The sequence below is a fragment of the Exiguobacterium sp. LL15 genome (assembly GCF_024436095.1).
Lineage (GTDB): Bacteria > Bacillota > Bacilli > Exiguobacteriales > Exiguobacteriaceae > Exiguobacterium_A > Exiguobacterium_A indicum.
The window spans coordinates 664,434-779,776 of sequence record NZ_JANFNX010000001.1 but is presented as its reverse complement, the minus strand read 5'-3'; the positions used below and the strand labels follow the sequence as shown (position 1 = coordinate 779,776).

General features: G+C 46.9%; 107 protein-coding genes, 1 tRNA gene, 1 other RNA gene, 1 pseudogene and 5 other annotated features (2 of these 115 cut by a window edge). Of the genes and pseudogenes, 14 read left to right on the top strand and 96 right to left on the bottom strand.

Annotated features, from left to right (window positions below; translation table 11 throughout):
* A protein-coding gene (locus NOM72_RS03765) for a hypothetical protein (RefSeq protein WP_023468878.1) crosses the window boundary here: on the bottom strand, positions 1 to 162 show its 5' portion. 57 nt of this gene lie to the left of the window's left edge; the window shows 162 of its 219 coding nt (coding positions 1-162); its start codon is at positions 160 to 162; its stop codon lies off the left edge, out of view.
* A gap of 112 nt (positions 163 to 274) precedes the next feature.
* Positions 275 to 1,048 carry an enoyl-ACP reductase FabI gene (gene fabI / locus NOM72_RS03760; RefSeq protein ID WP_023468879.1) on the bottom strand — a complete coding sequence of 258 codons (774 nt, stop codon included), beginning with the start codon at positions 1,046 to 1,048 and terminating at the stop codon, positions 275 to 277.
* 144 nt (positions 1,049 to 1,192) lie between these two features.
* Here fabI and NOM72_RS03755 point away from each other — a divergent pair, with 144 nt between their 5' ends.
* On the top strand, positions 1,193 to 2,362 hold the full coding sequence (locus NOM72_RS03755; protein WP_035396680.1) for an FtsW/RodA/SpoVE family cell cycle protein: 1,170 nt from the start codon (positions 1,193 to 1,195) through the stop codon (positions 2,360 to 2,362).
* Between the two features lie 53 nt (positions 2,363 to 2,415).
* On the opposite strand, the gene NOM72_RS03750 is transcribed toward NOM72_RS03755, so the two are convergent.
* The 3 genes from NOM72_RS03750 to yjbM are packed head-to-tail and all read right to left on the bottom strand — an operon-like array spanning position 2,416 to position 4,777.
* Entirely contained in the window at positions 2,416 to 3,300 is an 885-nt protein-coding gene (locus NOM72_RS03750; protein WP_255997843.1) for an RluA family pseudouridine synthase, read from the bottom strand.
* Positions 3,301 to 3,318: 18 nt separating this feature from the next.
* Complete coding sequence (locus NOM72_RS03745; protein WP_023468882.1) at positions 3,319 to 4,122, bottom strand: NAD kinase; 804 nt, start codon at positions 4,120 to 4,122, stop codon at positions 3,319 to 3,321.
* 10 nt (positions 4,123 to 4,132) lie between these two features.
* Complete coding sequence (yjbM, locus tag NOM72_RS03740; RefSeq protein ID WP_035396676.1) at positions 4,133 to 4,777, bottom strand: GTP diphosphokinase; 645 nt, start codon at positions 4,775 to 4,777, stop codon at positions 4,133 to 4,135.
* A 96-nt stretch (positions 4,778 to 4,873) separates the two neighbouring features.
* On the opposite strand from yjbM, the gene NOM72_RS03735 reads away from it, so the two are divergent.
* Both NOM72_RS03735 and NOM72_RS03730 read left to right on the top strand, forming a co-directional pair.
* The gene (locus NOM72_RS03735) at positions 4,874 to 5,455 is read left to right on the top strand and encodes a CYTH domain-containing protein (protein ID WP_235515916.1); all 582 of its coding nucleotides are present in this window, start codon (positions 4,874 to 4,876) and stop codon (positions 5,453 to 5,455) included.
* Between the two features lie 94 nt (positions 5,456 to 5,549).
* The gene (locus NOM72_RS03730; protein WP_023468885.1) at positions 5,550 to 6,341 is read left to right on the top strand and encodes a DsbA family protein; all 792 of its coding nucleotides are present in this window, start codon (positions 5,550 to 5,552) and stop codon (positions 6,339 to 6,341) included.
* 218 nt (positions 6,342 to 6,559) lie between these two features.
* Here NOM72_RS03730 and pepF read toward each other — a convergent pair whose 3' ends face one another.
* The 3 genes from pepF to cls all read right to left on the bottom strand — a co-directional run bounded on the left by pepF (position 6,560) and on the right by cls (position 10,907).
* Positions 6,560 to 8,362: an oligoendopeptidase F gene (gene pepF, locus NOM72_RS03725; protein WP_023468886.1), complete on the bottom strand. Its 1,803-nt coding sequence runs from the start codon at positions 8,360 to 8,362 to the stop codon at positions 6,560 to 6,562.
* A 64-nt stretch (positions 8,363 to 8,426) separates the two neighbouring features.
* Positions 8,427 to 9,377, bottom strand: a complete 951-nt coding sequence (locus tag NOM72_RS03720) for a competence protein CoiA family protein (RefSeq protein ID WP_055968684.1) — start codon at positions 9,375 to 9,377, stop codon at positions 8,427 to 8,429.
* Positions 9,378 to 9,395: 18 nt separating this feature from the next.
* Positions 9,396 to 10,907 carry a cardiolipin synthase gene (gene cls / locus NOM72_RS03715; RefSeq protein ID WP_023468887.1) on the bottom strand — a complete coding sequence of 504 codons (1,512 nt, stop codon included), beginning with the start codon at positions 10,905 to 10,907 and terminating at the stop codon, positions 9,396 to 9,398.
* Positions 10,908 to 10,975: 68 nt separating this feature from the next.
* Here cls and NOM72_RS03710 point away from each other — a divergent pair, with 68 nt between their 5' ends.
* Entirely contained in the window at positions 10,976 to 11,698 is a 723-nt protein-coding gene (locus NOM72_RS03710; protein WP_023468888.1) for an SDR family NAD(P)-dependent oxidoreductase, read from the top strand.
* A 62-nt stretch (positions 11,699 to 11,760) separates the two neighbouring features.
* Here NOM72_RS03710 and mecA read toward each other — a convergent pair whose 3' ends face one another.
* The 3 genes from mecA to NOM72_RS03695 form a co-directional block, all read right to left on the bottom strand.
* Entirely contained in the window at positions 11,761 to 12,396 is a 636-nt protein-coding gene (mecA, locus tag NOM72_RS03705) for an adaptor protein MecA (protein ID WP_369815310.1), read from the bottom strand.
* Positions 12,397 to 12,558: 162 nt separating this feature from the next.
* Complete coding sequence (spxA, locus tag NOM72_RS03700; protein WP_012370920.1) at positions 12,559 to 12,957, bottom strand: transcriptional regulator SpxA; 399 nt, start codon at positions 12,955 to 12,957, stop codon at positions 12,559 to 12,561.
* Between the two features lie 172 nt (positions 12,958 to 13,129).
* Positions 13,130 to 13,267 (bottom strand): hypothetical protein, encoded by a 138-nt coding sequence (locus NOM72_RS03695; protein ID WP_023468890.1) that lies wholly within the window; start codon positions 13,265 to 13,267, stop codon positions 13,130 to 13,132.
* A 224-nt stretch (positions 13,268 to 13,491) separates the two neighbouring features.
* On the opposite strand from NOM72_RS03695, the gene NOM72_RS03690 reads away from it, so the two are divergent.
* The gene (locus NOM72_RS03690; RefSeq protein ID WP_023468891.1) at positions 13,492 to 14,025 is read left to right on the top strand and encodes an HD domain-containing protein; all 534 of its coding nucleotides are present in this window, start codon (positions 13,492 to 13,494) and stop codon (positions 14,023 to 14,025) included.
* Between the two features lie 47 nt (positions 14,026 to 14,072).
* Here NOM72_RS03690 and NOM72_RS03685 read toward each other — a convergent pair whose 3' ends face one another.
* The 5 genes from NOM72_RS03685 to NOM72_RS03665 all read right to left on the bottom strand — a co-directional run bounded on the left by NOM72_RS03685 (position 14,073) and on the right by NOM72_RS03665 (position 20,032).
* On the bottom strand, positions 14,073 to 15,026 hold the full coding sequence (locus NOM72_RS03685; RefSeq protein ID WP_023468892.1) for an ABC transporter ATP-binding protein: 954 nt from the start codon (positions 15,024 to 15,026) through the stop codon (positions 14,073 to 14,075).
* Positions 15,026 to 16,099, bottom strand: coding sequence for an ABC transporter ATP-binding protein (locus NOM72_RS03680; protein ID WP_023468893.1), 1,074 nt, complete (start codon positions 16,097 to 16,099; stop codon positions 15,026 to 15,028). Before NOM72_RS03680 ends, NOM72_RS03685 begins: the two co-directional genes overlap by 1 nt.
* A gap of 27 nt (positions 16,100 to 16,126) precedes the next feature.
* Entirely contained in the window at positions 16,127 to 17,158 is a 1,032-nt protein-coding gene (opp3C, locus tag NOM72_RS03675) for an oligopeptide ABC transporter permease (RefSeq protein ID WP_023468894.1), read from the bottom strand.
* Positions 17,158 to 18,084, bottom strand: a complete 927-nt coding sequence (gene opp3b, locus NOM72_RS03670) for an oligopeptide ABC transporter permease (RefSeq protein WP_023468895.1) — start codon at positions 18,082 to 18,084, stop codon at positions 17,158 to 17,160. The genes opp3C and opp3b overlap by 1 nt, the downstream gene beginning before the upstream one ends.
* A gap of 334 nt (positions 18,085 to 18,418) precedes the next feature.
* Positions 18,419 to 20,032 carry a peptide ABC transporter substrate-binding protein gene (locus NOM72_RS03665; RefSeq protein ID WP_023468896.1) on the bottom strand — a complete coding sequence of 538 codons (1,614 nt, stop codon included), beginning with the start codon at positions 20,030 to 20,032 and terminating at the stop codon, positions 18,419 to 18,421.
* 272 nt (positions 20,033 to 20,304) lie between these two features.
* Between NOM72_RS03665 and NOM72_RS03660 the strand changes: the two genes are divergently transcribed.
* Positions 20,305 to 20,685, top strand: a complete 381-nt coding sequence (locus NOM72_RS03660) for a DUF3899 domain-containing protein (protein WP_035396667.1) — start codon at positions 20,305 to 20,307, stop codon at positions 20,683 to 20,685.
* A 56-nt stretch (positions 20,686 to 20,741) separates the two neighbouring features.
* Positions 20,742 to 20,947 (top strand) — a binding site (T-box leader).
* A gap of 51 nt (positions 20,948 to 20,998) precedes the next feature.
* Positions 20,999 to 22,000 carry a tryptophan--tRNA ligase gene (trpS, locus tag NOM72_RS03655; RefSeq protein ID WP_029342196.1) on the top strand — a complete coding sequence of 334 codons (1,002 nt, stop codon included), beginning with the start codon at positions 20,999 to 21,001 and terminating at the stop codon, positions 21,998 to 22,000.
* A 97-nt stretch (positions 22,001 to 22,097) separates the two neighbouring features.
* On the opposite strand, the gene NOM72_RS03650 is transcribed toward trpS, so the two are convergent.
* The 15 genes from NOM72_RS03650 to recD2 form a co-directional block, all read right to left on the bottom strand.
* A complete protein-coding gene (locus NOM72_RS03650) occupies positions 22,098 to 23,741 on the bottom strand; it encodes a peptide ABC transporter substrate-binding protein (protein ID WP_023468899.1) in 1,644 nt (547 codons plus the stop codon).
* 205 nt (positions 23,742 to 23,946) lie between these two features.
* On the bottom strand, positions 23,947 to 25,374 hold the full coding sequence (locus tag NOM72_RS03645; RefSeq protein ID WP_255997836.1) for a peptide ABC transporter substrate-binding protein: 1,428 nt from the start codon (positions 25,372 to 25,374) through the stop codon (positions 23,947 to 23,949).
* Positions 25,375 to 25,597: 223 nt separating this feature from the next.
* Positions 25,598 to 26,836, bottom strand: a complete 1,239-nt coding sequence (gene fabF, locus NOM72_RS03640) for a beta-ketoacyl-ACP synthase II (protein WP_023468901.1) — start codon at positions 26,834 to 26,836, stop codon at positions 25,598 to 25,600.
* A gap of 1 nt (position 26,837) precedes the next feature.
* Positions 26,838 to 27,782 (bottom strand): beta-ketoacyl-ACP synthase III, encoded by a 945-nt coding sequence (locus tag NOM72_RS03635; RefSeq protein ID WP_023468902.1) that lies wholly within the window; start codon positions 27,780 to 27,782, stop codon positions 26,838 to 26,840.
* A gap of 106 nt (positions 27,783 to 27,888) precedes the next feature.
* Complete coding sequence (gene mtnN, locus NOM72_RS03630) at positions 27,889 to 28,587, bottom strand: 5'-methylthioadenosine/S-adenosylhomocysteine nucleosidase (RefSeq protein ID WP_255997834.1); 699 nt, start codon at positions 28,585 to 28,587, stop codon at positions 27,889 to 27,891.
* A gap of 52 nt (positions 28,588 to 28,639) precedes the next feature.
* Entirely contained in the window at positions 28,640 to 29,113 is a 474-nt protein-coding gene (greA, locus tag NOM72_RS03625; protein WP_029342224.1) for a transcription elongation factor GreA, read from the bottom strand.
* Between the two features lie 56 nt (positions 29,114 to 29,169).
* Positions 29,170 to 29,817, bottom strand: a complete 648-nt coding sequence (udk, locus tag NOM72_RS03620) for a uridine kinase (RefSeq protein ID WP_023468905.1) — start codon at positions 29,815 to 29,817, stop codon at positions 29,170 to 29,172.
* Positions 29,818 to 29,833: 16 nt separating this feature from the next.
* On the bottom strand, positions 29,834 to 30,472 hold the full coding sequence (locus tag NOM72_RS03615; protein WP_023468906.1) for an O-methyltransferase: 639 nt from the start codon (positions 30,470 to 30,472) through the stop codon (positions 29,834 to 29,836).
* Between the two features lie 71 nt (positions 30,473 to 30,543).
* Complete coding sequence (gene mltG / locus NOM72_RS03610; RefSeq protein WP_055968690.1) at positions 30,544 to 31,692, bottom strand: endolytic transglycosylase MltG; 1,149 nt, start codon at positions 31,690 to 31,692, stop codon at positions 30,544 to 30,546.
* 78 nt (positions 31,693 to 31,770) lie between these two features.
* Complete coding sequence (locus tag NOM72_RS03605; protein WP_023468908.1) at positions 31,771 to 32,064, bottom strand: DUF1292 domain-containing protein; 294 nt, start codon at positions 32,062 to 32,064, stop codon at positions 31,771 to 31,773.
* Positions 32,051 to 32,338 (bottom strand): DUF1292 domain-containing protein, encoded by a 288-nt coding sequence (locus tag NOM72_RS03600; RefSeq protein WP_023468909.1) that lies wholly within the window; start codon positions 32,336 to 32,338, stop codon positions 32,051 to 32,053. The genes NOM72_RS03605 and NOM72_RS03600 overlap by 14 nt, the downstream gene beginning before the upstream one ends.
* 14 nt (positions 32,339 to 32,352) lie before the next feature.
* Positions 32,353 to 32,775 carry a Holliday junction resolvase RuvX gene (gene ruvX, locus NOM72_RS03595; protein WP_023468910.1) on the bottom strand — a complete coding sequence of 141 codons (423 nt, stop codon included), beginning with the start codon at positions 32,773 to 32,775 and terminating at the stop codon, positions 32,353 to 32,355.
* Positions 32,772 to 33,041, bottom strand: a complete 270-nt coding sequence (locus NOM72_RS03590; RefSeq protein ID WP_029342229.1) for an IreB family regulatory phosphoprotein — start codon at positions 33,039 to 33,041, stop codon at positions 32,772 to 32,774. The genes ruvX and NOM72_RS03590 overlap by 4 nt, the downstream gene beginning before the upstream one ends.
* Positions 33,042 to 33,075: 34 nt before the next feature.
* On the bottom strand, positions 33,076 to 35,718 hold the full coding sequence (alaS, locus tag NOM72_RS03585) for an alanine--tRNA ligase (protein WP_255997829.1): 2,643 nt from the start codon (positions 35,716 to 35,718) through the stop codon (positions 33,076 to 33,078).
* A gap of 57 nt (positions 35,719 to 35,775) precedes the next feature.
* Positions 35,776 to 35,986: a binding site (T-box leader), on the bottom strand.
* Between the two features lie 42 nt (positions 35,987 to 36,028).
* Complete coding sequence (gene recD2 / locus NOM72_RS03580) at positions 36,029 to 38,254, bottom strand: SF1B family DNA helicase RecD2 (RefSeq protein WP_023468913.1); 2,226 nt, start codon at positions 38,252 to 38,254, stop codon at positions 36,029 to 36,031.
* Positions 38,255 to 38,370: 116 nt separating this feature from the next.
* Here recD2 and NOM72_RS03575 point away from each other — a divergent pair, with 116 nt between their 5' ends.
* Entirely contained in the window at positions 38,371 to 38,919 is a 549-nt protein-coding gene (locus tag NOM72_RS03575; protein WP_023468914.1) for a VOC family protein, read from the top strand.
* 45 nt (positions 38,920 to 38,964) lie between these two features.
* Here the strand turns inward: NOM72_RS03575 and NOM72_RS03570 are convergent, their stop codons facing one another.
* The 4 genes from NOM72_RS03570 to cymR are packed head-to-tail and all read right to left on the bottom strand — an operon-like array spanning position 38,965 to position 42,330.
* The gene (locus NOM72_RS03570; protein WP_023468915.1) at positions 38,965 to 39,630 is read right to left on the bottom strand and encodes a tetratricopeptide repeat protein; all 666 of its coding nucleotides are present in this window, start codon (positions 39,628 to 39,630) and stop codon (positions 38,965 to 38,967) included.
* Between the two features lie 13 nt (positions 39,631 to 39,643).
* Positions 39,644 to 40,765 (bottom strand): tRNA 2-thiouridine(34) synthase MnmA, encoded by a 1,122-nt coding sequence (gene mnmA, locus NOM72_RS03565; RefSeq protein WP_023468916.1) that lies wholly within the window; start codon positions 40,763 to 40,765, stop codon positions 39,644 to 39,646.
* A 16-nt stretch (positions 40,766 to 40,781) separates the two neighbouring features.
* Entirely contained in the window at positions 40,782 to 41,909 is a 1,128-nt protein-coding gene (locus NOM72_RS03560; RefSeq protein ID WP_255997825.1) for a cysteine desulfurase family protein, read from the bottom strand.
* A 13-nt stretch (positions 41,910 to 41,922) separates the two neighbouring features.
* Entirely contained in the window at positions 41,923 to 42,330 is a 408-nt protein-coding gene (cymR, locus tag NOM72_RS03555; protein ID WP_029342236.1) for a cysteine metabolism transcriptional regulator CymR, read from the bottom strand.
* A gap of 60 nt (positions 42,331 to 42,390) precedes the next feature.
* On the opposite strand from cymR, the gene NOM72_RS03550 reads away from it, so the two are divergent.
* Entirely contained in the window at positions 42,391 to 43,728 is a 1,338-nt protein-coding gene (locus NOM72_RS03550) for a replication-associated recombination protein A (RefSeq protein WP_023468919.1), read from the top strand.
* 11 nt (positions 43,729 to 43,739) lie between these two features.
* On the opposite strand, the gene NOM72_RS03545 is transcribed toward NOM72_RS03550, so the two are convergent.
* From NOM72_RS03545 to NOM72_RS03455, 19 genes and pseudogenes are all read right to left on the bottom strand, one after another.
* Positions 43,740 to 44,504 (bottom strand): tRNA threonylcarbamoyladenosine dehydratase, encoded by a 765-nt coding sequence (locus NOM72_RS03545; RefSeq protein ID WP_023468920.1) that lies wholly within the window; start codon positions 44,502 to 44,504, stop codon positions 43,740 to 43,742.
* A gap of 93 nt (positions 44,505 to 44,597) precedes the next feature.
* Positions 44,598 to 44,787, bottom strand: a non-coding RNA gene (ssrS, locus tag NOM72_RS03540) — 6S RNA.
* Between the two features lie 74 nt (positions 44,788 to 44,861).
* Positions 44,862 to 46,046 carry a DASH family cryptochrome gene (locus NOM72_RS03535; RefSeq protein ID WP_255997823.1) on the bottom strand — a complete coding sequence of 395 codons (1,185 nt, stop codon included), beginning with the start codon at positions 46,044 to 46,046 and terminating at the stop codon, positions 44,862 to 44,864.
* A gap of 290 nt (positions 46,047 to 46,336) precedes the next feature.
* Positions 46,337 to 46,921, bottom strand: coding sequence for a DNA-3-methyladenine glycosylase (locus tag NOM72_RS03530; RefSeq protein ID WP_023468923.1), 585 nt, complete (start codon positions 46,919 to 46,921; stop codon positions 46,337 to 46,339).
* Positions 46,922 to 46,983: 62 nt separating this feature from the next.
* Positions 46,984 to 48,750 carry an aspartate--tRNA ligase gene (aspS, locus tag NOM72_RS03525; RefSeq protein WP_255997820.1) on the bottom strand — a complete coding sequence of 589 codons (1,767 nt, stop codon included), beginning with the start codon at positions 48,748 to 48,750 and terminating at the stop codon, positions 46,984 to 46,986.
* On the bottom strand, positions 48,747 to 50,027 hold the full coding sequence (hisS, locus tag NOM72_RS03520) for a histidine--tRNA ligase (RefSeq protein WP_023468925.1): 1,281 nt from the start codon (positions 50,025 to 50,027) through the stop codon (positions 48,747 to 48,749). The genes aspS and hisS overlap by 4 nt, the downstream gene beginning before the upstream one ends.
* A gap of 42 nt (positions 50,028 to 50,069) precedes the next feature.
* Positions 50,070 to 50,291 (bottom strand) — a binding site (T-box leader).
* A 45-nt stretch (positions 50,292 to 50,336) separates the two neighbouring features.
* The gene (gene dtd, locus NOM72_RS03515; RefSeq protein ID WP_035396647.1) at positions 50,337 to 50,786 is read right to left on the bottom strand and encodes a D-aminoacyl-tRNA deacylase; all 450 of its coding nucleotides are present in this window, start codon (positions 50,784 to 50,786) and stop codon (positions 50,337 to 50,339) included.
* A gap of 14 nt (positions 50,787 to 50,800) precedes the next feature.
* A complete protein-coding gene (locus tag NOM72_RS03510) occupies positions 50,801 to 52,999 on the bottom strand; it encodes a RelA/SpoT family protein (RefSeq protein ID WP_023468927.1) in 2,199 nt (732 codons plus the stop codon).
* 141 nt (positions 53,000 to 53,140) lie between these two features.
* Entirely contained in the window at positions 53,141 to 53,659 is a 519-nt protein-coding gene (locus NOM72_RS03505; RefSeq protein ID WP_023468928.1) for an adenine phosphoribosyltransferase, read from the bottom strand.
* Positions 53,638 to 55,947, bottom strand: coding sequence for a single-stranded-DNA-specific exonuclease RecJ (recJ, locus tag NOM72_RS03500; RefSeq protein WP_255997818.1), 2,310 nt, complete (start codon positions 55,945 to 55,947; stop codon positions 53,638 to 53,640). The genes NOM72_RS03505 and recJ overlap by 22 nt, the downstream gene beginning before the upstream one ends.
* Positions 55,948 to 56,019: 72 nt before the next feature.
* A pseudogene (secD, locus tag NOM72_RS03495) lies at positions 56,020 to 58,231 on the bottom strand (protein translocase subunit SecD).
* Between the two features lie 153 nt (positions 58,232 to 58,384).
* On the bottom strand, positions 58,385 to 58,675 hold the full coding sequence (gene yajC / locus NOM72_RS03490; RefSeq protein WP_023468932.1) for a preprotein translocase subunit YajC: 291 nt from the start codon (positions 58,673 to 58,675) through the stop codon (positions 58,385 to 58,387).
* Positions 58,676 to 58,747: 72 nt separating this feature from the next.
* A complete protein-coding gene (gene tgt / locus NOM72_RS03485) occupies positions 58,748 to 59,893 on the bottom strand; it encodes a tRNA guanosine(34) transglycosylase Tgt (RefSeq protein WP_029342245.1) in 1,146 nt (381 codons plus the stop codon).
* A complete protein-coding gene (gene queA / locus NOM72_RS03480; protein WP_255997815.1) occupies positions 59,893 to 60,933 on the bottom strand; it encodes a tRNA preQ1(34) S-adenosylmethionine ribosyltransferase-isomerase QueA in 1,041 nt (346 codons plus the stop codon). Before queA ends, tgt begins: the two co-directional genes overlap by 1 nt.
* Before the next feature lie 4 nt (positions 60,934 to 60,937).
* A complete protein-coding gene (gene ruvB, locus NOM72_RS03475) occupies positions 60,938 to 61,933 on the bottom strand; it encodes a Holliday junction branch migration DNA helicase RuvB (RefSeq protein WP_023468935.1) in 996 nt (331 codons plus the stop codon).
* 4 nt (positions 61,934 to 61,937) lie between these two features.
* Positions 61,938 to 62,531, bottom strand: a complete 594-nt coding sequence (gene ruvA, locus NOM72_RS03470; protein WP_023468936.1) for a Holliday junction branch migration protein RuvA — start codon at positions 62,529 to 62,531, stop codon at positions 61,938 to 61,940.
* A 163-nt stretch (positions 62,532 to 62,694) separates the two neighbouring features.
* Entirely contained in the window at positions 62,695 to 63,792 is a 1,098-nt protein-coding gene (gene nadA / locus NOM72_RS03465) for a quinolinate synthase NadA (protein ID WP_023468937.1), read from the bottom strand.
* Positions 63,782 to 64,624, bottom strand: coding sequence for a carboxylating nicotinate-nucleotide diphosphorylase (gene nadC, locus NOM72_RS03460; RefSeq protein ID WP_023468938.1), 843 nt, complete (start codon positions 64,622 to 64,624; stop codon positions 63,782 to 63,784). The genes nadA and nadC overlap by 11 nt, the downstream gene beginning before the upstream one ends.
* Positions 64,548 to 66,017, bottom strand: a complete 1,470-nt coding sequence (locus NOM72_RS03455; protein WP_255997812.1) for an L-aspartate oxidase — start codon at positions 66,015 to 66,017, stop codon at positions 64,548 to 64,550. Before NOM72_RS03455 ends, nadC begins: the two co-directional genes overlap by 77 nt.
* Before the next feature lie 98 nt (positions 66,018 to 66,115).
* Between NOM72_RS03455 and NOM72_RS03450 the strand changes: the two genes are divergently transcribed.
* Positions 66,116 to 67,198: a cysteine desulfurase family protein gene (locus tag NOM72_RS03450; RefSeq protein ID WP_255997811.1), complete on the top strand. Its 1,083-nt coding sequence runs from the start codon at positions 66,116 to 66,118 to the stop codon at positions 67,196 to 67,198.
* 24 nt (positions 67,199 to 67,222) lie between these two features.
* Positions 67,223 to 67,765, top strand: coding sequence for a transcription repressor NadR (locus NOM72_RS03445; RefSeq protein ID WP_058713797.1), 543 nt, complete (start codon positions 67,223 to 67,225; stop codon positions 67,763 to 67,765).
* A gap of 41 nt (positions 67,766 to 67,806) precedes the next feature.
* Here the strand turns inward: NOM72_RS03445 and NOM72_RS03440 are convergent, their stop codons facing one another.
* The 23 genes from NOM72_RS03440 to NOM72_RS03330 all read right to left on the bottom strand — a co-directional run bounded on the left by NOM72_RS03440 (position 67,807) and on the right by NOM72_RS03330 (position 88,480).
* Positions 67,807 to 69,081 carry a hemolysin family protein gene (locus NOM72_RS03440; protein ID WP_255997810.1) on the bottom strand — a complete coding sequence of 425 codons (1,275 nt, stop codon included), beginning with the start codon at positions 69,079 to 69,081 and terminating at the stop codon, positions 67,807 to 67,809.
* A 53-nt stretch (positions 69,082 to 69,134) separates the two neighbouring features.
* The gene (obgE, locus tag NOM72_RS03435; protein ID WP_023468943.1) at positions 69,135 to 70,430 is read right to left on the bottom strand and encodes a GTPase ObgE; all 1,296 of its coding nucleotides are present in this window, start codon (positions 70,428 to 70,430) and stop codon (positions 69,135 to 69,137) included.
* A 15-nt stretch (positions 70,431 to 70,445) separates the two neighbouring features.
* On the bottom strand, positions 70,446 to 70,928 hold the full coding sequence (locus NOM72_RS03430; protein WP_055968711.1) for a Spo0B domain-containing protein: 483 nt from the start codon (positions 70,926 to 70,928) through the stop codon (positions 70,446 to 70,448).
* A gap of 68 nt (positions 70,929 to 70,996) precedes the next feature.
* Entirely contained in the window at positions 70,997 to 71,275 is a 279-nt protein-coding gene (rpmA, locus tag NOM72_RS03425; protein ID WP_012370976.1) for a 50S ribosomal protein L27, read from the bottom strand.
* A gap of 14 nt (positions 71,276 to 71,289) precedes the next feature.
* Positions 71,290 to 71,628, bottom strand: a complete 339-nt coding sequence (locus NOM72_RS03420) for a ribosomal-processing cysteine protease Prp (RefSeq protein ID WP_023468945.1) — start codon at positions 71,626 to 71,628, stop codon at positions 71,290 to 71,292.
* A 3-nt stretch (positions 71,629 to 71,631) separates the two neighbouring features.
* Positions 71,632 to 71,940: a 50S ribosomal protein L21 gene (gene rplU, locus NOM72_RS03415; RefSeq protein WP_012370978.1), complete on the bottom strand. Its 309-nt coding sequence runs from the start codon at positions 71,938 to 71,940 to the stop codon at positions 71,632 to 71,634.
* Positions 71,941 to 71,955: 15 nt separating this feature from the next.
* Positions 71,956 to 72,025: a sequence feature (ribosomal protein L21 leader region), on the bottom strand.
* A 74-nt stretch (positions 72,026 to 72,099) separates the two neighbouring features.
* Positions 72,100 to 73,440 (bottom strand): ribonuclease E/G, encoded by a 1,341-nt coding sequence (locus NOM72_RS03410; protein WP_255997807.1) that lies wholly within the window; start codon positions 73,438 to 73,440, stop codon positions 72,100 to 72,102.
* 63 nt (positions 73,441 to 73,503) lie between these two features.
* A complete protein-coding gene (minD, locus tag NOM72_RS03405; RefSeq protein ID WP_029342255.1) occupies positions 73,504 to 74,307 on the bottom strand; it encodes a septum site-determining protein MinD in 804 nt (267 codons plus the stop codon).
* A gap of 50 nt (positions 74,308 to 74,357) precedes the next feature.
* Positions 74,358 to 75,032 (bottom strand): septum site-determining protein MinC, encoded by a 675-nt coding sequence (locus NOM72_RS03400; protein ID WP_023468948.1) that lies wholly within the window; start codon positions 75,030 to 75,032, stop codon positions 74,358 to 74,360.
* Between the two features lie 3 nt (positions 75,033 to 75,035).
* Positions 75,036 to 75,539, bottom strand: a complete 504-nt coding sequence (gene mreD, locus NOM72_RS03395; RefSeq protein ID WP_255997800.1) for a rod shape-determining protein MreD — start codon at positions 75,537 to 75,539, stop codon at positions 75,036 to 75,038.
* Complete coding sequence (mreC, locus tag NOM72_RS03390) at positions 75,532 to 76,416, bottom strand: rod shape-determining protein MreC (protein WP_023468950.1); 885 nt, start codon at positions 76,414 to 76,416, stop codon at positions 75,532 to 75,534. The genes mreD and mreC overlap by 8 nt, the downstream gene beginning before the upstream one ends.
* Positions 76,417 to 76,430: 14 nt before the next feature.
* Entirely contained in the window at positions 76,431 to 77,465 is a 1,035-nt protein-coding gene (locus tag NOM72_RS03385) for a rod shape-determining protein (RefSeq protein ID WP_023468951.1), read from the bottom strand.
* A 162-nt stretch (positions 77,466 to 77,627) separates the two neighbouring features.
* Positions 77,628 to 78,260, bottom strand: coding sequence for a RadC family protein (gene radC / locus NOM72_RS03380; RefSeq protein ID WP_050677672.1), 633 nt, complete (start codon positions 78,258 to 78,260; stop codon positions 77,628 to 77,630).
* A gap of 46 nt (positions 78,261 to 78,306) precedes the next feature.
* Positions 78,307 to 78,882, bottom strand: a complete 576-nt coding sequence (locus tag NOM72_RS03375) for a Maf family protein (RefSeq protein ID WP_023468953.1) — start codon at positions 78,880 to 78,882, stop codon at positions 78,307 to 78,309.
* 107 nt (positions 78,883 to 78,989) lie between these two features.
* Positions 78,990 to 79,712, bottom strand: coding sequence for a hypothetical protein (locus NOM72_RS03370; protein ID WP_023468954.1), 723 nt, complete (start codon positions 79,710 to 79,712; stop codon positions 78,990 to 78,992).
* Positions 79,709 to 81,427, bottom strand: coding sequence for a type IV pilus biogenesis protein PilM (locus tag NOM72_RS03365; RefSeq protein WP_255997796.1), 1,719 nt, complete (start codon positions 81,425 to 81,427; stop codon positions 79,709 to 79,711). Before NOM72_RS03365 ends, NOM72_RS03370 begins: the two co-directional genes overlap by 4 nt.
* A gap of 18 nt (positions 81,428 to 81,445) precedes the next feature.
* Positions 81,446 to 82,201 (bottom strand): prepilin peptidase, encoded by a 756-nt coding sequence (locus NOM72_RS03360; protein ID WP_255997794.1) that lies wholly within the window; start codon positions 82,199 to 82,201, stop codon positions 81,446 to 81,448.
* A gap of 52 nt (positions 82,202 to 82,253) precedes the next feature.
* Entirely contained in the window at positions 82,254 to 82,736 is a 483-nt protein-coding gene (locus NOM72_RS03355) for a prepilin-type N-terminal cleavage/methylation domain-containing protein (protein ID WP_087681188.1), read from the bottom strand.
* 137 nt (positions 82,737 to 82,873) lie between these two features.
* On the bottom strand, positions 82,874 to 84,091 hold the full coding sequence (locus NOM72_RS03350; RefSeq protein ID WP_255997792.1) for a type II secretion system F family protein: 1,218 nt from the start codon (positions 84,089 to 84,091) through the stop codon (positions 82,874 to 82,876).
* 4 nt (positions 84,092 to 84,095) lie between these two features.
* Complete coding sequence (locus NOM72_RS03345) at positions 84,096 to 85,130, bottom strand: type IV pilus twitching motility protein PilT (RefSeq protein ID WP_200864060.1); 1,035 nt, start codon at positions 85,128 to 85,130, stop codon at positions 84,096 to 84,098.
* Between the two features lie 8 nt (positions 85,131 to 85,138).
* The gene (locus tag NOM72_RS03340; protein ID WP_255997790.1) at positions 85,139 to 86,803 is read right to left on the bottom strand and encodes a GspE/PulE family protein; all 1,665 of its coding nucleotides are present in this window, start codon (positions 86,801 to 86,803) and stop codon (positions 85,139 to 85,141) included.
* A gap of 8 nt (positions 86,804 to 86,811) precedes the next feature.
* A complete protein-coding gene (locus NOM72_RS03335) occupies positions 86,812 to 87,126 on the bottom strand; it encodes a hypothetical protein (RefSeq protein ID WP_023468961.1) in 315 nt (104 codons plus the stop codon).
* Positions 87,127 to 87,142: 16 nt separating this feature from the next.
* On the bottom strand, positions 87,143 to 88,480 hold the full coding sequence (locus NOM72_RS03330; RefSeq protein ID WP_255997787.1) for a G5 domain-containing protein: 1,338 nt from the start codon (positions 88,478 to 88,480) through the stop codon (positions 87,143 to 87,145).
* Between the two features lie 176 nt (positions 88,481 to 88,656).
* Between NOM72_RS03330 and NOM72_RS03325 the strand changes: the two genes are divergently transcribed.
* From NOM72_RS03325 to NOM72_RS03315, 3 genes are read left to right on the top strand one after another with little or no spacing between them, the layout of a single operon-like run.
* Complete coding sequence (locus NOM72_RS03325) at positions 88,657 to 89,184, top strand: type IV pilus modification PilV family protein (RefSeq protein ID WP_023468963.1); 528 nt, start codon at positions 88,657 to 88,659, stop codon at positions 89,182 to 89,184.
* A complete protein-coding gene (locus NOM72_RS03320; protein WP_023468964.1) occupies positions 89,147 to 89,767 on the top strand; it encodes a PilW family protein in 621 nt (206 codons plus the stop codon). The genes NOM72_RS03325 and NOM72_RS03320 overlap by 38 nt, the downstream gene beginning before the upstream one ends.
* Positions 89,768 to 89,785: 18 nt before the next feature.
* Positions 89,786 to 91,357 (top strand): type II secretion system protein, encoded by a 1,572-nt coding sequence (locus tag NOM72_RS03315; protein WP_255997784.1) that lies wholly within the window; start codon positions 89,786 to 89,788, stop codon positions 91,355 to 91,357.
* A gap of 46 nt (positions 91,358 to 91,403) precedes the next feature.
* On the opposite strand, the gene NOM72_RS03310 is transcribed toward NOM72_RS03315, so the two are convergent.
* The 19 genes from NOM72_RS03310 to NOM72_RS03220 form a co-directional block, all read right to left on the bottom strand.
* Positions 91,404 to 92,090, bottom strand: a complete 687-nt coding sequence (locus NOM72_RS03310; protein ID WP_255997782.1) for an ankyrin repeat domain-containing protein — start codon at positions 92,088 to 92,090, stop codon at positions 91,404 to 91,406.
* An 18-nt stretch (positions 92,091 to 92,108) separates the two neighbouring features.
* Positions 92,109 to 95,705: a DUF5057 domain-containing protein gene (locus NOM72_RS03305; protein WP_255997781.1), complete on the bottom strand. Its 3,597-nt coding sequence runs from the start codon at positions 95,703 to 95,705 to the stop codon at positions 92,109 to 92,111.
* Positions 95,706 to 95,788: 83 nt separating this feature from the next.
* On the bottom strand, positions 95,789 to 97,021 hold the full coding sequence (locus NOM72_RS03300; RefSeq protein WP_255997780.1) for a bifunctional folylpolyglutamate synthase/dihydrofolate synthase: 1,233 nt from the start codon (positions 97,019 to 97,021) through the stop codon (positions 95,789 to 95,791).
* 54 nt (positions 97,022 to 97,075) lie between these two features.
* Positions 97,076 to 99,712 (bottom strand): valine--tRNA ligase, encoded by a 2,637-nt coding sequence (locus NOM72_RS03295; protein ID WP_370688652.1) that lies wholly within the window; start codon positions 99,710 to 99,712, stop codon positions 97,076 to 97,078.
* Between the two features lie 50 nt (positions 99,713 to 99,762).
* Positions 99,763 to 99,992, bottom strand: a binding site (T-box leader).
* Positions 99,993 to 100,046: 54 nt separating this feature from the next.
* Entirely contained in the window at positions 100,047 to 101,357 is a 1,311-nt protein-coding gene (gene hemL / locus NOM72_RS03290) for a glutamate-1-semialdehyde 2,1-aminomutase (RefSeq protein ID WP_255997778.1), read from the bottom strand.
* Complete coding sequence (gene hemB / locus NOM72_RS03285) at positions 101,354 to 102,343, bottom strand: porphobilinogen synthase (protein ID WP_075642591.1); 990 nt, start codon at positions 102,341 to 102,343, stop codon at positions 101,354 to 101,356. Before hemB ends, hemL begins: the two co-directional genes overlap by 4 nt.
* Positions 102,340 to 103,020, bottom strand: coding sequence for a uroporphyrinogen-III synthase (locus NOM72_RS03280; protein ID WP_255997776.1), 681 nt, complete (start codon positions 103,018 to 103,020; stop codon positions 102,340 to 102,342). The genes hemB and NOM72_RS03280 overlap by 4 nt, the downstream gene beginning before the upstream one ends.
* Positions 103,010 to 103,936 carry a hydroxymethylbilane synthase gene (gene hemC / locus NOM72_RS03275; protein WP_023468972.1) on the bottom strand — a complete coding sequence of 309 codons (927 nt, stop codon included), beginning with the start codon at positions 103,934 to 103,936 and terminating at the stop codon, positions 103,010 to 103,012. The genes NOM72_RS03280 and hemC overlap by 11 nt, the downstream gene beginning before the upstream one ends.
* Positions 103,937 to 104,019: 83 nt before the next feature.
* On the bottom strand, positions 104,020 to 105,360 hold the full coding sequence (hemA, locus tag NOM72_RS03270) for a glutamyl-tRNA reductase (RefSeq protein WP_029342279.1): 1,341 nt from the start codon (positions 105,358 to 105,360) through the stop codon (positions 104,020 to 104,022).
* A gap of 214 nt (positions 105,361 to 105,574) precedes the next feature.
* Complete coding sequence (locus NOM72_RS03265) at positions 105,575 to 106,726, bottom strand: AI-2E family transporter (RefSeq protein WP_255997774.1); 1,152 nt, start codon at positions 106,724 to 106,726, stop codon at positions 105,575 to 105,577.
* A gap of 137 nt (positions 106,727 to 106,863) precedes the next feature.
* Positions 106,864 to 107,445, bottom strand: coding sequence for a ribosome biogenesis GTP-binding protein YihA/YsxC (gene yihA, locus NOM72_RS03260; RefSeq protein WP_023468975.1), 582 nt, complete (start codon positions 107,443 to 107,445; stop codon positions 106,864 to 106,866).
* 1 nt (position 107,446) lies between these two features.
* A complete protein-coding gene (lon, locus tag NOM72_RS03255) occupies positions 107,447 to 109,756 on the bottom strand; it encodes an endopeptidase La (RefSeq protein WP_255997772.1) in 2,310 nt (769 codons plus the stop codon).
* A 69-nt stretch (positions 109,757 to 109,825) separates the two neighbouring features.
* Entirely contained in the window at positions 109,826 to 111,091 is a 1,266-nt protein-coding gene (clpX, locus tag NOM72_RS03250; RefSeq protein WP_023468977.1) for an ATP-dependent protease ATP-binding subunit ClpX, read from the bottom strand.
* 234 nt (positions 111,092 to 111,325) lie between these two features.
* Positions 111,326 to 112,618 (bottom strand): trigger factor, encoded by a 1,293-nt coding sequence (gene tig / locus NOM72_RS03245; protein ID WP_023468978.1) that lies wholly within the window; start codon positions 112,616 to 112,618, stop codon positions 111,326 to 111,328.
* Between the two features lie 110 nt (positions 112,619 to 112,728).
* Positions 112,729 to 113,712, bottom strand: coding sequence for a hypothetical protein (locus NOM72_RS03240; RefSeq protein WP_255997770.1), 984 nt, complete (start codon positions 113,710 to 113,712; stop codon positions 112,729 to 112,731).
* A 28-nt stretch (positions 113,713 to 113,740) separates the two neighbouring features.
* A complete protein-coding gene (locus tag NOM72_RS03235; protein ID WP_231681742.1) occupies positions 113,741 to 114,265 on the bottom strand; it encodes a hypothetical protein in 525 nt (174 codons plus the stop codon).
* A 102-nt stretch (positions 114,266 to 114,367) separates the two neighbouring features.
* Positions 114,368 to 114,441 (bottom strand) — tRNA-Arg (locus NOM72_RS03230).
* 73 nt (positions 114,442 to 114,514) lie between these two features.
* On the bottom strand, positions 114,515 to 115,024 hold the full coding sequence (locus tag NOM72_RS03225; RefSeq protein ID WP_035396591.1) for a metallophosphoesterase family protein: 510 nt from the start codon (positions 115,022 to 115,024) through the stop codon (positions 114,515 to 114,517).
* Between the two features lie 5 nt (positions 115,025 to 115,029).
* A protein-coding gene (locus NOM72_RS03220) for an XTP/dITP diphosphatase (protein WP_023468982.1) crosses the window boundary here: on the bottom strand, positions 115,030 to 115,343 show its 3' portion. It continues 280 nt past the right edge of the window; only the last 314 of its 594 coding nucleotides appear in the window; its start codon lies off the right edge, out of view; the stop codon is at positions 115,030 to 115,032.

The following is a 115,343-nucleotide window of genomic DNA, read 5'->3' as shown; positions in this document are numbered from 1 at the left end:
TGCATTTGCCTGTTCTTCTAAAAAGTCGTCCGCTTCGTGTTCGCGGTAAGGGTCAGTTGGGCGTATCGGTTGAACTCGAGCGACTGGTTCAGTCTTTAGCTGTGGATCGACACGTACTTGACGATTGACATATTGTACGACTGTAAAATCGATTGCGTTCATCCTCTGCACTTCCTCTCTCCTTCTAGTGACACTTATATTTGGTAGTTCCCCGATCGAGCACAAAAAAAACCAAGCCTCCCGCATGGGAAAGCCTGGCTTAATCGATCGTTTATTAAAGAATGTGGAATCCGCTATCGACGTGAAGAATTTCTCCTGTCACCCCACTCGACATTTGCGAAAGCAAGAACAATCCACTTTGACCAATTTGTTCCGTCGTCACGTTACGATGAAGTGGCGCTCGTTCTTCGATGCTATCAAGAATGGAATTGAAGTCGCCGACACCTTTTGCGGATACTGTCCGAATTGGACCAGCTGAAATCGCATTGACACGAACGCCTTGCTGACCGTATTCAGCAGCGAGATAACGAACGCTTGCATCTAATGCGGCTTTCGCAACACCCATGACGTTGTAGTTCGGAACCATTTTCTCACCACCGAGGTATGTCAACGTGATGACGGATGCATCTTCCGTGAAGAAATCCTTCGCGGCCTTGACGACTGCTGTTAAGCTGTAGGCTGAGATATCAAGTGCTTGCGCAAACTGTTCACGCGTTACCCCAGAAAACTCACCGCGAAGCGCTTCTTTATCCGCGAATGCGATCGAGTGAGCGATCCCTGAAATCTTACCGTGGTCCGCATGAATCATTTGGAAGACCTGTTCAATCTCTTCGTCACTCGTGACATCACACGTATAATAAGAAGCCGGTCGTGATAATTCTTGTCCTAATTTTTCAAGTGGTGCCTTGAAACGTTCTCCGACATATGTAAATGCCAGGCTTGCTCCAGCAGCGTCGAGCGCACGTGCGATACCCCATGCAATCGAACGTTGGTTAATGACGCCCATGACGACGTACGTCTTGCCTTCGAGTGAAGGATAAATATTCATGATAAAGTCCCCCTTGAATTAGTACCTGGTAATAAAACCTATCTTCAGGTTACAAAAACGTAACGCTTCTGTCAACCATCGCTCTTGATATTGCGGATTTGATAAATTACGGTAATATAGAAAGAGATAGAAAGTAGGGATGAAATGAATCGATTCAAATCATTTACACAACGTTATGATCATACGTTGCTTTTTTTACTCGCCTGTCTGATGGTCATCAGTATCATCGCCATCTATACAGCACAACCTTCGCTTAAAGGTGCGATCAGTGCCATTAACTTCTCTGCCAAACAAATTCAATGGTATGTCATCGGCTTCATGGCGTTATCCGTCGTCATTTTCATCGATTATGAACAGTTGAAGCGATTCCACTGGTTTTTATATGGAGCAGGTATCGTGTCATTGATCGGTCTTGTCGTTCTTCGAAACACACCAATCGTCACTGAAATCAAAGGGGCATACGGTTGGTATCAATTCCCCGTTATCGGTACGGTTCAACCGGCTGAGTTCATGAAGTTCTTTTTGATCGTGACGCTCGCTGCCGTCATTACCGAGCACAATGCACGTTATGTTCAACATGAAAGAGATCTCTTGTTACTTATCAAGTTAGTCGCGGTTACAGCCTTGCCGCTCGGTCTTATCATCATTCAGCCCGATTTAGGGATCGGTTTGATTCTATGCGTCATCTTAGCATGTGCGATGTTGTTATCCGGACTAAACTGGAAATGGCTTTTGACGATGTTCGGTCTGTTCGCAGGAGCTGTCATCATCTTCTTTTACCTGTTCTTTTTCCAAAATGATTTACTCGCAACCTTTTTCCCAGGTCACGCGATGAACCGAATCATGGCTTGGTTGCAACCGTTCGAATATGCGGATGATCTGTCGTACCAGCTCGTCCAAGCAATCAACGCTACAGGTTCAGGGCAAATGTTCGGCGTTGGATACGGGAAACTACAAGTGTTCGTTCCAGAATTGCATACAGACTTCATCTTTACGACGATTGCCTCTCACTACGGTTTCATCGGGGCTGCCATCGTCTTGATCGTCTTGTTCCTGTTCGTCTATCGGTTGATTCAGATTGCTCTCGAGACAGCTGATCCATTTGGTACCTATATCGTGACAGGATACGTCGCGATGTTTACGTTCCAAATTTTCCAAAACATCGGGATGACGATTGGTGTCTTACCGATCACAGGTCTTCCCCTACCGTTCATTAGTTATGGTGGATCAACGATGATCGTAAACCTCGTCGGTCTAGGATTGATCATGGCAATCGCCTCTCAATCTCGGATTTCCATGTTTGATGAAGACTAAACACAAATAAAAGGCAGTGGACCAAGTCCATTGCCTTTTATTTGTGTACTTTATCATTCCAGTCGGAGATCCTCAGGAAGTGGTGCTTCAAAACGAACCTGTTCTCCCGTCGCAGGATGAAGGAACGTTGCTGACGCACTATGAAGCGCCTGACGCGGCAGTAACGGGTTCCCTTGATACATCGTATCGCCAATCAAAGGATGCCCTAGAAAAGCAAGATGGACACGAATTTGGTGTGTCCGACCTGTCTCTAGTCGGATATCGAGTAATGAGATTTCTTGGTCAAAGGCTCGAACTAGACGGCTATTTAAGATATGCGTAATGGCTCGTTGACCATCTGGTCGTACCATCCGTTCCATGAAGGAATGATCGGTTTGACCAATCGGTTGATCAATCGTTTGTACCGGTACGTTTCCGGGTGCATACGCTAAATAATGTCGTTCTAATTCATTGGATCGTTGCATGAGACTCATCCGGTGATGGGCAAGCCCGTGTTTCGCGAACAAGACAAGACCACTCGTATCACGATCGAGCCGATTAACGATATGGATCGCATACGGAATTCCTTGTTTTCGGTAATAACCAAGGACATAGTTCGATAATGAGCGTTCCGGATGCAGTCGTGACGGAATCGATGCCATGCCCGGCGGTTTATTGACGACGAGCAACCAATCGTCTTCAAACAAAATATCAAGTTCCCCTTCTGTCGCCACCATATCCGGTGCTGGTGTCTCTTCCGGGAAGAAGACATGGACACGATCACCCGCGTGTAAGACGTCGTGGACGTTAACATGCTGACCATTACGCGTGATATCCCCATGATTTTTAATCGATACTAACATTTTCCGCGAAATCCCTAAGCGGGTCGTACAAAAATGACTGACACGCCAGCCATCCTCAATGTCAGTCACGATCTGTTGTAGCTGAAATCCATTCATGTTTCCATTTCCTTTACTTTAACGTCTTTCGTCTGCCAGGAAAGATTCCCGCACCCGTTGCCAGAACGGGAAAGAACGAAAACGAGCAAATTTCACTTTTTTATCAGAGACCCGGCACCGAATCGATGTCACGTTTTGATGAATGATCGAAGCATAGTGGTCATAGGTCATCTGAAAATCAATCGGATTAACGGGACGAATTTCGACATCATGATGTTTGGGTAGCAACATCGGTGAGCCGATCGTCCGGTAGACACGATTGTTGATGGAAGCCATCTCTGTAATTTGAATTGCTTCGAGCGCCGGGTGAACGATCGCTCCGCCGAGTGCCTTATTGTACGCTGTCGAACCAGACGGTGTCGATACACACAGTCCATCACCTCGGAATGTCTCAAAGTAGTCGCCTCGAATCGATAAATCGCAAACGAGCGTCTGATTAAAACTTTTAATCGTACATTCATTCAAGGCAAGCAGTTGGTTGTGTGAACCGTCCGCATAATCAATCGAGAGTTCAAGCAACGGGTATTGAACCGTCGCTAAATCCTGCTTCGCGATATGATCAATCAGTTCATCCATTTCTTCAGGGCGCCAATCCGCATAAAAACCAAGATGCCCCGTATGAATCCCAACAAGCGTGATCGTCTCTACTTGATCGAGATACGAATGAAACGCCTGTAGCATCGTTCCGTCTCCACCAATCGAGACGACGATTTCCGGCTGGCTGACATCAAGAATACATCCCCGATCCGTCAATGCCTGCTCGAGTTGCTGTTTCAGCGCATGAGATCGCTCATCATCACGAGCCGTGATTGCAAAACGCATGGTCATCCCCCTACTCTTTTAATCGTTCAGACGCCTTAGCGTCGCGTTGAAAGACGAGTTGTGCGTCTTGGATTTCTACTTTCAGCTGGCTCATCTCCGCATCAAGCAAAAATGCTGCCTCTGCTGCACGACGCAGACGCTCACGCGTCTCTTCCGGAATATTTCCTTGGTACTTATAATTCAACGAGTGTTCAATCGTTGCCCAGAAGTTCATCGCAAGCGTTCGAATTTGGATCTCGACTAACGTCGGAACTTCACCTTCGATCGTCTGTACCGGATAGGCAATGATGACGTGATACGATCGATAGCCACTATCCTTTTTTTGCGTAATGTAGTTCCGTTCTTCGACGATTTTAAAATCTCCGCGCGAGCGCAACAGCTCAAGGACATGAATGATATCATCGACGAATTGACACATGATACGTAATCCGGCGATATCCTGCATGTCTTGTTCTAATGACTCACGCGCAATTGCTTTTCGTTCCGCTTTTTGAAGAATGCTCTTTACAGGTTTGACCCGTCCTGTGACAAATTCAATCGGTGAATGTTCTCCCCGTTGCTGAAATTGTTTACGAATCGCTTTTAGCTTAACTTTCAACTCATCGACCGCGATCTGATACGGTGCAAGAAATAAATCCCAATTTTCTTTTGTCATCTGATTTGTCACCACTTTTAATCGAATAGTATTGGTTCACTGCCTGTTCCTACCTCATTCATGTTATCATATTTTCAGACATTCAACTAGAAAGGCGTGATTCCGATTAGACAAGAATTGGAAATCGAATTTAAGAACTTATTGTCTGAACAAGAATATCTATCGTTATTTACCCATTATGCGTCAGCTAAACAACCCATTTGGCAAGCAAATGATTATTTTGATACGCCAGATTTTGAACTTCGAAAAAAAGGTGCTGCATTACGGATTCGTGAGAAAAAACAAGGGCTCGTACTGACTTTAAAACAACCCCATGAGGAAGGGTTGCTTGAAACGCATGTCACGTTATCATCAACTGAAGCAGAAGATCTGTTCAAATACGGTCTAATTCATTCCGAAGAGATGAACGAACAGCTAAAGTCATTTGATTTACAGGGATCTTTGGAGCATTTAGGTCGATTAGAGACAGAACGAATCGAAACCGTGCTCCCGGAAGGATTGCTTGTCCTTGATAAAAGTCGCTATCTCGGACACACCGATTATGAGTTAGAGTTTGAGGTCAGTAACTTCGAACAAGGGCAAAAGGATTTCGAGCGACTTCTTTCAGAACATGACATTCCCCAGCGCAAAACAAAAAACAAAATCGTTCGCTTCATGGAGCGTAAAGCGCTTTCTTGATTTTTCGTGTAAGAATGAACAAGCAAAACCTTTGCTCTTTCTTTTTTTTCGTTGCTAAAATAGGGTAACGATAACAACAGGAAGGGGTGAACGGATGGAACACTCACAATGTAACGGATCTTATTGTTCATTGGACGAACCATCGATTCAACAACCGACGAAACCTCTGGAAATCTATCATTTTCTAGATGTGACACAAACGGATGGTTTACGGTTGATACCCGTCCTCAAGAAGCTAGAGCTAGAATATGGTCATCTGTTCCGTCTTCGGACGATTGCAACGATTCCATGTGCTCCATCACGATCTGCATGCGATATGTCACCACTCGTCATTCTAAAAGCAATTGAGCTTCAAGGAAAGACGTTTGGTATGCGATTCATGCGACGCCTTCGAATGCTTCATAACGTCGAAGGAGAAAGTGCTTATAGTCGCCCATCATTGATGCGGCTAGCAGAGGCATTAACGGAGTATGGTTTGGATTTAGAAGAGTTTCATCGTGATGTCTCGTCGGATACGATTCAGCAAATGCTCGAGAAAGAAACCGAACTAGTCACCGATTGGGATGTTCGGATTCTTCCAACACTCGCTTTTGTCGGAGACGAAGAAGCGATCAAAGCAGAAGGACCTTATGAGTATTTGGTGTATGTCTCGATCTTAAGTGAATTACTAGATCATACGATCGAGAAACAACCGAAGCCACCACTCGAACAATTCTTGAGACGGTATGAAACAGCAACAACGGCTGAAATCGCCTTTATTTATGATGCTCCTGAATCCCAGATTGAACACGAATTAAAAAAACTGGTCTTGCAACAAAAATGTGCTTCTCTATCGTACTGTGATGGAAAAGTATGGCGTCATTTAAAAGATTCGGCACACGCATGATAAAAACAATAAAAAGGACAGTGAAGCATGCTTCACTGTCCTTTTTTAGTATTTACTCATAGAATAAGAAAAAGTCCTTCATGACGAGAAGGACTTTTCTTTTGACCACTGGATGGGGGAAAAAGAGAATCGACTGGGGAATGTGACCCTCTTCACAATATAAGTATATCGTGGACTTCGCCTCTTTTCCACTCTTTGTTCACTTTGTCACAAAGATGTCACTCTGCTAACAAAGCTTCAAATTCATCTAAGACACGTTCAAATTGACGCAATGCTGCTTCAACTGGCGCTTTTGTTGTCATATCGACACCCGCAGCTTTTAATACTTCGATTGGATAATCACTTGATCCCGCTTTTAAGAAATTGTTAATGTATCGCTCTACAGCAGGTTGTCCTTCTTCTAGAATCTGATCCGTCAAAGCAGCGGCAGCAGAAATGCCCGTTGCATACTGATAGACATAATAATTGTAATAGAAGTGTGGAATCCGAGCCCATTCTAGACCGATTTCTTCATCCAATACAATTTCTTCTCCGAAGTATTTTTGATTCAACGCATAATACGTTGACGTTAAGAATTCCGGTGTCAGCGATTGGCCAAGACGAGCCGCATCATGAATTGCATGTTCGAACTCGGCGAACATCGTTTGTCGGAACAATGTTCCACGGAATGTTTCGAGTTGATTGTTTAATAAATAGAGTTTTTCTTTACGATCCGTTACTTTCTTCAATAGATAGTCGTTCAACAATGCTTCATTCGTCGTTGAGGCAACTTCTGCGACGAAGATTGAATAATCACCATATGGATATGGTTGAGACTTCCGCGTGTAATAACTATGGACAGAATGTCCGAATTCATGTGCGAGTGTAAAGAGGTTGTTGATGTTGTCTTGCCAGTTCATCAAAATGAACGGCTGTGTATCATAAGCACCAGAAGAGTAGGCTCCACTCCGTTTACCACGCGTCTCTCGGACATCAACCCAACGTTCAGACAATCCTTCTTCGAGGATGTGCTTATACTCTGTTCCAAGCGGTGCAAGTCCTTCAACCATCAATTGTTTCGCTTCCTCGTAAGAGACTTTCATCTCCACCTCAGAAACGAGCGGTGTGTACATATCATACACGTGTAGTTCATCAAGTCCAAGTACTCGCTTACGTAAAGCGACGTAACGATGGAGTAATGGTAAATGCTCATGTACCGCTTCAACTAATCCATCATAGACGGACTCAGGAATCGCATTACCATGTAAAGCTGCTGCGCGTGCCGATGGGAACTTCCGGACATCCGCATAGAAGTTGTCTTTCTTAACTGACCCAGCAAGTGTCGAAGCGAGCGTATTCGTGTATTTTGCATATGTTCCATACATCGCTTTAAATGCAGCTTCACGGACCGAACGATCAGATGACTCGAGGAATGTGATAAAGCGACCATGTGTCAACTCTGTCTCTTCTCCGTCTTCCCCTTTGATTTTCGGGAATGTCAGATCTGCATTGTTCAACATGCCGAACGTCGTACCGGATTGACCGAGTACTTCTCCTGCCTTTGCAAGAATCGCTTCTTCCGCTTCCGTCAGGACGTGTTCACGCTCTTGATTCAATTCATCAAATGCATGACGATACATCGCAAGATCTGGATTCTCATTAAGATACGTCTCAATCGTTGACTCAGGTACAGCTAACAATTCTGGTGTCATGAAAGCAAGTGTTGCTCCGATTTGCGACGCGAGCGTCCGAGCACGGTCATTCATAGCTTGGTAGAAGCTGTCTGCTGTATTTTCGTCATAACGCATGTGCGCGTATGTATAAAGCTTATAAAGGCGTCTTGAGACTTCGTCGCGTAACTGTAACCCTTCATAGAGTGTTTCTGCACTCTGTCCAAGACGACCCTTATACTCGACGAGTAATGGAAGCATCGCTTTCACCGATTCGAATTCTTCTTCCCACGCTTCGTTCGTTGCGTAAATCGACTCTAGATTCCATGTTTCTGTAACGTCAACATCTTGACGTGTTAATACTTCTGCCATTTCCCTCACTCCTTTAATTCAGTTATACCTGTTTTCTTTTCGACAAACAATCGAAGTGCTCCTGCTAAAACAGCTTATTCGCCTCCTCGATCCGTTCCATCCATTCTCTGACGAGAGCATCAATCAAATCTCTTTCAATCGATAGATTCAATTGGTAAAGCAGTTGATTTATGGCATGTTCTAGATGGATTGAAGTATATCTCCCTTTTAGCTTTAAAAAGACTGCGATTTGAAATTCAAAGGGATGGACAGGGAGAAATAATAGACGTGTGATCGGAAGAAACACAAATGAGGGAAGGTTTTGTAGATGGAGACCTGCTTGATACAGTGGGGTCTTGAGAATGCGTGGAGGTAATGAAGGATAAAAAGGACGTCTCCGATAGCGATGAACGATCCCTTGCCATCGAGCGATTGAAAATTTCCGAGGAAATGATGAAGGCTCTGTCGAGAGAAAATCAGATAACGAGAGCGATTGAACCGTGCAATAGACATGGTGTTTTGCAAAAGGAACTGGATGTCGAAATCTCCGGATTTGATTCTCGACGATCAGATCCAAATAATCATTTTGTAAAAATGCTTGTCGCATCCAACCCTGCAATCGCAACGTGACACCATGTGAAGGATGAAATCCGATCCACCGAACCGTTTGTTCTTGTTTCGCATCAAGTAAGGCTCGTCTAATCCATTCTTCTGCCGACATCGGAGAACGTTGAATCTCAATTCCAAGTTTCTGTTCTGGTATCCACAGGTCAAAACGTCTCTCTCCAGTCACCCATTCAATTTCGACTTGGATACCTGCATTTATTAAAGAATCGGCAATGCGCTTTTTCCAGGACATATGCACACTACTTTCTCCTGAACAAGCTGAGATATGTGCAAAATGTGGTCGTCGTCCTTGCCTGACGCGCAAGGGCTTCAGGCAATACGGACAACGTAAGGACATCGCTTTTAATTCATGGATGGGAAATCTGTGAATCATGATGCGTTTACCAGAAGCATCAATGGCTTCAAACATCTGAATCGTCCCCTTTTTCTAGAGTAACGGTGAGAATAAACGTGAAATCGATTCAATCAATCGACGGCGTAATGGACGCCGATGGAACATATCAGCATCAACTTGTGTCGAATGGCTAAAATCTTCATAAAAATCACGTGTTAGTTCATGGACAGAGTTCGTTCCATATAAGAAAGCATTCACTTCGAAATTCAAATGAAAACTACGTAAATCCATGTTCGCTGTCCCAATCGTTGCGATGGCGTCGTCCACAACGATGACTTTCGAGTGCATGAATCCTTTATTGTACTCGTAAATTTTCACACCAGCTCGTAGCAAGTCATCAAAATAAGAACGGCTCGCAAAAAATACGATTTTATGGTCTGGAAAGCTCGGTAGCAAAATACGGACATCAATCCCTGCCATAGCAGCTGTCTTCAGTGCTGTCATCAGATCTTCATCCGGTATCAAATACGGAGAAGCAATATAGACTGATTCACGCGCTTCCGTGATGAGCCCGAAGTAAAGTGATTTCATTGCCTCATGTGGCTCATCAGGACCGCTCGCAATGATTTGAACACCCCCTGTTGCTTCTTCAACGTACTCAAGTGGCTCCATGTAAAACGGTGTAAACAGCCGTTCACCTGTCATGTAATACCAGTCTTGGAGAAAAATCAGTTGGAGTTCAGAGACAGCCTCTCCCCTTACGAGAAGATGGGTATCACGCCAAAAACCAAAATGTTGATCGCGACCGATATACTCATCCCCAATGTTGATTCCGCCTGTAAATGCAACCGTTCCATCGATGACGACAATTTTCCGATGATTCCGGTAGTTCGATTTACTAGAAATAAACGGTAAGACGACAGGGAAAAACGCGCGAACCTCAACGCCAGCCGCCTGCATCTTCTTGAAATAATGCTTATCCGTCGAAAAACATCCGACGGCATCATAAAGAAAACGGACCTCGATTCCTTGCTCGGCCTTTTCAATCAACGCTTCCTGTAACTGAAGCGCAAGTTGATCATCCCGTACGATATAGTACTCCAAATGAATATGATGCTGTGCTTGACGAATCTCTTCTAAAAGAATCGGAAACTTTTCCTGACCATTCGTCAAGATTCTTGTATGTGTATTATACGAAATCGGAAGACGACTGATTGAATCGATAAGTGTCACAACTTTTCCATAACGCCCTTCTTGGAACACTGATTGGTGTACCCCTGCCTTAAACTGGGTACGATATTTAATGTAAGACTCCTCATCAAGCATTGCCTTCAGTCGAAACATTCGTTTTCGGCGGTAGTTCTGACCAAATGTGAAATACACGAATACGCCAACGACAGGCAATGCCATCATGACGAGTGCCCAGACGAGCGTTCGTTCTGGGTTTCGATTTTCGAGTAGAATGATGACGAACACGCTCATGACGACCAAAATGATGACGATGGACAGCCAACCTACCATGTAGACACTCCAATAGTAGGATAAAAAGGCAATCAAGCCGATGGTCAAGATGAGGGTCATGAGAAGTTGTACACGTCGTAGCATGAATCCCCCTCCTTTTATGTAAGTAGTACAAATCGTATTTAAACTGATGACAGAAAGGAAGCGTTTAAATGGGTACGTATATCATTACTGGTGCAACAAGTGGAATTGGTGAGGCAACTGCGCTTCAACTCATCCGGGAGGGACATACTGTCCTTGCGATTGGTCGTAATGAAGATAAAGGATCCTCGCTTGAATCAAATGGAGAAGGACGTTTATATTTCTTCCCTGTCGACTTAACTGATTCCTCTGCAATCGATGCGTTCTTTGAAGAAACACAAGAAGATTTCCCAGAAATCGATGGTATTTTCAACAATGCAGGTACTTTCGGTAAACCCGTTGCACCTGAACGTGTCTCCGATCAACAAAAAGAAGTATTCCAAGTGAACTATCACGCACCCGAACGAATCATCCAGCTCGCGACGAAACGCTTTTCAAAAGGTGCTTCCATCGTCAATAATAGCGCCATCGTAGGTCATGTTAAGTTTCCAGCAATGCTACTGCCTTACGCTTCGTCTAAAAGTGCTTTACTGACGCTAACAAAGACATACGCCGCCCGCTTCCATGGTAAGTACCGATTTAATGCGATTTGCCCGGGACCAGTCGATACAGCGCTCAGTCATGCGTTATATGGCGGGAAAGATAAATTTGACCTCGCAATGAAACATCACCTTCGAGGTGAGCCTGCACAACCTTCTGAAATCGCTGAGGTCGTTTGTTTCTTATTATCAAACAAAGCGAGTTACATCAACGGTCAAGCGCTCATCGTAGATGGAGGCTATACACTCACTTAATACCAGAACAAAAGGAGGTATCACGATATGTGATCCTCCTTTTCCTCGCACTTTTTCTGACCTTAGTTCGGAAAATGTTTCCGAATGAACGGAAAGACATCTGAAGCAATGATCTGTTTCCCGTATTCAGCTACAGGATGTATTGTTTGTTCGCTGAACTGGAGATACTCTGCGATTAAACTCATGACGTTTTCTTGCGCTTCTACGTTCACATCATCTTCGAAATGAACATGCAGTAAATAGAGCCCATCTTTTTGATAAAGCGCTGTTTCAAGTTCTGCGAATACAGGAGCATTCGCATATTGACTGAGCGCGATGATATGTTCGAAATCGCGAGTTTCAAATAAAACATCTTGGCTTAACTCTGTATCTTTATCTTCTGTCTCAGACATCGCTGATCGTAAAAGTGAATCGAGTTCGTCTTCATCGACTTGCTCGCCATCAACTGCATTTTTCGCGATCGTTACAGTGACTTCAAGACCTTTTTCAAATGCTTGCACTTGTATCCACAGTGGACCTTCGAAGGAGATGGACTCTTTTTCATTCGCTTCGTCCATCATCTGCCAGAATAACTGTTCTCCCCGTTCCCGGTTATACCAAATCTCATCTCGGGCAAAACCACGGCGTTCGATGTCGGTGTACGTGATGAAGAACTTGACCGTATTGTCATTGACGCGTTCGATTTTCAAACTGTCCACTCCTTTCTTCTCGTTCCTTATCTAGAATACGAACGAGGACATAACTTGGATTCATGGTTTTGAATCCGAAGGATATATTTCTATTCCTTTGTTATCTTTATTTTAACCTTTTTTATCGGTAACAAAAAGCACACTGCTCACGAAGCAGCGTGCTTTTTGAAATTACTCGTTGACAAGACGCTGCGCTTCCAAAAGTTGGAACGTACGCACCTTGCGAGGTAAGAATCGACGAATTTCATCCTCGTTGTATCCCACTTGAAGGCGTTTTTCATCAATCAAGATTGGGCGACGCAATAATCCCGGGTATTCTTGAATCAAATCGTATAGATGTTGCAACGATAAGTTTTCAACGGAAACATCGAGTTTCGAGAAGACTTTTGAACGTGTTGAGATAATCTCGTCCGTTCCATCTTCCGTCATACGAAGAATCTGTTTGATTTCATCGAGCGATAATGGTTCAGAAAAGATATTACGTTCTACGAACGGGATTTCATGTTCTTCAAGCCACGCGCGTGCTTTCCGACAAGAAGTACAACTTGGTGAAGTATAGAGTGTTACCATTGAAAAACATCCTCCCCCTGATTTAACATCATTCAACACCTATGTGAATAAGCAGATATTGATGATGGTTCTATTACTTGACAGTTTACATCTAATAAAGCAGAAAACCTAGCTTTTTTCTAAAGATGAAAGAACTTTTCGTAAAAAAGCTTGTTAAAGCCACCACGTGGCTTTAACAAGCTGGCGTGTGATCAAATGGCTGAGAAATCGTCTCTTTTGCTTTAGGAAGTTTCATTTCTTTCAGTTTTTTCTCTAAAATGTCCCGCAAAAGGCGCTTCTTCAGCTTTTTCTTCTTGTCACGTTCTTTCATATTCCGACACCCCATTCGGCCCGAAACAGAACTAACAACCATACGAAAGCGAATAAATCATCTTCTACACTAGTAAGTATACCACGTATCTCAAAAATCTATTCCTACTTTAAGCAATTAAATATGTGAGATTGTCGATTGATAAATGAAAAATAGTTGCAATTTCTTTCAAATTTCTGTAGAGTATATAGAAATATCAACGCTCAGAAAGGAGTTTTTCATTCATGGCATTAACACTCGTTACGATTCTCGATCATCCGATCGCTCAAAAATATTTATCTCGTTCTGGCTTGAATCATGCGATTTCAGTAGCGGAACGCGCACTGACACTCGCTACGAAACGTGGTTTAGATGCTGACACTGCTACGAAGGCAGCACTCTTACATGATATTGGTCATTACGAATGGTATACCGACGGCACTTGGAACTATGATTTATATCGCCAAAATGATATTCATGCCATTAAAGGAGCTGAACGTGCTCATAAACTATTGATTCGCCTTGGTGAAGAACCAGCACGCGCAAAAGAAATTGCTCTCGCTGTTCTTTTGCATACGGATTCCTATCTCCCACCAGGTGCGATCAACCGAACACCTCTTCAACAACTTGTTCATGATGCGGATACGCTGGAAGAACAGCCGGGCGGACTCCATCATTACGAAAAAATTGACTTTGAAGAAGCCATGCGTCGTCTTGATGCGATCGATTCAGTCGTCCACCGATTTGCTCATCTACCGCGTATCGCATCAGAAAATTAAAAAGGCATTTCCACGATCAACGTGGAAATGCCTTTTATTTTAAAAAATTATACGAGTTGCGCTTGATACGCTTCAAGTTCTGCATCCGTCATCGAAACGAAGTGACCTGGCTCGATTTCACGAAGTGGTGGAATGCTCGAATCTTCATCCGATTTACCAACCGGTCCACTCGTCGGACGATCAAAGATAATCCGTTTACGTGTCCGCTCGTGCTCTGGATCCGGAAGCGGAATCGCAGATAGAAGTGACTTCGTATACGCATGAACTGGATTCTCATACAGACGATCGGCATCACACAATTCAACGAGGTGACCCTGATACATAACACCGATCCGGTCTGAGATATACTTGACCATCGATAAATCGTGGGCGATGAACAAGTATGTCAAGCTGCGATCCCGTTGTAGTTTTTTCATCAAGTTGACGACTTGGGCTTGAATCGATACATCGAGTGCTGAAATCGGCTCATCCGCAATGATGAAGTCCGGCTCTACAGCAAGTGCGCGTGCGATCCCAATCCGCTGACGCTGACCACCTGAGAACTCATGCGGGTAACGACTCGCGTGTTCTTTCGTTAAACCAACAGTCTCAAGTAAATCATACACACGGTTATTACGCTCCTCTTTCGAGTTCGCTAAGCCATGGATATCGATACCTTCAGCGATGATATCACCGACTGTCATACGTGGATTTAAAGAGGCATATGGATCTTGGAAGATCATTTGCATCGCACGGTTAAACTTCAGTTTCTCTTTACGCGATTTTTTCGCGTGTACGTTTTCACCTTTGAACATGACTTCGCCGTCTGTCGCATCATACAAGCCGATGATCGAACGACCAGTTGTCGATTTACCGCAGCCTGACTCCCCTACAAGACCGAGCACTTCTCCTTCATAGATATCAAACGAGAGACCATCGACTGCTTTAACGACACGACCGCGACCAATATTAAAGTGTTGTTTTAAGTTTTTTACTTCAAGTAGTTTCTTACGGTTTTCCATTACTTCAGACCGCCTTTCAGAAGCGATTTTGAGAACACGCTGTCCGGACGGTATTTTAATGCCAAGTCACGGATTGCTGCAGGTGGTTCAACATAAGGTGCTTGTGGATGGAGCAACCACGTCGCCGCTTCGTGTGTATCTGAGATTTTGAAGAAAGGTGGTTCTTTCTCGAAATCAATCTTCATCGCGTATTTATTACGCGGTGCAAACGCATCACCTACTGGTGGGTGCATCAAGTTCGGTGGCGTTCCAGGAATTGCTGGAAGATCTTGCGAACGGTCATCAGATGGACGTGGCATCGAACCAAGTAGTCCCCATGTGTATGGATGACGTGGCTCATAGAAGATCTCATCTACCGTTCCTTTTTCAATCAATTTACCAGCATACATGACGGCTACACGGTCAGCCATGTTCGCTACGACACCTAAATCGTGTGTAATGAAGATAATCGCTGTACCCGTTTTTTGCTGGATGTCTTTCAATAACTCAAGAATCTGAGCTTGAATCGTAACATCGAGTGCAGTTGTCGGCTCATCCGCAATCAATACTTTCGGGTTACAAGCAAGTGCGATCGCGATGACAATCCGTTGACGCATCCCACCTGATAATTGGTGTGGGTATTGTTTCAGACGCGCTTCTGGGTTTGGAATCCCTACGAGTGTCAAAAGTTCGAGTGTACGTTTCTTCGCTGCGTCACCCGTTAAACCTTGGTGACGTTTTAAGCCTTCAGCGATTTGTTTATAGATTGTCATCGTCGGGTTAAGTGATGTCATTGGATCCTGGAAGATCATTGCGATATCACGACCACGGACTTTTTGCATCTCTTTATCGGAAAGCTTAACTAAGTCACGACCTTCGAATAAAATCTCGCCTTTCGTGATTTCACCCGGTGGGTTTGGAATCAAACGCATGATTGCTTTTGAAGTAACTGACTTACCAGAACCAGACTCACCAACGATTGCGAGTGTCTCGCCTTTTTTCAAATCAAACGATACACCGCGGACGGCTTGAACCGTCCCGGCATACGTATGGAAAGCGACATTCAGGTCGCGAACAGATAAAATAGTTTCCATTGTGAATGAGCTCCTCTCTAGTTTCCGTTAGCGTCGTAAACGTGGGTCGAACGCATCACGTAATCCATCTGCCAACATGTTGAAGCTGATCATGAGGAGTACGATGACCGTCGATGGAACAACGAGCAAGTAAGGGAACGTTTTGAGTTCTTTATACCCTTCGTTGATCAAAGTACCAAGTGACGGTTGTGGTGGTGCAAGTCCTAAACCGATGAAGCTTAAGAATGCTTCAAAGAAAATTGCACTTGGAATCGTGAACATGAGTGAGATGATGATCGTTCCCAAGGTATTTGGAATCAAGTGTTTGAAGATCAACCGTGTGCTAGAAGCACCAAGTGTCCGTGCTGCAAGAACGAACTCTTGGTTCTTTAGTTTCAAAATTTGACCACGAACAAGTCGGCTCATCCCGATCCAGCCGGTAATCGTCATCGCAAGGATGATCGTCGTAATCCCTGGTTCAAGAATTAAGATGAACAAGATAATTAAGATCAAGTTCGGTACACCTGTCAAAATTTCAGCAATCCGTTGCATGATGTTATCGACACGTCCACCATAATAAGCAGAGATACCACCGTATGTGACACCTACGAGAACGTCAATGACTGCTGCCATTAAACCGATGAATAAGGAAATCTTTGTGCCTTCCCAGACACGTGACCAAAGATCACGACCAAGGTGATCCGTACCAAACCAGAAGTTCTCTGTCACCTGTTTTTGTTTATAAAAATCAATCGGTGTTTCACCAAGTGTTGCCATACCATCAAAACCAGCCCACTCTAACCCTGAAACTTTAGGCGGAAGTTTAGCCTGTGTGATTGTTTGGGTATAAGGATCATTACCAGAAAGTGAAGAACCCACTAGTGACATGATCGCGATGATGATGATGACCGCTAACGATAGGATCGCCGCTTTGTTCTTACGCAAACGCATCCATGCATCTTGCCAGAAGTTTAAACTTTTACCAGCAAGGCGTTCTCCCGCCTGTTCATTGAACTCAACGTGTTGGAACAGTGACGAATCAAACTGTTCTGATTTTGCATTTGAATTTTGTTCAGCCATTATTTGTTACCCCCCAAACGAATCCGTGGATCAACGACACCGTACAGTAAATCGACGATTAAGATCATGAGAATGAAGACTGCCGAGAAGAATAACGTCGTTCCCATGATAACCGTGTAGTCATTTTGTGTGATCGATGATACGAATAACTCACCCAGTCCTGGTACCGCAAAGATTTTTTCAATAACAAGCGTACCTGTGATTAGCGCAGCTGTCATCGGTCCAAGAATCGTGATTGCCGGAATCAAAGCATTCCGAACCATGTGTTTCCAAGTAATCGCTTGACCATCTAGGCCTTTTGCTTTAGCTAACGTGACGTAATCCTGACCTGTAACTTCCAACATCTCTGTACGGACGAATCGAGCAATCGAGGCCGTGACCCCAAGTGATAACGATATGGTCGGTAAAATAGTATGCGCCGGGCTTTCCCAGAACGCGACTGGCAAAACGCCCCATTTCACGCCGACATAGTACTGAAGGAGTGAGGCGAATACGAAGGAAGGTACTGAGATCCCGATAACCGATACGAACATCGCACCATAATCAATCACTGTGTTGTGACGAAGCGCCGCGATAACACCAAGTACAAGCCCTAGTAGGACGCCAAGAATCAACGCTTGAACTCCAAGTTGAGCCGATGGTCCAATTCGTTCAGAGATCAGATCCGTTACCGGACGGCTATCATACTTAAATGAAATACCAAGATCTCCTTGGAACAAGTTGACCATGTACGCTGCGTAGCGTTGCGGAAGTGGATCATTCAAGTTGTACTTATCCCGAAGGATGTTCAACTGTTCAGGAGAAAGTTTCTCCTGGTTTTGGAACGGTGAACCTGGTAGCAGATCCATCAAGAAAAAAGTGAACGAAGCGATGAGTAAAAACGTCATTACGCCGTAGATCAGGCGTTGAGCTAAATAACGGCCCATAAGATGGCACCCCCTATAAAGATTTTCTGTTTTTTTCGAAACATCAATAAAATCAGTATGACCCACAATTGTCGGAACATTCAAGAATTTTGTCATAAAAATTTAAAAATTCTTTTTTTATTGTGCTTTGATTTGATGTTCGTTTGGATGTTTTTCTAATTTCATCCAATAGTCAGAATTTTTCGTTTGATTCCATTATACTTTGCTAACAAAGTAATTAGAACTACTTTTTTACGAAACTTTCACATTTTCGTAAAAAATGAGTTTCCATTCAGAAAAAGTAGTATAAAACAGGAGCGTACCCGAACTGATCAGGGGACGCTCCCATTCTCGATTACTTAATGTCAACGTATTTGTATTGGAAATCTGCTCCGAACAATTGACGGTTGAAATCTTTGACCGTCGGACGGCTTAAATATGCAGAACCAGCTTGATAAATTGGAGCAATCGCTTGATCTTTTTCGATCAATTGTGCTTCCGCTTGTTTAAAGAGATCAAGACGTTTTGTTAAATCTGACTCTTCATTCGCTGCATTCAACAATTTATCATAAGCAGAGGATTTATACTTGACGTCGTTTTGGCTGTTTGTTGATTCAAAGATCGAGAGGTTAGACATTGGATCTTGGTAGTCTGGACCCCAAAGTGAGTAAGAGATTTGATAATCTCCTTTTGCTTCAAGATCGAGTTTATTCTTAAACGGCTGTTGCTTGATGGCAACTGTGACGTTTGGAAGATTCTTCTCGATTTGACCTTTCATATACTCACCGATTTTTTTCGCATCTTCACTATCGAATGAGAGCAATTCAATCGTCGTCTTTTTGTTACCATTTGCTTTTTTCCAAAGATCTGCTGCTTCTTTAGCATCACGATCGAACCAGTTGATGTCGCTTGTATAGTCTTTTCCTGATGCATCTTTGACAAATTCTTTTGGAATGAAGCTTGTTGTTGGAATCGATCCGTTCGCAAGAAGCGTATCCGTGATTCCTTTTGGATCGATCGCACGAGCGATGGCTTTACGTGCATTCACGTCCTTCATCGTTGCATCTTCGTTGTTGAATTTCAAATAAGCAATCGAAGAGCGAAGAGCTGTTTTGAATTCCGGCTTCGATTTATAAGCTTCAACTTGCTCTGAAGTCAGACCTGCATAATCAATCTCATTTGAATCATAAAGATTCGCTACTGTTGACGTATCCTTAACGACACTGATCGTAACTTCATCAAGTTTGACGGCATCTTTATCCCAGTAGTTGTCGTTCTTTTTCAGAACACGTTTTGAATCCGTTTTCCACGATTCCCAAACGAAAGGACCGTTATAAAGCAATTTATCTGGTTTAAGTGAGAAGTCTTTTTCATTCTTTTTGTAGAAATCTTCGCTAATTGGCGTGTACGTACCGAAAGATGTCAATGAGAGGAAGTAAGGAGCCGGACGCTCAAGTTTTACTTCTAACGTTTTGTCATCGATTGCTTTAACACCGAGTTCGTCGACAGATTTTTTACCTTTTGTCACATCAGAGCCGTTTTTTAACGTGTCAAAGATGTAAGAATAACCAGAACCTGTTTTCGGATCAGCTGCACGCTTCCATGCAAATTCAAAGTCTTGTGCTTTGACCGGCGTACCGTCAGACCATTTCGAATCACGAAGTGTGAACGTATACGTTAAATTGTCACTTGAAATATCTGTTTTTTCTGCAAGTGCTGGAATCGCTTTTCCGTCTTTGTCTAAACGATAAAGACCTTCCATCGTGTTCCCGATCATGTTGAACGCGACAGCATCCGTAGCTTTCGCTGGGTCAACTGTCGTGATATCCGATGTATCCGTCAAACGTAAATTTTTCTTTCCGTCTGTCGAACCTGAATCACTGTCTCCTCCACCTGTCGAACATCCAGCAAGCACAGCGCTTCCTGCAAGCATGACGGATAAAGCAAGACCGACTGTTTTTTTCTTCATCGGTAAGTCATCTCCTTTTCAATTTCCAAGTTGCCATAATGCCTATGACATCAATAACGTCCCGTCGAAACTGCAATGTATTCCCCAAAATCCATTGACCTAGTTTCAAAAACCTAAACGAAGTGATAAATTGATTTTATGTGAGAATAGCATTAACGTCAAGTAAATAGTCACACTATTTGCTATTTTGCATCATTCGTCTGTTACTGATTCGTAACAGGATTAAAAGTTTCGTATACTAAGAGTATCAATGCAATAAAGGGGGATTTTTCATGCGATCGACCTATTTCCGACCGGTCATCACTGCGGTCATTCTGGTGTTACTTTATACGATATGGGCGACTATCATCGATTCGACGCACGGTATTATATACCATCTATCCGGTGGGTTGTTCATTGGAGGCTTTTTGCTGATGGCAATCGGATTCTTTTCCAACATGTCGGCTAACGGCTTCTTCCGTGGCATGACAGCTGGATTTAAAAAACAACGGGAAGCAAAGCTTCGAGAGATTGATGGCGATTACTACGAAGATGATGACGAAGAGGAAGAAGTCCTCCGTAAAAAGCAAAATCGGGCTTCTGCGCGAACAAAACCTTATGTATCTAGCGGTGTCATCTTCATTATCGTATCGCTGATCATCTCTTACTTTTAATCGAAATCACCGTGACGTGTCTTCTATCGTATGGTAAACTTAAATGAATTAAACAAGAAAACACGACGACAAAGAGTAGTAACTTAGGTACATCCCTTTCAGAGAGTCCATGGTGCTGAAAATGGACAGGTGATGCCTACGTGAATGGACTTTCGAGTGGCTGACTTGAATCAAGTAGAGTCAGATGGGGTTGCCCATTACAGCAAATTGAGCGGCTATGCGAATAGCAACTTGGGTGGCAACGCGATGATTCGTCCCTTGATTTTCAAGGGACGTTTTTTATTTTGATTTTATTATTTGGAGGGATTTCACTATGAAAACGATTTTCTCAGGTATCAAACCAACAGGAACAGTGACACTCGGAAATTACTTAGGTGCCATGAAACACTTCGTTAACTTACAGGACGGGCATGATGCGTATTATTGCGTCGTTGATTTACATTCGATCACGGTCGATATCGATCGTGTCGAACTGATGAACAATACACGTGCACTCGCTGCACTTTACATCGCAAGTGGTCTGAATCCAGAAAAATCAACGATCTTCGTTCAATCGGAAGTCAAAGCGCATGCGCAACTCGGCTGGATGTTGACGTGTCTCTCCGGGATGGGTGAGCTCGAGCGTATGACACAGTATAAAGATAAATCTCAAGGAAAAGACCGGATTGGTGCAGGTCTGTTTGTTTATCCCACACTCATGGCAGCCGATATCCTACTCTATGATGCGGAACTCGTTCCGGTCGGGGATGATCAAAAACAACACATTGAGTTAACGCGCGACCTAGCTCAGCGTTTCAATAGTCGTTACTATGAGACGTTCACATTACCAGAACCAATCATAGCTGAGTCAGGAGCTCGGATCATGAGCCTGACGACGCCAGACAAAAAGATGTCAAAATCTGATCAGAATCCGAAAGGCTTCATCTCGATGCTTGACGCACCAGACGTCATTCGTAAAAAAGTAAAATCAGCCGTCACGGACTCGGAAGGTATCGTCAAATTCGATCGAGAGAACAAACCAGGTGTGTCGAATTTACTTGAGATCTACTCCCTACTCGCTGGCATCTCGATTCCAGATCTCGAAACTAAATACGAAGGTTCGAACTACGGAACATTTAAAGCAGATGTCGCCGAAGCAATCATTTCGGAACTTGAACCGATTCAACAACGCTACTATGAATTGATTGATTCGGAAGAACTCGATCAGATTCTTGATGCTGGGCGTGACCGTGCTGAAGCCGTTGCCGCTAAAAAACTCGCGAAAATCGAGAAGGCAATGGGCTTACAGCGGAAGCGTGCCAAAGTAAAAAAATAAGTTTTTCTCCAAAAGAGATCGGAATGCTCCGGTCTTTTTTGATATTTCCAAACAAAAAACTACTTCCGGATGAAATCGGAAGTAGTTTTTATTTTGCTTATTTTCCTTCGATCGAAGCCCATTTGTAAGAGAAGTCTGCGCCGAAGTTATGCTCGACGACTCCTTTGACGTATGGTTTAACGAGGAATGCACGTCCACGCTGATAAACAGGTGAGATCGCTGCAGAATCAAGAAGGATTTTCTCAGCTTCTTGCAATTCAGACCAACGTTTTGCTGCATCTGTTTGTGTTTGTGCGTCTTTGATGAGTTTATCGTACTCTTCATTTGACCATTTACCACGGTTGTATGGTCCGCCAGTGACGAAGAGATCGAGGAACGTCATTGGATCTTGATAGTCAGGACCCCAGCCCGCTACTGAGAACTCGAAATCGCCTTTGTTCTCAAGATCAAGTTTGTTTTTGAACGGTTGTTGCTTGATCGTAACCTTCATACCTGGAAGGTTTTTCTCAAGCTCGCCTTTCAAGAACTCACCAATTTTCTTCGAATCATCGCTATCATAGTTCAAGAGTTCAAGATCAACCGATTTTTGACCGATTTCTTTTAAGCCCTCTTCCCAGAGTTTTTTCGCTTCGTCTGCATTGTATTCGTTGAATGTTGGATACTTGTCACGGAAGTCTTTTCCGTCAGCGTCTTTCGCGAAATCTTTTGGTACAAGATAGTTTGCTGGAAGTGATCCGTTTGCAAGGATAACATCCGTGATTCCTTTTTTGTTGTAACCCATATCGATGGCGCGACGGATTTTTTCGTTATCAAGTGCTTTTACCTTTGTGTTGAGGTAAAGGTAGAAGATTGTTGATTCACCTTTTGTTTTAAACTCTTTATTGTCTTTGTACTGAGCAACAAACTCAGAAGTTAGACCTGTACGATCGATGTCACCTTTTTCGTAAAGGTTAACACCTGTCGCTGTCTCTTTAACGACCTTAACGTTGATCGTTTTAAGTTTGACCGCATCTTTATCCCAGTAGTTATCGTTTTTAACCATTTTCCAGCCTTGCTCACGTGTCCACTCTGTTAATTTGAATGGTCCGTTATAGAGCGACTTATCTGCAGTCGAACCGAAGTCTTTCCCGATTTTCTTCGAAAGTTCTTCTGATTTCGGCATGAATGGTCCGAATCCAGTGAGACCGAGGAAGTAATCTGCAGGTGCTTTTAACTTAACTTCGAGCGTTTTGTCATCGACTGCTTTAACACCGACAGCATCACGATCGCCTTTTTTCGTGTTGTACTCTTCTGCACCTTCGATATTGTAGAAGACATATGCATACTGTGAAGCGTTCTCAGGATTTAGAACTTCTTTCCATGCATATTCGAAATCTTTTGCCGTAAGTGGTGTACCATCAGACCATTTCGCATCACGTAATTTGAACGTGTACGTCAACTTGTCGTCCGATACTTTGTGGCTTTCAGCAATACCTGGTGTTGGTTGCTGCTTGTCATCAAGACGGTACAGACCTTCCATCGTGTTATTCAACACGTTGAATGAGACCGAGTCCGTCGAAGTCGTCGGGTTCAGTGTAGGAATATCAGCTGATTCAATCAAGTTAAGCGTTTGTTCACTTGATTTTTTGCTTGAACCTGTGTCGCCCGATTTGTCGCCTGAATCCGTTGTCGAACAAGCTGCGAGGAACGCACTTGATACGAGAGCTACAGATGTAGCTAGAGCAAAGCTTTTCTTCTTCATGTTACGATGACCCCCCTAAAATTCTAAAAGCATGATACTGTCAGGTTTTTGACCGAAAAAAAAAGAATTACTATATTCGAATCAAACCCTTCGTTACAAATAGTTTACAATGTTCTGATAATTTTGCAAACCTTTTATCCGATTTTTCTAAATATTTTTTCAAAAAAGACTGGGACCACACGCAAAAATAGTCCCAGTTAAATAATTATTTTAGAATTTTCATCGATCGAAGTAGGTATTCTGGTCCATAGATGGGGACTTCAATTCCTTGAATCGTATCAGAAACATATAATTTTTCAGTCGTCTGATACAAAGGAACGATGACAGCATCTTGTTTAATTAAACGTTTTTCCGCTTGATGATACAGTGCTTGTTTTTTCTTTACATCTTGCGCCTGTCGTGCTTTTTCAATCGTCTGATCATACGTGTCGGATTGATAGTTTACGGAATTTAACGGATTATCCGAAACGAACTGATTCAAATACGCAAGTGGACCTGGATAATCTGGCATCCAACCTGTAAGTGTCATCGCATATTGTGCTGATTGTTCTTTATTTATTTTCTCTTCAATCGCAACGGGTTTAAGGACGATATCAATATCAGGCAACTGTTTCTCAAGATACGTCTCGAGCTGTTTCCCGATCCGTTTTGCCTGTGGATCATCAAAATTAAGCATCTCGATTCGTTGTTTCTTCTGTTGTTTACCATTTTCTTTTTTTACTTGTACCGGTTCTGTCATTAATACATTCGTATCTGTGACAACGAATCGATTCGTCGGAATGCCTGCATATCCTAAAGGAAGTTGAACGGACTCTTTTTCCATCAAGGCGTAAGCAATTCGTTGTCGGAGTGTTTTTTCGCGGAAGGCTTCATTTTTTTGATTAAATGCGATATAAAAGACACCGCTCCGCTTTTTTTGATAGGTTGGTCGAGAGACTTGATCTTCTTGTGTCTCGACACTCTCTTGTAACGGAAGAATCGCTGCTTTACTGTTCTCATACGTACTCCATTGCGTCTGATGATCAAAGATGATGCGACTTTTCACTTTCTCGACCGTGACAACATTTTGTTGATGATACTGGTTGTTTTTCTTAAGCGTGTATCCGTTTTTCGACATCTGTTCTAGTGTAAACGGACCATTACCCGTGAGCTCCTGCCACTTCTTAGATTCCGGTTGGGGATAAAAGACGGACATCGCGAGTAATTCTTTTAGATTCGAAACCGGCTGATTCAGCGTGATGACAAGTTGATCGCGTCCTTTCGCCTTTACACCTAAACGCTCTGGCTTCATTTTTCCGTCGTTGACGGCACGTCCATTTTCAAACACTTCAAATAAAAAACCATAAGGAGAATTCGTTTTATTAGCTGCTACACGTCGGAAACTATCGACAAAGTCTTGTGCCGTGATCGACTGACCCTGCGCATTTTTCGTTTGTTTGAGTTGAATCGTATACGTCAGACGATCCTTTGAGACTGACATATCCTGTGCTAATCCTCTACGGACGGATGTCCCAGAAGTAAAGACATATAATCCTTCATACAGTTGTGCTAACAGTGTCTGAGAACGGCTATCCGTCGCTAACGCAATATCGGATGTTTTCGGGAGTGATGATTCAATTAATTCAACCTTCACTGCTTGGGTCTCCTGATCTGTTTTCGTCTTTTGAGATGATAGACGATATATGAGCGTACCACTGAGACCAATCAATAAAAATAGGATCAGTATCAGGATTGATGTTTTTCTTGTGATGTTAGTCATAAACGACTCCTTTCTGCGTCAAACACGCATTTCTCTATTGAATCAGAAAATCAGCAAAAAAGCGACCCCCTCGTTTTTCCAAGGGAATCGCTTAAGCTTAAGCTTCGTAACGTTTGAAGACGAGTGATGCGTTGTGTCCACCGAACCCGAGCGAGTTGCTCAGGGCGTAATTCAATTCGACGCTCCGTGCACCTTCCGTCACGTAATCAAGATCACAACCTTCACTTGGCTGTTTGAGATGAATCGTTGGGTGAACGGTTTGTTCTTGTAGCGATTTAATCGTCGCAATCGCCTCGACCCCACCTGCGCCACCAAGCAAGTGACCAATCATCGATTTCGTCGAATTGACGACGAGTTGTTTTGCCTGTTCACCGAAGACACTGTGGATCGCTTTCGTTTCAAGAATGTCGTTCATCGGTGTACTCGTTCCGTGTGCATTGATATATCCGACTGCTCCTGGTGCGATACCTGCATCTTGGATTGCCATTGCCATCGCACGTGCTCCACCGTCTCCATCTGGATCTGGAGCTGTGATGTGGTAGGCGTCAGCTGTTAATCCATACCCACTGACTTCGGCATAGATTTTTGCGCCACGTGCTACCGCATGCTCGTACTCTTCAAGAATCAAGATGCCTGCTCCTTCTCCCATGACGAATCCATCACGTCCTTCGTCAAACGGACGGCTTGCTGTCTCAGGATCGTGATTCGTTGACATCGCTTTGTTGGAACAAAAACCAGCAAACGCTAAGTTCGTGATTGGTGCTTCCGCTCCACCAGCGATCATGACATCTGCATCGCCCCGTTCGATGACACGAAGTGCTTCCCCGATCGCATTCGTTCCTGAAGCACATGCTGTGACAGAACAGTTATTCGGCCCCTTGGCTCCGGTATAGATCGATACCTGACCGCTTGCCATGTTCGGAATCATCATCGGAATGAAGAACGGGCTGACACGACGGTGTCCGCGCTCGAAGTAAATTTTTGCTTGTTTCTCGATTGTCTCCACGCCACCAATCCCTGATCCAATCCAGACACCTGCACGTTCAGCAATCGACTTGATATCAATTCCAGCATCTTTTACAGCTTCCATGCTTGCGACAAGTGAGTAATGAACGAAGCGGTCCATCTTGCGTGCTTCTTTCGCCTCGATGAATTCTGTCACGTCGAAGTTCTGCAATTCGCCAGTGACCTTTGTTGGATATTCATCGATATCGAGACGCTCCATCGGTCGAATCCCGTTCGTTCCTTCTTTTAATGCTTCCCAGAATGTATTAGCATCGTTCCCGATTGGTGTCAGTGCTCCGATTCCTGTGACTACAACGCGTTTTCTCATCATCTTATGTGTTCTCTCCTTTAGTCCAAGTAATGTATGCTGCTCCCCAAGTCAATCCGGCACCGAATCCAGCAAGTACGAGCTTCGTACCAGGTGTCAAGCGTCCTTGTTGACGTGCTTCTTCGAGCGCGAGTGGGATTGAAGCAGCCGAAGTATTCGCATGCTCATCGATGGTGACGATGACTTTCTCTTGCGGTATATGCAGTCGTTCGCACGCTGCATCGATAATTCGTAGGTTTGCCTGATGCGGAATCAAGATATCAATGTCTTCGAGTGTGCTATCCGCTTTTTGAATGACTTTTTCAACGATTTCCGGTAATTTGCGAACAGCGAACTTAAAGACTTCACGACCATTCATCTCGATTGGTCCATCGATGTCCTTAAATAACAAATGTGCTCCGCGTCCATCTGTTCCAAGCTCAAAGGCATTAAGACCCTCTTGCTCAGTTGATCCGATGACGACTGCCCCTGCACCGTCTCCAAATAAGATGGCAGTTGACCGGTCTGACCAGTCGACGATACTCGACATTTTTTCAGCACCGATGACGAGCGCATGTTTTCCTTCGACTGTTGCTAACATGCTAGCAGCTGTTTGTAATGCAAAGATGAAACCACTACATGCCGCACTAATATCGAATGCAGTCGCTCCGCGTGCTCCAAGACGCTCTTGAACGATACAGGCAGTAGACGGAAATGCTCGTCCTGTTGCCGTTCCGACGACGATCAACCCGATGTCCTCTACTGTCAATCCAGCATCATCAAGCGCTTTCTGAGCAGCTTCTGTCGCTAAGTCAGTGACATCCACATCATCGGCTGCAATCCGTCGTGCCCCGATTCCTGTCCGTGTCCGAATCCATTCATCGCTCGTATCGAGCGTCGTTGCTAATTCATCGTTCGTCACGCGGCGTGACGGCAAAGACGTTCCTAATCCTACAATCCCGATCTTCATAAGGCATCCCCTTTTGTTATTAGTATCTGGTACTAATATAAAGCGTTAATATGCTTTTGTCAAAGAAAAAAGGAAGAGCATGGTCTCCCGTGCCCTTCCCCATACCTCATTCTGCTAACGTCCGTACGACTTCCATGACCATTTTAGCGGAATTGATTGACGCAATCTCGAGGAATTCATCAAACGAGAGTGACGCTTCTTCATTGGCGCTATCTGAAATCGACCGCGTTACGACGAACGGAACACCGAACTGATGACAGACTTGTGCGATTGGTGCTGCTTCCATCTCGACGGCTGCGATTTCTGGGAAGTGCGCCTTGATTTGAGCAGAGCGCTCTGAATCGTGGATGAATGAATCGCCTGTCGCAATTAATCCATGAACGACGCGAATCGCATCCATCCGCTCGATGACGGCTTCTGCCGTTGCAACAAGCTTCGGATCTGCTTGATAGGCAGCTGGCATTCCAGGTACCTGACCATATTCGTATCCAAATGCCGTCACGTCGACGTCGTGGTGACGTACTTCTGTTGAGACGACGACATCCCCGACCGTTAAGCCTTCCTTGAATCCACCTGCTGAGCCCGTATTGATGACAGCACTTGGTTTGTAGTGGTCTAGCAATAATGTCGTCCCGATCGCAGCGTTCACTTTCCCGATTCCTGACTTCAAGATGACGACAGGAACGCTATTTAAAAGCCCTTCATAAAAATGATAGTTTGCGATGACTGTATCTTTACGTTCTGATAACTCATTACGCAATAAGTTGACTTCCTCTTCCATTGCGCCGATGATTGCGATTGGCATAATTCATTCCTCCATCAAACAGAAAGCCGGATTGCTCCGGCTCCTGTGTTCTTTATTTGATCGATGTAATTTTTACTGCGTATTCGCCGCCTGGTGCTGGTACAGAGACTTGATCTCCGACTTGGTGCCCCATTAAACTTTTCGCGATTGGTGATTCGTTCGAGATTTTACCCGTGAACGGATCTGCTTCGGCACTACCGACGATCGTATACGTATCTTCTTCGTTATCTTCGACACTTAAGAAAGTGACCGTCGTTCCGATACCGACGACCGAGATATCCTTCTCTTCTTCTGAGATGATGGCAACATTACGAAGCATCTCTTCAAGTTGAGCGATCCGGCCTTCGACCATCGCTTGCTCTTCTTTTGCTGAATCGTACTCAGCGTTCTCTGAAAGGTCACCGAACGAACGGGCGATCTTGATGTTCTCGACGACTTCTTTCCGGCGGACTGACTTCAATTCATTCAATTCATTTTCAATGTTCGCTTTACCTTCAAGCGTCATGTAGTATTGCTTTTCTGCCATTTTTGTCACGCTCCTTTTTATTCCACTAGTATAGTATATTCACATCTTTTTTGGAATCAATATCCTCTTTGATCGAGTGCTGAACGATAATCAAGAATCGCTCGAATCTTCGTCACGAGTAAATCGATCGCGACATGATTCTCGCCGCCTTCCGGTACGATGATGTCCGCATACCGTTTTGTTGGTTCACAGAACTGCAGATGCATCGGACGAACGACGTTCGTGTACTGCTCAACGACTGAGTCGATCGAGCGTCCACGTTCGTTAATATCACGTTGCATCCGACGCAAAATGCGAACGTCCGCATCCGTATCGACGAACACCTTGATATCCATTAGTTCCCGTAACCGTTCGTCTTCAAGCGCTAAAATTCCTTCTACGATGATGACATCGCGTGGTTCGAGACGAATCGTTTCTTGTGCCCGCGTGTGGGCGACATAGTCATATACCGGTTTTTCAACGGCAATGTTTTCACGGAGCGACTGAATGTGCTCAATCAACAGACCATTATCAAAAGCGAACGGGTGATCATAGTTTGTCTGATACCGCTCCTCCATTGATAAATCACTTTGATCTTTATAATACGCGTCCTGCTCAATCATGACGATTGATTCACTTGGGAACGCATCGACGAGTGAACGTGCCACCGTCGTCTTCCCTGAACCCGTTCCGCCCGCTACGCCAATTACTACCGGTTTTTGCATGTCATTCGTTCCTCCATCATTTCGACTTTTTCCGACTGACGGATACACCGTCACCGAGCGGAAAAATCGTCGTATCGTATTGTTCTTGTTCCATCATCCAGACCGTGAATTCCTTGACGAGACGTACGAGTCGACGTCTTCTTCGATCGAATGTCTTCGGATCAGACTCGAGGACATCTCCGTGTAAGAAGAGATTATCCGTATAGAGTACGCCGCCTTCAGGAATGAGTCGCCCATATCCTGCAAAGAATTTTTTATACTGTCCTTTAGCGGCATCAATGAAGACCGCATCGAACTGGTCTTCAAGCGTTTCGGCTAATTCTACTGCATCACCAAAAATGATGTCAATCCGGTCCGCCACATCTGACCGGGCGATGAAGGTTTTTGCTTCTTCATACCGCTTTGCATTTCGTTCAATCGTCGTAATGCGCGCATCCGGTAGCGCACGCGCCATCCGAATCGCACTATATCCGATTGCGGTTCCGACTTCTAAAATGCGCTTCGGTTGTTGTAATCGCAGGAGCGATAACAAGACTTCGGAACCTGTCAGTTCGATGATTGGTATATGATGTTCTTCCGCATAACGCTCCATTTCTTCTAACAGAGCATCTCGAGGATGAATCATTGATTCGACATAGGTCGTGAAATCATTCACGCCATTCACTCCCTCTTCCGCATAAACAGGTTGACTTGAAGCGAACTTCCCGCTTCAACCCAACCCGTTGCTCATTGCTCTTTACTCGCTTCGTATTCCACCCATTCCGGCTTATACTTAACGACGTTTCGTTGATGTTCTTCATATGTCTCTTCGTATAGAATCTGTCCTCGTGGATGTTTATCACTTGGTGGACGGGCGAAGAAATAGACATATTTCGTTTTATTCGGATTTAACACGGCAAGTACCGAATCCTTACTGACCGTTGAAATCGGACCAATCGGAATCCCTTCGTACTTGTACGTATTGTACTTCGAATTGTTCTCGAGATCCTTCAGCGTCGTTAAAGCCGTATTTTCACCTGTGCCATACCAAACCGTTGGATCCGACTGTAACTTCATACCGTCATCCAATCGATTTTTAAAGACACCAGCGATTTCACGACGATCATCTGCTGTCGCCGCTTCACGCTCGACCATGGAACCGAGACTGAGTACTTCATGGAAGGTCATGCCAGACTTTTGAATGGCATCCGCATTCTCATCGTAGACTTTTTCTGTTTCATCGAGCATCGTCTCGACGATTTGATCAATGCTTTTTCCTTTATCAAACTCATACGTTGCTGGGAAGAGGTACCCTTCAAGTGCATACAGGACACCATCTTTTTTCACTTCATCCGTCAACATCGGATATTTTTCAATCATGCTGTCGATGAATGTCGCATCCGTCAATTCTTTACGGACCGTCTCTTCCTTGAAGTTCGTTGCTTTCGCGATCAAAGCGATTTGACGATCCATCGTGATGCCTTCAGGTAACGTGATTTTCACATCCGCTGCCTTCATGACCGTTCCCGTCTTTAATTCATTGATGATTTCATCCGGGGACATGGCTTGTGACAGTGTATACGTACCCGCCTGGAATGACGATTCATTCTTATAACGGACGTAATAACGGAAAATCGTCTCGTTCGCGATCAAGTCTTTTTCCTTTAGTAAGGAAGCAATCGTACTCGTCCCTGCTCCTAAAGGAACTTCGACTTTGACGGATTTCGTCGCTGCTTCATCGACTGGTTCAAGCGCATTTTTCAAAAAGACATAGACGACCGCACTGGCAACTAGAAAAATCGTCAACAACACAGAAAGGATGATTAGCGTAATCCGCCGTGATGTCCGGCGTCGCCTTTTTTCGATTTCGGCATTTTGCTTCCATTCGTTCTCCATCGGTTCCTCCTTCTTCTCTTAAAACAAGGTGACATCGTAAGAGAAAGTCTCTTACGACGTCACCTGTCATGAGTCGGGTTAGTCTAACTGATCTTCGAGCGTGTTAAAGACTTCTTCGATTTCATCCCAAGTCGCTGTATCATCTTCATCGATCGGTACGAGGTTGAAGTCGTTGTCTCCATCACCGTATTCGTCAAGTTCGTAAACGAAGATATCGACTTCTTCTGCTTCGTCATAGTCTGCTCCGATTGGCTCAAGGAAGATGTATGTCTTACTCGAACGTGGGCTTTCGTAACGCAGACGTTCTACGAATTCGAAATCATTTCCTTCGCCGTCCGGAATTACGTAACGTGTTGGTTCATTCTGTTGCATCAGTGATCCGCTCCTTTAACGCAAGCTCGAGTTCATCCCAAGTTTGCTCATCATTTTCATCGATCAGGCTCAATTCGAAATCATCTTCGCCTTCTCCATATTCATCGATCTCACAGATGATCAGATCATCTGCTCCTTCGTCAGGGTTACCGATCATTTCAAGAAACAGATAGGTTTTTCCTGTACGTTCACTCGAGTAACGGTACCATTCTTCGAAAAGATGTTCGCCGCCCTCTTCATCCGGAAAGAGATACTGACGTTTTTCTTCAGCCATCGGTTTCTCCCCCTTCATCGGTTCGTCCGATCCAAGTACGATTGCAGGATCATGACGGCAGCCATCTTATCGATGACTTGTTTACGCTTTTTACGGCTGACATCGGCATCGATCAGCATCCGTTCTGCTTGCATCGTCGTCAACCGTTCATCCATGAAGACGACTTCAAGCCCGGTATGCTGTTCGATTTCCTTCGCAAAAGCTTCACTTGCTTCTGCGCGGGGACCGATGGAACCGTTCATGTTTTTCGGAAGACCAATGACTAGGATTTCGACATTGTATGTCTTCATGATGACATCGAGCCGTTTGAAGGCTTCTGGGTAATCCGGTTCCGTCCACTTGACCGTCTCGACGCCTTGCGCCGTCCAGCCCATCAAGTCACTGACCGCTACCCCGATCGTCTTCGAACCGACATCTAGTCCCATTGCACGTTTCATTTTGAATTTCCACTCTCCGCCAAATAAGATTTCACGAGTTCTTCGAGCAATTCGTCGCGTTCAATCTTACGAATTAAATTACGTGCGTCATTATGACGAGGAATGTAAGCAGGATCTCCTGAAAGGAGATAGCCGACGATTTGGTTGATCGGATGATATCCTTTTTCTTCTAAAGCATGATAGACCGTCAACAACACATCACGTGTCGCTGCTTTGTTATCGTCTTCCGGAAAGTTGAATTTCATCGTTTGATCCATCTGACTCACGTTCATCACCTCTTTCATATACACTACGTTTCTATTATGCCAGTGATTGCACGTATTGTGAAGCGTACGCGAGTGCTTCTTCTAATTTCGACGCATCTTTTCCACCAGCTTGAGCCATGTCAGGGCGACCGCCACCGCCACCACCGCAGCGTGTTGCGACTTCCTTGATCAATTTACCAGCATGATAGCCTTGGTCGATTAAATCTTTTGAGACGCTTGCGACGAGATTGACTTTCTCGCCTTGCGCACTTCCGAGAACGATGATTGCCGATCCGAGGGAGCTCTTCAACTCGTCCATCATACCGCGAAGAGCATCCATATCTGAGACATCGACGCGTTTCGCAAGCACACGCACACCGTTGATTTCCTCAACATCGTCCTTCAATGAAGCAGCTTCGATGTTCGCGAGTTTTGCTTGCAACGATTCATTCGCCCGTTCCGTCTCACGGAGCTGTTGTTGCAGTGCTTCGATGCGAACAGGAACTTCTGTCGTCTTCGTCTTCAAGACAGCTGCTGCTTGTTCGAGTGTTTCCAAGTGTTGATTCATGACACGATATGCGCCTGCACCCGTTACCGCTTCGATTCGGCGTGTACCTGCACCGATACCAGACTCTGAAACGATCTTGAACAAGCCGATTTCTGCTGTGTTCCCGACGTGGATACCGCCACACAACTCGATCGAGTATGTGCCTGCTGAGACGACACGGACCGTTTCACCGTATTTCTCACCGAACAATGCCATTGCGCCTTTTGCTTTTGCATCAGCGATGTTCATCTCTTCGATATCAACCGGTAGTGATGCCCAGATTGCTTGGTTGACGTCTTGTTCAATCTTCGTCAACTCTTCTTGTGTCACTGCACCGAAGTGTGAGAAGTCGAAACGAAGACGATCTGGAGAAACGAGTGATCCTGCTTGGTTGACGTGTGTTCCGAGCGTATCTTTCAATGCTTTATGAAGCAAGTGTGTTGCCGTATGGTTTTTCGTGACGGCTTTACGCTCTGCTGCTTCGACTGTTGCAACGACGTCTGCAGCTTCCGTTGCGATCCCTGTACGAACGATGACCGTATGCAAGTTTTGACCGTTTGGTGCTTTTTGAACATCTTTGACATCAAGAACGAAGTCTTTGCCTTCGATTGTTCCTGTATCCGCGACTTCACCACCACTTTCAGCGTAGAACGGTGTGATGTCGAGAATGACTTGTGCTTCTTCACCAGCAGCGACTTCTGTGACTCGTTCTCCATCATGCAACAATGCGATGATTTTCGCATCCGCCTTAAGGTCGGTATAGCCGACGAACGTACTTTTATCTTTTAGCGTCGAGAGGACTTCCGATTGCTGTTGCATCGAACCACTCTCTTCACGCGCTGCACGTGCACGCTGACGTTGTGCATCCATCGCTAGTTTGAAGCCTTCTTCATCAACAGACATCTGATGATCTTCCGCATACTCGACTGTCAATTCGAGTGGGAAACCATACGTGTCATACAGACGGAACGCATCTTCGCCACTGATGACGTGCTCACCGTTTGATTTAGCCGTCTGAGCGACCGTGTTCAAGATTGCAAGACCGTCATGAAGTGTCTCGTGGAAACGTTCTTCTTCGTTTTTGATGACACGTTTGATGAAGTCTGCTTTTTCTGGAACTTGTGGGTAGAAGTCGACCATGACATTCCCGACCGTATCGACGAGTTCATACATGAACGGACGTTCGATTCCAAGCATCTTCGCATAACGAACCGCACGGCGTAGTAAACGACGAAGGACATATCCACGACCTTCATTCGAAGGAAGCGCACCGTCACCGATTGCGAATGACACAGTACGGATGTGGTCTGCGATGACCTTGAATGCTACATCGAGTTTCGAATCATCACGGTAGATTTTACCGCTGATTTCTTCAGTCTTATGAATGATCGGCATGAACAGATCCGTATCGAAGTTCGTCGGCACGTCCTGCATGACACATGCCATCCGCTCAAGTCCCATTCCTGTATCGATGTTTTTACGCGGAAGTTCCGTGTAGTTGCCGTGTCCATCGTGGTTATACTGACTGAAGACGATATTCCAAATCTCGAGATAGCGTTCGTTTTCGCCACCTGGGTAGAGTTCTGAATCGTTCGGATCGTCTCCAAAAGCAGGTCCACGGTCGAAGAAGATTTCCGTGTTCGGACCAGATGGACCTTCACCGATTTCCCAGAAGTTATCTTCAAGTGGAATGATCCGCTCAGCCGGTACACCGAGTTCAAGCCAGATTTGACGCGCTGCGTCATCTTCCGGGTGAATCGTGACCGAGAGACGTTCCGGGTCAAGACCGTACCAGTCATCACTCGTCAAGAGTTCCCAGCCCCATTTGATTGCATCTTCACGGAAGTAATCACCGACAGAGAAGTTTCCGAGCATCTCGAAAAACGTATGGTGACGTGCTGTTTTCCCGACGTTTTCGATATCATTCGTCCGGATTGATTTTTGTGCGTTGACGATACGTGGATTATCAGGAATGACACGACCATCGAAATACTTCTTGAGTGTCGCAACCCCTGAGTTGATCCACAAGAGCGATGGATCCTCGACCGGTACGAGTGAAGCACTCGGTTCGATCGCATGCCCTTTGCTTTGGAAGAAATCAAGATACATCTGACGGATTTGTGCACCCGTTAATGGTTTTAAAGCTTTCATGAACAGTTACCCCCATTGGTTTTATTTGGACGCAAAAAAGCGATGCCTTCATCCCTGAAAAGGGACGAAAGCATCGCTTCCGTGGTACCACCCTCGTTCGTAAGCAATCCATTGCTTACCTCGAACATCTGATAACGGGGATGACCCGCAGGTGTTTACACCCGACTCCGGAAGGAGCTTCAAAGGGACTCGAGAAAGTGATTGCAGCAGATTCACTTCTCTCTGGACTCGAGTTTTCCTTTTACTTATCTTCCATCAACGTGTTACGTCCATTCATCTATCGTGATTATTACCTATCGTACAGCATCCGTCAAGTCTTTGTCACCCCACCGAGTCGTTCAATCAATCGTGTTCGGCGCCGCGGCTCCTCTTCTTGCGACGCTTTATGAAACGCTCGTGGGTCGCCGAACAATAATAAACTCGACTTCGCACGGGTGACCGCCGTATAAATCAAGTTTCGAGAATGTTTGAATGCCCCCGTGAAATAGACCGGCATCAAGACGATCGGGAACTCGGACCCTTGTGCCTTGTGAATCGTAATCGCGTAGGCATGCGTGAATTGATCCCAATCACTCCGGTTGTACTCGACTTCCGTCTGGTCGAAGCGGGCGATGATCTTATCCACCTTGTCGACGTTTTCTTTGGCGAAGAAAATATTGACGATTTCGCCGATATCTCCGTTGTAGACGTTCTCTTCCGCATTGTTGACGAGCTGAAGAATCTTGTCCCCGGTCCGGTAAATCCGGGTGCCTTGTTTGACTTCGCGTTTTTTCGGTTCCTCCGGATTGTAGACGCGTTGCAAGGCGACATTCAGTTCGTCGATTCCCACCTGACCACGGTAAGTCGGTGCCAGAACCTGAACATCGAATTTCGAATACCCTTTTGCGAGTGCTTTTTCCGCGAAGGCTGAGATGCCGCGTAACGTCTCTTGCGGAGACGCGGTGTAAAAGCGACGATCCGCAAGTGGTGATAACAAATCAGCTGACGTCGTCCGGTTCTTCAAATCATGCGCGAGCCGTAAAATCGAAGAATCTTCCGCTTGGCGATGGACGACGTTCAAACGAACGACGGGAATCCCTTCCGTATCCATCAAGTCTGCCAGCACTTGCCCTGGACCAACGGATGGTAATTGATCCCGGTCACCGACGAACAAGATTTTCATACCGTTCGGCACAGCACGGAGCAGACTCGATAACAAGTAGATATCAATCATCGACGACTCATCGATGATCAGTACTTTCCCCGTGATCGGCTGATCTTCATTTAATTGGAAATTCGTTCCGTCATACTTCAACAGACGATGAATCGTCATCGCTGGGACGTCCGTTGCTTCCGACAAACGTTTAGCGGCGCGTCCGGTCGGTGCAACAAGGACGTACGGATAAACATCTCCCGTCTTGACGCGACTCTTCTCAAGCGGCCAATCATGAATTTCTTGCAGGGCATGTAAAATTCCCTTGATAACAGTCGTCTTACCGGTACCGGGTCCACCGGTCAGGACCATCAGCGGTGCTTTGACCGCTAACTCGATCGCTTCTCGCTGTTGCGCCGCATATTCCATGCCAAACTGTTCTTCGAGATGCCCGATTGCTTCAAGGATCGTCGCGACATCGACTTCCTGTTCGGCACCGTTCGCCATGACGCGCGCCAGTTCCTTCGCCGCTCGGACTTCGGCATAAAAGATCGTCGGTAAATACAAACAGCCTTCTTCGAGCTTGACCTTATCTTCAGCGAGCAACAGTTCAATCGCTTGTTCTAGCCGTTCACCCGGGTCTTCACCAAGCAAACGGGGTGCTCGCTGCAATAGCGAGTCGACTGTCGCAAAGGCATGTCCCTCTCCTGCTTCTTGTTCTAATATGTGCATGATCGAAGCAGCGACGCGCTCCGGGTGTAATCCGACGAGTCCGAGATGTGATGCGATATGATCGGCTGTCTTAAAACCAATCCCATTCACTTCATACATCAAGGAATATGGATTCTCTCGTATTCGCGCCATGGCGTCCCCTTCGTAAGCAGCATAAATCTTTGCCGCTAGCTTCGGCGTAACATCAAATGGTGCTAAGAACAGCATCAACTGATCGACACCGTATAAGGTGGCGAGTCGACTCAAGATGATGTCAGCTTGTTTTTGTTTTAACCCAGGCACCTGATTCAGTACCCGTTCATCTTTCAAAATGAGATCCACTGCCTCTTCTCCGAGAGCATCGACGATATTTTTCGCTGTCTTCGGACCAATGCCGGTGAACGAACCATTCGTCAAGAAGCGGATCGTCGCATGTTTTGTCATCGGAACCGATCGCCGAATCAGTTCCGCCTTCAGTTGTTTTCCGAAGCGAGGATGATCAACGAGACGACCGAATGCTTGATACGTTCCTCCGAGTTCGATCCCAACCCCAGTACCCGTGATGACGAGTTCGGTTTCTTTCAGTTCAAAGTTCTTTTCTTTGACGGCGACCAATACAATGGAGTGTGCTTCTTCTTCAGAAGAAAAGAGCACACGTTTGACGCGCCCGACGACTTGATGGGGGTGCTCCATCACTCCACCTTCTTTCTCTCTTTTTCATTCGCTGCTTTCATCATAGCATTCGTTTACCGGATTTTAAATCAGGGAAAGATACCCTGAAACATTTCGTTAAGAGGAGGAGTTTAAGGATGGCACGTTTACCGATTGCAGGATTGTGTGAATTAGTACTTGAAGTCGAGGATATGGATCGTGCGGTCGGCTTTTGGAATGGGACACTAGGCATTCCAGTCGTCGAGCAATGGGCTCCTGAGGACGCTGAACCGAGCAAAGAACAATCTAAGCAAGATGGGGTTTGGGCAACGTGGCTCTACATTGGCGGTAACACTCGACTCGGTCTGTGGCTGAAACGGGACTTTACGATGGAAGAACGGACCGTCAAACACTTACCAGTGTCCGAATGGGACACGTTGTACGATGAAGGTGGTGTCCATGTCCACTGTGCTTTCTACGTTGAGAAGGACGAGTTCCAGCAAGCCTTGAATCAATTGCGGGAAGCATCAATCACCGTGAAGCTCAGAGAATGGGACGAACAGGAGACCTCAAATCAAAAAGAACATTCTGCTTATTTCAAGGATACGGAAAATAACGTCATCGAACTGTACACGAAAAACATGGATGAAGCCTATGAAGACTTTTCCGGTCCACCACTTCGTGTCATCCGTGAAGTTGGGAATTAAATAGCATAAAAAAAGACGACTCCAGGCGGAATCGTCTTTTTTATATCAGTCTGCTTGTTTTAATAACGCATCCATCTTCGCTTTCGCGTCCCGCGCAAGGGCGTGTTCCGGCTGGTAGGCAAGAACGGCTTCGAGTTCTGCATAACAGGCTTCCTGTTGACCAAGGAAAGCAAGGGCAATCGCATAATTGTATCGTGCATCCGTATGCGTTTCGTCAAGCATCAAGACGTGCTCGAACATCTCGACCGCTTCTTCCAACTTCTCGTTTTGCGCTAAGGCAAGTCCGTATTGGAATGCGATCTCGATATCGACACCGTTTAATTCTGACGCGCGCTGTAAACGGGGCAACCCGCGGACTGGATCACCTAGTTTTTGATACGTCATCCCAAGCATGAAATGGAGATCCGCGTCGTCAAGTCCATATAATAACGCTGCCCGCAATGATTCCTCTGCTTCGACGAGTTGATCGGCAGCAAAGAACAGCGCCCCTTTTGCATAATAGGCACTCGCAAACGTATTATCGATCATCAGTGCCCGATCATAAAAACGAAGCGCACGATCAGCGTCGTTCATCGATTGGAGTAATGTTCCAAGATTGACGTACGCTGTCGGATCTTTTGGATTTTCTTCGATCGCGTCGTTAAACGCTTGCGCTGCTAATTCATAATTTCCAGCTTCTAGATGCCGGAACCCTACTTCATTATAGTTCATCTTCTTTTGCTCCTTACGCTAGATAAGCGAGGCGTTCGCCTGCTTTATAGGCTGCATCGATCGTCGCACCACCGAGGCAGATGTCCCCATCATAGAACACGACTGCTTGTCCTGGTGTGATTGCTCGTTGACGCTCGTCAAATGAAACATCGAGTCCATCTTCGAGGACACGAACCGTGACGGTTGTATCTTGTTGACGGTAACGGAATTTCGCCGTACAACGGAATGTCTCACCGACCGGACGCTCAGATGTCCAGCTGACATCTGAAGCAAGTAATCCTTCCGAATACAACAATTCGTTATGGAATCCTTGATCGACATAGAGGATGTTCTCCTCTAAATTTTTCCCGACGACGAACCAAGGCTCTCCGTCGCCACCGATACCGAGTCCATGACGTTGCCCCATCGTATAGTACATCAATCCATCGTGACGTCCCATGACGTTGCCGTCAAGCGTCCGCATCTCACCGGGTTGCGCCGGTAGATATTGACCGAGGAACTGTTTGAAGTTCCGCTCCCCAATGAAGCAAATGCCTGTTGAATCTTTTTTCTTCGCCGTTGCGAGGTTCGCTTCTTCTGCGATCCGGCGCACTTCTGATTTTTCCATGTGCCCGATCGGGAACATCGCCTTCGCGATTTGCTCTTGCGACAATTGATTCAAGAAATATGTTTGATCCTTGTTTGCATCAACGCCTCGAAGCAATTTATGTTCTCCATCCTCATAGACGGCACGCGCATAGTGCCCTGTCGCGACGAAATCGGCACCAAGACGCATCGCGTGATCAAGGAATGCTTTGAACTTGATTTCCTTGTTACACATGACGTCCGGATTCGGTGTCCGACCGAGTTTATATTCATCGAGGAAGTACGTGAAGACTTTATCCCAGTACTCTTTCTCGAAATTGACCGCATAGTACGGAATGCCGATTTGATTGGCTACGGCGATGACGTCTTCATAATCTTCCGTCGCCGTACAAAAGCCGTTTTCATCCGTGTCATCCCAGTTTTTCATGAAGATTCCGATGACGTTATAACCTTGCTCTTTTAATAAATGAGCCGTCACAGAAGAATCGACACCGCCCGACATTCCAACGACGACTGTCGTTTCACTCGGGGCTTTCGCTCGTGTATTCATTTATTTCACCTCTTAGTTAATTCTGAAACGATTTTACGACATCTTGCAAGGCTTGTGCGAGTAGTTCGACTTGCGCGAGCTCATTTCCGTGACCAAAACTGATCCGGACCGATGCCCGAGTTCGTTCATCTTCGCCATACATCGCCGATAAGACATGCGAAGGTTCGACGGATCCTGCCGTACATGCACTCCCGCTCGATACGGCCATTTGACGCATATCAAGCATGATCAGGAACGGTTCGATTTCAATCCGCGGGAAGTAAAGATTGAGGACATTCGGCAATCCTTCAACGCCGTTGACTTCGTAAGTGACGCCACTTTCATCCAAGCGTGTTAGCAAAACGCTGCGCAGTTGTTTAATGTGGTCCTGTTGTTGATCACGCTCTACGATCATCAGTTCGAGCGCTTTCGCTAAACCGACGATTCCCGGTACGTTCTCCGTACCAGCGCGACGCTTGCGTTCCTGTTCTCCTCCGAATGTTTGAGGCGCTAACTTCACACCAGTCCGCACATACAACAATCCGATTCCTTTTGGCCCATTGATTTTATGACCAGACGCAGATAAGAGATCGACCTGTAACGCTTCGACATCGATTGCTTTTTTTCCGAACACTTGCACCGCGTCCGTATGGAACAAAATACCGCGTTCTCGTAAAAATTGACCGAATGCCGCAATCGGCTGAATCGTTCCAACTTCATTGTTGCCGAACATGATCGAGACGAGTGTCGTATCTTCCCGGACGGCTTCTTGCAAAGCAGCCATTGAGACGACGCCTGTATCTGGAACATCGAGATACGTGACGTCATAGCCTTGTTTTTCGAGCTCTTCGAACGCATGCAAAACAGCATGGTGCTCAAACCGTGTCGTAATGAGATGACGCCCTTTTTCACGCGCCGCCTCAGCCGCACCGAAGATTGCATAATTATCCGATTCCGTTCCACCGCTCGTGAAAATCAGTTCGGTTGGTTTCGCGTTCAATTCTTGTGCGATCTGCCGGCGTGCTTTGTCAATTGCTGCCCGAGCAGACCGACCAGCCGCGTGGACACTAGATGGGTTGCCATACTGTTCGAGCAAATAAGGCGTCATCGCCTCAAGGACTTCCGGACGCATCGGCGTCGTCGCCGAGTGGTCAAAGTAATTCATTCGTTTTCACCTCTCAAATATAGAACATGTATCCTGTATCTTCTTCTTCCGCTAAGTCTTGTAGCGTCGTTGAATCGAGTACTTGATCGACTGCTTGCTGGATTTTATCCCACAGTTTGCGTTTTGTGACCTCGTCACACGCATCGCCTTCGACGACGACGAGTGGTCCTTCAAGTAGGCGGATGATTTCACCCGCTGTGATGTTTTGCGCTTCACGACCGAGCTTATACCCGCCGTAAGCACCGCGTACACTTTTGACGAGACCTCCATTACGAAGGGGGGCAATCAACTGTTCAAGATAATGCTCAGATAGGTCATACATCTGCGCGATTTTTTTTAGGGATAATGGTTTAGATTCAGCTTCTTTCGCGAGTGCGATCATGATCGTCAGACCATATCGCCCTTTCGTCGAGATTTTCATCATGCGAAGGATCATCCTTTCTAGTATAGTAGTAGCTAAAAGTGGAAGGAGCGTATGTGTATGGCACATTTATTTGAATCCCAGTCACCTGCCGGACCGCTCGCGAATCGAATGCGTCCGCAGAATCTGGATGAAATCGTCGGACAACGCCATCTGATTGGAGAGACGACGCTCCTGCGGCGTGCCATCTTAGCCGATCGTCTCGGAACCGTCATTTTTTACGGTCCACCCGGAACCGGTAAGACGACGCTCGCGCGTGTCATCTCCAGTTATACAAAATCAGCGTTCGAGCAATTGAACGCGGTCACGGCGAAACTGGAACAATTACGGGAAATTTTAAAAGCAGCCGAAGCCCGTCTTCAGTTCGAGGATCAAAAAACGATTCTCTTTCTCGATGAGATCCATCGATTCAATAAGATGCAACAAGACGCCTTACTGCCAGCGCTCGAAGCAGGTACGATCACGTTGATCGGGGCGACGACTGAAAATCCGAGTTTTGAGGTCAACGCCGCTCTGTTATCGCGGGCAACAGTCTTTCGTTTCGAACCCCCGACGCCAGATGACTTACGGATCGTCCTCGACCGGACCCTAAAAGACGAAGAGCGTGGTCTTGGCAAATATCCGATCACGATCACGGATGACGCGATCGATCATTACGTCAAGTTGTCGGATGGCGATTACCGGGCATTATTGAATGCGCTTGAACTCGCCGTCTTAACGACACCGGAAATCGATGGTCAAATCACAATCGATCTCGCTGTCGCCGAGGAATCGATTCAACAAAAAGCATTGAAGTACGATAAGGACGGCGATCGGCATTATGATGTCATCTCCGCCTTCATCAAATCGATTCGGGGTTCCGATCCCGACGCTGCGCTCTACTGGCTCGCTGTCATGATTGAAGCGGGCGAAAGTCCGCGCTTCATCGTACGGCGTCTCTACGTCCATGCGGCAGAAGACATCGGTCTGTCTGATCCGCAAGCGTTATTGATGGTCGATGCCTGCGCACGCGCGTGCGAGTACGTCGGTTTCCCTGAAGCAAGGATTCCGCTCGCTGAAACCGTCTTATATCTCGCGACGGCACCGAAATCGAATGCTGTCATCTCAGCAATCGATCAAGCATTGACACTCGTTCGCCGTTCAGACGGCGGTCCGGTACCGCCACATTTGCGCGATGCCCATCATCCGGGGGCAGCGGCACTTGGGAATGGCGTCACCTATCAGTACCCGCACGACTTTGAACATGCCTATGTGCCACAGAATTACTGGCCGGAGAACCTTGCCCGGACAAAACCGGTCTTTTATCGTCCAAGCCCACGCGGTTTTGAGAAACAACTGCAAGCTCGACTTGATTTTTGGAACAAACAAACAGCCACACATCAGAAAAAGCGACCATAAGGTCGCTTTTTTTAACGAACGCGTTCGATCGTCACGCCGGCTTCACGGACGATCTCGTTGATGACGTAGCTCGCTGCGATCAATCCACCAACTGATGGAACGAACGCATTTGAACTTGGCGGCATCTTTGCCTTACGAATTGCAGCCGCATCGTTTCCGACGACTTGACGGACTTCTTCGATGATCTTAACGGGCGGTTCATCGGAGAAGACGACAGGAACACCTTTATGGATGCCGGCTTTCCGAAGTTTCGTCCGAATGACCTTCGCTAGTGGATCATAACTTGTATCTTTGATGTCAACGATCTTGATGCGTGTTGGATCCATCTTGTTCGCCATCCCCATGCTTGAGATGATTGGAATGTTACGTTTCTTACATTCCTGAATCAAGTGAATCTTGAACGAGACCGTGTCCGATGCATCGATGACATAATCCGGTTGCTGTTCGAAGAACGACTCGAATGTCTCTTCATTGTAGAACATCTTCAAGCGAACGATTTCAAGATCCGGATTGATTAACGCAAGACGTTCTGCCATCGCATCGACCTTCGGTTGACCAACCGTCGGAAGCAAAGCATGGATTTGTCGGTTGACGTTCGTGATGTCGATATCGTCCTTATCGACAAGAATCAAACGACCTACACCACTGCGGGCAAGCGCTTCTGCTGAGAACGATCCAACACCACCGATACCCAGAATAGCGACGGACTTGGATGCCAATGCGTCAAGTCCAGTTTTACCGATTGCTAATTCATTACGCGAAAATTGATGTAACATCTCATAACCTCACAATACTCATACTGTTTTACTCGGAATTATATCATAAAAAAAAACGTCATGCGACGTGTCAAACAACAAAATAATAAGACGATGGGACCCGAAGTGCCGTGTCGATACCTTATTTTTGAACCTGCTGTGCAGGTGGGTGTCTTATCCGATTCCTATTCGTACGTCCTCCTGCTGTGTTACGAGGCATGTACTACTAGTTGGAACGTCAAACTCCCTATCAAAAAAGAGTGGCTCAAAGATAAAAGGCGGCTCTCGTACAATTCAGGAACCCCATCTGATGCATTTAATATAGCATCCTCCCCTCTGAAATGCAACTACTTCCCACTCCAGAAAAAGATGCTTTTTTCAGGTCCAACGTTTCGTGAAGTGTTGATTCGGATCATATCGTTGTTGTTGGAATGCAGGATCAAATCGTGGTGTGCGTGTTGCATTCCCAACACCCGCGATGAACGCCCAGTTCCCATAATTCGAAGCGACATCATAGTCGATCAACTGCTGTTCGAAATATCGCGCTCCGATGCGCCAGTCCTGCTTTAATTCATGAATTAGATAACTGGCAACGATCTGCCTGCCGCGGTTCGACATCCATCCCGTCTCGCGAATCTCGTTCATGAAGGCGTCGACGAATGGCACACCAGTTTTTCCTTCTATCCAGCGTTCGACAGCCAGCTGGTCCGCCTTCCACGTGTATTGACCTTCTTGTAATCCGCTCGCACGGAACAGACGGCTTCCTGTCTCACGCATCGTCAAATGGAAGAAGTCACGCCATAACAATTCGAAATACAACCAGTACGTCGATTCATTCGCTCCCTGTTTTCGCTCGGCTTCTTGTAATTCAGCCATGACGCGGCGCGGTGAGAGTGAACCGTTCGCTAGCCAGGCAGACAACTTCGAAGAATCATTTCGTAAGAAGCCGTTACGTGTTTCTTTATAGGTGAATACAGGCTCAGCAAGATATTCCTGAAGGCGCGCTCTCCCTGCTGACTCTCCACCACGGAACGGGAACGCGATTTCGGGATCCGCTTCGACCGATTCCTCTTTTATTAGCTGAATACCAGTTGGTGGATCGAGTGGATCGTAGAAAGTCCCTTTCGCCTCGACCCGTTTTCGAAATGCCGTAAAGACGCGCTTTAATTCATCACTTCCGATATCTTCCCGACGATGTAACGTCTGTGTTTCAAAAGAGCGGACGGTATATCTGTCTTCGATATACTGCTCACTTGTCGCTTCTTCTGTTCCGGTCATCTTATGGAAATAGACGGTATCATCCGCTTGCAGATAAGAATCGAGTGTCTCATGCACCTTCCCTTCTAGAATATCTAGCGTGATTCCGATCTGAGCCAGATGACTCGCTAGGTTCTCTAGTGTCTCTTGTTCAAATCGCGCTTGTTGTGTACCTCTTTTAAAATCGCGTTTCTTTTGGTCTTTGACGTATACGGCACGAATGACGTCCTGTTCTTCACACGCACTCCGAAGTGCCTCATGATCATCGACACGTAAATCATGACGATACCAAACGACTGCTCCCATATTGATCGACTCCCTTCTCCTTATACTATGACCCGACCAAGGCATATAGAAAACCAATCGATGTGCCGATGAGGTTTTAAGACGTTGTTTTCGTGGAATATGATTAGTACAACAAATCAGAGGAGTGAATGAATCAATGGCAGCAAAACGCGGTAAACTCAGAACATTAATGACGCTCGTAACGACGGTTGGTCCAATCGTCTATAAATTCTATAAAAAGCAACAGTCGAAAAAATCAATCAACAACCCTAAATAAAAAATGGACGTCTCCTTATCGGAGCGTCCATTTTTTAACGTTTACTAACACCTTCACTCGCCTCTACATAAAACCGCCATGGATAAGCTGTCGCTTCTCCTGCATTCGGAATACCGATCCGTGTCGTCTGGACGACCGCGTCGACCGAGTCAGCAACAAGTCGGAAACGGTCTTGATAAAGATCCTGTCCCGAATCAGCTGTCGTTAGACCGAATCCTTGGCACAGTTTCGCCGGTCCATTGACGAGATTGCGTCGTTGCGCCGCTGTCAACTCTGCGTAGGAACAACCAAAACGACGTTCCGCGACGAGATCGTGCCCACTAATGATTTCCGCACCTCGTAGCAATAATCCGTATCCTTCCCCTTCATGTCCACAAACGATATTCATGCAGTGATGCATCCCATATGTGAAATACACATAGAGATGCCCCGGTGGACCGAACATCGGTGCCGTCCGTTTCGTTGGTTTTCCGGAAAACGAATGCGCTGCTTGATCGTGAGGACCGAGATAGGCTTCGACCTCGACGATCCGCATCGTCACCTCATCGACTGTGATCTGTGTTCCTAAGAAGTCTGGACCGACTTCAACCGGAGACCGTTCAAAAAAGTGTCGTTCCATCCGTTCATCCTCCTTCATGAAACAAGCGAATCTCCCATACCGGAAGATTCGCTTGTCGTATCTTAAGATTGTTTGACCGCTGTTCGAATCGAGAGATCGTTTAATTGTGCATCCGAGACTGGGCTTGGTGCTGCCGTCAACAGATCACTTGCTGATGCTGTTTTCGGGAAGGCAATCGTATCACGCAAGTTTGAACGTCCTGCGAGTAACATAACGAGACGGTCTAGACCAAGTGCGATCCCCGCATGTGGTGGTGTTCCGTATTCGAATGCTTCCATCAAGAAACCGAACTGCTCGTTTGCTTCTTCTTCTGTGAAGCCAAGCAACTTAAACATCCGCTCTTGGATATCCCGTTCGTAGATCCGTTGTGATCCACCGCCGAGCTCGTATCCGTTCAAGACGAGGTCGTACGCGACGGCGAGGACTTTTCCAGGATCCGTCTCGAGCAATTCGAGATCTTCACGACGTGGCATCGTGAACGGGTGGTGGTTCGCGTAGAAACGACCTTCTTCTTCTTCATACGTGACGAGTGGGAAGTCCGTCACCCAAAGGAAGTTGAAGACCGACTCATCGATCAAGTCCAGTTCCTTCGCTAATTTCTGACGGAGCGCACCTAAGCTGTCTGCTACGATAGATGCTTTTGCTGCGACGAACAACAATAAGTCGCCTGCTTCCGCACCTGTCGCCGCTGTCAGGCGAGCAGCTGGTTCTTCGTCGAAGAACTTCGCGATCGGACCGTTCAGTCCGTCCCCTGTCACTTTGACCCACGCGAGACCTTTTGCACCGTAAATCGCCGTGAATTCTTGTAACTTATCGATATCTTTCCGCGAGAAGCGCTCTGCTGCACCTTTGACGTTCAAGGCTTTAACTTCGCCACCAGCTTCTAGTGCCATGTCGAATACTTTGAATCCTGCCCCTTTGACGGCTTCCGCGACATCAATCAATTCGAGACCGAAGCGTGTATCCGGTTTATCCGAACCATACCGGCTCATCGCTTCCGCGTACGGCATCCGTGGGAACGGTGTCACGATATCTTTACCAAGCGTTTCCTTCATGACACGTGTCATCATCGATTCCATCATCGCATACAAGTCTTCGATGTCCATGAAGCTCGTCTCGATGTCGACTTGCGTGAATTCAGGTTGACGGTCTGCCCGTAAGTCTTCGTCACGGAAACAACGTGCAATTTGGAAGTACCGTTCAAAACCAGACACCATCAGCAATTGTTTGAACAATTGCGGTGATTGTGGCAAGGCATAGAACTCACCTGGGTGAACACGACTCGGAACGAGATAGTCACGTGCGCCTTCTGGTGTTGATTTCGTTAAGATTGGTGTCTCGACTTCCAAGAAGTCTTGCTCATCGAGGAAGTTCCGCATAATGTTCGATGCTTTCGAACGAAGACGGAATGTCTCTTGAAGCGACGGACGACGCAAGTCAAGATAACGATATTTAAGACGTAAATCTTCTGACGTCTGCTCTGCTTCTTCACTGATCGGGAATGGTGTCATCTTCGCTGCATTCAAGATGACGACTTCATCCGCGACGACCTCGACTTGCCCAGTCGGAATGTTCGGGTTCGGATTCTCACGTGCGATGACGTGTCCTTTGATATCGAGGACATACTCTGAACGAATTGATTCTGCAAGGCGGTGTGCCTGCTCGTTTTCCGGTTGGAAGACGATTTGGACGATACCACTCCGGTCGCGGAGATCAAGGAAGATCAATCCTCCTAAGTCACGTCGTTTTTGAACCCATCCTTTAAGTTGAACGTGTTGTCCGATGACTTCTTCCGTCACCTGACCGTTCATATGCGTGCGTCCGATCATTGTGCTTCCTCCTTTAATTTCGCGACGATCGTATCAGCGACTGCTGATAATGGAACGTCCGTCTGTTCCCCTGTAGCCATGTTCTTCAGCGCCGCTGCACCACGCTCGACTTCTTCATCCCCGAGGATGACCGTGTAGCGTGCTTTCAAGCGATCGGCTGCTTTGAATTGTCCTTTGAACTTCCGACCGAGATAATCCCGATCGGCGACAAGTCCTTCGAGACGCATCAATTGTAAGAGACGTGTTGCTGTCTTTTCGACTTCGTCACTGCCTTGCGCGACGATGAAGACATCGATTTGATCATCGACTGCCGGTAAGACGTTCTCATTCTCAAGCGCCATCAATAAACGCTCGATGCCGATTCCGAATCCGATTCCCGGTGTTGCCGGTCCACCGATTTGTTCGACGAGACCGTTGTATCGTCCACCACCACATAGTGTCGTGATTGCTCCGAAGCCTTCTGCTTCTGACATGATCTCGAACGCCGTGTGATTGTAATAATCGATTCCGCGAACGAGCGTTGGATCAACGACATACTCGATGCCGAGTGCATCTAAGTGAAGCAATACTTCGTCGAAGTAAGCTTTTGATGCCGGGTTTAAGTAATCGAGAATTGATGGTGCTGTTGCCATGCTCGGGTGATCGCGGTCGACCTTACAGTCAAGGACACGAAGTGGATTCGTTTCGAGACGGTTCTGACAGTCCTGACATAACTCGTGAACGACCGGTTTGAAGTGATCGACAAGTGCTGCCCGGTGTGCGGCGCGACTTTCGTTATCCCCGAGTGTATTGATGACGAGCTTAAGGTGCTTCAATCCAAATGAACGGTAGATGCTCATCGCGAGACTGATGACTTCCGCATCGATCGCTGGTTGTTCACTGCCAAGTGCTTCGACTCCGTATTGGTGGAGCTGACGGAAACGACCTGCTTGCGGACGTTCATAACGGAACATCGGTCCAATGTAGAACAATTTCGTCGGTTGGTTTGGTGAACCGAACAGCTTGTTCGTTACGAATGAACGAACGACAGCAGCCGTTCCTTCTGGACGTAACGTCAACTGGTCTTTTCCGCGTTTCTCAAGCATGAACATTTCTTTTTGAACGATATCCGTCGTCTCACCGACGCCACGTTTAAAGAGTTCTGTCTCCTCAAAAATCGGCGTCCGGATTTCCTTATAGTTGTAACGCTTACTAATGTCACGTAATTGTTGCTCGATGTACTGCCAGCGTTCGACTGTTCCTGGAAGGACATCAAACGTACCGCGTGGTAATTTCATCTCAAATTCCTCCTTTTTTGAATACAAAAAAGTCCTCGTCCGCAAAGGGACGAGAACTTGAAGATCCCGTGGTACCACCCTGGTTGTCAAATCACATTTGACCACTCGGTGCAGTTAACGCCTGCGTACGACCTTCCCTACTATCGGTTCAGGAAGATACCTCGGAAGGGTCTTTCATCGAGTTCGTCTGTTCGCCCTTCCAGCCAAGGGGCGACTCTCTAAGCAGACGAGGTCTTGATTACTCCTCTTCGTCTTCGGTCGTATGAATCATTTGGTTACGTCTAATATTGCCTCGTCTCTCGGTTCCTGTCAAGCGTTTGCTTCTTTTTCAAGAATCAATGTCACCGGTCCATCATTGACGAGCGCGATATCCATCATCGCACCGAACTGACCTGTCTCGACTGTCAGTCCTTGCGCGCGAAGACGTTCATTGAACGCTTCATACAATTCGTTGGCAACATCAGGTTTCGCTGCTTCCGTAAACGCTGGGCGACGTCCTTTTTTGACATCACCATACAACGTGAACTGCGAGACGGATAGAATCTGACCGTCGACATCTTGCAACGAGCGGTTCATCCGTTCCTCTTCATCTTCAAACACGCGGAGTCCTGCGATTTTATCAGCTAACCAGTTCACCTGATCGATCGTGTCTTCGTGCGTGACACCGACAAGCAAGAGAAAACCTTGCTTGATTTGACCGATGACCTCCTGATCGACTGTGACACTTGCTTCTTTGACTCGTTGTAATACGACTCGCATGACTTATCCGCTCCTTACGTCATCATGACGCGATGCACAGCATACACGTCAGAGATTTGTTTGATCCGATCGACGACTTTTTGTAAATGGTTGACGTTGTTGATCGCGATCGTCATCGTGATTTTGGCTTGTTTACTGTCGTCGCCTTTCCCGCTGACGGCAACAATGTTCGTATTCGTCGCAGATACCGACTGCAGGACATCGTTCAATAATCCAGCCCGGTCGAATCCAGAAATTTCGATTTCGACGTTATAACTCTTAACGGCTTTGCCTTCGTGTTCCCACTCGACTTCGAGCAAGCGTTCTGGATTTTGTTCATGAATGACATTCAAACAATCCGTCCGGTGAATCGAGACACCCCGTCCACGTGTGATATACCCGACGATATCGTCCCCTGGTACTGGATTACAACAACGACTCATGCGAACGAGCATGTTATCGATTCCTTTGACACGAACGCCTTCTGGATTTTCCTTCTTCGGACGATCAAACGTCTTCATCTCACTGATGGCTTCGTTCAGTTCAAGATTTTTGGACTCTTTGTCTTTGCGTAACTTTTCCGTCAATTTATGCGCGACTTGGGCAGCGGTCAGACCATGATACCCAACAGCAGCATACATGTCTTCTTCTTGCGCGAAGTTGAACTTCCGCGTCACGTCTTCGAGCGTCTTCTCATTGATGACTTCCTTCGGCTCGAATCCGAGTTTCTTGACTTCTGCTTCGATCAGTTCCCGTCCTTTAGAGACGTTCTCTTCGCGTTGCTGACGTTTGAACCATTGACGGATCTTGTTCTTCGCCTGACTCGACACACAAATCTTGAGCCAGTCCTTACTTGGACCATAACTGTGTTTTGATGTGACGATTTCAATGATGTCGCCTGTCTTCAGCTTATAATCAATCGGTACCATTCGTCCGTTGACTTTCGCTCCGATCGTCCGGTGACCGATCTCTGTATGAATCCGGTAGGCATAATCAATCGGAACAGAGCCTTTCGGCAATTCGATGACGTCGCCTTTTGGTGTAAAGACGTACAACATGTCACTAAAGAAATCGACTTTGACCGATTCCATGAATTCTTCAGCATCCGCCGTATCCTTCTGTAACTCAAGAATTTCACGGAAATGGGCAATCTTATCCTCAAAGCCTGATTTCGCTTCCTGTTCCTTGCCTTCTTTATACGCCCAGTGAGCGGCAATCCCGTACTCGGCAATAAAGTGCATGTCCCGTGTCCGAATTTGGACCTCGAGCGGCTCGCCTTTCGGTCCGATGACCGTCGTATGCAGCGATTGATACATGTTCGGCTTCGGCATCGCGATATAATCCTTGAAACGTCCCGGCATCGGTTTATATTGCGTATGAATGATTCCGAGAACAGCGTAACAGTCCTTGATTGAATCGACGATGATGCGCACAGCCATCAAGTCATAAATTTCGCTGAACTCTTTTTTCGAGTTTTGCATCTTGTTATAAATGGAATAGATATGCTTCGGACGTCCATCGACTTCCGCTGCGATTTGTACATCATCGAGTACTTCGTTGACCTCTTCAATGACCGAACTGACTAGCGCTTCGCGTTCCGTCCGTTTTTGTTTCATCATTGAGACAATCCGGTAGTACTGTTGTGGATTGATATAACGCAAACTGATGTCTTCGAGTTCCCACTTGATCGTCGAGATCCCGAGACGATGCGCAAGCGGTGCAAAGATTTCGAGCGTCTCTTCTGCCTTTTGCACCTGCTTTTCCTTGACCATATGTTGCAACGTTCGCATGTTATGCAGACGGTCAGCCAGTTTGATCAAGATGACGCGAATGTCTTCTGCCATCGCGATGAACATCTTCCGGTGGTTCTCAGCCAATTCTTCGCGTTTCGATTTATATTTGATTTTCCCGAGTTTCGTGACGCCGTCAACGAGCATCGCGACGTCGGGTCCGAATCGTTCCGTTAATTCTTCGAGTGTAATGTCCGTATCTTCGACGACATCATGAAGAAGCGCAGCGACGATCGTCGTTGCATCCAAACCAATATCGACTAAGATACCGGCAACTTGTACCGGATGAATGATGTAGGGTTCCCCAGAACGGCGGAATTGCCCATCATGTTCGTCTTTCGCGAATTGGTAAGCCCGTTCGATGTCTTTGACTTCAGCTTGCGTCATGTATTCCGCACATCGAGCGAGAAGGTCTTCTACATTTACGATTTGTTTGTTTGTCATCCCTTTTCCTCACCCAGTCCCCGGGATCGTCTGCAACGGAATCCCTAATATATAGTTCTTATTATCGTGAAATCTTGAGAAGATGTCAAAATAAAAAGAAATACCCCCTTGGTCACCATGTACCAAGAGAGTATATATGCTTTAGTCTTCGTAACGAATCAATGAAAGAACGTCGTATCCTTCGAGTTTCTCACGTCCACCAAGACCATCGAGTTCAATCAAGAATCCGATTCCGGCAACCGTTCCGCCTAATTTTTCAATCATTTGGATCGTCGCTTCGATCGTACCACCTGTCGCAAGCAAGTCGTCAAGGATGACGACGCGTTGTCCTGGTTGAATCGCATCTTCATGCATCGTCAAGACGTCTTTTCCGTACTCAAGACCATACTCGACACGGACTGTCTCACGTGGTAATTTTCCTTCTTTACGGACAGGTACGAATCCGATTTCCATCGCGTAAGCGGCTGGGCAACCAACTACGAATCCACGTGCTTCCGGACCCGCGATGACATCAGCACCTTTACTGCGTGCATATTCGACAAGTGCATCAACCGATTGTTTGTATACTGGTCCGTTCTGCATGAGTGATGTGATGTCTTTGAAACTGATTCCTTCTTTCGGCCAGTTTTCGACCTCTTTTATATGCTGTTTGAACTCCATGTCTTTTCCTCCTGCTTCGCCGCTTCTACCAAAGTATCAAAACGCTCTTTCAACTGAGCGAGTGACGAATAAATGTATTGTTGCTCGAGCTCTTGACGCGCTTCATGACGCTGGTACGTCGGAGCTTCCGTCAGATCTCGTTTTGCAGCATTTGGGTTTACACCCGGCAGCCCGTCCTCCATTGTAACAAGAAAATCAAGTTCCGAGAATACCGAATGCATAAAGTTAATCGATCGTTTCGTCCATTTTCGCGATTTCGACAAACGTACGAGACCAATTCGGAGCTCGTCGCGTGGACATTTCGCGAAATACTGGAAGTAATGCTTGAAGTCCTCCCGCGACGGAATCGTCTCGAAATAATATCCCTCGTCCTTAAAGGCACAATAAATCCGCTCTGCCTGTTGCACGTATGGATAAAATGCTGCTTCTTCTTCCGGTAGATCAAGGAAAACGATATTTTGATGGATCGGACCGTTCAACGGACGTTCCGCGTACTTCTCTTTCACCTCATCGGTAAAGGCGACGAATGTCGTCGTCTCATGCGGTAAGGCGAATAGTTCGCTCAGCGGCCGCTTACCGCCGCGGTAATCGAACACTTGGACATCTTCGACAGCGACGTCTTGAATCATCAATTGTGGTTTACGGAACCCATTCCATTCATTGATGTTCAGACTGCCCATCAAGTGAATCTCCGATAAGGTCGAGACTTCATCGACAAGGTCGCCGAAGCCGAAGCCGATCGCATCGAGTTCCTTCCCGTCGCCTGATAGTAGTGCTTTGACATGCGTCAAGTCACGACCGATCCGTTTCATGTCACGGATCTTCGCTTGCTCGATGACGATCCGTGGTGCGGGATTTCCCATCCCGAACGGTGCCAATCGCTGAATATCTTCAATCAACTGAATTGACACATCACTGACCTGTAGACGTAGATCCACATCGATCGTCGCGATGAAGGCATCGTCCGGCAACGTACTTGCTTGTTCATTCAAACGTTGACGTAACGCCTCGACGTCATCGGAAGAGAGCGTCATGCCGGCAGCAGCCGGATGTCCTCCGAAATGCGGCAAGATATCTTCACATTTCGTGAGTTCAGCGAATAAATCAAAGGCTGGAATCGATCGTCCAGAACCCTTCGCTGTTCCTTTTTCAGCATCATGACACAGCATGATGACGGGACGATGGTATTTTTCAACGAGTCGCGAGGCGACGATCCCGACGACACCTGGATTCCAATCTGCCGCATCGACGACGAGTACGCGGTCATCTTTAAAACGTTCTTCGACAAGCGCCGTTGCTTCCTCCGCAATCTGCTTGACGATATCTTGACGTTGTTTATTTTGTTGGTCGAGTTGTTTCGCGAGATGAAGTGCCTCATCTTTGCTTTCCGCTAGTAACATCTCAAGCGCTGGCATCGCCGAATCAAGACGACCTGCCGCATTGATCCGCGGACCGAATGCAAATCCGACTGATTCTTCCGTCAGTTCGTCTTCCGTCAAACTACAAACGTCACGTAACGCAAGGATACCCGGGCGTTCACTCGCATTCAGCGCCTCGATGCCGCGTATCGCAAGCAACCTGTTCTCTCCGACGAGCGGCACAAGATCGGCAATCGTTCCGAGCACCGCAAGATCGAGTAACTCGACGGGTTCACGGTCAAGGAGTGCATGTGCGACTTTAAAGGCAACACCTGCCCCAGCAAGCTTCGAGAACGGATAGTCTGGATCGACACCTGGGTGAATTAAGGCAAAGGCATCAGGTAACGTTTCTTTTGCTTCGTGGTGATCGGTGATGATTAAATCGACCCCGAGTTCCTTTAGGACATCGGCTTCATGAATGCCGGAAATCCCACAGTCGACCGTGATAACGAGGCTGAACCCTTCTTCTGCAGCCCAGCGAAACGCGGCTTCGTTTGGTCCATAGCCTTCCGTGAAACGGTTCGGGATATAACACTCTGCCATTCCTCCGATTTCAATCAAGGCATGCCAGAGAATCGCAGCGGAACTCACGCCGTCGACATCATAATCACCGTAAATCAAAATCATCTCGCCCTCGTCGACGGCACGTTGAATCCGTTCGACGACTTTTGGCATGTCTTTGAAAGCAAATGGATCATGAAATGCCATTTGATCGGTCTCTAAAAAATCACGGGCAGCTTCACGTGTTGTGAATCCCCGTTGGACAAGTAGTTGTGCGACGTGCGGTGAGATTGTGCCATCCGCCGTCAATTGTTCGATTTGTTCTGAATCGATGACTTTATCAAGCCATGTTTTTTTAGCATGGTACATCTCAAACCCTCCAATCAACTTCCCCATTATAATTGAAAATCCGCACCAGCGATAGCTGATGCGGATACTCTTTTAAGAAGCGCGTTTTGTACGACCAAGTGTCCGACCCTTCATGACGAGCCAGAGTTGCGCGGCGATGAAGATCGAAGAATACATCCCCATGATCAACCCGACAAGCAGGGCGAGACTGAATCCACGGATTGCTTCGCTACCGAAGATGTAGAGCGCTGCTGCTGTCATGACGACCGTGACGACGGTATTGATCGATCGGATGATCGTCTGTTGGATTGATTCATTGACGATATGCGCCAATTCATCAAACGAGACTTTCCGACCACCTTTTTCAGCGAGTCCGAGATTTTCTCGTACCCTGTCGAACGTAACGATCGTATCGTTGACGGAATACCCGATGATCGTCAGGATTGCTGCGATGAAGTACAAGTTGACTTCGATCTGGAACAGCGAGAAGAATGCCACGATCATCAACGCATCATGTAGCAATGCGAGTACTGTCGCAATTCCGTATAACGGTTGGAATCGGAACGAGACGTAGATGACGATCCCGAGTGACGCGAGCAAGACGGCATAAATCGCGTTACGCGCGATTTCTTGACCAACTTGTGCGGAAACCGTCGAGATGCTCGGTTCCTTATCATACTGCGCTTCAATCGTTTGTTTCATTTCAGAAATTTGATCCTGACTAAATTCACCAACGAACGTGACGTTCGCTAACTTTCCGCCTTGAGCGAACTGAATGCCATCGATTTCTTCCGCATCGATCCCGGCATCTTCAATGACGGAGCGAACGTCCGCTTCCTTAATTTGATTCTCAGAAGAAATCTCGACGCGAGTTCCTTGCGTGAAGTCAATCCCAAGGTTCAGACCACGGAACGACAACAAGAGTACAGAAACGATGACAAGCGCGATCGTGATCGCGAAATAAATTTTTCGATGTTTGATGTAATCGAATTTCGTAGGATTAAAGCTCACGGATTTCACTCTCCTTTACACCGAACCATGATTTCTTCTTATCGAACCATCGGCTACTGACAAGGAGTTGCATCAGGTAACGTGAGACAAAGACGTTCGTGACGAACGTGACGGCGATCGAAACCATCAACATGATGGCGAATCCTTTGACCGTACTTGTACCAAAGTAGTACAACACGCCAGCAGAGATCAACGTCGTCAAGTTGGCATCAAGAATCGTACCGAACGAACGACGGTTACCGGCTTTGAATGCAGACAAGACGGATTTTCCACTTCGTAATTCATCCTTGATCCGTTCAGCGGTGATGATGTTCGCATCGACCGCCATCCCGACTCCAAGAACGAGTGCGGCGATCCCCGGTAACGTGAGGACGGCGTTGATCCCGTTAAAGAAGATCATGACAAGATAGATGTAGAACAGCAACGTGATGATCGAAACGAATCCAGAGATCCGGTAGAACAGTAGCATGAACAAGAAGACAGCGGCTACACCAATTGCTGACGCGAACAATGTTTGATCAAGTGCATCCTGTCCAAAAGCAGCAGAGACCGACGTCGAGTAGATTTCCTCGAGTTTGACCGGTAACGCACCGGCGTTTAGGATCGAAGACAATTGTTTCCCGTATGCGGCATCGATATCGCCACCAGAAATGATCGCTTTGTCCGAATTGATTGGTTCTTGAACAGATGCATCCGAAACGATTTTCGAGTTTTTCTTTTGAATCTCTTTTTCGTACGAATCACCTTTCTCGTAATCGAGCCAGATGACGAGACGATTCGCAGGTGGTTGCATTTGTGAAATCTTTTGAGTCACATCATAGAACTTTTGTTTTGATTTAAGTGAAAGTTCTACAAGCGGTTGGTTCGTTTGTGGATCGTATCCGACTTTTGCGCCTTTGGCTTTTAAATCCGATCCATCCAGTAACAACTTATTGTTGATGTCACGGAATGATAATTGTGCTGTCGAAGATAGGATTTGACGCGCTTCCGTCTGATCCTTGACGCCAGCAAGCTGAACGCGAATCCGGTTATCGCCTTCGATACGGATATCTGGTTCAGAGACACCGAGGACGTTGACACGGTTCTCGATTGCCGTCAGCGTCGCACTCATCGCATTTTGATCGATGACGTCTCCTTCTTTCAGCGGTTGTACTTCATACAAGACTTCGAAGCCACCCTTAAGGTCAAGGCCAAGCTTCGTATCCTTCAACAACCATGACGATGTCGTACCGATCAGTACGAGCAACGCGATGACGACGATGAAGAATGTGGCAAGTTTCCCTTTCTTGATCATGCTACATTGTCCTTTCTCTAGTTCCCAGTATATTTTCAGACAACTTTGTTCTCCTATCCTAGCTTACAAAAGAAATGGTAATCTTAGCAAACGTTTTTCTCATATATAAACAGAAAAGACGCTCCGGAATCCGGAAAGCGCCTTTTCAATGCCTTATTCGACAGTTTCGTCGTCCATGACAGTCGTTGATTTTTTCGTCACTTCTGCGACAGCACTCCGGTTGAATGTCAATTGTGCATTACCTGACTTCAATGTCACCGTCATGTCGTCAACTTTTTGGACAACCCCGTGAAGACCACCGATCGTAACGATCGAGTCGCCGCGTGAGAGTTCATTTTGCATCTGACGCACTTGCTTCTGGCGTTTGTTCTGTGGACGGATCAACAAGAAATAGAACACCACGAAGATCAAGATCATCGGGAGGAATGTGAATAAACCTTCCATCTGATTCAGCTCCTTTTATCATTCAAATCACGTTCATTATACCGTGAAAGAATTGATTTGTCAGACGATTTGTTAGAAATTCTTTGCGTTCGGTAAATTGTAACCGTATTCTTCGAAGAATTCTTCCTTGAAATCGAGCAGACGATCCTCACGAATCGCTTGGCGAACGCCTTCCATCAACTTGACGAGGAAGTGAAGATTGTGTGTCGAACACAGATGCAGACCGAACGTTTCTTGCGCACGAATCAAGTGATGGATGTACGAACGCGAGTAGTTCTTACACGCGTAGCAATCACATTTCTCATCGAGCGGACGGAAATCACGTGCATACTTCGCGTTCCGGACGACGAGACGTCCTTGTGATGTCATCAATGTGCCGTTTCGTGCGATCCGTGTCGGTAAGACACAGTCGAACATATCGATTCCGCGGATCGCACCCTCGATCAATGCGTCCGGTGAACCGACGCCCATCAAATAACGTGGTTTGTCTTCCGGCATGAGTGGTGTCGTGAATTCGAGCGCACGGTACATGACGTCTTTTGGCTCTCCGACCGAAAGACCACCGACCGCATAACCCGGGAAATCAAGGGCAACGAGGTCTTTTGCACTTTGGCGACGTAAGTCTTCGTATTCTCCGCCTTGGATGATACCGAACAGTGCTTGATCGTGTGGACGTTCGTGCGCAGCAAGACAACGTTCCGCCCAGCGGCTCGTCCGTTCGACAGATGCTTTCATGTACTCGTGAGAAGCTGGGTACGGTGGGCACTCGTCAAACGCCATCATGATATCTGAACCGAGTGCATTTTGAATTTCCATCGCTTTTTCCGGTGATAAGAACAATTTGTCCCCGTTCAAGTGGTTACGGAAATGAACACCCTCCTCAGAAATGTTCCGAAGATCAGCAAGTGAGAAGACTTGGAAGCCACCTGAATCCGTGAGAATCGCGCCATCCCAGTTCATGAATTTATGCAGACCGCCCGCTTCCTTGATGACATCATGTCCTGGACGCACCCAGAGGTGGTACGTGTTCGCGAGGATGATGTTCGCGTTCATGTCCTTGATTTGTTCCGGTGCCATCGTCTTGACCGTCGCTTGCGTTCCGACCGGCATGAAGACTGGTGTCTCGAAACTACCGTGCGGCGTGTGGACGATTCCTAACCGCGCTCCGGATTGTTTACATGTTTTGATATGTTCATATGTTACCGCGTGTTTTGTCATTAGTTTCGTTCCTCTCTCGTTAAGAACATCGCATCACCGAAGCTAAAGAAGCGATAGCCGTTTGCGACTGCTTCTTCGTAGGCATGCAGAATGTGTTCCCGTGTCGATAACGCGGACACGAGCATGATCAATGTTGATTTCGGTAAGTGGAAGTTCGTGATCAGACCATCAATCCCTTTGACTTCCTGACCCGGGAAGATGAAGATGTCCGTCCAGCCCGTTGCTTCGACGAAGTCGCCATGGTCGCGAATGACCGTCTCAAGCGTTCGTGTCGACGTCGTCCCGACCGCGATGATCCGTCCGCCTTGTTTTCGTGTTTCGCGTAGCAAAGCAGCTGAACTTTCCGGCAGTTCGTAATACTCACTGTGCATCTTGTGACTATCGACGTCGTCGACCGAGACAGGACGGAATGTGCCAAGTCCAACGTGTAACGTCAATGGTGCGATCCGAACGCCTTTCGCTTTAAGCGCTTCAAGCAACTCGGGTGTAAAGTGAAGACCAGCCGTCGGTGCTGCCGCACTTCCGCGTTCCCGAGCATAAACCGTCTGATAACGATCTTGATCCTCGAGTTGTTCATGAATGTACGGCGGTAGTGGCATCGTTCCGAGTTGGTCGAGCACTTCATAAAAAATGCCGTCATAGAAAAACTTCAGGATGCGTCCTCCATCTTCAAGTGCTTCGACACACTCAGCACGAAGTAATCCGTCACCAAACGACAAAATCGTTCCTGGTTTGACGCGTTTTGCCGGTTTCGCCAGTGTTTCCCACACATCGTCACTCGTTTGCTTCAAGAGTAACAATTCGATCTTCCCACCTGTCTCTTCCTTCACACCAAAGAGACGTGCTGGTAAAACTTTCGTATCGTTGATGACGAGTGTATCATCTTCGCGGAAGTGATCGACGATATCATGGAAGTGTTGATGCTGAATCGCACCCGTCTCCCGATCGAGAACCATCAATTTCGAACTCGTCCGGTCGAGCAATGGCACTTGGGCAATTTGTTCTTCTGGTAAATGAAAATCAAATAAGTTTACATCCATTGGTTCAATTTCCTTCTTTCAGTCCTAAATGTTGGCGGGCGAACGGTGTTAAGACACGTCCGCGCGGAGTACGTTGTAAAAAGCCTTGTTGCAGTAGATATGGTTCATATACATCCTCAATCGTCTGCGCATCTTCCCCGATCGTCGCTGCGATCGTCTCAAGACCGACCGGACCACCGGCAAACCGTTCTGCAAGCGATCGTAGTAAACGATGGTCGACATCGTCGAGCCCAAGCGCATCGACATGCAAACGATCAAGTGCACTTGTCGCGAGCACGGCATCGATCTCGGTTTGATGGGCGACTTGAGCGAAATCACGGACACGCCGTAACAACCGATTCGCGACACGTGGTGTTCCACGTGAACGAAGCGCGATGGCTTCTGCAGCGAGACGATCCGCTTCGAATCCGAACAATCGTGACGTTCGGGTCACGATGGCAGACAACTCTGACATCGTATAATATTCAAGCTTCAGCGTCACGCCAAAACGATCGCGGAGCGGTGCCGATAACATCCCGGCACGCGTCGTTGCACCAACGAGCGTAAACGGTGGTAAATCAATTCGGACGCTGCGGGCGAGTTCACCTTGACCGATGACGATATCGAGACAATAATCCTCCATTGCTGGATACAGAATCTCTTCGATTGATCGACTCAATCGATGAATCTCGTCGATGAACAGGACATCGCCCGGTTCAAGCGATGATAGGATCGCCGCTAAATCACCCGGTCGTTCAATTGCAGGACCGGCTGTCGTCTTGATGCCGACCCCCATCTCGTTCGCAATGATCGTCGCAAGCGTCGTCTTCCCAAGACCCGGAGGACCGTAGAGAAGCACGTGATCGAGTGTTTCCTGACGAATTTTTGCCGCCTCGATGAAGACACTTAAGTTTCCTTTTGCTTTCTCCTGCCCGATGTATTGCTCGAGCGTCTGAGGACGCAGGCTCCACTCTTCTTGATCTTCCGCATGGGCGGATTCTGACAAAATGCGCTCTTCCATGTCCTCACCTCACATTCAATAACAACTGGAGTGCCCGTTTGACATATTGATCCGTCGACAGGACTTCTGCCTGCAACGCTTTTTTGACTTTCTCGACTTCTCGGTCACTGTAACCAAGCGCCGTCAAGGCTTCACAAGCTTCATTCAGCTCAGCATTGCCTTGCGCGAACAAGCCTTCGCTCGGTACGTAATCTGGTGCGAGCTCGGCTAACTTTCCTTTTAGGTCGAGCGTCATTTGCTTCGCTGTTTTCTTGCCGACCCCCGGGAACTTGACGAGATAACTCTCTTTCTCTTGTTCAATTGCTTCAACGAGCGCATCGACATTCCCTGATGCGACGATCGCGAGCGCTCCCTTCGGTCCAATTCCTGTGACACCGAGCAACTTCGTGAACAAGGCACGCTCACGACGGGAACGGAATCCAAATAAGACTTCTTGGTCCTCACGGACATAATGATACGTATATACGATGATCTGTTCGTCTCCGGTCCGATAAAAAAACGGGTTCGGTGCTACGATCTTGTAGCCAATCCCGCCAACTTCTACCGTCACGAATTCCGCACAGACATAAGCGACTTCGCCGCGTACGAATTCTATCAATGTGGAACGCTCCCATCCTTAAACAAACTCTCGTGTTATTGTAGCATACATCTTCGTTTGGCTTCAAAGCGTTCTTCAGCAAAAATCAATACATATGTTCGCTCTCTCAATCCGAAGACAAAAAAGCGTGATCGTTCGCACGACCACGCTCCGATCCTCTATTTTACGAACGCGCAAGCATCCGGTCGAGCGCCAGCACGGCATGCCGCGTCGTCTCTGCATCTACCGTAATGATGTTGACCGGCTCACCGGCTTCGACTTGTTCGAGAGCCCACGCCAAGTGCGGTAAGTCGATCCGGTTCATCGTCAGACACGGACACATGAATGGATTGAGCGACACGATATCGAGTTCCGGATGCGTCGTCGCGAGTCGATTGACGAGATTCATCTCTGTTCCGATCGCCCACTTCGTTCCGGGAGCAGCCTGTTCGATTTGTTGAATGATGTACGCGGTAGATCCATTGAGATCAGACGCTGTCACGACTTCGTGCGAACATTCCGGGTGAACGAGAATCTTTCGCTCCGGATCCGTCTTGCGGAACTGTTCAATCTGACCGACCGTGAATTTTTCATGGACCGAGCAGTGTCCTTTCCACAAGATGACGCGGACGTCCTGGTCTTCTCCATCAAAAACGAGTTCGTCCTTGATCGGATCCCAAATCGCCATCTGTTCTAACGGAATTCCGAGTGCGTGCGCCGTATTGCGACCGAGGTGTTGATCGGGCAGGAAGAATAAGATGTCGCGTTCAGCAAGCGCCCACTCAACCATCTGGACAGCATTTGACGACGTCACCGTTGCCCCACCGTGACGACCGACGAATGCTTTGATGGCTGCCGTCGAATTGACATACGTCAACGGTAAAATCGACTCCCCGAATCGTTCCGTCAAGATTGTAAAGGCGCGCTCCGTTTGCGTATCATTCGCCATATCTGCCATCGAACAGCCAGCACGCATGTCAGGCAAAACAACTGTATGTGACGCATCCGTCAGCATGTCTGCCGTCTCTGCCATGAAGTGGACACCACAAAAGACTGTATATTCCGCTTCTGTCATCTGCTTCGCGACTTGCGCGAGCTGGAGCGAATCTCCCGTCGCATCCGCGAACTGGACAACTTCATCCTTTTGGTAGTGGTGGGCAGGTAAGAACAAGCGACTGCCCATCCGTGCTTTGACCCCTTCAATGATCGCAATTAATTCTGCTTCCGATTGCTGTAAGTACGACGCCGGAATCCCCTCATGACGTAATAAGTCAAATGACATCTTTTTTTCCTCCTTCGATTTTCATACTGATATCAAGCGCTGTTGCTGAATGGGTGAGTGCCCCGAGTGAGATGACGTCTGCTCCACTATCCGCGAAGTCTGATAACGTGTCTATCGTGATTCCGCCGGATAACTCGACCGTGATATGCGGTGGAATCAATTGCCGAAGCTGTTTGATCTCTGCTGGCGTCCGATTATCGAGCATGATGATATCAACTTTTGCAGCTACTGCCTCTAGCACTTCCGCTTCCGTTTCGACTTCGACTTCAATCGGTGTCGTATGACCTGCGACACGTTTTGCTCGCGCCACCGCCTCTGTGATCGATCCCGCGACCGTGATGTGGTTATCCTTGATCATGACGGCGTCATCGAGTCGTCCGCGATGACTATAGCCACCCCCGACGCGAACAGCGTGTTTTTCGAGCATTCGTAACCCTGGGGTCGTCTTTCGTGTATCCGTGATCCGAATCCGTCCTGCCGCTACCTCGACTGCTTGACGAGTTTTTGTCGCGATCCCGGATAAGCGTTGCACTAGGTTCAAGGCGACCCGTTCTCCGCTTAAAATGTCCTGTAACGAACCAGACCACTCGGCAAGGAGTGTTCCTCGCGTGACGATCGTCCCTTCCGCTACATGAATCGTCACGTCGACTTGTAAGAGATGTGCCATCTCCCGAATGATGTCGACTCCGCAAAAGACACCGTCTTCCTTTGCTAGAAAACGACCGGTCCCGCGTTCTTGTCCCGTCAGACATCCTTCACTCGTGATATCCCACTGTCCGATGTCCTCGATTAAAAATGCTTCCAGTTGTTGCCGTAACTGCCACTTGTTCAACGTTCTCATCCTCTCCTGTCAACCGACTTCGCGCCCCTTCAAGCAACAGACATGCCGTTACATGACGTAATCGATTCTCTTCCGCTTCCTGTCCGGATTCGTCTAATGTCCAGCTTTTTAACTCTTCTAAACTATCTTCTATTTGCTTAATATCCATTTCGACACCAATGACCTGTGATAGACGGTCTGTTACGGAACGAAGTGTTCCCGGGCGTCGTTTCACTTGTTTTACTAAAAGTTCCGGTAACAACTCGAGCTGTTCTGCTACTGCTTTCCCCATAACAACACATTCAAGGAGCGAGTTCGACGCCAGACGATTTCGACCGTGTAGTCCAATCGATGCCGTCTCACCGACCGCGTAAAGTCCTTCGACATGTGTCTGCCCCGTCAGATCCGTTTCAATCCCGCCCATCAAGAAATGAATGCCTGGTGCAATTTCAACGAGATCCGGATTTATGTTCAGTTTTTCACATTTTTCAACAAACGTTGGAAACCGTTTCGTCCGGTCGACGACGTTTGACGTATCGAGATAGACTGGTTCACGCTTTCGCACCTCATGGATTCGTTTTGCGACTTCATCTCGCGCTGCTAAATCTTGCATCGGATGATCCGCCATGATCCGGTCACCATTTTTCGTTACAAGCGTCGCTCCTGCACCTCGTAGTGCTTCCGTGATCAAACCTTCCGAACGACCAGCATGAACGAGTACCGTCGGATGATGCTGGATATAACCGAGATCACGAATCGTCGCCCCCGCTTCAAAGGCGAGCGCAATCCCGTCTCCTTGAATCAAAGGATCATTCGTCGACGCCGCGAATAATCCACCCACTCCACCGGTCGCAAGAATCGTCGCGCGCGCCACAATCTCGATTGGCTCTCCCTCGCTATATCCGACTGCACCTACTACCTGCCCGTTGACTTGAATCAACTCCGTGATACACGTCTGCTCAAGAATCGGAAATGGTACTCGCGGCATCAACGTCTCCATGATCCGTTTACCAGTCTCGTCCCCGCCAGAGTGATAAATCCGCGGCAAACGATGTGCTCCTTCACGACCGAGCAAAAACTCTCCCTCGGATTGATCGAATGGAACGCCTTGTCGTAACAAGAATTCCATCGCCTCGGTTCCCGATCGGGTAACGTAATCGACGACGGACGGACTGATACGCCCTTTTGCTGCTTGGCACGTATCTTCAAAGTGACCACGATGATTGACTTCTGCATAAGCGGAAGCAATCCCACCTTGTGCTCGAACGGAATTTGTCTCAAACCGCGTACCTTTTGTGACAAGCAACGCTTCCGTTTGGGGTGGAAGATGCAGGGCAACCGAAATCGCAGCAAGTCCTGTTCCAATGATCAACACATCCGTCTCAAGTCTTTTATGTAAAGACATATGTTTTACACCTCTATATCTAAATGTTTACTATTGACTTGACAATAAGTTTGGCATACTTTTAGCTGAGTGACAAGACGAAAGGACAGGATTTTTTCATGATCTATCTCGATTACGCAGCGACGACTCCGCTGCATCCACAAGCACTCGATCATTATCAACAAGCCGCTCAGTCGTTCTACGGCAACAGTTCTTCTCTTCATGACATCGGTGGCAACGCTGAACGTTTACTCGAACGAGCCCGTCAGTATCTGATGCAACAATTGGCTCAACAAGAAGGAACCGTCATCTTTACAGGGAGTGGATCTGAAGCAAACTACATCGCTTTGACCCATCTGATGCGACAGAGTAACAAATCAGTTGTCTTGACACTTCGATGTGAACACGACTCAGTCTTGCTTCCGCTTGCGCGCTGGGCACAAGAAACACGACACCTTTCTTTATTACCGGACGGAACGTTCGATTGGGAACAATTCGTTGCAGCTTGTACGGATGAAATCGGTGTTGTCTCGATTCAACATGTCAATTCGGATACGGGTTTTCGCTTTCCGGTCGAACGGATTGCAGCATACTGTCAATCGCGCGAGATTCTGTTTCATTGCGATGGTGTCCAAGGATTTTTAAAAGATGCAATCAACATCGACGCTTTTGATGCCTACACGATGAGTAGTCATAAAGTGTATGGACCAAAAGGATTGGGCGCTTTGTACTTGCGGCGTCCGCTCTTCAGCCCTTATTACGAGGGACATCACGAATTCGGAATCCGCCCAGGCACAGTGGACGTTCCAGGAATTGCCGCCTTCATCGCTGCCTGTGAGGTGTCTCGCTTCGAAAATCCAGGAATCCAAGCTTCAAGCCGTCGATTTCGTGGTATGCTAAAAAAAACATTGTCTTCGTCTCGTTACACGATCATCGAGTCGCCGACGCAACTCGCTTCCATCTGCGCCATCCATACGAAGCAACGGGATGGTCAATACGCATTGCTCGCCTTGAATCGTGCTGGAATCGCGGTTTCCGCTGGTAGTGCTTGTCGTGCTGGAGAAAACGGTCCGAATGCGACATTACGTGCCATCGGCTTTGACGAATCAGCGGCTCACGGGTTGATACGACTCAGTTTTGGAAGACAGACGACGAACGAAGAAATCGAACAGTGCATTGATGTGTTGAACACGATCTCATGACACTGAAGAAAGGTAGGAGACATGATGGGGAAACGCATCTCCGGAGAAGAACGCCGGAAATCATTACTTCGTATGATTGAGGAAAGTGAGCAACCTGTCACAGGAACGGCACTGGCGAAACAAGCAGGCGTCAGTCGTCAAGTGATCGTGCAGGATTTATCTTTGTTAAAGGCAAAAGGATATCCTGTCATCGCGACAGCTCGAGGTTATTTAATCAATGATCCTGAAGTTGACGGATCGAAATTACGTCGCAAGATCGTTTGTCGTCACGGCATCGATCAATTAAAGGATGAGTGTGACGCCATTGTTGACGAAGGGGTCGTCATCCGCGATGTCATCATCGAACATCCCGTCTACGGCTTCATCACTGGAGAATTGATGCTAAAAAGCCGCCGGGATGTCCGGGTATTGCTAGAGCAGTTACATGAGACGCAAGCCACTCCACTCTCGAGCCTGACGGACGGAGTCCATATTCATACGCTTGAGGCTGATCATGAAGACGCACTGGAAGCCGCTATCGCTAAACTCGATCGTCTCGGAATTCTCGTTTCGGAACTCGATGTCTGAACATCAAAAAACCGCCTATTCCTAAGGAATAAGCGGTTTTTTTATCGTTCAATCGGTTCAAGTGGTGTCTCCAGCATCGTAGCAGGAGGATCGAACGTTGCTAAGACTTTGCGGACGCGTCGGTTTTCGATATGCAAGACGGTCAACGTGACACGTTCATAACGCATCGCCGTTCCGACGTCTGGCAATTGACCGCTCTCCTCCATGATCCATCCCCCAAGTGACTGGGCATCGGTGTCCGGCATCGTCAATTGAAATTGCTGACAGAAGTCTTCAATGTCATACTCCGCTAGACATTCGTATTGCTCTGGACCAATCCGTTTCGTATATTCCAACGATTCATCGTGTTCATCCCAAATCTCCCCGACGATTTCTTCTAAAATATCCTCAAGGGTGATCAGACCTGCCGTCCCTCCGAATTCATCAAGGACAACTGCCATGTGGGACTGCTTGACTTTGAGTTCCGGTAATAAATCCATCAATCGCGTCTGTGGTACGACGAACGATACCGGTCGAATCCATTCTCGGATATCAACGGAGCCGTTCTTCACGTATGCACGCAGAAAGTCCCGCTCCGATAATACACCAATGACGTGATCAATCGAATCTTTATAGACCGGTAGACGAGAATAGCCACCCTTTTGGACTTCTACAATGATGTCTTCGAGCCGCGCATCGATATCGATCGCTTGAATATCCATCCGTGGCGTCAGCGCATCCTCGACCGTCGCATGTTGAAAATCAACTGCTTGATGAACGAGTTCAGCCTCTGCAAGCCCCATGATCCCTTCTTCCTGACTAATATCGACGAGTGCCTTGAGTTCCTGTTCGGTCACGAGCGGTCCTTTCGGATCAGCCCCAATCAATCGTAGCGCCAATTGGCGTAAGCGGAGTAACAGGAAAACGAGCGGTCGAAAGCACAGTAAGAAGAAACGCAGTGGACGTCCTATCAATAACACGTAACGTTCCGTATGTTCACGAGCATACGACTTCGGTATCAATTCTCCGAACAACAGCAACAGAAAAAACAGCGCAAGAAAGGCAACGGTTTGTGTTGCGATCGTCTCGACGAACTGGATGATCCACCAGCCACCAAATAAGATAAAGGCGACGTTGACAATCGTATTCCCAATCAAAATCGACGTCAGTGTCTCTTCGTAGCGTTGAAGTAAGCGAAATACACGGGACGCACGCGCGTCCCCTGCTTCCGATTGATGCAACAACCGCAACCGATTGACACTCGCGAGTGCCGTCTCGGCTGAGGAAAAGAACGCAGATAACATGAGAATCGGAATTAACCAAACGACTGAAATCATGGGCAATGGGTCCACGATGCTTTCACACTCCGTTTCCTAATGGAATGAACCGCTTAGAATGATGACTCGACGAATTCGAACTCGAAATCGCGGATTCGAACGACGTCGCCGTCGATCGCACCAAGACGACGCAACTCTTCGTCGACACCCATTTGACGCAGTGTCCGAGCGAAACGTTTAATCGATTCTTCACGCATGAAGTTCGTCATAGTGAAGAGTTTTTCAATGCGTGGTCCTTTGATGACGAAGCAATCGTCTTCATCTTTCGAAATCGTAAAGCCAGCTTCTGGTGCTTCGTAACCGTAGACGACACGTGGTGTCGCTGTTTTCTCTTCGAGTTCCTCAAGACCGAATTCTGGTGTCGCATCGACGAGGTCAGCGATTCGGAATAACAGATCGCGTAACCCTTGACGTGTTGCTGCTGAAATCTCGAATACTTCAAGCTCTGGGAAAGCTTCCTTGAAGGCTTCAAGATGTTCTGCCGCATCTGGCATGTCCATCTTATTCGCGACGACGACTTGCGGACGTTCTGTTAAGCGCAGATTATAGTCCGCGAGTTCTTTATTGATGATGTTGTAGTCTTCGATTGGATCGCGACCTTCCATCCCACTCATGTCGATGACGTGGACGATGACTTTCGTCCGCTCGACGTGACGGAGGAACTGGTGACCGAGTCCGACCCCTTCACTTGCGCCTTCGATCAATCCTGGCAAGTCAGCCATGACGAAACTACGGCTATCTTCCGTTTCGACGACACCGATGTTCGGTGTGATCGTCGTGAAGTGATATGCGCCGATTTTCGGACGTGCTGCTGAAACGACCGATAACATCGTTGATTTTCCGACGCTCGGGAAACCGACGAGACCGACGTCTGCTAGCATCTTCAGTTCAAGTTTCAAGTACTTCTCTTCCCCTGGCTCACCGTTTTCAGCGTGCTCAGGTGCTGGGTTGGCAGGTGTCGCAAAACGTGTATTCCCACGTCCGCCACGTCCACCTTTTGCGACGATCGCTTGTTGTCCGTGATGGACGAGGTCAGCGATGACCGCATTCGTATCGTCATCGTAGACGACTGTGCCCGGTGGGACCTTGACGATTAGATGCTCGGCTTTACGACCGTGCATCCCTTTTGACATGCCGTTTTCACCTTGAACCGCTTTAAAGTGACGTTTGTAACGGAAGTCCATCAATGTCCGAAGTCCTTCGTCAACTTCAAGGACGACGTGTGCCCCGTGACCACCGTCACCGCCGGCAGGACCGCCGTCCGGAACGTATTTCTCACGACGGAACGCTACTTGCCCACGTCCTCCGTCACCTGCTTTTACATAAATATTTACCTGATCGACAAACATGTCGGATCCCTCCTCTTACTTCTCTTCCTCAAACGGAAGACTTTCAATCTCAATCACACACTCATTTTCCGTCTGCGACTCGATTTCCATCGGCGTCACTAGATCCTCAAGGCGCGACATATCTAGTAGATCCCGATAGATCTCGATGGTCACGCCCTCGTGGAAGGTCACGGATACTTCACCTACTCCTACATCAATCATGGCGATGGCTGCTTCGACGAGTTGCTTCAGCCGCTCATCTTCCATGTGGGGTGCTCCGATGACATCATACGTCACAGTTTTGCCTGACCATTCAGCTTGCAGTAACGCCAGTGCGGTTTTCGGCAATCCGATTCGCGCTAGACGTCCTTCCCGAGATGCTTGCTCCCGGTACGCCGAACAGATCGACTCGACTGCTTGTTCGTCTCCGATCGCGCCATACGAACGGACGAGTTGTATCCGGTTCAACCACTCGTGACGAAGAGTCTTTAAAAGATCAAGTACCTGCTGTTCCTTCATCGGTCGTTCCCTCCTAAAAAAAACAGACCCTAACCCTCGAAAGTGGCTAGAGTCTGCTTCGTCGATCCTTATGCTGGGTAAACGCTGACTTGTTTCTTGTCGCGTCCGAGACGTTCGAAACGAACGACACCAGTTGCAGTTGCGAAAAGTGTATCATCGCCACCACGTCCGACGTTCATACCTGGGTGAATCTTCGTACCGCGTTGACGGTAGAGGATTGAACCAGCAGAAACAGTTTGACCGTCTGCACGTTTCGCCCCAAGGCGTTTCGATTGCGAGTCACGACCGTTCTTTGTCGAACCTACCCCTTTTTTCGATGCGAAGAACTGAAGATTAAGTTTCAACATGTGGAATCCACCTCCTATACTTGTTCAAGTTGGATAAACTCACCGTAACTTTCAGCGATGGTACCAAGTTGGACCAAAGTCGCTTCCAGTAACAATTGGGTGCGCTCACTGACATCCGGTGCTAAGTCAGCGTACGGTTCTACATAAAAGTAGCCACCCTCTTGTTGTTCTGCCATTTCAAGGAGCAGGACCTGCCCGAGTAATGCTTCTATGGCATTGTATGCCCCGAAGATCACCGACGAGACGCCAGCACAGACAAGGTCGAGACCTGGTTCTGCAAACTCGGCATGTCCTGTCACTTCGATGGAGCGGACGAGTTCCGCTTCATCTCGTCGAATCTTGACACGTATCATGGCTTACGCTTCGATTTTCTCGATGCGGACCTTCGTGTAAGGTTGACGGTGACCTTGCTTACGACGGTAGTTCTTTTTCGCTTTCATTTTGAAGACAGTGATCTTTTTCGCGCGAGCGTGTTTGATGACCGTTGCTACGACCTTCGCACCTTCTACGAGTGGAGCGCCGACTTTAACATCGTCACCACCAAGGATCAATACTTCACCAAATTCAACTGTGCTGTCGACGTCTGCGTTTAATTTCTCAACGTAGATTTCTTGGCCAGCTTCAACTTTGACTTGTTTACCACCAGTTTTGATAATTGCGTACATTACGTGCACCTCCTCTTAGGAACTCAGACTCGCCATCACGGGCAGCGAATGCTTTAAAACCCGGTCTGTGCGGTTGTAGTCATTTGGGTGCTTCCAAACGAACTAACGTTATTCAGAATACCAAACGTTCTTCTACCTTGTCAATGCTGTTCTGAAGGATTATTCCGATCGTTTGATGAAATCGAGACAGTCCTGTGACGACCCGGTGAACAGGACCGCTGGATCGCCTTCGAGCACATGGACTTCGAGCGGTTGACGAGAGATGAATTCGTCCTGCAACAGATGCCGTGGTGCGCGAATCACGGCTGCTTCCGCATAGGTCGCAATCTCAAGTAACTTCGGTTCAATCAAGCGATAGACACTCAATCGCGTCCACTGTCCGGATTCCTGCGAGCGTTCCTGTAGCGATTTCCCGTGACGTTGTCGTGTCAGTTCGCATAAACCCATCTTCGTAAACCCATAGACTTCGATTTGTTTCGTCTCGAGTGCCGCGCGCTCTTTGAGGAGCTGGGTCACCCGTGTCTGCCCCTTACTTGAACCACGCAGGAAATCGATCGCAATCATGCCACTGATGTTGCGTAACCGCAATTGCCGCATGACTTCGACAGCAGCCGCTTCATTGATTTGATCAAACGTCCGCTTTTGTTCCTTGACGGAGATCGTCTTCCCACTGTTGACGTCGATGACAGTCATCGTCTCGACCTCTTCAATCAAGAGATACGCTCCTCCGTCAAGCCAGACGACCCGTTGCATCGCTTTCTCGATTGCGCCATCGATTGCTTCCATCTCGGGTAAGCGTCCTTTTCGTAGCGAGCGTTCGACGGACAGACCAAGCAATTCGAGTCGTTCCTTTTCCGGACGCGTCATGACGAGTGCATCAGTAACGTGTGGAAGTCGTTTCGCTTCTTGGACGATCAGTGCCTCGTCTTGTTCAAGACGCGGTGCCTGCATGAGTTCTTTATGTCGTGTCCGTAACGACTGCAGCTCTTGCTTCAATTCGTCGATTGATGCTTTTGCTGCCTCCGTCCGGTAGAGAATTCCTTCTTCTTCTGTTGTCGTCAATTGTTCCGCCAGTTGACGCTGGACGACGAGATCCAGCTTTCGACTGAAACGGATGCGTCGACCGTACGGGAAATAAACGAGATAACGTCCACCATAGGTGATGTTTTGCGTCACTTTGTGTTGTTTCGGTGCAACGCCCTCTTTGACGACCTGGACGAGTAACGTCTGTCCGACCTGGACGGCTTGTCCGATCGTCGGTACGTCCGGATAACGGTGCAACGCTTCAATCGTCTCATTTAGCGGTAAGTAAAGCGGTGTACCGTCGGTCGCAATCAAAAAGGCTGCTCCGAGCGTCGGATGCAACCGGTCGACCTTGGCATAGACGAAAGTGCCAACCCGAATCTCGTCACGCATCCGCTCATGGTATTCAATCAATCGACCGCCTTCGACCAATGCCAATCGTTCAAGCGAAGCGGTCTGTTCACTAATCCATCGCATACTGATCCCTCCAAAAAAATTAGACTAGGCGCGACGATGTCGTCCTAGTCTAATTTCCCATTCTTATTTCATCCCAAGCATCTTCTTCAATTTGACGAAGAACCCTTTTTGCGGTTGTTCATTTAAATCAAGCAGTGGTACAGATTCTCCGAGAATCCGGCGGGCAATGTTCCGGTAGCCGAGTCCAGCCCGGTTATCCGGATTCATCGTCACAGGCACACCACGGTGGGAAGCGGCGATGACTTCTTCATCATCGATGATCAAACCAAGCAGATCAATCGAAAGGATACGCATGATTTCATCGATGTCGAGCATATCACCAGATGCCATCATGTGTGAACGCACCCGGTTGATGACGAGTTTCGGAACGATGTTACGTTCTGAACGCTCGAGCATTCCGATGATCCGGTCCGCATCTTGAACGGCTGCTTTTTCCGGTGTCGTCACGACGACGGCTTCATCGGCCCCAGCGATCGCATTCATGAAGCCTTGTTCGATTCCTGCAGGGCAATCAATCAAGACGAAGTCATATTCGAGTTTCAGTGTATCGATGATTGCCTTCACCTGTTCGGGTGTGACGGAGGACTTATCCTTTGATTGAGCAGCAGGCAACAGATACATCTCTTCAAAACGTTTATCGCGGACGAGTGCTTGGTGCAATTTACATTGCCCTGTCACGACGTCAACGATGTTATAGATACTCCGGTTATCGAGACCAAGCACGATATCCAGATTACGTAACCCGATATCCGTATCAACGAGACAAACGGAATGTCCCATCAATGCAAGTGCTGTTCCGATGTTTGCAGTCGTCGTTGTCTTTCCGACGCCACCTTTACCGGATGTGACGACGATGGCGCGTCCCATGTTCGTCTTCGCCTCCATATGTACCTGTTCTTTCACTTGTTCCATATCCGTCACCCTCTTTCACTATCAATCGCAAACTGATCCATCCGCGCGAGCGGAACGGTTTGAAGGCGGGAGAATTCGACCCCGTCTTCACCTAAAAATGCACAACCCATATCGAGAGCAGGAATTGGCGCGTCCTCCGGTTCCTCATGGACGGTGCCAGCGACCGCAATCCACTTCGGTTGCAACACGCTCGCCGCGATGACGGCTTCCGTATTGCCACCTTTCCCCGCATGAACGGTCCCCCGTAACGCACCGAGACAATAGATACTTCCTGTCGCATGAACGACCGCCCCCGGATTGATATCTCCGATGATGACGATCGAGCCTTCGACGTCTAATACGTGCCCACTGCGTGCCGTGCCACCGAAATAGTGGAACGTTCGCTCTCCGTACAAGGCTTTTGCCTCGTCCTTCGTGATGCACTCACTGTCATAACCTTTGAAAGAGAAGGAATCATGTCGCGCGACGATAGATTCGACGGCCGTCAACACCCCTTCATCGACATAACGTCGACCGAAGAAGAAGGTGATCGGTACGGCGCGTCCGTTCTCGACGGATTTGTCCGCAAGCGTCAACTCTAAATCGTCAAGAAATTCATCCACACTGCACCTTTCATTCACATAGACGGCGAGGCCACCACGATGACCTTTCATCGTTACATAACGTTTACGCTCAATCATGACTCATCCTCTTTTCTCGTCAAGGGTCGACTGCACGAGTCGGGTCATCGGATAATACAGGATGATGATCCCGATCAACTGCGCAACCAGACTCCTTGGAATGATCTGTGTCGCGAGTTCCTGGAAGGATACCCCGACACCAACGACCGAAGCCGTGAAGAAATATATATCGAGTTCATACAAAATGGCACTGAACGTGAACGTGACAAGAATCGTTAATACGTTCTCCTTTACATATTTTAGCACGAAGCTACTAAAAAGCGGAATGGCGGATAACGCAAATAAGTAAATGCCGATGATATCCGAATAGACGAAATCATACAACAATCCGAAGACGAGTCCGAATCCGAGTGCCTGTTCGAGTTTTCCATATCGACCAAGGAACATCAAACCGATCAATGTCACATGAATGACATACGGCGATCCATCTCCGAGAGGTCCTGCGAACAGCGTTCCTTCCAAGATGAAAAGAAGGAACACGGCGAAAAACAACTTAACGTTATTCACGAGTGTCCCCTCCCTTATCGGTCTCAGCGAAAGGTTCCTTCGCTTCGCGTTCAATCACGAAGACATGACCGAACTGTTCGAAGTCTGCTGCCGGTTTGACGTATGCGATTTTTGAAGCCCCATACTGATCGGATTTCACTTCCGTGATTTTTCCGATGACGATCCCACTCGGATACTTTCCACCAAGACCTGACGTCGTGACGGTCTGCCCTTTTTTCAGCTTCGCGTCGTTCGGAATTTTCGTGAACTTGAGTAATTTCGTTTCTTCATCAAACCCCTCGATCGTACCGAAAACACCTTTTCCCTTCGTATCGTCAGCCGTTGCCGAGACGTTATTCGTCCGACTCGTATCCGACATCAACTGTACGAGAGACGTATAGGCGCTCGCTTGGATGACGCGACCAATTAGTCCGTCTGCTGTTACAACGGCCATGTTCGCCTTGACACCCTTTTGTTCACCGATGTTGATCGTCACGAACCGTTGCCATTCAGATGCCGTCCGACCAATCATCTCTGCCGGTAACAACTTGTAGTCGCGGATCGATCCGTTCAGGTCGAGCATATCCTTCAATTCTTTATTCTCACGCTCAAGATCACGGACTTTGACCGCATTACCAGCATAGTCATTCAATCGTGATTTCAAGTGTTCGTTCTCTTTGTAAACGTCACGCACTTCTCTAATCGAAGTGACCGTATCATCAATCCAGCCAATCGGTGTCGCGAAAAGGCGTTGACCGACGCCCGCGGTATCACGCACGAAGCTTTGATACCAGTGGGATTGGTTACGCCCTTGCAGCGAAATGCCGATCAAAATCACCAAAAGGAGAAAACTAAGGAGTGTGATGAGCAGTTTTCGATTGTTTAAAAATCGCTTCATCGCTCATCCCGTCCTTATCTTTTTTGCGAGATGCCTGATTTCGAACGAAGGACATTCATCATCTCGAGTGATTTTCCTGTACCGATTGCGACACAATCGAGTGCATTTTCTGCAACGAGTGTCAAAATACGTGTTTCGTCTTCGATGACAGCATCGAGGTTCTTTAAGAGAGCCCCACCGCCAGTCAGAACGATACCGCGGTCCATGACGTCTGCTGATAATTCAGGAGGTGTCTGCTCAAGCGTGTGCTTGACACCCGCAAGAATCGCATCGACCGTATCTGAAAGTGCATCACAAATTTCGGCACTTGTGACTTCAATCTGTTTTGGAAGACCTGTCACGAGATCGCGTCCACGGATCTCCATCGTTTCATTTTCTGATTCTTCATCGATGCGTGCGTAACCGATTGTCATTTTCAACGTCTCAGCTGTCCGCTCCCCGATCATCAGGTTGTACTTCGACTTGATGTAACGAATGATGGATTCATCCATCTCGTCTCCACCGACACGAATCGATTGACTCGTGACGATACCACCGAGTGAGATAACAGCAACTTCCGTCGTACCACCACCGATATCAACGACCATCGAGCCTGTTGGTTCTGAAACCGGAAGACCTGCACCGATTGCTGCTGCAAATGGTTCTTCAATCGTGTACGCTTCACGCGCTCCCGCAAGTTTCGCTGCATCTTCAACCGCACGTTTTTCGACCGATGTGATCCCACTTGGTACACAGATCATGACGTTTGTTTTTGAAGAGAACAAACCTTTTTTCTTCGAAGCTTGATCCATGAAGTATTTGATCATCGTAGCGGTTGTTTCATAATCCGCGATAACCCCGTCTTTCATCGGGCGTCGTGCTGTCACGTTACCCGGCGTACGACCGATCATGTTTTTCGCTGCGTTACCGACCGCTTCAATTTTTCCTGTATCCGTACGGAAAGCGACGACGGACGGTTCGCGGACGACGATTCCTTGCCCCTTTACATACACGAGCGTGTTAGCCGTACCTAAGTCAATGCCGATTTCACGGCTGAATGATCCAAACATTATTCAAAAAACCCCTCTCTGAGAATACACTTCACTAATTATAACGGAAAAGCCTTCATTGGAAAGCGTTAAAACGTTACAGCTTGTTTACAGTTCGCCTTAGAAAACACACAAAAAAACGTCTGATGGAAAGAAACGAAACTTTCCCTTCAGACGTTATTCTTACATAAATCCGCGCTGTTTCATACTAATAAATTGTCCGTGCCCGATGATGATGTGGTCAAGACAACTGATTCCAATGAGCCGTCCTGCCTCAACGAGCCGCTCTGATACCTCGATATCCTCTCGACTCGGTGTCGGATCACCCGACGGATGATTATGCACAGCGATGAAATTCGCAGCCGAACAACGAATCGCTTCCCGGAAGACGTCACGCGGGTGGACGATCGACGTGTTCAATCCTCCAATGAATAACGTTTTTTTCGAAACGACCTCATTTTTCGTATTCAAATACAGACAGATGAAGTGTTCTTGTTGATAAAGACGCATCTCTTCTAACAACAGCTCCGCTGCGTCTTCCGGTGAACGAATCGTTGGTCGCACCCACTTCGGTTCCGTGACGAGACGACGACCCAGTTCTAGTCCCGCCATGATTTGTAATGCCTTCGCCTTTCCGACCCCTGGTGCTTTTTCGAGTCCTCCGACTCCAGCCGCTTCGAGTTCGATCAGCGAAGGATAGATATGCAGTAATTCTTCCGCGATTTCAAGCGGGGTCCGGTCCCGTGTCCCACTTCGGACAAGACACGCGAGCAGTTCGACTGTCGTCGCTTGTGCCAAGCCTTTCAACTGAACCATATCCTTCGGCCATTCAATCACAGCATCCGACCTCTCTGTTTCAGAATTACGCAAACATCGGCTTGATTTTAAACGACGCGAGACGTTTCGTGATCTCGTGTATGGGCAATCCAACGACATTATAATAATCGCCCTCAATCGCCTCGACGAATAGCCCTCCCATCGCTTGGATACCATAGCCACCCGCTTTATCGTAAGGCTCGTTCGTCGCGATATACCCTTCGATCCACTCGTTTAACAATGCACCAAAACGAACGTGTGTCGTCACGTCGAACGTCTCCTCCTTTTCACCAAAGCGAATCGTCACGCCTGTCACGACTTCATGAGCGCGTCCTGACAGACGCGCAAGCATCGCCCGTGCCTCAGAACTATCTGCTGGCTTCTCAAGAATCATATCATCAATCGCGACGACCGTATCCGCAGCCAAAATGACGCCGTCTATCGTAATCGCTCTCGCTTTCTTTTGCGATAGATAACGGACGTACTCATGCGGTGACATCGGAAATGGTGCCTCTTCGACGACATTCGCAGGTACGACTTCGTGAGGGATTCCAATTTGCTTTAGAAGTTCCGTCCGGCGTGGTGAAGCCGAGGCAAGGATCAAGTGTGGTTGCGTTACCATTAGTATCACGTTCTTTCCCGTTAATTTCGAATCGGATAATTCGAGTCATCGTATAGTCTAACAAAAAACAAGCGGTCCCTAACAGAGTAGGAACCGCCAAACTCATCTTAATTTCCTGTCACATCGACAAATGGATCTGACTTTGGTGTTTTTTCTTTAAGCGGCGTCTGTTTATCAGGCGTCAACTTCGTTAAATCCGGACGGTAATACGATTCAATTTCGACTGTGAAAGATAGCATTTCGTTTTCCAATTGAATTGCGCCACCGCCAGGTCCTTGTTCTTCTGGACCAGTCAACTGAATCTGGCGAAGAATCGTAATGCGATCTGTTCGCTCAATTTGTTTCAAGAAGGCCATCAATTCAAGATATGACGGTGCTTCAATCGTCAAAGAAGCTGGTAACGGTGTCGCATTTGCTGCGGGAGTAGTCGCTGTAGGCGTTGTCGCTTGATCCGATTCGGTCGCCATCGCTCCGTCAACAGCCGGTGTGGACGTTACGGGAGATTGTGGTGTAGTCTCTGTCGACTGACCGAAAGTAATCGACTGCACTTTTACTCCAGCAATCTGACTTGCTGCGTTGATCGCATCGATGACATCATCATTCGATGCCGTCACCGGAACTTTTTGTTGTAGGAAACTCGATTCTGCCACGTCCACTTTTTGCTCATTTGCTTTTGCTTGCTCTAACGCCATTTGCTCTCGTTTGAGTGTCGCCTCTTTTTGTTGCAAGGTTTGATGTGTCATATACGTCGTATATCCAAAATACCCAATGCCACCTAAAACGATGAGAATTGATAAAAAGAGAAGGAGGTAACTGCTATATCGCTTCAATTTTCAGGCACCTCCTCAACTTCTGTCGAGATGACTTCTCCTGAAGGATCATCCGGTGTTTGACCGTCCCCTTCAATTTCTGGCTCAGATGGCTTATCTTCTTTCGGTACTGCCGGGTCTGCCTCATTGGTCTCTCCCTTAACAACCTCCTCAGGATTGACTTCCATAGAAAACTGACCGATATATCGCGGTTCTTCTGTCTGCGTGTCATCATTCGGAGTAATTTCCGTCGTTGGAATCTCTTGACCGGTCGCCGGATCAACCGTTGTCGTTGTCACGACATCTGTTTTTTCATTCATCGTTTTTGTCGTAACGCTTGCCAGTGTCGTACCGGAGAACACTTTATCGGTCAGCAACTCTCGGTAAAAATCATTCAGCTCATCGAGTGTCTCAAACTGAGCCGTCATAGCAACGGTATCATCCGCTCCATATGCGTACTGAAGAATGTATCCGCGTTCCGGTAAGTAACGTGTGATTCGCTCAAGTGTTGGAACAGCTGGCTTAGGTGCTTCTTCTAGCGACTCGACCGTCTGTTTCAATTGAACGACTTCTTGTTTAGACGACTGATCGGATTCGGATTGTAATTGTCGGACGATTTGAATCTGATCGTCTACGGATTCCACTCGGTTAGCGAACTGATCCGTTTGCCAATATAAATAACCACCAATCAATCCACCAAATAATAATAAAATCAGCGAAGCGACAAGCGGATATTTCGGTGCCTCGTCACTTTCCGGTAAAAGATTGATACGATCTGGTCGCGCAGTGGCTAGACCGACGATCGGTAAGTAAATGCGTGGAACCGATTGACTATCGATCGTCATCATGTCCGGTACTTCATCTAACTGAAGATCAAAGTTCGTTCGGAATCGTGTCGCTAATTCATCTCGAAACGGGAAGTCTCCCGCAAGGACAACCGTCTTGATTTCGCGGCTTTCTCGAGCGAGCGAGAAGCGGTAAAAGTCTAGCACACGCGAAAATTCTAACAGCATTTCATCCAAGACGAGTTCGACTGTCTGATCATCTGATCGATAGCGATAATGCAATTGATCCTCGATCACGTCTACATCCCAAGCATCTGCCGAAAACGTATCCACTGAGCGAATCAGGCGTGGTACACGATCTTCGATGATAATCAATTGATGGTTCGTCGCGTTCGCATTCCAAATCAGTAGCGTATCGGTATCTGCTGCCGGATAGTGCGCTTCAAGACCAAAGTAGGTAGACAGTGGTTGCGGTTCCGCTGCCACTAATCGAAGGTGCTTTTGTTTAAACAATTGCGTATATTGTTTCAGTGCTTCATTCGGTGCTGCATACAGCATGATTTCACGCTTTTCACCGTCTTCAAGGACAGTGTAGTCGAAGTACGGTTCTTCAAAAGGAAGGACAATGCTATGACCAATCTCCATGAATAAATAACCCCGAATCTGATTCGTCGCAATCGTCTCCGGAATATCGAGTTTCCGTGCAAGGACGAGTGAACCATCCAACGCAAGAACGGCTTTCGATCCGCGAGGAACTTTCAACTTCGTCAATAGACTATCAAAAATCAGATCGAGCGACGCTTCCGGTTGAAGCCATCCACCCTGTAACGTACCTGCTGGAAGAGATACGACAGCACGTCGTTTCAAGACCCCTTTTTTGACAACCGCACCAAAAATAGCGACGTCCGTAAAATTAAAATAAACATATGTACCTTTACGCCGTTGCGTCATATGTACGTTCTTCCTTTCTTAAAGCAGTAAATCGAGGTACCACGACACCCAATCATCCGCAAAATAATATGTAAGTAATGTCCCGATCGCAATGGAGGGAACGAATGGTATCGGTTGTTTTCGTCTGACGCGTCCCGTTCCGAGTAGCGTCAGCCCGATCACTGAACCAACAAATGCTGAAACAAACAACGCGATGACGACATGAAGGGGTCCAAGGAAAATCCCGAGTAAACCGAAGAGCTTGACATCTCCTGCTCCCATACCGCGTCGTGATGCAAGAAAAATGACGAACAATAGAACGAATCCGACAATTCCTCCAATAATTGGATTATACCAGTTTTCAAGTGGAGAAAGGTAGCGCACAATCAAAGCAATTGGTAAAAAGAACAGTAAAATTTTATTCGGTATGAGCATATAGGCAAGATCAGACATCGTAAGAATAAACAAGAGACTAGTTAGAGTGAGTGTCAACGCAAGTTCCATCGACCAACCGAACTGCCAAAAGGCATACGCATAGAGCATTCCACCGAGTAGTTCAAGCGCTGGATACTTGATTGAAATCGCCTGTCCACAAGAACGACACTTCCCACCGAGTACTACATATCCGAGTACTGGCGTCAGTTCGAGTGGTCCAAGCACATGTCCACAGGTCGGACAATGGGAACGTGGATGAACGATTGACTCCCCGACCGGAACACGCAAACCGACGACATTCGTAAACGATGTGATCAACAAACCTAACAAGAAAAAATATACCGTGAAGACGATCGTCATGACACGACCTCCCTTTCAAAAAAGTTCAGAAAAAAACCCCCGAGGTGGGGGGTTACTTTCCAGCTAAATCGGCTCGCTTTGGTGAGCTATCTTCGTTAAAGTACGTAACTGCAGTAGCATCCGTTGAGACCAACGTGACAGCATATGTAAGCTTACCAGAAGTATTCGTAACCTTTACACTAGCAGATTTAAACGCTGCATCATCATTCATTGGATCATTTAATTCATCAATGTATTTGCTAAGTACATTACCATCAGTTGTAGCTGGGTCACCGACATAATATACAGTTGTATTTGTATTTTCTTTAATCGGTTCAGCTGAAACATATAATTTCGCTGACGAAATTAATTGTTTTGCATTCGCTACTTGTGCATCCTTACGTGAGTTCTCAATCAATCCACCGATTGCGACGACAGCGATTGCTGCGATGATACCTAAGATAACGACGACGACGAGTAACTCGATCAATGTCAGTCCGCGCTCATCGCGCATTTGTTTTGCATCTAACCAGATTTCTTTTAAACGTTCGATCATTTCATTATGCCTCCCTAGTGCTTTTTTACTGTTCTTGGTTAGTAAGACTTACTAGCCAAACGAATACTATTATAGTAGCACCACATTTTTTGTAGTTTATGTCTTTTTTTAACAACAGGTAAATGTTTTTACAATTGTCAACTTCCTTGAATATCGGAGTAAATCTTAAACATCGGTACGACGACAGCGATGACGATGACACCAACGATTGCGGCTAAAACAACAATCAACAATGGTTCGATGATCGATTTCAAACGATCCGTCGTCGTTTCCACTTCGGTTTCGTAGAAGTTCGCGACTTCCGTCAACATCGAGTCGAGCCGACCCGATTCTTCCCCGATCGCAATCATCTGCGTGACGAGCGGTGGGAAATATTTATTTCGCTCCAAAGGTTCGTGCATCGGAATACCGCGCGACATCGCTTCGTTCGCACCTGCGATCCCTTTACGGATAATCCGATTCGTAACGATTCGTTCAGTAATATCAAGTGAAGCTAAAATCGGTACTGATGCATTGAGTAGCACCGACAAGCCACGTGTCATCAGAGCGATTTGTGATTTTTGAATCAGCGGTCCGAAGACTGGGATCATTAGTAAGAATCGGTCAAAGAAAAGACGCTGGCGCTCATTCTTGAGATTAAAATACAACAGTCCGATTAAACCAAATGCAATCAATAGCAGTATCCACCAATAGGCGACAAAAAAGTCGGAGACAGCGACGACGAGTTTCGTGATCAGTGGCAACTCACTGCCTAACTGATCAAAAATCGAAGCGAACGTCGGTACGACATTCATCATCAGGAAGACAACGACGCCGATCGCGACAAGCGAGACGACCGCCGGATAGATTAAGGCCGAAATGACTTTTCGTTTGATCTCATATTGTTTTTGCAGCTGCGTCACGATATTATCTAGCGCCTCTTCGAGATTACCACTCGCTTCTCCCGCCATCGCCATACTAACGAAAAACGTATCGAATACGCGAGGATGTTTTTCGATTGCCTGGGAAAACTGAATCCCACTACGCAAATCATCTTCCACCTCGACAAGCGCTCGCTCGAGTGGTTTTGATTCTGTTTGTTTACGTAAAATTTCGGTTGCCCTAACAATCGAAACACCGGATCGAACGAGCGTTGCAAACTGACGCGCATACATGACGAGGTGTTCAATCTTCGGTTTAGCACTTAAAAACGTAATCTCGGTATTTAACCCTTTTGATTCTTGCTTTTCAAGCAATGTGACAGCAATTTGATCCGTTCGAAGACGTTCTGCCGCCTCGCGCTTTGACAAGGCAGTGATCTTGCCTTTTTTTCGTTTTCCGGCCATCGTTCGACCTTCGTAAATGAATACTGCCATCCCTTCACCCCGATATGTATGGTGTTGCAGCAGATGCCGGAATCAAACCGCGGCTGACCAAATCTTGTAAAGCCATCTGCATCGTTTGCATGCCATATTGTTTACCCGTCTGTAAAACGGATTGAATCTGATATTCCTTACCCGTCCGAATCAAGTTGGAGACAGCTGGTGTATCAACCATGATTTCTAAAGCCGCAACACGTCCTGTTCCGTCCGATCGTGGCATGAGTCGTTGTGAGATGACACCTGCTAGGACGTTCGCTAGCTGTGCCCGAATCTGATCTTGTTGCTCCGACGGAAATACATCGATGATGCGACTGACCGTTGAAGCTGCTGTTGCCGTATGCACCGTCGCAAAGACAAGATGACCGGTTTCAGCAGCCGTTACCGCGGTAGCAATCGTCTCAAGGTCGCGCATTTCTCCCAGTAAAATCACATCCGGATCTTGGCGAAGCGCTGAGCGCAATCCTGTCGAAAAACGTGGCGCATCAATTCCAATCTCTCGTTGATCAATTAAGCTCTTTCGATGACTATGTAAGTATTCAATCGGGTCTTCCAGTGTGATGATCCGTTTATACATCGTCTGATTGATTTCGTTGATCATCGCAGCAAGCGTCGTCGACTTCCCGGAACCTGTTGGACCCGTGACAAGGATGAGACCATGTGGCTTCGTCAAAAAGCGTTTGATGACTGGAGGAAGTCCTAACTGTTCAAGCGAAGGCACTTCTGTCGGGATCGTTCGAAAGGCCATCGATAATGCGCCTCGCTGATAAAAACAATTGACCCGATATCGTGCTACACCTGTCACACCAAACGAAAAATCAATATCTCGATCCTGCTTCAGTTGCTGATACATGTCTTCCGTGATCAACGAACGAACGAACCCGTCAATGATGACTGGTTTCATCTTCTCGGATCCATATGGTGTCAGTGTTCCATTGATCCGAAACACAGGAGGGGATCCGGCAGTCAAATGAACATCGGATGCCCCTCGTTCCTTCGAGGAACGAAGAATATCTTCGATTTGGGCACGTTCCATCGTTTGATTCATTCTGAAATCACCGTCCGTAAAATTTCTTCTGTCGTCGTGATACCATCAGCTACTTTCGATAGACCATCAGCTAGAAGGAAACGTTGTCCTTGCGATTTAACGTACGCTGTGATGTCACTTTCCGTCGACTGGTTCATGATCATGCGCCGTAAGACTTCGTCAATCATGATGACTTCCTGAATCGCGACACGACCTCGATATCCGGTCATATTACAAGATGAGCAGCCACGACCTCGCATGACAGTCGTCGCTTCGATTCCTTCTTGATCAAACAGCTCGTGTTCCCGCGTTGATAACGAGTGGGCTTCTCCGCAGTCCCGACAAACACGGCGGACGAGTCGTTGTGCGATCAATCCGCTAAGTGAAGCTGCGACGAGAAATGATTCAACGCCCATATCGATCAACCGTGTAATTGAACTAACTGCTGAATTCGTATGGAGCGTGGATAGAACTAAGTGTCCCGTCAAAGAAGCACGGATCGATATTTCTGCTGTTTCAATATCGCGAATCTCACCGACCATGACGACGTTCGGATCCTGACGGAGAATCGATCGGAGACCACTCGCAAATGTCAAACCGATCTTCGCATTCACTTGGACCTGATTGATGCCATCGACCTGGTACTCAACCGGATCTTCGACGGTGATGATATTGCGTGACTCGTCATTCAACTCATTCAATGCTGCATACAATGTCGATGATTTCCCTGAACCGGTTGGTCCGGTAATCAAAATGATACCGTTCGGTCGTTTTAACATTTCTCGGAACTGTGTTTCATTCCGTGAGCTGAAACCAATTTTAGAGATAGAAATATTCGAATTGGAACTATCAAGAATTCGAATAACGACTTTTTCCCCGTATACGGTAGGTAGTGTAGAAACACGGAAGTCGTAAGCTAGTCCATTAAAGATATATTTGATTCGTCCATCTTGCGGTAACCGAGATTCCGTAATATCAAGCTCACTCATGACCTTGATTCGTGTCGTTAAAATGCTTTGAATCTGCTTCGGATAATTATTTTCCGTTCGAAGTTCTCCATCGATTCGAATTCGAATCGTCATAGATGTTTCCTGGGGATCCATATGAATATCGGATGCCCGTTGTGCAATCGCATTTTCTAAGATTTGATTAACGAGACGAATGATTGGCGCATCTTCACGTGTCACCACGTCGCGCGACTGGTCCATCTCCGTCATATCATCTGACTCCAACAAATCGCGCAACGATGAATCGATATCATAATACTTCAAAATCGTTCGTCTGATTTCGTCCCGTGTCGCAATACCTACGTCAATCACTAGACCCGTCTGCATCCGTAAATCATCGATTGCAATCAAGTCCATCGGATCCGCCATGGCAATAAATAAACGATTTCCTTCACGGTAGACCGGAACTAACGTATGCCGCTGTGCTAACTCTTTTGAAATCAATTTCGTCACCGCGACATCGACCGGATAATTATACAGTTGAATGATCGGAATCTTTAACTGATGATGGAGCGCTTCTAGTAATTGTTGTTCCGTCAAATGACCGAGGCGGAGTAACGCGTCACCCAATTTTTCAGTTGGTCGTTTTACAGAAAGTGCCTCATCGATTTGACTCTCTGTCACTAAACTCTCTTCGATTAACATTTCACCGAGTCGTTTTCGCTTCATCGCCATTTAGTCCGTCATCCTTCCGCATGCCATGATTCGTCTTCAATCATTACAGTTCGCTTTTGTTTCTTTTCATCAATCAGACTCGTAACGCCTCCCGTTACGACACACAGTAATACCATACCGATCGCTACAAAAGGATTACTAATCCAATCCAACTGAACACTAAAATAGATCAGTGTCACCATGATAATCGCTGCGATGGATAATACTGACTTCGCCTGAATCGAGGTCACATATGGAATCGTCACCGCAAACATCAATCCACAAATGATTGTCGCAAGTCCGATGATGATTCCAAGTTCAATTGCAATCGTCGTCCAATTCATACTCTTCCCTCCTCGTTTAACCGACCGCTTTACCTGTCGATTCATCGTCTACTGGTGAAGCCGGATCCCCTTGATTGTCCTCGTCTGGTACCGTTGGTGATTCTGGACTATCTGGGGAAGTAGGAGAATCTGGCGTTTCGACCGTACCGTCCGTTTGCGAATCCTCAGGGTTCGATTCATCCGGCGTTTCAGAATCCGTTCCGTCCTCAGATGGTGTTTCTTCGGTTGGTGGAACCACGACAGGCGCTTGTTTTTCTTGACTACTCTTTGTAATGACAGCTGGGACCGCCGCATAAAAATCTAAGGAAAGTAGCTTTTTCTTCTCTCCTTTAGCTGTTTTCATTACACGGTAGACTTCAATCGATTTTCCTTCTTCACCGGCTTGTGTATCGTTTGTCGTCCCGGCTGAAAGAGTGGCTGAGTAACGAGTAATGGTTCTAAATGGAATTGTCTTTTCTCCTTCCATCACAACAGTCACTGCCTCTTTTATTGGGGCTCCGCGTAGTTCAATCGTTACGTCGCTTCCCTCTTGCGTAGCGACGAGGCGATAAACTGATGCTTGCGTATTTCGAACAGCAAAATCTGTTTTTTCGTCAATTTTGACATCGTAACCTAGTGTAATATCATCAGGAAGCGTCGCATGTGGCATACGTTCCACGATTTCAAATGGTGTTTTTGCGAACAATTCGTATAATTTACTTCCAACGTAAGAAGCAGCGATTGGATCCATACCATACGTTTTCACATTCATTAATTGATCTGGCTTGATTTCGACGTTTGCCATGCCTGTAATCATCTGTTCTTCTGCTGCTGAACGTGTTGAAAACGTGATACTTGATACGACCTCACCTTCAGCAGACGACTCTGACGTTTGTGAAGGATCAAAATTCCCTTCAGCTAATGTCTTGCTTGTATTCGTTAACCATGTTTTAAACGCTTCCGTTTGTTCTTGTGAATAGCTGACAGGTTGCGTAGATAGAAAACTTTGTAGCATTTCGTCATCGATTGAGAGAATTAAGTCTCCTCCCGTTTTCAGAGACGCTTTTTTAACAGATTCCTCAGAATCAAATGTCACCAATTCAGTTGGTACCGGTAACGTTTCTTCTCCTGTACCCGTCGTCAACGGTGTTTTTTTGGACCATTCCGTAATCGCTTTTTGGACTGCGGATTCAGCTTCTTTACGACTCATCCCGCTTACAGGAACAGATCCAACTTTAGCCGTTTCAGAAAAAGTCGTCTGTTCAGTCGCCTTTCCGGTAAAGGAAATTAAGGCGAAAGATGGCACATAAATCAAAACCACGAGTAAGACGAGTAAAAGTGTATGTACAGCAAAACGCTTTGTATTGAGCATCATCTGTTTCCTTTCTGTATGAATTAATCATTTCAGGTGCCTAGTATTTCCATTATAATGAATATCATGATGAAACATAAGTCTATCCTGACAATTCTTTTCTCTAACTGTGAATGTCTGTAGGTTTTTGAACTTCATCCAATTGATGTTTTTTCCGATAGAAATGAAGAGGTGAGCATATGCAACACAAACAAGATGGATTTTCATTAATCGAGGTCCTTGTCAGTATTACGATTCTGTCGATTATCTCTGTCTCATTGATCAGTATCTTTTCGCAATCTCTTTCAGCATCACGCACTAGCACGGAATTGACGTTTGCGAACTATTTAGCTAAAAATGCTACTTCTTACATAAAGCGAGAAGCGATTGAAGCGACAACGAATGAAGCCTTTTCTTTCGTTTCATTATCTCAAGAAGCACTGAAGGCCGTTTATCTGAATGGAAATTATGTGATTCCAGAACCCGCCACTCCTTCTTGTGGTGTATCGGCTATTTGTACGTCAATTTTTACTGATCCTGAAATCAACAATATTTCATTTGATGTGAAGTACAGTGTGACACCTCATAAAATGGAAGGTGAAGTGAATCCGAATCTACTCGATCTTTATGTATACGTGTATGTAGAAGGAACGACTGAACCGATTACGACTTTGAAAGGATCGATTACGAATGCGACGCTCAACCAAAGTTTTCCAACAACAAAGTGAAGGATTCACACTCGTCGAACTACTTGTCTCGATCGTCGTTGCTTCTATTTTCAGTGCTGTCATCTTGACGGTATTCATTTCCGGAACGAAAAGTTTTCGAGCAACTGGTATCATTAGTGAATTACGTAGTGAAGCGGATAGTCGGATCGGTATCATTTTAAATGAGGTCAGTGGCTTTGATGCGATTCGCATCGATGAATCTAAAACACTCTCTTTTTATAAAAGAACGTTGCCTACGCTAAACAATGAGACGGGATTACTTGAACGAGCTAGTGGATTTCAACCGTTCAATGCAACAGAAGAAGCTTCAGCATCCGCATCTACCGTGAAGCCTGTTACATATACATTCCTGACCGAACAGCAACAAGGCGATAAACTCGTCTATACGTCAGAGCCACAATCAATCGATGAGCAATCCGAACTTTTTCAAACCTTCACATTATCTAGTCCTGAATATCAAACGATCACCGGAAGTACGTATCCTGGTCGTTATGTCATCCATGGTATTTTGACCATCACGACTCGAATCCAGTCAACTGATCAAGAAGAAGTACAGACCTTCACGAGTACGATTGGATTTTAATTCAGAAAGGAACTAATCATGCGTAAATCTGAACAAGGCTACACCTTATTATTCGTACTCGTCACGCTAACGGTACTTTCCGTTCTTGCCATAGCCACGATTGGTATCAGTCTACAGTCCACACGATTAACTGAAATCCGTGAAACGGATATCGATGTCGAGACATCCACTCAAAATGATTTGGATCAAGCCGTTGCTGCATTACAGCAAATCGTTGTCAAGACGACGGGCACTTCACCTACGACATCTTCACAAGCGCTATTCAGTAATTTGAATAGCTCAATCATCTTACCTTTAAAGTCCATCGTCCCGCGTGTCTCGGTCGAAGTAAACGAGACCGCCTCGAATATCCGAGTTAAAGCATTAGATTTAACCGCAACAGTCGAGAAACAAAAGGGCGATCAGCCTGCGATTCGCAAGACATATCGCCAACGCGTGTATCTGTCTGCTATTCCAAGCTTCTTGTACTATACGCTTGGTTCGGATAACCAAGTCATTATCAAAGGTGCACCTTTCATCGAAGGTAATATCTTCTCGCGAAACCCTTTAAAAGCAACCGCTACTCCTTATTTTAAATACAATAATGAAAATGGGACGTTCACAAATACACAAGCACTTCCCTATGTCGCTGGTCAAATTCGGGTGTTCCAAGAAAAAAATCTACCTTTGCTGCAATGTGAAGATTATTTATCTTGTGACCGTAGTATTTTTGATCCAAAAGGATCAACGGACCTCGTCTCAACGAAAGAAGCGCTTGTGCCATTCGACTTCAACTACGCTTTGAATGACTTTTTGAAGCTGCCGGTGAATACACCGATTACACAAATCACTACCTCCTTAAAGGACTCGGCTATTCCACAATCAGTCTTAACAGGTCCGTTTCTGACGGCACTTGATACGAAACGACAGATGATTAGCCCCGCACCGAACACAAATAACACGATCACGTTGACGGATGATTTAGTACAAGAGACGCTCGAGCCTTTGATCATCAATGGGAATCTGACAATTTCTTCACTGAATTCCGTTGATCAGCCGTTGGAAATCAAACGGCCGCTTGTCGTCCTAGGTAACCTTCTCGTTCGAGGGAATGTTGGTTTTGCGACAACGATTTATACGACAGGTACAAGTCGTCTCGATGATGCGAATATTCAAGGTCTCACTTCCTCAACGAAACAAAACACGTTAATCCTACTCAGTAAAGGAACACTCGTCATCAATCGGGTGAATAAATTTTCAACACCCCGAACAGCTACGCCCGACCTAAATGCGTTCCTTTACAGCGATGACGATCAAATCAATACGATCTACTCTGTCGGGTCGACGATGAACGTACGTGGTGGAATCTTTACAAAAGGGAAACTAGAAGTAAACGCCTATCGTGGAAAACTCGATTTAGCAGAGAATCAGTTCCCTGCCAATGTGAGGGATTTAGAACGACTCATGATTGCCAATAAATCTGCGGATGCTGAGGCTTCTCGATTACGCATGGCCTATGATGCAACCGTTTTGAAAAATCCAACTTCCTTATTACCTTTAAATCGTTCTGTCCAAATGTATGTCGAAACACCAAAACGCATTCAACAGTAATTATAAAAGCCCCTCATCGAGTTGATGAGGGGCTTTTTGTTATTGCTTAAAATGTCGTAGCACGATACATTTTTGCAATCTTCTTTACTTGTTTCGTTTCTACCTTTGCCTCGTGCTGTTTCAATAATTCAAATAAATCTTTTCGATTTTGTTTGACTGTCTCATAGATCGGACGTTCTTTTCCTAGATTCGGATTGGCACCAGCCCCTAGAAGCAACTCGATGACTGTCTCATTTTGATCAAGTGTGGCATAAAATAAAGGGGTATGACCGTACGCATCGATTCGATTTAAATCTTTAGACGTTGCGCGCTTGACGAGTAAAGCATACGCATCACTGGAACGATTCACACTTGTTGCCACATGAAGAACAGATTGTTTCTTCTGATTTAACTGATTCACTTTTGCTCCCTTTTTTAGCCAAGTAGCCACTGTATCCCGAGGAGCAAACTGCGCCGCATAAAACCAATTCATTTGATTTTGAGATGTCTTAGAATCTAATAGCAATTCAGCCTTTTCAAATGCAAGCGTCTCTTGAAAACGACCAATATAACGATTTTTTTCCGATGTAGACATGTCTGAACTTTTTAACGCGGATTCTAATTCCATAGGCTTTTCTGAACGTAACGCCTGTTCTAGTTCAGTTTTTCGATTCGATTGGATGACGTAACTTGTAACTCCGACTCCAGTCAAAATCACGATCAACAGGATGACAACGATGCGTTTTCGTTTCATATCCAACTTCCCCACTTTTTAATATACATCTCCATCCAAGTCGGTTGATCCTGAATCTGAACCAATCGTCACCTTGAATGTTGTACTCAAAGGTGTTTTCTGATCATTTTTCAAGACTTCCAACACATCTTTATTTTCTTTTAGCACAGTGACTTTAATGCGAGCCACACCAGGACGTAACGGTTGCAATGCTTGGCCCGTCGGATCGATTTTGACGTACTCTTTCCCTTGCGTCACTTCCATCCGGTAAAATCGTTCAGTCGTCGTTTCCGGGAACCATCCTAAGAGTGGTCGTTTGTTTTCATCCTTCATCGTCATGATTAAATCATCAGCTGTTACGCTGGTCGGGTTCTCACGGACTCGAACGAGTGTCTTTGCTACCGTATCTGGGAAATCCGTCAACGTGAGTAATGCTTCGACAGCTCCATTTGGAGTACCGGTCTTACCTGTAATCGTATAACCGTTCACTGTTGGTATCAGTTCAATCGCACTACTCAACGTAGACGTCGTAAATGGTAACGGGTAATTCGGTTTGAATGTTGCCGTTACATCTTGTGTTGATCCGACCCAGAGTTCAAGATTACTTGGGGCGACCGAAAGTTCCGGTAGCTTCACTTGAATTGTATAGGTCGTAGACTGGGCAAGGTATGTCGAACTTCCTGCTTCTGCCGGAACGACAGCTTTAACTGTGATTGTTCCAGGTGTTTTCCCGGTCAAATCTAATGTGTTTTTCGATAAACCATTCGTTTTGACATGCGAATCATTTGTGATGATCCATTGAATCGGTGTCTCGTTTCCTGAAATCATCGAAGCGAGTCCCGTCATGGATTTCGTTTCACCAACGTACAGTGTATCCGGTACGTTTCTTACAATCAGTCCACCAAATACATCATTGATCACGAGATTAGATGTCGTCGTGAGTTCTTTTCCATTACCTACAGGAACGACTAATTTGATTTGTGTCGTACCGACTTTTTTCGGTTTAATGACTCCTGCTTCATCGATTGAGGCAATCGTCGGATCGACGATCGACCATTTCAACGTTCCGAATTGGCTACCTGTCGGATTAATTTCTGGCAAGACTTTATACGATGGTGTCGTGATATCCATCTTGACGGATGGAATCTTCGCACTTGTCGCAAATGCCGGTGTCAATGCGTAGCCAAGTGTCGGAAATGCTTGTGGATCATTATTTACTGTCGTTAGTTTATCTGAACGATTTGTTTCATTTTTATAGACATTTTTAGTTGATGTTAGCACATTATCTTTTTTATCGAGCGTGTAAATGCCCGCAGATTCTTTAGCTTTTACTTTTACTTTAAATGTTATTTCTGATTGTTTAGCTACCCACTGCCCTTGGTAAATGCCGTCAAGTGCTTCATCGTATTCAATGTTTGGTGCGTAGCCTTTTATAGACTGTCCAGAAATAATAGCATCCTTTAACCCACTAGTTGAAACGACTTCTAAATTACTCGGTAATTTTTCATTGAACAGTATATTTTCCATCGTCACAGAAAATTTCCCTTTGATATAGCCATTCTCCCCAATAGCTTCTTGTTGCTTCATAGGTGTTGTTTTAATGGTATATGAAATTTCAGCCGTCTCACCATTAGGAATAGTAGCCGGATCAATAGAACGAGATAATACGAAAGGAGCAGAAACAGCAGGTCGAACAACTTGAACGGTCCGTGTCTCGATTGCCTTAGCTCCCCGCTGATCCTCTGCTTCGATTCGAATCGTAACACTTGTTTTACCTTTTAATTTTGATTCGAAGGATTGACTGACGAACGAGTTATTCTTCAACTTATTGTTTTCAAAGACTTTCTCATTATCAATATAGATCCGTGTCTTTAGCTCACGGTCTTGCAGATCATAGTCGTTGACTTGATACGAGATCGTCAACGGCTCATTCTCAAGATAGCTCGATTTGTCCGTTGGTAAAATATTTTTGATTAAAGGTTTGTGGTTCGCACCGATGAATGCGCGGTACATCGTATTCGAGAACAATTCTTTTTCTTGTTGTTGATTGAAATTCGTCGTATGACCTGCTCCGGAATACGTAACGTTTCCTTTTGTGTACATATAGTAGTGGTTGCGTGCGTCCCCAATCGTTCGACCTGCAGCCTGGTTCGAGGTATTCAGATCTTTTTCACGGATGTTATACCACGGAATAAGGTCCGGTTGCTCAAGATCCAAGCCGAAGTATTGATTGTGGGTCGTTGCTATCGCTACTGTATCTGCCAAAGCAAATGGATAAGAAGTCATGACTCCGGCATTTTGTTTGACTGCCTGCCCTGATGGTCGTTGCGCCCCGTATCCCATATTCGTAAAGTTCTTTTGACCAGCAAGATCAGCAAATTTCGTTTCCCAGAATAATTCAGGTTTATCGGTTTGAGCTGGTCTGAAAATCGTGTCGTGTGCCAACATCAATCCTTGACCAGTATTCGTAAAATCAAGGATTGCATTCGATGCAGGATCGCTTAGTGCAGCAGCACCATATGAATCTTGAAACCCGAAAATCAACATGTCATAATTTGTATTTAAATTTTTCTTTTGAAAGTCCGAGTTGAATGTTGTTGCAGATAATACTTCGACATTAAAGTCATATAATCCGTCTTGTTTCAACAATGTACCCGACATGAATCCATTAATAGAGCCGGTTGATCCCGAACGCGTGACTTGTAAAATCTTCGCTTGGGCTACCTGATCCTTCATTAAGAAGCTACCGATCTTATAATCCGAAAGTCCATCTTCACTTACGACTTTAATCATCCAGTTCCGTGGTCCTGTATAACTCGGTGCATCAAATTGATAGGACAAGGAGCCAGAAATCGTCGCTGGTTTTTCATCGACCTTTTCGGATTCCTCAAACTGGTCATTACTATTGAAATCAATATACAATTGAACGCGTGTATTAGCCGTAGTTTGATCAAGCGTAAAATTAAAATCAATTGGTTTATCTGGTGAAGCCGGTGCTGCTTTATCCACCGATGTTAACGATTGACCAGCCTGCGAAACCGCTACTTTGCTTAAACGAGGTCGTTCAATTTTTTCGGATTGTAATCGGGAGACGACCTGTTTTGAATCCGTATAGGCAATCGCAGCACCAGACGTCATGCTTGGCTTAAAAATCGAAGTGAAATTACTCGTTGCATGTGTTAACACATCAGCGTGTAAAAAGACTGGTAATCCTTTTTGAATATAGTTCGTCAAAATCTCATTCGCTTTTAATTTCGTAATATCGTTTTCAATTCTACTCGTATTATGTTTTTTGGATGTATCAGATACTGTAATCGAATAACGGTCTGTTCCAGTAAAAATAGATGGATCAAAAACGATCGCATCAAATGCGCCATCAAGTGGAAAACGAGACGCATTTAGTTCTTTGACCGTCATCATCTTGATTTCGTATTGACTGGTATTCAACTCTTTTAACAGTGACAACGACGTGATTGTCGTTCCCGGATCAATCCGGTTCGTCGTCGACCAGTCATCACGAATCTCTAAAATCTTGAACTTTTCCCCTGTTGCCGCTTTTGAATGCGGTTCATGTATATACGTAAAGCTTGAAAAAATCAGTAAGCTTGCTACTAACAAACGGACCCACTGTCTCATCGCTCATCGTCTCCTCATCATGTCTTTGAAATCCGGGACTATACTTCCCCAATTTCATTATAACGAGCGAAATCGCATTTTCCCTATTTTGTAAAAGAGTTTGTGTACATTTGACGCACTTCACTGATGAAATAAAGTGATCCCGTCACGACATATGTTCGATTTGCGCTTAAGTGACCAAAGAATGCTTCGACCGTCGTTACGTTAGCGCCTTCCTTTTGCAACTCCTCCATCGTCCGCGCTCGCGGGAAATCAAATGTCGTTTCGTAAATATCCGGTGTAATGCTACGTAACTGCGTTAGCATCGCTGTCCGGTCCTTGTCACGCAAGATCGAACAGAGCAACGTCACCGGTTTTGATTCCTCTTTTAACCGTTCCACAAGTGCCGTGATCCCTTCCGGATTATGCGCACCATCGAGAATGATCCGTGGTTTGCGTGAGATGATCTCAAACCGTCCCGGATGTTTTGCCTCCCGTAGCCCTTTTCGGATCGCCGCTTTCGACCATCCAAGTCGTCGCGCACAAATGACGGCGTTCGCTGCATTATGGACTTGATGGTGACCTTCTAGACCAAGACGTGTCTCCGGAATCCCATCATATGTCGCCCAAGTTCCTGTCTCTTTCAGACGGTAACGGATGATTGCTTCCTGACTCCATTTCAACGTCGCATTTCGGTCACCGCAATACGCCATTAACGGTACCGTCAGCTCTTCCTGCAGTTTTCCGGCGATGACCGGTGTCCCTTGTTTGATGATCCCGAACTTCTGTAAAGCAATCTCTTGGAGCGTATCTCCGAGAATCGCTTGATGATCGTGCCCGATCGACGTGATGATCGCTGCGACCGGCTTCTTGAAGACGTTCGTCGAATCATACAATCCACCGAGTCCGACTTCATAAATGACGAAATCGGGACGAATCTGATTAAAATAATAGAAAGCAAGTCCCGTTAATGCCTCGAACTCAGTGACCGTACCGAGTGCCGGATCGATATGCTGGATGGCAGCTTGAACAGCGATCGCAGCGGCGACGAGATCATCTTCTGCGATCGGTACCCCGTTCAACATAATCCGTTCCTCGAACTGAATGATATACGGTGACGTGAACGTCCCGATGCGTAATCCTTCCGCAATTCCCATCTCACGTAAGAACGCAACCGTCGATCCTTTCCCGTTCGTGCCAGCGACATGAATCGTCGGAATCGCGTCCGGGTCAATCTGTAATTCCAGTAACATCGCCTGCATCCGTTCAAGACCTGGTTTGACGCCAAATGCTAGTAAGCTCGATAACCAATCCAATACATCTTCTCGCGTCCTCATGTTGTTCGCTCCTTTAAAAAAAGTGGCTCAAGGAAACTTGAGCCACTGCTGTAATTAGTTTGAGAGTTCGTTGATGCGTGCTTCGACAGCTTGACGTTTTTCCGTATAATCAAGTGCCTTCGCCTTTTCTTCATCAATAACATGTGCCGGTGCTTTGCCAACGAAGCCAGGGTTGTTGAGTTTTTTCTCGACCCGTTCGACTTCTTTCGTATACTTGACGAGTTCTTTATTCAAGCGCGCGATTTCTTCCTCGATGTTGATCAAGTCCGCGAGTGGGATGAACAATTCTGCTCCCGTTACGATCGCACTCATTGCTTTTTCTGGTGCTGGCATCTGTTCTTCGATTCGAAGTTCAGATGCGTTCGTGAACTTTTGCAAGTACGAGCTGTTTGACGACAGGTCGTCTTGAACACGTGCGTCATTCGTCGAGATGAACAGTTGGATCTGTTTCGACATCGGTGCGTTCACTTCCGCGCGGATGTTACGAACCGAACGGATGACGTTCTGAACCGCTTCGAATGCTGGAACGGCTTCCGGGAAGTCGAGTGACGCTTCACGTGTTGGCCATGCAGCACGTGTAATCGTCTCGCCTTCATGCGGTAAGTGTTGCCAGATCTCTTCCGTGATGAACGGCATGAACGGGTGCATCAGACGCATGATCCGATCGAGCGTATAGGCAAGAACCGAACGCGTCGTCTGTTTTGCTGCTTCATCTTCCCCGTTGAGCGGTAACTTCGCCATCTCGATGTACCAGTTACAGAAGTCTTCCCAAATGAAGTGATAGAGAATACGTCCCGCTTCACCAAACTCGTATTTGTCAGATAAACGCGTTACGTCGTCAATCGTCGTCTGTAGGCGTGTCAGGATCCATTTATCTGCGAGTGACTTCTCGCCTGTCAAATCGATCTGATCAAACGTTAGACCATCCATGTTCATTAAGGCAAAACGGCTTGCGTTCCACAATTTGTTCGAGAAATTCCATGTCGCTTCGATCTTTTCCCAGTAGAAGCGGAGGTCGTTGCCTGGTGTTGATCCTGTCGTTAAGAACCAACGAAGAGAATCGGCACCATACTTCTCGATGACATCCATCGGGTCGATTCCGTTCCCGAGTGATTTCGACATCTTGCGTCCTTCCGAATCACGAATCAATCCGTGGATCAAGACGTCTTGGAATGGACGTTGTCCTGTAAATTCATACGATTGGAAGATCATCCGTGATACCCAGAAAGCGATGATGTCATAACCCGTAACGAGTGTCGATGTCGGGAAGTATTTTTGATAATCCGCTGCGTCCGTGTTCGGCCATCCCATCGTTGAGAACGGCCAAAGCGCTGAAGAGAACCACGTATCAAGAACATCGTTGTCTTGCTCCCAGTTCTCGATATCGGCTGGTGCTTCCTTGCCAACGTATACTTCGCCTGTTTCTTTATGGTACCAAGCCGGAATCCGGTGTCCCCACCAGAGTTGACGGCTGACACACCAGTCACGGATGTTTTCCATCCAGCGCACATACGTGTTCTCAAAGCGTTGTGGAACGAAGTTGACCTTGTCTGGTCCTTGTTGTTCCTCGAGTGCTTTTTGCGCGAGTGGTTCCATTTTGACGAACCATTGGAGTGAAAGATACGGCTCAACGATCGCGTCTGAACGCTCCGAGTGACCGACAGAGTGCAAGTGTGGTTCGATTTTGATTAGAACACCTTCTGCTTTTAAATCTTCAACGATTTGTTTCCGGCATTCGAAGCGATCCATACCTTCGTATTTCCCTGCGTTCTCGTTCATCGTTCCATCTTCATTCATGACGAGGACACGTGGTAACTCGTGACGGTTACCGACTTCGAAGTCGTTCGGGTCGTGCGCTGGTGTGATCTTAACGACACCTGTACCGAACTCCATGTCGACATAGTCATCGGCAACAATCGGAATCTCGCGACCAACGATTGGTAACGTGATTGTTTTTCCGACGAGGTGAGCATAACGCTCATCCTTCGGGTTCACGGCGATCGCTGTATCACCGAGCATCGTCTCAGGACGTGTCGTCGCTAGTTCAACGTGACCTGAACCGTCCGTTAGTGGATAGCTGAAGTGATAGAACGCACCTTCGATATCCTTGTAGATGACTTCGATATCCGAGATCGCTGTTTTCGTCGCTGGGTCCCAGTTAACGATGTATTCGCCGCGGTAGATTAAGCCTTTTTCGTAAAGTTTCACGAAGACTTCTTGAACCGCTTCTGACAATCCTTCGTCAAGCGTGAAGCGTTCACGCGAATAATCGAGTCCGAGACCAAGTTTTGCCCATTGTGCACGGATCGTTGACGCGTACTCTTCTTTCCATGCCCATGATTGCTCGAGAAATTTCTCACGACCCATTTCAAGACGTGATTGTCCTTCTGCGCGTAATTTTTGTTCGACTTTTGCTTGCGTCGCGATACCGGCATGGTCCATTCCTGGTAGGTAAAGAACGTCGAATCCTTGCATCCGCTTCATCCGTGTCAACATGTCTTGTAACGTTGTGTCCCACGCGTGACCAAGGTGCAATTTACCTGTGACGTTCGGTGGTGGAATGACGATCGTGTATGGCTCTTTTTCTGGATCCTGATCGGCTTTGAAATAGTCACCTTTCACCCAAAAGTCATACCATTTTTCTTCCGTTGCCTGCGGATCATACTTCGTTGGCATTGATAATTCCTGCATCCTGATCGCTCCCTTTTTGTCCATAATAAAAACGGCTTCTCTCGTCCTATGCTAAGGACGAAAGAAAGCCGTTGCTTTTTTCCGCGGTACCACCTTAGTTCATCCACAATCGGATGCCCTCGAGCCACGTAACGTGTGGAGGACGGATATCGCTCGTAAGACTCACGATACCAGCTCGTGGGGTGACCTTCTTCCTGTTCGTCCGTCACATCTTTCAGCCAAGGATGTGTTCTCTACACCGGTACGAATACAGGACTACTCTTCCCGTCATCGCTGTTGCCATTTTCTTCTTTACTTATTTTAGCCGAGAGTTCAAGCAATCGTCAAGAACTGCTTAACGACCAAATTCAACTTGGAGTTCTTGGAACGTCAATTCGACGGCTTCGATCGTCCGCTCGATGTCTTCGTCCGTATGGGCGATCGACAGGAAGAGACCTTCGAATTGTGACGGTGGTAAGAAGACACCACGCGCCGCCATCTTTTGATAATACGAACGGAACATCTCAAGGTTCGACGTTTTCGCTTTTTCGAAGTTCGTGACGCGTTCATTCGTGAAGAAGACACCGAACATCGCGCCTGCACGGTTCGTCGTCAACGGAATGTTATACTTCGCCGCAGCGTTCAGGTAGCCTTCCGATAGACGGCTCGCTTTCCGGTCGAACTCTTCATAGTGTTCTGGTTTCAATTGTGTCAATGTCGCTAGACCTGCTGCCATCGCGAGTGGGTTCCCGGATAACGTACCTGCTTGATAGATTGGACCTTGTGGTGCGATCTGCTCCATGATGTCACGACGTCCACCGTAAGCACCAACTGGCATTCCGCCGCCGATGACTTTACCGAGACACGTGATATCCGGTGTGACACCGAAATGTCCTTGGGCACAGTGGAATCCGACACGGAAACCAGTCATGACTTCGTCAAAGATCAGTAAGGCGCCGTTTTCTGACGTGATTTCCCGTAAGCCTTCGAGGAATCCTGGTTCTGGTGGCACGAAGCCCATGTTCCCAGCAGCCGGTTCGACGATGACACCGGCGATATCGTCGCCATGTTTTTCGAACGCGATCCGGACAGCGTCCAAATCGTTATATGGAACCGTCAGCGTCATGCTCGCGATTTGCGCCGGAACGCCTGGTGAATCCGGTAATCCGAGTGTCGCGACACCTGAACCTGCTTTGATCAAGAGCGAGTCACCGTGACCATGGTAACAGCCTTCGAACTTGAGGATTTTCGTCCGACCTGTGTAGCCACGTGCGAGACGAAGCGCTGCCATCGTCGCTTCAGTTCCTGAGTTGACCATCCGGACGACTTCGACCGACGGCACCCGACTGATGACGACTTCCGCCATCGCTGATTCGATTTCCGTTGGTGTCCCGTAGCTCCAGCCACGTGTTGCTTGTTCTTGGATCGCTGACGTGACGATTGGATCGGCATGACCGAGAATCATTGGTCCCCATGACAAGACGTAATCGATATATTCTTTTCCGTCGATATCATAGAGCTTCGATCCTTTCGCATGATCTGCGAAAATCGGTGTCATCCCGACCGATTTATAAGCACGGACCGGGCTGTTGACACCACCCGGCATGAGCGGGAGTGCCCGCTCGAATGCTTCTTTTGATTTTGAATTCTGGTTAATTAAGCTCATTTCGACCCCTCCAGGTAACGACAAATGTCTTTTGCGAAATAGGTGATGATTAAATCAGCGCCTGCTCGTTTAAAGCCAAGCATCGTCTCAAGGACGATTCGTTCTTCGTCAATCCAGCCGTTCAAGGCAGCGGCTTTGACCATCGCATACTCACCCGATACGTTATACGCGACGATCGGTAGATCAATTCGCTCGCGCACATCACGAATGATATCCATGAACGCAAGCGCAGGTTTGACGATCATGAAGTCAGCTCCTTGATCAACGTCCGCTGTTGCTTCGCGGAACGCTTCACGACGGTTTGCCGGGTCCATTTGATAACCTTTCCGGTCGCCTTCTCCCGGTGCCGAGTTCGCTGCATCACGGAATGGACCGTAATAAGCAGACGCATATTTAACACCGTAGCTCATGACCGGAATGTGGCTGAAGCCATTCTCATCTAATCCTTGACGAATCGCTGCGACGAATCCGTCCATCATCGATGATGGCGCGATGACGTCGGCACCTGCTCGAGCTTGTGAGACCGCTGTCTTGACGTGAAGCGGTAATGACGCATCATTATCGACCGTACCGTCAGCGACGATTCCACAGTGACCTGTCGATGTATATTCACATAAACATGTGTCGGCGATGACCGTTAGCTGCGGGGCAACCTTCTTGACGAGACGTGTCGCTTCTTGAACAATCCCGTGATCGTGAAACGCACCTGATCCTTGCTCGTCTTTCAAGTGGTCGTGCGGAACACCGAATAAAATGACAGATTCGATTCCGAGTGCGACGACTTCTTCAATCTCAGCCGTCAGATGATCGAGTGATAAGTTGAAGACGCCGGGCATCGAACTGACTTCGCGTTTAATGTCTTCGCCTTCAGCGACGAAAATCGGATAAATCAAATCTGATTTATGCAACTGATTCTCGCGGACGAGTGACCGGAGTGATGCGGTATGACGTAAACGACGGTGACGTGCGTATTCTAATGTGTTCATGCTGATTCCTCCTCAATGATACGATCAATCATGCCGTCCATCGTGAATTCACGGGCGACATGGATCGGTTGAAGTCCGGCTGTTTTTGCTGCTTGCTCCGTGATTGTCCCAATGACGATGAACGTCGCCTGCGGGGACAGTGGAGCAATCGCTTCGACAGCGGAAGGACTCTGCAGTCCAATATAGGCGGCAGTTCTGATAAGTGCTTCAGGTAGCCGACGGGTGACGGTTTCATAGGTGATGATATCTTCGATCGTATATCGATTCAGTTTTCGTAACTGATCGACCGGCGCTTGCCGCGATCGGTTCCCTCGCGCAAAGACGATATGATCGCCGTCAGACAAGTGTGGTCCGAGTTCTGCGACGAGTGCGTCTCCTGTAAAGGTCGACGGACAGAAGTCGGCTGTTCGACCGTACTTCGCAAGTGCATCTGCCGTCTTTCGTCCGACGACCGCGATACGCGTTGCTGCTAATTCAGGCAACGCATCAGCAATCCGGTGGACACCATTCGGACTCGTCACGATGAGCCAATCAATTCCCTTCGGCAATGTAAACGAAACCGGTCGCGTTTCAATGACAGGATAGTGCACTGACTCGATCGCGACGGCGCGCAATCGCGCGATCTGCTCGTTCGTCGGTGGTCGGCTGCCCGTGAAGAGTACCTGCTTACAAGTCATCCGGAAGTGTCGCGAGAATCTCGCGACCGCCCGAAGCAAGCAGACGTTCGGCAACATCTTGACCGAGTTGCATCGGGTCAAGACCTGATTCGCGCTCGAGTAGGATTTGCTCTCCATCGACGGATCCAATGAATCCGACGAGTGTCGTTGACATGTCTTCGTTGATCGTTGCGAATCCACCAACCGGAACGTGACAGCTGCCTTCGATTGCAGCTAGGAAAGCACGCTCGGCGTAAGCTACTTTTTCCGTCATCTGATCATGGATCAGGTGCAGAAGGTCACGTACTTCTTGGTCATGTTCCCGACATTCGATACCGAGGATTCCTTGACCGACGGCTGGAATCATGTCATCTGTCGAGAGATATTCCGAGACGACGTCTTCAGACCAACCCATCCGTTGTAGACCAGCTGCTGCGAGCAGGATCCCGTCAAACGGACCATTCTTTAATTTATCGAGTCGTGTGTCGATGTTTCCGCGAATCGATTCGATCTTTAAATCAGGGCGGAGTTTTAGCAATTGCGACCCACGACGTAAGCTACTCGTACCGACAACTGCACCTTCTGGCAAGGAAGCAAGACCTTCGCCTGTTTTCGTGATCAAGGCATCACGCGCATCGACACGTGCTGGTGTGGCACCGATGATGAGACCATCCGGTAATTCAGAAGGTAGATCCTTCATGCTGTGAACGGCAAAATCGATTTCTTCGTCAATCATCTGTTGCTCGATTTCTTTTACGAATAATCCTTTACCGCCGACTTTCGAGAGCGTCACATCCAAAATGCGGTCCCCTTTTGTGATGATGTTCTTGATTTCGAACTCATACGGCGCGCCGGCTTGTTTCAACTGGTCAATGACCCATTTCGTCTGTGTCATCGCTAGCTTCGAGCTTCGCGATCCAACAATGATTTTTCGCATGCTAAAATCCCCCTGTACAATGATAAAGGGGCGGCACAAGTCCGCCCCATGCATTTTCTATTGTAACACAAATCGTGCTTTGTTCACCGGTTCACAGCTTTTGCGGAAGGTGTCGTCTCTTCTGATGTCATGACATCATCTTCGAGCCCTTCGAACAAGTCTTCGTTTAATGCAAACGTATCCATGAACTGCGCAATCCGCTCATCGGCATCTGGCTTCGCTGCCGCATCTTTAATATAAGACAACGGTTCACGCAACAACTGGTTGATGATTGATTTCATGTGTTTGCCAATGACGGTTTTTTCGCGTTTTGACATCTCCGGTAATTTCCGTTCCAAGCTTTGCATCGTTTCTTGTTGAATGCGTAACGCCTGGTCTCGTAATTCCGTGATGATCGGTACGACACCAAGTGTCGTCATCCAACCTTCGAACTCAGCGATTGCTGCTTCGATCCGTTGTTCGATTTTCGCCGCTTCCTTCATCCGTTCCGCCATATTTTGTTGGACAATCGATGTCAAATCATCGACATCGTACAAATGAACACCCGGTAAATCACCGACGGTCGGTTCGATGTCCCTTGGTACGGCGATATCGATCAACAGGAATGGACGATCGTGCCGGAACAGCTGTGCTGCCGCGATGTCTTCGCGTTTGATGATGGCACGTTTTGCACCTGTTGAAGAGATGACGATGTCTGCCCGAAGCAAACCGCACTGCATCTCGTTAATCGAATGTGCCGATCCTTCGAACCGATTCGCGACCTCTTCTGCTTTAGCTAACGTCCGGTTAAAGACCGTGATATCACGTGCCCCTGCTTCATATAGGTTAAGCGTCGTCAATTCGCCGGTTTCTCCCGCACCGATGACGACGATTGATTTATCTTCAAGCGATCCGAGTAACTGTTCGGCAAGCGTGACAGCAGCAGCACTGACAGAAACGGCATTTTCACCGATTCCAGTTTCTGCGTGAGCCCGTTTGGCGAGCGTGACCGCTTCTTTGAAAAGTTTATTGAAGACCGTTCCTGTCGTTTCAAGCTTTTGCGCCATGAAGAAGCTTGTCTTGACTTGACCAAGAATCTGCGTTTCACCGACAATCATCGAATCAAGCCCACTTGTCACGCGGAACAGATGCTTCATCGCATCGAACCCTTCATGAATGAAGAGATACGGCTCCAGTTCCTCCATCGTCAAACCGAACCAGTTTGCAAGGAAACGTTTCGTATAATACCGTCCTGTATGTGGCTGATCCGTCACGACGTACAGTTCCGTCCGATTACATGTCGAGACGATGACACTTTCAAAAATACTTTTTTCATCGCGCAATGCGACGACCGCTCCCTTCATCTCATGCTCCCCAAATGAGACTTGTTCGCGTATTGATACAGGCGCTGTTTTGTTATTCAAGCCGACCACTACGATATGCATGCGCTCTACCCCTTACGTCCAAAGATTTCGTTCCGATCTATCTTTTCGTTCTCTATCCTACATTATAACCATTATAAAAAAGATTCCAATCAATTTATAAACTAAAATGAGTCGAAGTTGTGAAATCTTCTTCATTTTTTCTCTTCTTCTACCTTATCCCTCTCTCATGAAAATCACAAACCCTCTGCTCCTAAAAAGGTCAGAGGGTTACACTTTACTTCAAGGATTCAGGTGATACCGTCACGTCCGGTACGTCGAGACGTTGCTGACGTAAACGATAGATCCGAGCGATATTTTGAATGACGACTTTTGTGACCGCATAGGTCGGAACTGCTAGGATGACACCAATGATTCCACCGATTTTCCCAGCAACGAGCAAGACGATGATGATCGTCAGCGGATGAACCTTGAGTGTTTTCCCTTGGACATAAGGAGAAATCAAGTTCGACTCAATTTGCTGCGCGACGACGATCGTGACGATCGCATAGACGGCTTTGATCGGATCATCGATAAACCCGACGATGACCGCCGGTACAGCACCGATGTAAGGTCCAAGATACGGAATGATGTTCGTGACCGTACAGAATAAGGCAAGCAGTAACGCATATTGAATATCTGAGATGAAGAAGCCAATCAATGACATGAGACCGACACAGATTGAGACGATAACCTGTCCATTGACATAATGCTTCACTGTCACGTGCATATCGTGCAAGATTTTACGCGTTTCTGTTTCATAGCTTTTCGGCAACAGCTTCACGACGGAATCCGGAAACTTATAGCCGTCAAGCAACATATAAACTAAGATGAACGGCACTAAGACAATGATTAAGACGGTCGAAGAGATGACACCGAAAATCGTTCCGACAGACGTCGAGACAGACTTAAAGACTGTACCGATATACGACGTCGCTTCATTCGTCCACTTGTCAAATAAGTCCGTATTCTCGTGAACCCATGTCGAGATGAAACGATTGTCCATCAATTGATCGCGTAAGTTTAACGTCTGATCGCGTAATTCGATGACGAGCGTCGGAATGCTTGTCGCAAAATCCGTCACCTGCTCGACTAAGATTGGTCCGATCGAAGCGACAGCAATCGTCAGAACCGTGATGAAACCAAGCAAGACGATCAACACGGCAAGACCACGTTTCTTGACGCGTTTTTGCAATGCATCTACGATACCGAGCGTGAAATAATAGAAAATCCCCGCAATGATCAGCGGCGGGAAGATCAATGCCAGCATGACTTTAATCGGCTGGAATAAAAATGAGATCTTTGTACCGACCCAGATAACGAGAAAAATCACTAATACCCAGATTAATGCCTTAAACCATTTGTTTCGAAGCAAATCCAAACCATTCACACTCCCATTTATTACATAGTCATTATAGCTATTCTTACACACTATATTACGAAATAATAGATTTTTCACAAAGCACTTTTTATGTATAGAAAGTAAAAAAGCCTACGAAATCCTGCAGATTTCGTAGGCTTTAATCTTTACAATAAGCGATAAATCGCTTCCCACGCTGCATCGACGCCCTCTCCTGTCTCGGACGAGAAAGGAATCAATGTATCTTGACCATCAAATTGCAACTTACGTTTAATCGCCGCGATATGTTTATCACGTTGACTCTTCTTGATTTTATCGAGTTTTGTCGCAACGACGATGACCGGTAGATCGTAATACTTCAAGAAATCATACATCGTCACATCATCCGCAGACGGATCGTGTCGGATGTCAACGAGCTGTACGACACCTTTAAGGATTTCACGTTGTGTGAAGTACTTCTCCATCATCTTGCCCCACGCTTCACGCTCCGTCTTCGAAACTTTCGCATATCCGTAACCCGGTACATCGACGAACATGACTTCATCATTGATGTTGAAGAAGTTCAAGGTTTGCGTTTTACCTGGTTTCGAAGATGTCCGCGCGAGTGCTTTACGCTGGACCAGTTTATTGATGAAAGAGGACTTTCCGACGTTCGATCGCCCTGCGAGTGCCACTTCTGGCAACAATGGCTCCGGATAATGTTCCGGATTGACGCCACTCGTAATAAAATCAGCTTTATAAATTTTCATGTTACTCTCCTTTTAATGCATGTTCGAGCACTTGCTCCATCGTCGCGACCGGAATGAATTCCATTCCTGCGCGGACGCTTTCCGGGATATCATCGATGTCCCGCGTATTGTCTTGCGGCAGCAGAACGGTCGTCAAGCCCGCACGGTGTGCTGCGAGTGACTTCTCCTTTAGTCCACCGATTGGTAAGACACGTCCACGCAACGTGATTTCACCCGTCATTCCGACGTCTCGGCGAACCGGACGTTTTGTTAAAGCGGAAATCAATGCTGTCGCGAGTGTGATCCCAGCAGATGGACCATCTTTTGGTACGGCACCCTCAGGAACGTGGATGTGGATGTCTTGCGTTTCGTAGAAGTTCGGTTCGATGCCAAGCGACGTCGCATTCGCTCGGACGAAGCTGTAGGCGGTCTGAGCCGACTCTTGCATGACATCACCGAGTTTCCCGGTTAACTGCAATTTCCCTTTACCCGGAGCAAGGCTGACTTCGATCGTCAACGTATCGCCCCCAAAAGCAGTATACGCTAAACCAGTCACCGCGCCAATCATATCTTCGAGCTCGCCTTGACCATAGCGGTAAATCGGTTTGCCTAGGAAATCGTCCAGATTACGCTTCGTCACCGTCACCCGTTTCTTCTCACCCATCGCGATTTGTTTCGCTGCTTTCCGGCAAAGTGAGCCGAGGACACGCTCGAGATTCCGGACACCGGCTTCTCGTGTATAACGACGGACGACTTCTTCTAGCGCGTCTGCTTTGACCGTCAATTGGCTCTTTTTCAAACCGTGTTCAGCCAGTTGCTTCGATAAGAGATGACGAACAGCGATCTCCGTCTTCTCTTGTTCCGTATAGCCACCGATTTGAATCAGTTCCATCCGGTCAAGCAACGGTCCGGGGATGTTTGAGACATCGTTCGCTGTCGCGATGAACAGGACATTCGATAAATCGAACGGTTCTTCGATATAGTGATCGGAGAAGCTGTTGTTTTGTTCTGGATCAAGAACTTCGAGCATCGCGGACGACGGATCACCACGGAAGTCATTTGACATCTTATCGATCTCATCGAGCAGGAAGACCGGGTTGTTCGTTCCTGCTTGTTTTAAACCGCGAATGATCCGTCCTGGCATCGCACCGATATACGTCCGGCGATGTCCACGGATTTCCGCTTCGTCGCGCACGCCACCAAGTGAGACACGGACGAACTTCCGCTCAAGTGCTGTGGCAATCGAACGGGCAAGCGACGTTTTCCCGACTCCTGGAGGACCAGAAAGACAAAGAATCGGTCCACGCAATGAGTCGGTCAATTGACGAACGGCAAGATACTCAAGGATTCGTTCTTTGACCTTCTCTAGACCGTAATGGTCCTTTTCAAGCTGTTCCGAAGCAGCTGAGACGTTCAAGAAATCATCGGTTGCTTCATTCCACGGCAATGAGAAGAACCATTCGAGATAGTTGCGAATGACCCCATGTTCGGGACTCGTCGCCGGTACGACCGCTAAACGACTGATTTCCTTCTCGACGTTCGCAACCGTCGTTTCTGGTAATTCAAGCATCGCAAGCTGCTCCCGGTATTTCGTCGCATCGCTTTCAACAGAAGCTGACTCGCCACCGAGTTCTTGTTGAATCGTCTTCAATTGTTCCCGCAAGTAATACTCGCGTTGCGATTGTTCAATCGTTTTCTTCGTCCGTTCACGCATCTCACGTTCGAGTTCGACGACTTCATATTCGTGTTTCATGACATCAAGCAACATCAATCCTCGTTCGACCGGATCCTGTTGTTCGAGAAACTCCTGCTTCTTCGAAATATCGATTGGTAGCTTCGACGTGATATAGTCCGTCAATGAATCGAGGCGTTCGTATGTCTCGAACCGGCGACGTTCATCGGTTCCGATTCCTTTAATCCGGGAGACGAGTTGACCAAACTGTTCTTTGATGAGACGAACGAGCGCTTCTTGTTTCGCTCCTTTGATGTCCATCTTCTCGATTGGTTCAATGACAGCTTGATAACCCTCGTCCGTCTCCTCGACGTTTTCAATCCGGACGCGTTCCTTCCCGATGACGCGGACACGGACCGTATCATTCCCGAGTTCACTCATCTTCGCGATTTGAACGAGCGTCCCAACCTGATGCAACCCGTCGACAGACGGCTCTGCTTCTGGATCACGTTGCGTGACGACGACGAGATCGATTTCGTGTTCCTTTGATGCAAGTAAGGCTTTCAAGGATACCGGACGCCCGACATCGATCGTCAATCCGATCAATGGATACGCGACGACACCGCGTAACGGTAAAAGTGGATATTGTTTTTTCTTCATTCGAATTCCTCCTAAACAAAAAGACTCGGAAAGGCGTACAAGTAGCCTCCGAGCCGATTTGTCACGGTGTTACGCCGTTTCTTTTTCTTTCCCATGTTCAATTGTACCATCTTTCAACTCAAGCGTTGGACCGCGTTTACCAGTCAACGTTTCTGCTGTAATGATGACTTTCGCGATGTCTTCACGCGATGGGATTTCGAACATGATATCAAGCATAGTTTCTTCGATGATGGAACGAAGACCACGTGCACCTGTTTTACGTTCGATTGCAAGTTTTGCAATCTCAAGAAGTGCATCTTCCGTGAAGTCGAGTTCGACATCATCAAGTTGAAGCATTTTCTTATATTGTTTCACGAGGGCGTTTTTCGGTTTCGTCAAGATTTGAACGAGTGCCTCTTCATCAAGTGGCTCGAGCGTCGCCATGACCGGCAAACGACCGATGAACTCTGGAATCAAACCGAACTTTTGAAGATCTTCTGGTAATGCAGCTGCCAGAATTTCTTTTTGTGTAAGGTTACGGTTCTCTGAATCGTTTCCGAATCCGATGACTTTTTTACCAAGACGACGTTTGATCGACTGATCGATACCATCGAATGCGCCACCAACGATGAACAAGATGTTCGTCGTATCGATTTGGATGAATTCTTGATGTGGGTGTTTCCGTCCACCTTGTGGCGGTACACTCGCAACCGTTCCTTCCAAAATCTTCAGCAAGGCTTGTTGGACACCCTCACCAGAAACGTCACGTGTAATCGACGGGTTTTCTGATTTACGAGCAATCTTATCGATTTCATCAATGTAGATGATGCCTTTTTCAGCCTTCTCAACATCGTAATCCGCTGCTTGGATGAGTTTCAACAGGATGTTCTCGACGTCTTCACCGACATAACCGGCTTCCGTCAAACTTGTTGCATCTGCAATCGCAAACGGTACGTTCAAGATACGTGCCATCGTTTGGGCAAGAAGTGTCTTACCGCTACCTGTTGGTCCAATCATGACGATGTTCGATTTTGAGAGCTCGACATCATCTGCGCGACCACCAGCATTGATTCGTTTGTAGTGATTGTACATCGCTACAGACAACGATTTCTTCGCTTTCTCTTGACCGATGACATAATCGTCAAGTGTCGTACGAATTTCATGCGGTTTTGGAACATTCTTCAGCTCGACTTCTTCTTCAGTACCGAGTTCTTCCTCTACGATTTCATTGCAGAGTTCGATACACTCGTCGCAAATGTAAACGCCAGGTCCAGCAACAAGTTTGCGTACTTGTTCTTGTGTCTTTCCACAGAAAGAACATTTTAGCTGACCTTTTTCTTCGTTAAATTTAAACATAAAGGTCCACCCCTTTAACGTGGAAATTGTATGGATGCCTGTAGCATCCCGTCTCACGTTTTACTATTTATGATTGTAGCATGAACAAGGAAAGTCTTTCAAATCCTGGACGAACGATTTACAGTTTGATGTTCTGAACCAAGGATTGTTTGTCCTTGTTTGACCTATCGTACAAAAAAATCGACTCCAAGACCAGAAATTGGGCTTGAAGTCGATTGAAAACCATGAAATGGCTTATTTTGCTTTTGCGTTGTCGACGAGAACATCGATAGCTTTACGGAATTGAAGATCGCCTTTAAGCGTTTCAAGACCACCTTGTGGTGCAAGCATCGTTTCAAGTTGATCTGCAGGGATGTTGTAGAGTTCTGACATTGATTGAAGTTCAGTTTGAGTTTCCTCATCTGTTACTTCGATTTTTTCGTCAGCAACGATTTGCTTGAGGACGAGACGTGCTTTAACGCGCTCTTCCGCTTGCTCTTTCATTTCAGAACGCATTGCCTCTTCTGTCGTTCCAGTCAACTGGAAGTACATGTTGAGGTCGATGCCTTGTGATTGAATACGTTGTGTGAACTCTTGAACCATACGCTCGACTTCGTTTTCGACCATGACTTCTGGAAGATCAACTGTCGCGTTTTTCGTAGCCGCTTCGACTAACTCATCGCGCATTGAAGCATCAGCTTCTTGTTTGCGTGTGTTTTCGAGACGCGTACGGATTTTTGTTTTCAACTCGTCGAGTGAAGAAACTTCTTCATCCATTTCTTTTGCGAACTCATCTGTCAATTCAGGGAGCTCTTGTGCTTTAACTTCGTGGATTGTTACTTTGAATGTAACTGGTTTTCCAGCGAGTGATGCTTCGTGGTATTCCTCTGGGAATGTCACTTCAAGATCTTTTTGCTCGCCAGTTTTTAAACCGACCATTTGCTCTTCGAATCCAGGAATGAAGTTTCCAGAACCGATGACGAGTGAGTAGTTCTCAGCAGTTCCGCCGTCGAATTGGTTTTCCCCATCGAAACCTGCGAAGTCGAATACGACTGTATCGCCATTCTCGATGACGCCATCTTCTTTAACGACGAGTTCTGCACCGCGTTCTTGTAATGTTTTGAGTTCAGCGTCGACGTCTTCGTCAGTAACGTTCGTTTCAACTGCTGTGTACTCAAGACCTTTGTACTCACCGAGTGTAGCTTCTGGCTCGATGACGAACGTGATTTTGAATTCGACTGGCTTGCCTTTTTCGAGTGTTTCAACGTCGATGTTCTCAAGCGCGATTGGCTCGATTCCTGATTCGACGACTGCACCTTCGATTGTGTCCTTATAAAGGATATCGAGTGCATCTTGATACAGTGCTTCTTCACCGTACATTTTGTTGAACATTGCGCGTGGCATTTTTCCTTTACGGAAACCAGGTGTGTTCAAAGTCTTAACGACTTTCTTGAACGCTTGGTCTACCGCTTTATCAAATGCTTCAGCAGGCGCTTCATACGTGAGGACGCCGAGGCTACCTGATTGTTTTTCCCATTTTGCAGTCATGCTGAGTCCCTCCAAAATTGTCAATTAGCGTACATGTGTGTACAACAAGTCACATTATAGCACAATCGTTCTGACGATTACCACTGTTGAACGAATCGTTTCCTGATGTCTCAATCGAAGTAAATTTGCTCGAATGCAATGACTTCCGGATAAAGGATATGTGCCGCTCGATATAACCGCTTCGCCAGCGGACTGAGGATACGTTCCGGTTCTTCACGTTCAAATGTCAGACCTGCGAGTTCTTCGCATGCCGCGAGCCACTTCTCCATATCTGATTCGATTCGTTCTCGTTCTTCAAGATGAATCAGTTGATCCGATCGCAAGACGAGCAACGCTCGGAACGGATCCATTCGCTCTAACGTGTGCATCGATGCCAGTAACGCTTGTTGCTCCTGTTGATGTACCAGCAGGATTTCTTCTAACTCTTCACGTGACGAGATCGTCCAGTCTATATCTAAGTGTGGCACATGAATGCTTACCGGATATGGCACGTGATGAAGCACGCTTCCTAATAACTGATCAATGACGAGTAGACTTTGATGTGCTGTCTCTTGCGCCTGAAGGTATTTTTGTGTGATGTATGCAATGAGCTCAGATGTCCGTTCGAATTCCACACCGGTCAATTGGCGCATTTGTTCGACCCAACTGCCGTGTCGCAACACATGCATCAATTCCGTTGCTGCTGTTACCTCACGCTGCGCAACAGGGTTGTTTTGAACTGCCGGCTTTTGTTCGCGAACACGCATCTGTTGTTTGATTTCATCTAATCGAAGCGCGAGCCCATAAGGCAGATACGGTGACGCCGAGCGCAAAGCGAGTTTCATCGGATAACGTTCTCCGAGTTCATAAAGAAAGAGTGCGAGCACTTGCTCGACACCCTCGACTTCAAGAAAACGTTCTGCCACTGTTTCAAATCGTTCACGGTCATGCATTAAGAGTGGTTGAATGACATAGAGCCGGTGTAAGACATCTTCTCCTGTCAATTGGTCAGTCTCTAATTCCATAATCAATTGTTCTTGTTTAGAAGCGGGCAAACGAAGAATCCGCGCTCGTTCTACTTCTAGTTCATATTCCATCCAGCGCGATGTCCCCATATTCCGGCACTCCTTCATATTCAACTTCTTATTTCGTAAATGGATCGAGTAAAGACGTCCAGTTCGTGATCGCTTCTTGAAGTTGTCCCGCCTGCTCGATTCCTAATCGATTCAACGTATCTAATGAGACGTCAGCTTCAAGTAATCGAGCGATATCTTCCGATTGATTCACGTACTGCTCGAGTTTTGCACTTAAATTTTGCAATTCTTGCGGCGGATTTTCAAGTCCCGCTAATCGTTGATCGATTTGATCCAGTTCTTGATTGAACTGATCAATCGTTCCGTTTTCCTTCAACTTTTCGATTTGTTGATCGAGTGCCTGTTCAGGGTTCGCAGATTCACGCGCTGTCGTAGCCGCCTCATTCAAGGAAGCCGACAAATCTGACGTGACTTGTGCTGTATCTTTTGCAATGCCTTGAAGTTCTCCAGCGTAATCGACACTATTTTTTACATCGTTGACTTGTTGTTTTGCATCGTCGACTGTATTTGAAATCTCACTACATCCAGCAAGAAACGTACTTAGCACAAGGACTGCTCCAACTTTCTTCCACATAGCATTCATCCCTTTCGAGTTCATGATACCTTAATTATAATCGAAAATCGGAATAAAAAAAAGAGACCACCCTCGTAAGGGCAGTCTCTATTTTAATTATAGCGTCCCAAGAGGGATTCGAACCCCCGACCGACGGCTTAGAAGGCCGTTGCTCTATCCTGCTGAGCTATTGGGACGTGTCAACACGAATAAACTATACTAGAACAATTCTTTCGTGTCAATCACATTACAAACATTGCAATTATTTTATTACAAAAATGTTCCGTCCAGATGAAGGGCATTTACCGGGTCACCGTTCACATCAAGAAAATCGACAGAATAACGGTTTTGATCCACTTCAAGAATCGCATACGTCTTGTCTGGTCGATGACGTGGCATCCGGATTGAACCTGGATTGATGAATAACACACCGTCCCGATATTCAGCCTTCGCCACATGGGAATGACCATATAAGACGATGTCCGCCTGCTTTTCCTTCGCATGATGCTGTAAGACATCTAGACTGTATTTGACGTCCTGCCGATGCCCGTGGACACAGAGGATGGTATGACCATCCATTTCCGATACGACTTCTTCCGGAAAATCGTGTCCGTAATCGCAATTCCCTCGCACAACACGATATGGATATAATGATTCGATGTCGCGCGTCAATTGGGAGTCCCCACAATGAAATGCCGCATCTACGTCTTGGTGACGTTCGAATATCGTAAGCAGTTCTTGTTCTAGTCCATGACTATCACTAACGATCAACGCTCTCATCTTCATCACACTCCTAAGAAAGTAGTTAAGTCCTGTTCGAGCTTGCGCAATGCATTGCCACGATGACTAATCATCGCTTTTTCTTCTTTCGTCAATTCAGCAGCCGTCTGTCCGCTTTCTGTGACGAACAATGGATCATAACCGAAACCGTTCGAACCCGACGCCTCAAAACCGATTCGCCCTTCCATCGTTCCACGAACCGTCAATGTCTCACCCGTTGGTTTCGCTAGCGCGAGTACACAAACGAAGCGCGCCGTCCGCTCTTCCTCCGGAACACCTTCTAACTTTTCAAGTAGTAGAGCATTGTTCGCCGCATCCG

Excerpts from the sequence above, each read along its gene's own strand:
- fabI (WP_023468879.1), bottom strand. The coding sequence starts at position 1,048 with ATGAATATTTATCCTTCACTCGAAGGCAAGACGTACGTCGTCATGGGC.
- NOM72_RS03755 (WP_035396680.1), top strand. The coding sequence starts at position 1,193 with ATGAATCGATTCAAATCATTTACACAACGTTATGATCATACGTTGCTT.
- NOM72_RS03750 (WP_255997843.1), bottom strand. The coding sequence starts at position 3,300 with ATGAATGGATTTCAGCTACAACAGATCGTGACTGACATTGAGGATGGC.
- NOM72_RS03745 (WP_023468882.1), bottom strand. The coding sequence starts at position 4,122 with ATGCGTTTTGCAATCACGGCTCGTGATGATGAGCGATCTCATGCGCTG.
- yjbM (WP_035396676.1), bottom strand. The coding sequence starts at position 4,777 with ATGACAAAAGAAAATTGGGATTTATTTCTTGCACCGTATCAGATCGCG.
- NOM72_RS03730 (WP_023468885.1), top strand. The coding sequence starts at position 5,550 with ATGGAACACTCACAATGTAACGGATCTTATTGTTCATTGGACGAACCA.
- pepF (WP_023468886.1), bottom strand. The coding sequence starts at position 8,362 with ATGGCAGAAGTATTAACACGTCAAGATGTTGACGTTACAGAAACATGG.
- NOM72_RS03720 (WP_055968684.1), bottom strand. The coding sequence starts at position 9,377 with ATGTTTGAAGCCATTGATGCTTCTGGTAAACGCATCATGATTCACAGA.
- cls (WP_023468887.1), bottom strand. The coding sequence starts at position 10,907 with ATGCTACGACGTGTACAACTTCTCATGACCCTCATCTTGACCATCGGC.
- NOM72_RS03710 (WP_023468888.1), top strand. The coding sequence starts at position 10,976 with ATGGGTACGTATATCATTACTGGTGCAACAAGTGGAATTGGTGAGGCA.
- spxA (WP_012370920.1), bottom strand. The coding sequence starts at position 12,957 with ATGGTAACACTCTATACTTCACCAAGTTGTACTTCTTGTCGGAAAGCA.
- NOM72_RS03695 (WP_023468890.1), bottom strand. The coding sequence starts at position 13,267 with ATGAAAGAACGTGACAAGAAGAAAAAGCTGAAGAAGCGCCTTTTGCGG.
- NOM72_RS03690 (WP_023468891.1), top strand. The coding sequence starts at position 13,492 with ATGGCATTAACACTCGTTACGATTCTCGATCATCCGATCGCTCAAAAA.
- NOM72_RS03685 (WP_023468892.1), bottom strand. The coding sequence starts at position 15,026 with ATGGAAAACCGTAAGAAACTACTTGAAGTAAAAAACTTAAAACAACAC.
- NOM72_RS03680 (WP_023468893.1), bottom strand. The coding sequence starts at position 16,099 with ATGGAAACTATTTTATCTGTTCGCGACCTGAATGTCGCTTTCCATACG.
- opp3C (WP_023468894.1), bottom strand. The coding sequence starts at position 17,158 with ATGGCTGAACAAAATTCAAATGCAAAATCAGAACAGTTTGATTCGTCA.
- opp3b (WP_023468895.1), bottom strand. The coding sequence starts at position 18,084 with ATGGGCCGTTATTTAGCTCAACGCCTGATCTACGGCGTAATGACGTTT.
- NOM72_RS03665 (WP_023468896.1), bottom strand. The coding sequence starts at position 20,032 with ATGAAGAAAAAAACAGTCGGTCTTGCTTTATCCGTCATGCTTGCAGGA.
- NOM72_RS03660 (WP_035396667.1), top strand. The coding sequence starts at position 20,305 with ATGCGATCGACCTATTTCCGACCGGTCATCACTGCGGTCATTCTGGTG.
- trpS (WP_029342196.1), top strand. The coding sequence starts at position 20,999 with ATGAAAACGATTTTCTCAGGTATCAAACCAACAGGAACAGTGACACTC.
- NOM72_RS03650 (WP_023468899.1), bottom strand. The coding sequence starts at position 23,741 with ATGAAGAAGAAAAGCTTTGCTCTAGCTACATCTGTAGCTCTCGTATCA.
- fabF (WP_023468901.1), bottom strand. The coding sequence starts at position 26,836 with ATGATGAGAAAACGCGTTGTAGTCACAGGAATCGGAGCACTGACACCA.
- NOM72_RS03635 (WP_023468902.1), bottom strand. The coding sequence starts at position 27,782 with ATGAAGATCGGGATTGTAGGATTAGGAACGTCTTTGCCGTCACGCCGC.
- mtnN (WP_255997834.1), bottom strand. The coding sequence starts at position 28,587 with ATGCCAATCGCAATCATCGGCGCAATGGAAGAGGAAGTCAACTTATTG.
- greA (WP_029342224.1), bottom strand. The coding sequence starts at position 29,113 with ATGGCAGAAAAGCAATACTACATGACGCTTGAAGGTAAAGCGAACATT.
- udk (WP_023468905.1), bottom strand. The coding sequence starts at position 29,817 with ATGCAAAAACCGGTAGTAATTGGCGTAGCGGGCGGAACGGGTTCAGGG.
- mltG (WP_055968690.1), bottom strand. The coding sequence starts at position 31,692 with ATGGAGAACGAATGGAAGCAAAATGCCGAAATCGAAAAAAGGCGACGC.
- NOM72_RS03605 (WP_023468908.1), bottom strand. The coding sequence starts at position 32,064 with ATGCAACAGAATGAACCAACACGTTACGTAATTCCGGACGGCGAAGGA.
- NOM72_RS03600 (WP_023468909.1), bottom strand. The coding sequence starts at position 32,338 with ATGGCTGAAGAAAAACGTCAGTATCTCTTTCCGGATGAAGAGGGCGGC.
- ruvX (WP_023468910.1), bottom strand. The coding sequence starts at position 32,775 with ATGAAACGTGCAATGGGACTAGATGTCGGTTCGAAGACGATCGGGGTA.
- alaS (WP_255997829.1), bottom strand. The coding sequence starts at position 35,718 with ATGAAAGCTTTAAAACCATTAACGGGTGCACAAATCCGTCAGATGTAT.
- recD2 (WP_023468913.1), bottom strand. The coding sequence starts at position 38,254 with ATGGAGCACCCCCATCAAGTCGTCGGGCGCGTCAAACGTGTGCTCTTT.
- NOM72_RS03575 (WP_023468914.1), top strand. The coding sequence starts at position 38,371 with ATGGCACGTTTACCGATTGCAGGATTGTGTGAATTAGTACTTGAAGTC.
- NOM72_RS03570 (WP_023468915.1), bottom strand. The coding sequence starts at position 39,630 with ATGAACTATAATGAAGTAGGGTTCCGGCATCTAGAAGCTGGAAATTAT.
- mnmA (WP_023468916.1), bottom strand. The coding sequence starts at position 40,765 with ATGAATACACGAGCGAAAGCCCCGAGTGAAACGACAGTCGTCGTTGGA.
- NOM72_RS03560 (WP_255997825.1), bottom strand. The coding sequence starts at position 41,909 with ATGAATTACTTTGACCACTCGGCGACGACGCCGATGCGTCCGGAAGTC.
- cymR (WP_029342236.1), bottom strand. The coding sequence starts at position 42,330 with ATGAAAATCTCGACGAAAGGGCGATATGGTCTGACGATCATGATCGCA.
- NOM72_RS03550 (WP_023468919.1), top strand. The coding sequence starts at position 42,391 with ATGGCACATTTATTTGAATCCCAGTCACCTGCCGGACCGCTCGCGAAT.
- NOM72_RS03545 (WP_023468920.1), bottom strand. The coding sequence starts at position 44,504 with ATGTTACATCAATTTTCGCGTAATGAATTAGCAATCGGTAAAACTGGA.
- NOM72_RS03535 (WP_255997823.1), bottom strand. The coding sequence starts at position 46,046 with ATGGGAGCAGTCGTTTGGTATCGTCATGATTTACGTGTCGATGATCAT.
- NOM72_RS03530 (WP_023468923.1), bottom strand. The coding sequence starts at position 46,921 with ATGGAACGACACTTTTTTGAACGGTCTCCGGTTGAAGTCGGTCCAGAC.
- aspS (WP_255997820.1), bottom strand. The coding sequence starts at position 48,750 with ATGATCGGACGCACGCATATGAACGGTCAGGTGACGGAAGAAGTCATC.
- hisS (WP_023468925.1), bottom strand. The coding sequence starts at position 50,027 with ATGAAATTACCACGCGGTACGTTTGATGTCCTTCCAGGAACAGTCGAA.
- dtd (WP_035396647.1), bottom strand. The coding sequence starts at position 50,786 with ATGCGAGTCGTATTACAACGAGTCAAAGAAGCAAGTGTCACAGTCGAT.
- NOM72_RS03510 (WP_023468927.1), bottom strand. The coding sequence starts at position 52,999 with ATGACAAACAAACAAATCGTAAATGTAGAAGACCTTCTCGCTCGATGT.
- NOM72_RS03505 (WP_023468928.1), bottom strand. The coding sequence starts at position 53,659 with ATGGAGTTCAAACAGCATATAAAAGAGGTCGAAAACTGGCCGAAAGAA.
- recJ (WP_255997818.1), bottom strand. The coding sequence starts at position 55,947 with ATGTACCATGCTAAAAAAACATGGCTTGATAAAGTCATCGATTCAGAA.
- yajC (WP_023468932.1), bottom strand. The coding sequence starts at position 58,675 with ATGGAAGGTTTATTCACATTCCTCCCGATGATCTTGATCTTCGTGGTG.
- tgt (WP_029342245.1), bottom strand. The coding sequence starts at position 59,893 with ATGACAAAACACGCGGTAACATATGAACATATCAAAACATGTAAACAA.
- queA (WP_255997815.1), bottom strand. The coding sequence starts at position 60,933 with ATGGATGTAAACTTATTTGATTTTCATTTACCAGAAGAACAAATTGCC.
- ruvB (WP_023468935.1), bottom strand. The coding sequence starts at position 61,933 with ATGGAAGAGCGCATTTTGTCAGAATCCGCCCATGCGGAAGATCAAGAA.
- nadA (WP_023468937.1), bottom strand. The coding sequence starts at position 63,792 with ATGTCATTTGACTTATTACGTCATGAGGGGATTCCGGCGTCGTACTTA.
- NOM72_RS03455 (WP_255997812.1), bottom strand. The coding sequence starts at position 66,017 with ATGTCTTTACATAAAAGACTTGAGACGGATGTGTTGATCATTGGAACA.
- NOM72_RS03450 (WP_255997811.1), top strand. The coding sequence starts at position 66,116 with ATGATCTATCTCGATTACGCAGCGACGACTCCGCTGCATCCACAAGCA.
- NOM72_RS03445 (WP_058713797.1), top strand. The coding sequence starts at position 67,223 with ATGGGGAAACGCATCTCCGGAGAAGAACGCCGGAAATCATTACTTCGT.
- NOM72_RS03440 (WP_255997810.1), bottom strand. The coding sequence starts at position 69,081 with ATGATTTCAGTCGTTTGGTTAATTCCGATTCTCATGTTATCTGCGTTC.
- obgE (WP_023468943.1), bottom strand. The coding sequence starts at position 70,430 with ATGTTTGTCGATCAGGTAAATATTTATGTAAAAGCAGGTGACGGAGGA.
- NOM72_RS03430 (WP_055968711.1), bottom strand. The coding sequence starts at position 70,928 with ATGAAGGAACAGCAGGTACTTGATCTTTTAAAGACTCTTCGTCACGAG.
- rpmA (WP_012370976.1), bottom strand. The coding sequence starts at position 71,275 with ATGTTGAAACTTAATCTTCAGTTCTTCGCATCGAAAAAAGGGGTAGGT.
- NOM72_RS03420 (WP_023468945.1), bottom strand. The coding sequence starts at position 71,628 with ATGATACGTGTCAAGATTCGACGAGATGAAGCGGAACTCGTCCGCTCC.
- rplU (WP_012370978.1), bottom strand. The coding sequence starts at position 71,940 with ATGTACGCAATTATCAAAACTGGTGGTAAACAAGTCAAAGTTGAAGCT.
- NOM72_RS03410 (WP_255997807.1), bottom strand. The coding sequence starts at position 73,440 with ATGCGATGGATTAGTGAACAGACCGCTTCGCTTGAACGATTGGCATTG.
- minD (WP_029342255.1), bottom strand. The coding sequence starts at position 74,307 with ATGGGACGCGCCATCGTCGTCACATCCGGTAAAGGTGGCGTCGGAAAG.
- NOM72_RS03400 (WP_023468948.1), bottom strand. The coding sequence starts at position 75,032 with ATGATTGAGCGTAAACGTTATGTAACGATGAAAGGTCATCGTGGTGGC.
- mreC (WP_023468950.1), bottom strand. The coding sequence starts at position 76,416 with ATGAAGCGATTTTTAAACAATCGAAAACTGCTCATCACACTCCTTAGT.
- NOM72_RS03385 (WP_023468951.1), bottom strand. The coding sequence starts at position 77,465 with ATGTTTGGATCATTCAGCCGTGAAATCGGCATTGACTTAGGTACGGCT.
- radC (WP_050677672.1), bottom strand. The coding sequence starts at position 78,260 with ATGGTTCAGTTGAAAGGCTTGGCACAAGCGACGACAGTCGAACTGCTC.
- NOM72_RS03375 (WP_023468953.1), bottom strand. The coding sequence starts at position 78,882 with ATGGTAACGCAACCACACTTGATCCTTGCCTCGGCTTCACCACGCCGG.
- NOM72_RS03365 (WP_255997796.1), bottom strand. The coding sequence starts at position 81,427 with ATGACGCAACGGCGTAAAGGTACATATGTTTATTTTAATTTTACGGAC.
- NOM72_RS03360 (WP_255997794.1), bottom strand. The coding sequence starts at position 82,201 with ATGACGATCGTCTTCACGGTATATTTTTTCTTGTTAGGTTTGTTGATC.
- NOM72_RS03355 (WP_087681188.1), bottom strand. The coding sequence starts at position 82,736 with ATGATCGAACGTTTAAAAGAAATCTGGTTAGATGCAAAACAAATGCGC.
- NOM72_RS03350 (WP_255997792.1), bottom strand. The coding sequence starts at position 84,091 with ATGGCAGTATTCATTTACGAAGGTCGAACGATGGCCGGAAAACGAAAA.
- NOM72_RS03345 (WP_200864060.1), bottom strand. The coding sequence starts at position 85,130 with ATGGAACGTGCCCAAATCGAAGATATTCTTCGTTCCTCGAAGGAACGA.
- NOM72_RS03340 (WP_255997790.1), bottom strand. The coding sequence starts at position 86,803 with ATGGCGATGAAGCGAAAACGACTCGGTGAAATGTTAATCGAAGAGAGT.
- NOM72_RS03335 (WP_023468961.1), bottom strand. The coding sequence starts at position 87,126 with ATGAATTGGACGACGATTGCAATTGAACTTGGAATCATCATCGGACTT.
- NOM72_RS03330 (WP_255997787.1), bottom strand. The coding sequence starts at position 88,480 with ATGATGCTCAATACAAAGCGTTTTGCTGTACATACACTTTTACTCGTC.
- NOM72_RS03325 (WP_023468963.1), top strand. The coding sequence starts at position 88,657 with ATGCAACACAAACAAGATGGATTTTCATTAATCGAGGTCCTTGTCAGT.
- NOM72_RS03320 (WP_023468964.1), top strand. The coding sequence starts at position 89,147 with ATGCGACGCTCAACCAAAGTTTTCCAACAACAAAGTGAAGGATTCACA.
- NOM72_RS03315 (WP_255997784.1), top strand. The coding sequence starts at position 89,786 with ATGCGTAAATCTGAACAAGGCTACACCTTATTATTCGTACTCGTCACG.
- NOM72_RS03310 (WP_255997782.1), bottom strand. The coding sequence starts at position 92,090 with ATGAAACGAAAACGCATCGTTGTCATCCTGTTGATCGTGATTTTGACT.
- NOM72_RS03305 (WP_255997781.1), bottom strand. The coding sequence starts at position 95,705 with ATGAGACAGTGGGTCCGTTTGTTAGTAGCAAGCTTACTGATTTTTTCA.
- NOM72_RS03300 (WP_255997780.1), bottom strand. The coding sequence starts at position 97,021 with ATGAGGACGCGAGAAGATGTATTGGATTGGTTATCGAGCTTACTAGCA.
- NOM72_RS03295 (WP_370688652.1), bottom strand. The coding sequence starts at position 99,712 with ATGCAGGAATTATCAATGCCAACGAAGTATGATCCGCAGGCAACGGAA.
- hemL (WP_255997778.1), bottom strand. The coding sequence starts at position 101,357 with ATGAGCTTAATTAACCAGAATTCAAAATCAAAAGAAGCATTCGAGCGG.
- hemB (WP_075642591.1), bottom strand. The coding sequence starts at position 102,343 with ATGAACACATTAGAATACGCACGTCACCGTCGTTTACGTCATACCGCA.
- NOM72_RS03280 (WP_255997776.1), bottom strand. The coding sequence starts at position 103,020 with ATGACTTGTAAGCAGGTACTCTTCACGGGCAGCCGACCACCGACGAAC.
- hemC (WP_023468972.1), bottom strand. The coding sequence starts at position 103,936 with ATGCGAAAAATCATTGTTGGATCGCGAAGCTCGAAGCTAGCGATGACA.
- hemA (WP_029342279.1), bottom strand. The coding sequence starts at position 105,360 with ATGCATATCGTAGTGGTCGGCTTGAATAACAAAACAGCGCCTGTATCA.
- yihA (WP_023468975.1), bottom strand. The coding sequence starts at position 107,445 with ATGAAAATTTATAAAGCTGATTTTATTACGAGTGGCGTCAATCCGGAA.
- lon (WP_255997772.1), bottom strand. The coding sequence starts at position 109,756 with ATGAAGAAAAAACAATATCCACTTTTACCGTTACGCGGTGTCGTCGCG.
- clpX (WP_023468977.1), bottom strand. The coding sequence starts at position 111,091 with ATGTTTAAATTTAACGAAGAAAAAGGTCAGCTAAAATGTTCTTTCTGT.
- tig (WP_023468978.1), bottom strand. The coding sequence starts at position 112,618 with ATGACTGCAAAATGGGAAAAACAATCAGGTAGCCTCGGCGTCCTCACG.
- NOM72_RS03240 (WP_255997770.1), bottom strand. The coding sequence starts at position 113,712 with ATGGGGACATCGCGCTGGATGGAATATGAACTAGAAGTAGAACGAGCG.
- NOM72_RS03235 (WP_231681742.1), bottom strand. The coding sequence starts at position 114,265 with ATGTGGAAGAAAGTTGGAGCAGTCCTTGTGCTAAGTACGTTTCTTGCT.
- NOM72_RS03225 (WP_035396591.1), bottom strand. The coding sequence starts at position 115,024 with ATGAGAGCGTTGATCGTTAGTGATAGTCATGGACTAGAACAAGAACTG.